General features: G+C 71.2%; 92 protein-coding genes and 3 pseudogenes (2 of these 95 cut by a window edge). 50 read left to right on the top strand and 45 right to left on the bottom strand.

Translation table 11 applies throughout. The annotated features are described in order from the left end of the window. The 7 genes from mmuM to AS594_RS08630 all read left to right on the top strand — a co-directional run. Window positions 1-18, top strand: the 3' portion of a protein-coding gene (gene mmuM, locus AS594_RS08660) for a homocysteine S-methyltransferase (protein ID WP_069926420.1). The gene continues 900 nt to the left of window position 1, outside the view; the window shows 18 of its 918 coding nt (coding positions 901-918); its start codon lies off the left edge, out of view; the stop codon is at window positions 16-18. A 42-nt stretch (window positions 19-60) separates the two neighbouring features. Further along, window positions 61-1,539 carry a 3' terminal RNA ribose 2'-O-methyltransferase Hen1 gene (locus tag AS594_RS08655; RefSeq protein WP_069933201.1) on the top strand — a complete coding sequence of 493 codons (1,479 nt, stop codon included), beginning with the start codon at window positions 61-63 and terminating at the stop codon, window positions 1,537-1,539. Next, window positions 1,536-4,070, top strand: a complete 2,535-nt coding sequence (locus AS594_RS08650; RefSeq protein ID WP_069926418.1) for a polynucleotide kinase-phosphatase — start codon at window positions 1,536-1,538, stop codon at window positions 4,068-4,070. Before AS594_RS08655 ends, AS594_RS08650 begins: the two co-directional genes overlap by 4 nt. Window positions 4,071-4,171: 101 nt before the next feature. After that, complete coding sequence (locus tag AS594_RS08645; protein WP_069926417.1) at window positions 4,172-5,404, top strand: arginine deiminase; 1,233 nt, start codon at window positions 4,172-4,174, stop codon at window positions 5,402-5,404. Window positions 5,405-5,482: 78 nt separating this feature from the next. Next, entirely contained in the window at window positions 5,483-6,493 is a 1,011-nt protein-coding gene (gene argF, locus AS594_RS08640) for an ornithine carbamoyltransferase (RefSeq protein ID WP_069933202.1), read from the top strand. A 125-nt stretch (window positions 6,494-6,618) separates the two neighbouring features. Continuing rightward, entirely contained in the window at window positions 6,619-7,446 is an 828-nt protein-coding gene (locus AS594_RS08635; RefSeq protein ID WP_069926415.1) for an enoyl-CoA hydratase family protein, read from the top strand. After that, on the top strand, window positions 7,431-9,782 hold the full coding sequence (locus tag AS594_RS08630; RefSeq protein ID WP_079148252.1) for a bifunctional salicylyl-CoA 5-hydroxylase/oxidoreductase: 2,352 nt from the start codon (window positions 7,431-7,433) through the stop codon (window positions 9,780-9,782). The genes AS594_RS08635 and AS594_RS08630 overlap by 16 nt, the downstream gene beginning before the upstream one ends. Before the next feature lie 136 nt (window positions 9,783-9,918). Here AS594_RS08630 and AS594_RS08625 read toward each other — a convergent pair whose 3' ends face one another. Genes AS594_RS08625 through AS594_RS08615 form a run of 3 tightly spaced genes read right to left on the bottom strand, consistent with a single transcriptional unit; the run spans window position 9,919 to window position 13,351 of the window. Continuing rightward, a complete protein-coding gene (locus tag AS594_RS08625; protein ID WP_069933203.1) occupies window positions 9,919-10,758 on the bottom strand; it encodes a GNAT family N-acetyltransferase in 840 nt (279 codons plus the stop codon). 31 nt (window positions 10,759-10,789) lie between these two features. After that, the gene (locus AS594_RS08620) at window positions 10,790-11,716 is read right to left on the bottom strand and encodes a PaaX family transcriptional regulator (protein WP_079144723.1); all 927 of its coding nucleotides are present in this window, start codon (window positions 11,714-11,716) and stop codon (window positions 10,790-10,792) included. A gap of 18 nt (window positions 11,717-11,734) precedes the next feature. Beyond that, window positions 11,735-13,351, bottom strand: a complete 1,617-nt coding sequence (locus AS594_RS08615) for an AMP-binding protein (RefSeq protein WP_069926414.1) — start codon at window positions 13,349-13,351, stop codon at window positions 11,735-11,737. Window positions 13,352-13,435: 84 nt separating this feature from the next. Here AS594_RS08615 and AS594_RS08610 point away from each other — a divergent pair, with 84 nt between their 5' ends. Then, entirely contained in the window at window positions 13,436-14,545 is a 1,110-nt protein-coding gene (locus tag AS594_RS08610) for an acyl-CoA dehydrogenase family protein (protein WP_069926413.1), read from the top strand. Further along, entirely contained in the window at window positions 14,542-14,985 is a 444-nt protein-coding gene (locus tag AS594_RS08605; RefSeq protein WP_069926412.1) for a RidA family protein, read from the top strand. The genes AS594_RS08610 and AS594_RS08605 overlap by 4 nt, the downstream gene beginning before the upstream one ends. A 40-nt stretch (window positions 14,986-15,025) precedes the next feature. Here the strand turns inward: AS594_RS08605 and AS594_RS08600 are convergent, their stop codons facing one another. Beyond that, the gene (locus AS594_RS08600; protein ID WP_069926411.1) at window positions 15,026-16,288 is read right to left on the bottom strand and encodes an LmeA family phospholipid-binding protein; all 1,263 of its coding nucleotides are present in this window, start codon (window positions 16,286-16,288) and stop codon (window positions 15,026-15,028) included. A 96-nt stretch (window positions 16,289-16,384) separates the two neighbouring features. Between AS594_RS08600 and AS594_RS08595 the strand changes: the two genes are divergently transcribed. The 3 genes from AS594_RS08595 to AS594_RS08585 all read left to right on the top strand — a co-directional run bounded on the left by AS594_RS08595 (window position 16,385) and on the right by AS594_RS08585 (window position 19,241). Then, on the top strand, window positions 16,385-16,984 hold the full coding sequence (locus AS594_RS08595) for a GNAT family N-acetyltransferase (protein ID WP_069926410.1): 600 nt from the start codon (window positions 16,385-16,387) through the stop codon (window positions 16,982-16,984). A gap of 120 nt (window positions 16,985-17,104) precedes the next feature. Beyond that, on the top strand, window positions 17,105-18,649 hold the full coding sequence (locus tag AS594_RS08590) for an MFS transporter (protein ID WP_079144724.1): 1,545 nt from the start codon (window positions 17,105-17,107) through the stop codon (window positions 18,647-18,649). A 136-nt stretch (window positions 18,650-18,785) separates the two neighbouring features. Then, window positions 18,786-19,241, top strand: coding sequence for a PRC-barrel domain-containing protein (locus AS594_RS08585; protein ID WP_069926409.1), 456 nt, complete (start codon window positions 18,786-18,788; stop codon window positions 19,239-19,241). 152 nt (window positions 19,242-19,393) lie between these two features. Here AS594_RS08585 and AS594_RS08580 read toward each other — a convergent pair whose 3' ends face one another. The 5 genes and pseudogenes from AS594_RS08580 to AS594_RS08560 form a co-directional block, all read right to left on the bottom strand. Beyond that, window positions 19,394-19,660, bottom strand: coding sequence for a DUF4235 domain-containing protein (locus AS594_RS08580; protein WP_069926408.1), 267 nt, complete (start codon window positions 19,658-19,660; stop codon window positions 19,394-19,396). Beyond that, window positions 19,660-20,097: a DUF3618 domain-containing protein gene (locus AS594_RS08575; RefSeq protein ID WP_069926407.1), complete on the bottom strand. Its 438-nt coding sequence runs from the start codon at window positions 20,095-20,097 to the stop codon at window positions 19,660-19,662. The genes AS594_RS08580 and AS594_RS08575 overlap by 1 nt, the downstream gene beginning before the upstream one ends. Continuing rightward, window positions 20,094-20,591 carry a phage holin family protein gene (locus tag AS594_RS08570; protein ID WP_079144725.1) on the bottom strand — a complete coding sequence of 166 codons (498 nt, stop codon included), beginning with the start codon at window positions 20,589-20,591 and terminating at the stop codon, window positions 20,094-20,096. Before AS594_RS08570 ends, AS594_RS08575 begins: the two co-directional genes overlap by 4 nt. A gap of 129 nt (window positions 20,592-20,720) precedes the next feature. After that, a pseudogene (locus tag AS594_RS08565) lies at window positions 20,721-21,799 on the bottom strand (YihY/virulence factor BrkB family protein). 154 nt (window positions 21,800-21,953) lie between these two features. Next, complete coding sequence (locus AS594_RS08560; protein WP_240508967.1) at window positions 21,954-23,123, bottom strand: amidase domain-containing protein; 1,170 nt, start codon at window positions 23,121-23,123, stop codon at window positions 21,954-21,956. Window positions 23,124-23,531: 408 nt separating this feature from the next. Between AS594_RS08560 and AS594_RS08555 the strand changes: the two genes are divergently transcribed. After that, a complete protein-coding gene (locus tag AS594_RS08555) occupies window positions 23,532-24,842 on the top strand; it encodes a polysaccharide deacetylase family protein (RefSeq protein WP_069926405.1) in 1,311 nt (436 codons plus the stop codon). Window positions 24,843-24,893: 51 nt separating this feature from the next. On the opposite strand, the gene AS594_RS08550 is transcribed toward AS594_RS08555, so the two are convergent. Beyond that, the gene (locus AS594_RS08550; protein WP_420877889.1) at window positions 24,894-26,744 is read right to left on the bottom strand and encodes a transglycosylase domain-containing protein; all 1,851 of its coding nucleotides are present in this window, start codon (window positions 26,742-26,744) and stop codon (window positions 24,894-24,896) included. 493 nt (window positions 26,745-27,237) lie between these two features. Further along, on the bottom strand, window positions 27,238-28,767 hold the full coding sequence (locus AS594_RS08545; RefSeq protein WP_069926404.1) for a helix-turn-helix domain-containing protein: 1,530 nt from the start codon (window positions 28,765-28,767) through the stop codon (window positions 27,238-27,240). 250 nt (window positions 28,768-29,017) lie between these two features. Between AS594_RS08545 and acnA the strand changes: the two genes are divergently transcribed. After that, window positions 29,018-31,744 carry an aconitate hydratase AcnA gene (acnA, locus tag AS594_RS08540; RefSeq protein ID WP_069933204.1) on the top strand — a complete coding sequence of 909 codons (2,727 nt, stop codon included), beginning with the start codon at window positions 29,018-29,020 and terminating at the stop codon, window positions 31,742-31,744. Between the two features lie 69 nt (window positions 31,745-31,813). On the opposite strand, the gene AS594_RS08535 is transcribed toward acnA, so the two are convergent. The 3 genes from AS594_RS08535 to AS594_RS08525 form a co-directional block, all read right to left on the bottom strand. Further along, window positions 31,814-32,026: a DUF397 domain-containing protein gene (locus tag AS594_RS08535; protein WP_069926402.1), complete on the bottom strand. Its 213-nt coding sequence runs from the start codon at window positions 32,024-32,026 to the stop codon at window positions 31,814-31,816. Beyond that, window positions 32,010-32,855 carry a helix-turn-helix domain-containing protein gene (locus AS594_RS08530; protein WP_069933205.1) on the bottom strand — a complete coding sequence of 282 codons (846 nt, stop codon included), beginning with the start codon at window positions 32,853-32,855 and terminating at the stop codon, window positions 32,010-32,012. Before AS594_RS08530 ends, AS594_RS08535 begins: the two co-directional genes overlap by 17 nt. Window positions 32,856-32,988: 133 nt before the next feature. Beyond that, the gene (locus AS594_RS08525) at window positions 32,989-36,849 is read right to left on the bottom strand and encodes a GH92 family glycosyl hydrolase (RefSeq protein ID WP_069935057.1); all 3,861 of its coding nucleotides are present in this window, start codon (window positions 36,847-36,849) and stop codon (window positions 32,989-32,991) included. Window positions 36,850-37,312: 463 nt separating this feature from the next. Between AS594_RS08525 and ngcE the strand changes: the two genes are divergently transcribed. From ngcE to AS594_RS08475, 10 genes are all read left to right on the top strand, one after another. Next, window positions 37,313-38,749: an N-acetylglucosamine/diacetylchitobiose ABC transporter substrate-binding protein gene (ngcE, locus tag AS594_RS08520; protein WP_069926399.1), complete on the top strand. Its 1,437-nt coding sequence runs from the start codon at window positions 37,313-37,315 to the stop codon at window positions 38,747-38,749. A gap of 52 nt (window positions 38,750-38,801) precedes the next feature. Next, window positions 38,802-39,839 carry a carbohydrate ABC transporter permease gene (locus tag AS594_RS08515; protein ID WP_079144726.1) on the top strand — a complete coding sequence of 346 codons (1,038 nt, stop codon included), beginning with the start codon at window positions 38,802-38,804 and terminating at the stop codon, window positions 39,837-39,839. Between the two features lie 22 nt (window positions 39,840-39,861). Further along, entirely contained in the window at window positions 39,862-40,785 is a 924-nt protein-coding gene (locus AS594_RS08510; RefSeq protein ID WP_069930363.1) for a carbohydrate ABC transporter permease, read from the top strand. Window positions 40,786-40,950: 165 nt separating this feature from the next. Then, complete coding sequence (locus AS594_RS08505; protein WP_069926398.1) at window positions 40,951-42,150, top strand: ROK family transcriptional regulator; 1,200 nt, start codon at window positions 40,951-40,953, stop codon at window positions 42,148-42,150. Between the two features lie 133 nt (window positions 42,151-42,283). Further along, entirely contained in the window at window positions 42,284-43,390 is a 1,107-nt protein-coding gene (locus AS594_RS08500; RefSeq protein WP_069926397.1) for a substrate-binding domain-containing protein, read from the top strand. A 191-nt stretch (window positions 43,391-43,581) separates the two neighbouring features. After that, window positions 43,582-44,370, top strand: coding sequence for an ATP-binding cassette domain-containing protein (locus AS594_RS08495; RefSeq protein ID WP_069930362.1), 789 nt, complete (start codon window positions 43,582-43,584; stop codon window positions 44,368-44,370). After that, window positions 44,367-45,683 carry a sugar ABC transporter permease gene (locus AS594_RS08490; RefSeq protein WP_079148253.1) on the top strand — a complete coding sequence of 439 codons (1,317 nt, stop codon included), beginning with the start codon at window positions 44,367-44,369 and terminating at the stop codon, window positions 45,681-45,683. The genes AS594_RS08495 and AS594_RS08490 overlap by 4 nt, the downstream gene beginning before the upstream one ends. 174 nt (window positions 45,684-45,857) lie before the next feature. Beyond that, a complete protein-coding gene (gene dxs, locus AS594_RS08485; protein WP_069926396.1) occupies window positions 45,858-47,774 on the top strand; it encodes a 1-deoxy-D-xylulose-5-phosphate synthase in 1,917 nt (638 codons plus the stop codon). A gap of 273 nt (window positions 47,775-48,047) precedes the next feature. Continuing rightward, window positions 48,048-49,526, top strand: coding sequence for an amino acid permease (locus tag AS594_RS08480; RefSeq protein WP_176733164.1), 1,479 nt, complete (start codon window positions 48,048-48,050; stop codon window positions 49,524-49,526). A gap of 102 nt (window positions 49,527-49,628) precedes the next feature. Next, window positions 49,629-51,221 carry an ArnT family glycosyltransferase gene (locus AS594_RS08475; RefSeq protein ID WP_069926394.1) on the top strand — a complete coding sequence of 531 codons (1,593 nt, stop codon included), beginning with the start codon at window positions 49,629-49,631 and terminating at the stop codon, window positions 51,219-51,221. Here the strand turns inward: AS594_RS08475 and AS594_RS40915 are convergent. Then, a pseudogene (locus AS594_RS40915) lies at window positions 51,221-51,592 on the bottom strand (NYN domain-containing protein); the annotation flags it as partial. The gene AS594_RS08475 and the pseudogene AS594_RS40915 overlap by 1 nt on opposite strands. A gap of 119 nt (window positions 51,593-51,711) precedes the next feature. On the opposite strand from AS594_RS40915, the gene AS594_RS08470 reads away from it, so the two are divergent. Next, entirely contained in the window at window positions 51,712-52,803 is a 1,092-nt protein-coding gene (locus tag AS594_RS08470; RefSeq protein ID WP_069926393.1) for a PLL family lectin, read from the top strand. Window positions 52,804-52,944: 141 nt separating this feature from the next. Here the strand turns inward: AS594_RS08470 and AS594_RS08465 are convergent, their stop codons facing one another. The 5 genes from AS594_RS08465 to AS594_RS08445 all read right to left on the bottom strand — a co-directional run bounded on the left by AS594_RS08465 (window position 52,945) and on the right by AS594_RS08445 (window position 59,574). Beyond that, complete coding sequence (locus AS594_RS08465; protein WP_069926392.1) at window positions 52,945-55,074, bottom strand: 3-hydroxyacyl-CoA dehydrogenase NAD-binding domain-containing protein; 2,130 nt, start codon at window positions 55,072-55,074, stop codon at window positions 52,945-52,947. Further along, a complete protein-coding gene (locus AS594_RS08460; RefSeq protein ID WP_069926391.1) occupies window positions 55,071-56,297 on the bottom strand; it encodes a thiolase family protein in 1,227 nt (408 codons plus the stop codon). Before AS594_RS08460 ends, AS594_RS08465 begins: the two co-directional genes overlap by 4 nt. A gap of 206 nt (window positions 56,298-56,503) precedes the next feature. Further along, window positions 56,504-57,787, bottom strand: coding sequence for a ribonuclease D (locus AS594_RS08455; RefSeq protein WP_069935056.1), 1,284 nt, complete (start codon window positions 57,785-57,787; stop codon window positions 56,504-56,506). A 201-nt stretch (window positions 57,788-57,988) separates the two neighbouring features. Then, window positions 57,989-58,651 (bottom strand): helix-turn-helix transcriptional regulator, encoded by a 663-nt coding sequence (locus tag AS594_RS08450; protein ID WP_028813689.1) that lies wholly within the window; start codon window positions 58,649-58,651, stop codon window positions 57,989-57,991. A gap of 245 nt (window positions 58,652-58,896) precedes the next feature. Then, on the bottom strand, window positions 58,897-59,574 hold the full coding sequence (locus tag AS594_RS08445) for a DUF3000 domain-containing protein (RefSeq protein WP_069926389.1): 678 nt from the start codon (window positions 59,572-59,574) through the stop codon (window positions 58,897-58,899). Window positions 59,575-59,664: 90 nt separating this feature from the next. On the opposite strand from AS594_RS08445, the gene hemE reads away from it, so the two are divergent. Continuing rightward, the gene (hemE, locus tag AS594_RS08440; protein ID WP_069926388.1) at window positions 59,665-60,735 is read left to right on the top strand and encodes a uroporphyrinogen decarboxylase; all 1,071 of its coding nucleotides are present in this window, start codon (window positions 59,665-59,667) and stop codon (window positions 60,733-60,735) included. Between the two features lie 61 nt (window positions 60,736-60,796). Here hemE and AS594_RS08435 read toward each other — a convergent pair whose 3' ends face one another. Both AS594_RS08435 and AS594_RS08430 read right to left on the bottom strand, forming a co-directional pair. Then, on the bottom strand, window positions 60,797-62,179 hold the full coding sequence (locus AS594_RS08435; protein ID WP_069926387.1) for an FAD-dependent oxidoreductase: 1,383 nt from the start codon (window positions 62,177-62,179) through the stop codon (window positions 60,797-60,799). 47 nt (window positions 62,180-62,226) lie between these two features. Further along, window positions 62,227-63,264 (bottom strand): DUF4349 domain-containing protein, encoded by a 1,038-nt coding sequence (locus AS594_RS08430; protein ID WP_069926386.1) that lies wholly within the window; start codon window positions 63,262-63,264, stop codon window positions 62,227-62,229. Between the two features lie 128 nt (window positions 63,265-63,392). Here AS594_RS08430 and hemG point away from each other — a divergent pair, with 128 nt between their 5' ends. Together hemG and hemQ are read left to right on the top strand one after the other, a co-directional pair. Next, window positions 63,393-64,820, top strand: coding sequence for a protoporphyrinogen oxidase (gene hemG / locus AS594_RS08425; protein ID WP_069926385.1), 1,428 nt, complete (start codon window positions 63,393-63,395; stop codon window positions 64,818-64,820). A gap of 4 nt (window positions 64,821-64,824) precedes the next feature. Further along, the gene (gene hemQ / locus AS594_RS08420) at window positions 64,825-65,556 is read left to right on the top strand and encodes a hydrogen peroxide-dependent heme synthase (protein ID WP_069926384.1); all 732 of its coding nucleotides are present in this window, start codon (window positions 64,825-64,827) and stop codon (window positions 65,554-65,556) included. Window positions 65,557-65,675: 119 nt separating this feature from the next. Here the strand turns inward: hemQ and AS594_RS08415 are convergent, their stop codons facing one another. From AS594_RS08415 to AS594_RS08395, 5 genes are all read right to left on the bottom strand, one after another. Further along, window positions 65,676-67,280 carry an alpha/beta hydrolase gene (locus AS594_RS08415; RefSeq protein ID WP_069926383.1) on the bottom strand — a complete coding sequence of 535 codons (1,605 nt, stop codon included), beginning with the start codon at window positions 67,278-67,280 and terminating at the stop codon, window positions 65,676-65,678. A 197-nt stretch (window positions 67,281-67,477) separates the two neighbouring features. Next, complete coding sequence (locus AS594_RS08410) at window positions 67,478-68,509, bottom strand: TIGR04222 domain-containing membrane protein (RefSeq protein ID WP_069930360.1); 1,032 nt, start codon at window positions 68,507-68,509, stop codon at window positions 67,478-67,480. A 13-nt stretch (window positions 68,510-68,522) separates the two neighbouring features. Then, window positions 68,523-69,854, bottom strand: coding sequence for an MbnB/TglH/ChrH family RiPP precursor modification enzyme (locus AS594_RS08405; protein ID WP_069933208.1), 1,332 nt, complete (start codon window positions 69,852-69,854; stop codon window positions 68,523-68,525). 90 nt (window positions 69,855-69,944) lie between these two features. Next, window positions 69,945-70,730, bottom strand: coding sequence for a DUF4142 domain-containing protein (locus AS594_RS08400; RefSeq protein ID WP_176733165.1), 786 nt, complete (start codon window positions 70,728-70,730; stop codon window positions 69,945-69,947). 135 nt (window positions 70,731-70,865) lie between these two features. Continuing rightward, window positions 70,866-71,609 (bottom strand): peptidyl-tRNA hydrolase, encoded by a 744-nt coding sequence (locus tag AS594_RS08395; protein WP_069926380.1) that lies wholly within the window; start codon window positions 71,607-71,609, stop codon window positions 70,866-70,868. Between the two features lie 87 nt (window positions 71,610-71,696). On the opposite strand from AS594_RS08395, the gene AS594_RS08390 reads away from it, so the two are divergent. The 3 genes from AS594_RS08390 to AS594_RS08385 all read left to right on the top strand — a co-directional run bounded on the left by AS594_RS08390 (window position 71,697) and on the right by AS594_RS08385 (window position 73,214). Beyond that, complete coding sequence (locus AS594_RS08390; RefSeq protein WP_069930359.1) at window positions 71,697-72,374, top strand: AIM24 family protein; 678 nt, start codon at window positions 71,697-71,699, stop codon at window positions 72,372-72,374. Window positions 72,375-72,489: 115 nt separating this feature from the next. Further along, window positions 72,490-72,642, top strand: coding sequence for a hypothetical protein (locus AS594_RS44570; RefSeq protein ID WP_167368004.1), 153 nt, complete (start codon window positions 72,490-72,492; stop codon window positions 72,640-72,642). Window positions 72,643-72,686: 44 nt separating this feature from the next. Then, the gene (locus AS594_RS08385) at window positions 72,687-73,214 is read left to right on the top strand and encodes a GNAT family N-acetyltransferase (protein ID WP_338120147.1); all 528 of its coding nucleotides are present in this window, start codon (window positions 72,687-72,689) and stop codon (window positions 73,212-73,214) included. Here AS594_RS08385 and AS594_RS08380 read toward each other — a convergent pair. From AS594_RS08380 to AS594_RS08355, 6 genes are read right to left on the bottom strand one after another with little or no spacing between them, the layout of a single operon-like run. After that, the gene (locus AS594_RS08380) at window positions 73,201-74,043 is read right to left on the bottom strand and encodes a polysaccharide deacetylase family protein (RefSeq protein WP_069926379.1); all 843 of its coding nucleotides are present in this window, start codon (window positions 74,041-74,043) and stop codon (window positions 73,201-73,203) included. The two genes, AS594_RS08385 and AS594_RS08380, sit on opposite strands and share 14 nt — an antisense overlap. A gap of 60 nt (window positions 74,044-74,103) precedes the next feature. Then, window positions 74,104-75,531: an MATE family efflux transporter gene (locus AS594_RS08375; protein ID WP_069933209.1), complete on the bottom strand. Its 1,428-nt coding sequence runs from the start codon at window positions 75,529-75,531 to the stop codon at window positions 74,104-74,106. Between the two features lie 5 nt (window positions 75,532-75,536). Continuing rightward, on the bottom strand, window positions 75,537-76,565 hold the full coding sequence (locus tag AS594_RS08370) for a cysteine synthase family protein (RefSeq protein WP_069935055.1): 1,029 nt from the start codon (window positions 76,563-76,565) through the stop codon (window positions 75,537-75,539). A 15-nt stretch (window positions 76,566-76,580) separates the two neighbouring features. Further along, window positions 76,581-77,996 (bottom strand): type III PLP-dependent enzyme domain-containing protein, encoded by a 1,416-nt coding sequence (locus AS594_RS08365; protein WP_069926376.1) that lies wholly within the window; start codon window positions 77,994-77,996, stop codon window positions 76,581-76,583. Then, complete coding sequence (locus AS594_RS08360) at window positions 77,987-78,991, bottom strand: ornithine cyclodeaminase family protein (RefSeq protein WP_069926375.1); 1,005 nt, start codon at window positions 78,989-78,991, stop codon at window positions 77,987-77,989. The genes AS594_RS08365 and AS594_RS08360 overlap by 10 nt, the downstream gene beginning before the upstream one ends. 29 nt (window positions 78,992-79,020) lie before the next feature. Continuing rightward, a complete protein-coding gene (locus tag AS594_RS08355; RefSeq protein WP_069926374.1) occupies window positions 79,021-80,016 on the bottom strand; it encodes a TauD/TfdA family dioxygenase in 996 nt (331 codons plus the stop codon). 226 nt (window positions 80,017-80,242) lie between these two features. On the opposite strand from AS594_RS08355, the gene AS594_RS08350 reads away from it, so the two are divergent. From AS594_RS08350 to AS594_RS47895, 4 genes are read left to right on the top strand one after another with little or no spacing between them, the layout of a single operon-like run. After that, window positions 80,243-81,787 (top strand): ABC transporter substrate-binding protein, encoded by a 1,545-nt coding sequence (locus tag AS594_RS08350; RefSeq protein ID WP_079148254.1) that lies wholly within the window; start codon window positions 80,243-80,245, stop codon window positions 81,785-81,787. Continuing rightward, on the top strand, window positions 81,772-82,800 hold the full coding sequence (locus tag AS594_RS08345) for an ABC transporter permease (RefSeq protein WP_069933212.1): 1,029 nt from the start codon (window positions 81,772-81,774) through the stop codon (window positions 82,798-82,800). Before AS594_RS08350 ends, AS594_RS08345 begins: the two co-directional genes overlap by 16 nt. Continuing rightward, on the top strand, window positions 82,797-83,756 hold the full coding sequence (locus AS594_RS08340; RefSeq protein WP_079144731.1) for an ABC transporter permease: 960 nt from the start codon (window positions 82,797-82,799) through the stop codon (window positions 83,754-83,756). The genes AS594_RS08345 and AS594_RS08340 overlap by 4 nt, the downstream gene beginning before the upstream one ends. Before the next feature lie 5 nt (window positions 83,757-83,761). Next, window positions 83,762-85,270 carry an ABC transporter ATP-binding protein gene (locus AS594_RS47895; RefSeq protein WP_107358123.1) on the top strand — a complete coding sequence of 503 codons (1,509 nt, stop codon included), beginning with the start codon at window positions 83,762-83,764 and terminating at the stop codon, window positions 85,268-85,270. Here the strand turns inward: AS594_RS47895 and AS594_RS08330 are convergent. The 4 genes from AS594_RS08330 to zapE all read right to left on the bottom strand — a co-directional run bounded on the left by AS594_RS08330 (window position 85,253) and on the right by zapE (window position 89,392). Beyond that, the gene (locus tag AS594_RS08330) at window positions 85,253-86,146 is read right to left on the bottom strand and encodes a polyphosphate kinase 2 family protein (protein WP_069926370.1); all 894 of its coding nucleotides are present in this window, start codon (window positions 86,144-86,146) and stop codon (window positions 85,253-85,255) included. The genes AS594_RS47895 and AS594_RS08330 overlap by 18 nt on opposite strands. A gap of 171 nt (window positions 86,147-86,317) precedes the next feature. Beyond that, the gene (locus AS594_RS08325; protein WP_069926369.1) at window positions 86,318-87,703 is read right to left on the bottom strand and encodes an alkaline phosphatase PhoX; all 1,386 of its coding nucleotides are present in this window, start codon (window positions 87,701-87,703) and stop codon (window positions 86,318-86,320) included. 126 nt (window positions 87,704-87,829) lie between these two features. Then, a complete protein-coding gene (locus tag AS594_RS08320) occupies window positions 87,830-88,255 on the bottom strand; it encodes an OsmC family protein (RefSeq protein WP_069926368.1) in 426 nt (141 codons plus the stop codon). Between the two features lie 39 nt (window positions 88,256-88,294). Continuing rightward, complete coding sequence (gene zapE, locus AS594_RS08315) at window positions 88,295-89,392, bottom strand: cell division protein ZapE (RefSeq protein WP_069933213.1); 1,098 nt, start codon at window positions 89,390-89,392, stop codon at window positions 88,295-88,297. A 37-nt stretch (window positions 89,393-89,429) separates the two neighbouring features. On the opposite strand from zapE, the gene AS594_RS08310 reads away from it, so the two are divergent. The 4 genes from AS594_RS08310 (at window position 89,430) to msrB (ending at window position 92,743) form a co-directional block, all read left to right on the top strand. Next, the gene (locus AS594_RS08310; RefSeq protein ID WP_069933214.1) at window positions 89,430-90,227 is read left to right on the top strand and encodes a pyrimidine reductase family protein; all 798 of its coding nucleotides are present in this window, start codon (window positions 89,430-89,432) and stop codon (window positions 90,225-90,227) included. 151 nt (window positions 90,228-90,378) lie between these two features. Next, complete coding sequence (locus tag AS594_RS08305; protein ID WP_079144732.1) at window positions 90,379-90,849, top strand: indole-3-glycerol phosphate synthase; 471 nt, start codon at window positions 90,379-90,381, stop codon at window positions 90,847-90,849. An 81-nt stretch (window positions 90,850-90,930) separates the two neighbouring features. After that, window positions 90,931-92,325: a UDP-N-acetylmuramate--L-alanine ligase gene (murC, locus tag AS594_RS08300; RefSeq protein ID WP_069926365.1), complete on the top strand. Its 1,395-nt coding sequence runs from the start codon at window positions 90,931-90,933 to the stop codon at window positions 92,323-92,325. Window positions 92,326-92,335: 10 nt separating this feature from the next. Next, window positions 92,336-92,743 carry a peptide-methionine (R)-S-oxide reductase MsrB gene (msrB, locus tag AS594_RS08295; RefSeq protein WP_069926364.1) on the top strand — a complete coding sequence of 136 codons (408 nt, stop codon included), beginning with the start codon at window positions 92,336-92,338 and terminating at the stop codon, window positions 92,741-92,743. Window positions 92,744-92,869: 126 nt separating this feature from the next. Here msrB and AS594_RS08290 read toward each other — a convergent pair whose 3' ends face one another. Then, window positions 92,870-93,280 (bottom strand): organic hydroperoxide resistance protein, encoded by a 411-nt coding sequence (locus AS594_RS08290; protein WP_069926363.1) that lies wholly within the window; start codon window positions 93,278-93,280, stop codon window positions 92,870-92,872. A gap of 90 nt (window positions 93,281-93,370) precedes the next feature. Here AS594_RS08290 and AS594_RS08285 point away from each other — a divergent pair, with 90 nt between their 5' ends. Both AS594_RS08285 and AS594_RS08280 read left to right on the top strand, forming a co-directional pair. Continuing rightward, entirely contained in the window at window positions 93,371-93,853 is a 483-nt protein-coding gene (locus AS594_RS08285) for a MarR family winged helix-turn-helix transcriptional regulator (RefSeq protein WP_069926362.1), read from the top strand. A gap of 131 nt (window positions 93,854-93,984) precedes the next feature. After that, window positions 93,985-94,275 (top strand): hypothetical protein, encoded by a 291-nt coding sequence (locus tag AS594_RS08280; protein WP_069926361.1) that lies wholly within the window; start codon window positions 93,985-93,987, stop codon window positions 94,273-94,275. Between the two features lie 71 nt (window positions 94,276-94,346). On the opposite strand, the gene AS594_RS08275 is transcribed toward AS594_RS08280, so the two are convergent. Both AS594_RS08275 and AS594_RS08270 read right to left on the bottom strand, forming a co-directional pair. After that, window positions 94,347-97,382, bottom strand: coding sequence for an alpha-mannosidase (locus tag AS594_RS08275; RefSeq protein ID WP_069933215.1), 3,036 nt, complete (start codon window positions 97,380-97,382; stop codon window positions 94,347-94,349). Window positions 97,383-97,427: 45 nt separating this feature from the next. Then, window positions 97,428-97,817 (bottom strand): VOC family protein, encoded by a 390-nt coding sequence (locus AS594_RS08270; RefSeq protein WP_069926359.1) that lies wholly within the window; start codon window positions 97,815-97,817, stop codon window positions 97,428-97,430. Window positions 97,818-97,955: 138 nt separating this feature from the next. On the opposite strand from AS594_RS08270, the gene AS594_RS08265 reads away from it, so the two are divergent. Together AS594_RS08265 and AS594_RS08260 are read left to right on the top strand one after the other, a co-directional pair. Beyond that, a complete protein-coding gene (locus AS594_RS08265) occupies window positions 97,956-98,633 on the top strand; it encodes a nucleoside/nucleotide kinase family protein (RefSeq protein WP_069933216.1) in 678 nt (225 codons plus the stop codon). 172 nt (window positions 98,634-98,805) lie between these two features. Then, window positions 98,806-99,882 (top strand): aminopeptidase P family protein, encoded by a 1,077-nt coding sequence (locus AS594_RS08260; RefSeq protein ID WP_069930355.1) that lies wholly within the window; start codon window positions 98,806-98,808, stop codon window positions 99,880-99,882. 97 nt (window positions 99,883-99,979) lie between these two features. Here the strand turns inward: AS594_RS08260 and treZ are convergent, their stop codons facing one another. Then, a complete protein-coding gene (treZ, locus tag AS594_RS08255) occupies window positions 99,980-101,737 on the bottom strand; it encodes a malto-oligosyltrehalose trehalohydrolase (RefSeq protein WP_069926357.1) in 1,758 nt (585 codons plus the stop codon). A 70-nt stretch (window positions 101,738-101,807) separates the two neighbouring features. Then, the gene (locus AS594_RS08250) at window positions 101,808-102,770 is read right to left on the bottom strand and encodes a GNAT family N-acetyltransferase (RefSeq protein WP_069926356.1); all 963 of its coding nucleotides are present in this window, start codon (window positions 102,768-102,770) and stop codon (window positions 101,808-101,810) included. A 144-nt stretch (window positions 102,771-102,914) separates the two neighbouring features. Here AS594_RS08250 and AS594_RS08245 point away from each other — a divergent pair, with 144 nt between their 5' ends. Beyond that, the gene (locus tag AS594_RS08245) at window positions 102,915-103,463 is read left to right on the top strand and encodes a DUF1707 and FHA domain-containing protein (RefSeq protein ID WP_069926355.1); all 549 of its coding nucleotides are present in this window, start codon (window positions 102,915-102,917) and stop codon (window positions 103,461-103,463) included. Between the two features lie 145 nt (window positions 103,464-103,608). Here the strand turns inward: AS594_RS08245 and treY are convergent, their stop codons facing one another. Together treY and glgX are read right to left on the bottom strand one after the other, a co-directional pair. Continuing rightward, window positions 103,609-105,975 carry a malto-oligosyltrehalose synthase gene (gene treY / locus AS594_RS08240; RefSeq protein ID WP_069926354.1) on the bottom strand — a complete coding sequence of 789 codons (2,367 nt, stop codon included), beginning with the start codon at window positions 105,973-105,975 and terminating at the stop codon, window positions 103,609-103,611. Between the two features lie 192 nt (window positions 105,976-106,167). Next, window positions 106,168-108,285, bottom strand: coding sequence for a glycogen debranching protein GlgX (gene glgX, locus AS594_RS08235; protein ID WP_069926353.1), 2,118 nt, complete (start codon window positions 108,283-108,285; stop codon window positions 106,168-106,170). Between the two features lie 187 nt (window positions 108,286-108,472). On the opposite strand from glgX, the gene AS594_RS08230 reads away from it, so the two are divergent. From AS594_RS08230 to AS594_RS08215, 4 genes are all read left to right on the top strand, one after another. Next, on the top strand, window positions 108,473-109,339 hold the full coding sequence (locus AS594_RS08230) for a Tat pathway signal sequence domain protein (protein WP_069926352.1): 867 nt from the start codon (window positions 108,473-108,475) through the stop codon (window positions 109,337-109,339). A gap of 73 nt (window positions 109,340-109,412) precedes the next feature. Continuing rightward, the gene (locus tag AS594_RS08225) at window positions 109,413-110,759 is read left to right on the top strand and encodes a copper amine oxidase (protein ID WP_069926351.1); all 1,347 of its coding nucleotides are present in this window, start codon (window positions 109,413-109,415) and stop codon (window positions 110,757-110,759) included. Window positions 110,760-110,868: 109 nt separating this feature from the next. Next, window positions 110,869-112,113, top strand: a complete 1,245-nt coding sequence (locus tag AS594_RS08220) for an SAV2148 family HEPN domain-containing protein (RefSeq protein WP_079148255.1) — start codon at window positions 110,869-110,871, stop codon at window positions 112,111-112,113. Between the two features lie 91 nt (window positions 112,114-112,204). After that, window positions 112,205-112,927, top strand: a complete 723-nt coding sequence (locus AS594_RS08215) for a 3'-5' exonuclease (RefSeq protein ID WP_069926349.1) — start codon at window positions 112,205-112,207, stop codon at window positions 112,925-112,927. Window positions 112,928-113,126: 199 nt separating this feature from the next. On the opposite strand, the pseudogene AS594_RS08210 reads toward AS594_RS08215, so the two are convergent. Beyond that, window positions 113,127-113,988: pseudogene (locus tag AS594_RS08210) on the bottom strand (phosphotransferase enzyme family protein). Window positions 113,989-114,081: 93 nt separating this feature from the next. Between AS594_RS08210 and AS594_RS08205 the strand changes: the two are divergent. Together AS594_RS08205 and AS594_RS08200 are read left to right on the top strand one after the other, a co-directional pair. Continuing rightward, a complete protein-coding gene (locus AS594_RS08205) occupies window positions 114,082-115,011 on the top strand; it encodes a carbohydrate ABC transporter permease (RefSeq protein ID WP_420877767.1) in 930 nt (309 codons plus the stop codon). Window positions 115,012-115,013: 2 nt separating this feature from the next. Further along, window positions 115,014-115,343, top strand: the 5' end (the start) of a protein-coding gene (locus tag AS594_RS08200) for a carbohydrate ABC transporter permease (RefSeq protein ID WP_069926347.1). 504 nt of this gene lie beyond the right edge of the window; the window shows 330 of its 834 coding nt (coding positions 1-330); its start codon is at window positions 115,014-115,016; its stop codon lies beyond the right edge, outside the window.

Genomic DNA, 115,343 nt, shown 5'->3' with positions numbered 1-115,343 from the left:
GCCGGACCGGCGGCTTAAACCCCTGGTCCGGGACGGGGCGGGGCGGCGATACTCGGACGCGTGTTCCTGACGATCAGTACTACCGGCAATCAGGAGCGTCCCGCGACCGACCTCGGCTTTCTGCTGCACAAGCACCCCGACAAGGCGCAGACGTTCTCCACTTCTCACGGCACGGCGCACGTCCTCTACCCCGAGGCGTCCGACGAGCGGTGCACGGCCGCGCTCCTGCTGGAGGTGGATCCGGTGGCGCTCGTGCGGCGCGGCAAGGGCAAGGGGCGCGGCGGTTCGCCCGACTCGGCGCTCGCGCAGTACGTCAACGACCGGCCGTACGCCGCTTCGTCGCTGCTGGCCGTCGCGCTGAGCACGGTGTTCAAGTCCGCCCTCCAGGGCGTGTGCAACGCCCGGCCCGAGCGCGCCGCGGCCCCGCTGCCGCTGCGCGTCGAGGTGCCCGCGCTGCCTGCCCGGGGCGGCGCCGAGCTGGTGACGAAGCTGTTCGCGCCGCTCGGCTGGACGACGGTGCGGGCGGAGCCGGTGCCGCTGGACGAGCAGTTCCCGCAGTGGGGCGACTCCCGGTACGTACAGCTGGTGCTGGAGGGGGAGCTGCGGCTCGCCGACGCGCTGCGCCAGTTGTACGTCCTGCTCCCGGTGCTGGACGACGCGAAGCACTACTGGGTCGCGCCGGACGAGGTGGACAAGCTGCTGCGGGCCGGTGAGGGCTGGCTGGCCGAGCACCCCGAGCACAAGCTCATCACCAGCCGCTACCTCTCGCGCCGCTGGAGCCTGACCCGGCAGGCCATGGAACGTCTCGAACTGGTGCGGCTCGCCGAGGCCGACGACCTGGAGGTCGAGGAGATCGACAACGCGGTCGACGAGACCACGGACACCGACGAGCGGCCCGTGCCGCTCGCCGTCCAGCGCCGCGGCGCCATACTCCACGCGCTCGGGGAGGCCGGGGCGAGCCGGGTGCTCGACCTCGGCTGCGGGCAGGGCCAGTTGGTACAGGCGCTGCTCAAGGACGTGAAGTTCACCGAGATCGTGGGCGTGGACGTGTCCGTGCGCGCGCTCACCGTCGCCTCGCGGCGGCTGAAGCTCGACCGGATGGGCGAGCGCCAGGCCGAGCGCGTGAAGCTGATCCAGGGCTCGCTCACGTACACCGACAAGCGGCTGACCGGGTACGACGCCGCCGTGCTCAGCGAGGTCATCGAGCACCTCGACCTGCCGCGGCTGCCCGCCCTGGAGTACGCCGTGTTCGGTTCCGCGCGGCCGCGCACCGTCCTCGTGACGACGCCGAACGTCGAGTACAACGTGCGCTGGGAGTCCCTGCCCGCCGGGCACGTGCGGCACGGCGACCACCGATTCGAGTGGACGCGCGCCGAGTTCCGGGAGTGGGCCGGGCGGGTGGCCGAACGGCACGGGTACGGAGTCGGGTTCGTGCCCGTCGGACCCGAGGACCCCGAGGTGGGTCCGCCCACGCAGATGGCCGTGTTCACCATGACCGCGCCGGAGACCAAGAACGACAAGGAGGCGAAGGCCGCATGAGCACCACCCCACGCACGCTCCCCGTCACCGACCTGTCCCTCGTGGTCCTGGTCGGCGCCACCGGATCCGGCAAGTCCACATTCGCCCGGCGGCACTTCAAGCCCACCGAGGTCATCTCCTCCGACTTCTGCCGGGGCCTGGTCGCCGACGACGAGAACGACCAGAGCGCGAGCCGCGACGCCTTCGACGTCCTGCACTACATCGCCGGCAAGCGCCTGGAGGCCGGGCGGCTCACCGTCGTCGACGCGACCAACGTGCAGCCGGAGAGCCGCAAGCAGCTCGTCCAGCTCGCCAGGAAGTACGACGTACTGCCCATCGCGATCGTCCTCGACCTGCCGGAAGAGGTGTGCGCGGATCGCAATGCCGTACGCCCCGACCGGGCCGGGATGCCCCGCCACGTCATCCAGCGGCACCGCCGCGAGCTGCGCCGTTCGCTGCGGAGCCTGGAGCGCGAGGGCTTCCGCAAGGTGCACATCCTGCGCAGCGTGGAAGAGGTGGACGCCGCCGAAGTCGTGCTGGAACGGCGCTACAACGACCTCACCCACCTCACCGGCCCCTTCGACATCATCGGCGACATCCACGGCTGCCGCTCCGAGCTGGAGACCCTGCTCGGCAAGCTCGGTTACGTCGACGGATCGCACCCCGAGGGCCGTACGGCCGTCTTCGTCGGCGACCTCGTCGACCGCGGCCCCGACAGCCCGGGTGTCCTGCGCCGGGTGATGGGCATGGTCGCCTCCGGCGACGCGCTGTGCGTACCGGGGAACCACGAGAACAAGCTCGGCCGTTACCTCAAGGGCAGGAACGTCCAGCACACGCACGGACTCGCGGAGACCGTCGAACAGCTGGAGAAGGAGGACGACACCTTCAAGGAGCAGGTGCGGGAGTTCATCGACGGCCTCGTCAGCCACTACGTCCTCGACGGCGGCAACCTCGTCGTGTGCCACGCCGGCCTGCCGGAGAAGTACCACGGCCGCACCTCCGGCCGCGTCCGCTCGCACGCGCTGTACGGCGACACGACCGGCGAGACCGACGAGTTCGGCCTGCCCGTGCGCTACCCGTGGGCCGAGGACTACCGGGGCCGCGCCGCCGTCGTCTACGGCCACACCCCCGTCCCCAACACCTCCTGGATCAACAACACCATCTGCCTGGACACCGGCGCGGTCTTCGGCGGGAAGATGACCGCGCTGCGCTGGCCGGAGCGCGAACTCGTCGACGTACCGGCCGAGAAGGTCTGGTACGAGCCGGCCAAGCCGCTCACCACGGAGGCGCCGGGCGGACACGACGGCCGTCCGCTGGACCTCGCCGACGTGCACGGCCGCCGGGTCGTCGAGACCCGGCACATGGGCCGCGTCGCGGTACGCGAGGAGAACGCGGCGGCGGCGCTCGAAGTCATGAGCCGCTTCGCGGTCGACCCGCGCCTGCTCGCCTACCTGCCGCCGACGATGTCCCCGACCGCCACCTCGCACGTCGAGGGTTACCTGGAGCACCCGGCCGAGGCGTTCGCCACGTACAGGGTCGACGGTGTCGGCAGAGTCGTGTGCGAGGAGAAGCACATGGGCTCGCGTGCGGTGGCGCTGGTCTGCCGCGACGCGGACGTGGCGCGCGAGCGGTTCGGCGTGGAGGGCCCCACCGGCGTCGTCCACACCCGCACCGGCCGCCCGTTCTTCGACGACGAGACGACCACCGAGCTGATCCTCGGCCGGCTGCGCACCGCCGTGACCGAGGCCGGTCTGTGGGACGAGCTCCAGACTGACTGGCTGCTGCTCGACGCGGAGCTGATGCCCTGGTCGCTCAAGGCGTCCGGGCTGCTGCGCCACCAGTACGCCGCCGTGGGCGCCGCCGCCCGTGCCGTGTTCCCCGGCGCTGTCGCGGCCCTCGAAGGTGCGGCTGCCCGCGGGGTCGACGTCAACGGGCTGCTGACGACGCAGCGCGAACGAGCCCGCGACGCGGACGCGTTCACGGACGCGTACCGGCGCTACTGCTGGCCGACCGAAGGGCTGGAGGGGGTGCGGCTGGCACCGTTCCAGCTGCTCGCGGTCCAGGGGCGCTCGCTCGCCGGCGTACCGCACGACGAGCAGCTCGCCTGGCTGGACCGGCTGGTCGAGCACGACCCGACCGCGCTCCTCCAGACCACGCGCAGGCTGATCGTCGACACCGGCGACCCGGCGTCCGTCCAGTCCGGCATCGACTGGTGGCTGGAGATGACCAGCCGGGGCGGCGAGGGCATGGTCGTCAAGCCGGTCGAGGCGCTGGCCCGGGACGGGAAGAACCGGCTCGTACAGCCGGGCATCAAGGTGCGCGGCCGCGAGTACCTGCGGATCATCTACGGTCCCGAGTACACGCGCCCGGAGCAGCTCGACAAGCTGCGCAACCGCTTCCTCGGCCACAAGCGCTCGCTCGCGCTGCGCGAGTACGCACTGGGACTGGAGGCGCTGGACCGGCTGGCCGAGGGGGAGCCGCTGTGGCGGATCCACGAAGCCGTGTTCGCCGTGCTGGCGCTGGAGTCGGAGCCGGTCGACCCCCGGCTGTGAGCCGCTCGCCGTCAGGCGCCCCCGGAACGAAATGGTGACCGCTTCGAACCGGGGGCGCCCATACGCACGCGCGTGCGGCCGCGCTCGGCCAGGATGGAGGCATGGGATTCCATGTCGATTCCGAGACCGGGCGGCTGCGCCGCGTCATTCTCCACCGACCGGACCTGGAGCTGAAGCGTCTCACGCCCGGCAACAAGGACGCGCTGCTCTTCGACGACGTGCTGTGGGTGCGCCGCGCGCGCCAGGAGCACGACGGATTCGCCGACGTCCTGCGTGACCGGGGCGTCGAGGTGCACCTCTTCGGTGATCTCCTGCGCGAGTCGCTGGAGATCCCGGAGGCCAGAAACCTCGTGCTGGACCGCGTCTTCGACGAGAAGGAGTACGGGCCGCTCGCCACCGGCCATCTGCGCCGGGCCTTCGACGACCTGCCGGTCGCCGGTCTGGTCGAGGCGCTCGTCGGGGGCATGACCAAGCGGGAGTTCCTGGAGGGCCACCCCGAGCCGACCTCCGTCCGCTTCCACGTCATGGACCTGGACGACTTCCTGATCCAGCCGCTGCCGAACCACCTGTTCACCCGGGACACCTCGGCCTGGATCTACGACGGCGTCTCCATCAACGCGATGCGCTGGCCGGCCCGGCAGCGCGAGACCGTCCACTTCGAGGCGATCTACAAGCACCACCCGCTGTTCAGGAGCCCGCAGGCCGGCGCGTTCCACCACTGGTCGGAGGGGCAGCCCGACTACCCCTCCACCATCGAGGGCGGCGACGTCCTGGTCATCGGGAACGGCGCGGTCCTGATCGGGATGAGCGAGCGCACCACCCCGCAGGCCGTGGAGATGCTGGCACGCGGGCTCTTCGAGGCCGGCTCGGCGACCACCATCGTCGCGCTGGACATGCCCAAGCGCCGGGCGTTCATGCACCTCGACACGGTGATGACCATGGTCGACGGCGACACCTTCACGCAGTACGCCGGGCTCGGCATGCTGCGTTCGTACACCATCGAACCGGGTGTGGGCGAGCGCGAGTTGAAGGTCACCGACCACCCGCCGGAGCACATGCACCGGGCCATCGCCGCCGCGCTGGGGCTGGACGGCATCCGGGTACTGACCGCCGTGCAGGACGTGCACGCGGCGCAGCGCGAGCAGTGGGACGACGGCTGCAACGTGCTGGCGGTCGAGCCGGGCGTGGTCGTCGCGTACGAACGCAACGTCACCACCAACACGCACCTGCGCAAGGAGGGCATCGAGGTCATCGAGATCAAGGGCAACGAGCTGGGCAGGGGGCGGGGAGGCCCCCGGTGCATGAGCTGCCCGGTCGAACGCGACGCTGTATAGTGATGCGCTCAAACGCATATACTTCCATCGAACGTTCACCTTCCGCCCGCATTCGCGCCCGACCCAGGAGCAGCCACCATGGCGACAGACCTCGCAGGCCGCCACCTCCTCAAGGAGCTGGACTTCACCGCCGAGGAGTTCCGCGCCCTGATCGACCTCGCCGCCGAGCTCAAGGCGGCCAAGAAGGCCGGCACCGAGGTGCAGCGGCTGCGCGGCAGGAACATCGCGCTGATCTTCGAGAAGACCTCCACCCGCACCCGCTGCTCGTTCGAGGTCGCCGCCGCCGACCAGGGTGCCTCGACGACGTACCTCGACCCGTCCGGCTCCCAGATGGGCCACAAGGAGTCGGTCAAGGACACGGCGCGCGTACTGGGCCGGATGTTCGACGGCATCGAGTACCGCGGTGACAGCCAGGCCGCCGTCGAGGAGCTGGCGGCGTACGCCGGCGTCCCGGTCTTCAACGGGCTCACCGACGACTGGCACCCCACGCAGATGCTCGCCGACGTGCTGACCATGACCGAGCACTGCGCCAAGCCGATCGAGCGCATCGCTTTCGCCTATCTGGGCGACGCCCGCTTCAACATGGGCAACTCCTACCTCGTCACGGGCGCCCTGCTCGGCATGGACGTGCGCATCGTCGCGCCCCGGGCGTACTGGCCGGCCGAGGAGGTCGTCGCGCAGGCCCGCAAGGCGGCGGAGCTGAGCGGCGCCCGGATCACGCTCACCGAGGACGTCGCCGAGGGTGTCCTGGGCGCCGACTTCGTCGCCACCGACGTCTGGGTGTCCATGGGGGAGCCCAAGGAGGTCTGGGCCGAGCGCATCACGGCTCTCGGCCCGTACGCCGTGACGATGGACGTACTGCGCGCCACCGGGAACCCCGACGTGAAGTTCCTGCACTGCCTGCCGGCCTTCCATGACCTCGGCACCAAGGTCGGCCGCGAGATCCATGAGCAGTACGGCCTCACCGAGCTGGAGGTCACCGACGAGGTCTTCGAATCGGCCCACTCGATCGTCTTCGACGAGGCCGAGAACCGCATGCACACGATCAAGGCCGTACTGGTCGCGACCATGGCGCGCGGGGCCGCCTAGCGGGGCGCGGGGTGCGGCCGCGCCGCCGTCCTCACCGGTATCGCGCTCTCGTGACGACAGTTACGCAGGAGTGATACCTTCGAGTGGCAGGCACCGGCCGCACGGCTGTAGGAGGCCCCGCCCCGATGAGCCCCTTTCCCAGCTCAGCACCGCGCACTCAGCACTGGCACCACCTGCGGCTGACCGTCGAGGACGGCGTCGCCACCGTCACCCTCGCCCGGCCGGAAAAACTCAACGCGCTCACCTTCGGCGCGTACGCCGATCTGCGCGACCTCCTCGCCGAACTGGCCCGGGAGCGCTCCGTGCGCGCCCTGGTCCTCGGCGGCGAGGGCCGCGGCTTCTGCTCGGGCGGCGACGTCGACGAGATCATCGGCGCCACGCTCGCCATGGACACCGCCCAGCTCCTCGACTTCAACCGGATGACCGGGCAGGTCGTCCGGGCGCTGCGCGAGTGCCCCTTCCCGGTGATCGCCGCCGTGCACGGTGTGGCCGCCGGCGCGGGGGCCGTCCTCGCCCTCGCCGCCGACTTCCGCATCGCCGACCCCTCCGCCCGCTTCGCCTTCCTCTTCACCAAGGTCGGCCTCTCGGGCGGTGACATGGGAGCGGCGTATCTGCTGCCACGGGTCGTCGGGCTCGGGCACGCGACCAGGCTGCTGATGCTCGGGGACCCCGTGCGCGCCCCCGAAGCCGAACGCATCGGCCTCATCAGCGAGATGACGGACGAGGGCCGGGCCGACGTCCGCGCCGCGGAACTGGCCCGCCGGCTCGCCGACGGTCCGGCGCTGGCGTACGCCCAGACGAAAGCGCTGCTCACCGCCGAACTCGACATGCCGCTCGCCGCCGCCGTCGAACTGGACGCCGCCACGCAGGCGCTGCTGATGAACGGCGACGACTACGCCGAGTTCCACGCGGCCTTCACCGAGAAGCGCCCCCCGAAATGGCGGGGGCGCTGACCGTGAGCCGCCCCGGTGACGGGCGTGATGCCACGGCTCCGTCCGGGCCGCGCCGCGGCCCCGGAGCGCTCCGCGTCGCGGTGATCGGCGGCGGGCCCGGAGGGCTCTACGCCGCCGCCCTCCTCAAACGCCTCGATCCCGCCCGGGACGTCACCGTCTGGGAGCGGGGCGCACCCGACGACACCTTCGGCTTCGGCGTCGTCCTCTCCGACGAGACCCTGGGCGGCATCCAGCATGCCGACCCCGTCGTGTACCGCGCGCTCCAGGACGAGTTCGTACGGTGGGACGACATCGACATCGTCCACCGCGGCCGCACCCTGACCTCCGGTGGCCACGGCTTCGCCGCCCTCGGCCGCCTCCGGCTCCTGGAGATCCTGCACGAGCGGTGCCGCTCGCTGGGCGTGCGGCTGCGGGTCCGCGAGGAGGCGCCGCCCGCCGCCGAACTCTCGGCCGCGTACGACCTGGTCGTCGCGGCGGACGGCGTGCACAGCCCGACCCGTCAGGCGCACGCCGATGTCTTCGGCCCGCGCCTCACCACCCACCGCTGCCGCTACATCTGGCTCGCCGCCGACTTCGCCTTCGACGCCTTCCGCTTCGAGATCGCGGAGACCGCACACGGCGTCATGCAGCTCCACGGCTACCCCTACGCCAAGAACGCGTCGACCGTCATCGTCGAAATGCGCGAGGAGGTCTGGCGCGCCGCAGGTCTCGACCGCTGCGACGAGGCGGCCTCCGCCGAACACTGCGCCAAGGTCTTCACCGAGGCGCTCGGCGACCGGCCCCTGCGCGGCAACAACTCCTCCTGGACCGCCTTCCGCACCGTCGTCAACGACCGGTGGAGCCACGGCCGTACGGTCCTGCTCGGTGACGCCGCCCACACCGCCCACTTCTCCATCGGCTCGGGCACCAAGCTCGCGGTCGAGGACGCCCTGGCACTGGCCGCGTGCGTCGAGGAGCAGCCCGACCTGCCGGCCGCCCTCGCCGCGTACGAGGCCGAGCGTCGCCCGGTCGTCGCTTCCACCCAGCGCGCCGCCGCCGCCAGCCTGCGCTGGTTCGAGGAGCTGAGCACGTATCTGGACCAGCCGCCACGGCAGTTCGCCTTCAACCTGCTCACGCGCAGCCGCCGCGTCACCCACGACAATCTGCGGCTGCGCGACCCCGGCTTCACGGGCGCCGTCGAGGAGGACTTCGGCTGCCCGCCCGGTACGCCGCCGATGTTCACGCCCCTCCGGCTGCGCGGTCTGACCCTGCGCAACCGGGTCGTCGTCTCGCCCATGGACATGTACTCGGCGGTCGACGGCGTACCCGGCGACTTCCACCTCGTGCACCTGGGCGCACGGGCCCTCGGGGGAGCGGGCCTGGTCATGACCGAGATGGTGTGCGTCAGCCCGGAGGGCCGCATCACGCCGGGCTGCGCCGGCCTCTACACCACCGAGCAGGCAACGGCATGGCGCCGGGTCACCGATTTCGTACACCGCGAGTCGCCCGGTACGGCGGTCGGCGTGCAGCTCGGCCACTCGGGTCGCAAGGGCTCGACGCGGCTGATGTGGGAGGGCATCGACCAGCCGCTGGACGACGGCAACTGGCCCGTCGCGGCCGCGTCCGCGCTGCCGTACCGGCCCGGAATCAACCAGGTCCCGCGCGAGCTGGACATGGACGGGCTCGCGCGCGTCCGTGAGGAGTTCACGTCGGCGGCGAGGCGGGCGGCCGAGTCCGGTTTCGACCTGCTCGAACTGCACTGCGCGCACGGCTACTTGCTGTCCGGCTTCCTCTCCCCACTCACCAACCGACGGACGGACGCGTACGGCGGTTCCCTCGCGGGGCGCCTGCGGTTCCCCCTGGAGGTCTTCGACGCGGTACGCGGTGTCTGGCCGCAGGACAGGCCGATGACCGTCCGGATCTCCGCCACCGACTGGGCGCGGGGCGGTACGACGGCACAGGACGCCGTCGAGATCGCGCGCGCGTTCGCCGCGCGCGGGGCGGACGCGATCGACGTGTCGACCGGGCAGGTCGTGCCGGACGAGTCGCCGGAGTACGGGCGCTCGTACCAGACGCCGTACGCGGACCGTATCCGCAACGCGCTGGGGCTGCCGGTGATCGCCGTCGGCGCGATCTCCTCCTGGGACGACGTGAACTCGCTCCTGCTGGCGGGGCGTGCGGACCTGTGCGCGCTCGCCCGGCCGCACCTGTACGACCCGCACTGGACGCTGCACGCGGCGGCCGAGCAGGGCTACTCGGGCCCCGGTGCGCCCTGGCCCCTCCCGTACCGCGCGGGCAGCCGTACGCCGCCGACGGGGCGGACGGACGCGCCGAAGCCGAGGCTGAGCCTGGGGTGAGGGCGCCGCGACGGGCGGCCCGGACGCGCCGCGCGGCGACCGTCCGCCGGGCGCGCCTGCCTGTCGCCGGGCGCGCCCGGCGACAGGCACCGACACGCAGGCGCGCCCAGCGACAGGCACGCCGCACCGCATCGCGCTACCGCACCGGCGCGATCTCCACCCGGTCCGCCACCGGGCGGTAGCCGATGCGCCGGTACACACCGTTGCTCGTCGGGTTCGCGAGGTCCGTGAAGAGCAGCACCTCACCCGCCCCCGCACTCCGCGCGTCCAGGCTCACCGCCGACGTGACCGCCGCCGCGTACCCGCGCCTCCGCCACCGCGGCGGCGTGTAGACCGGCGCCACCCGCACCGTCCCCGCCGCGGGCCGCGAGACGCCCGCCATGGACACCGGGACCCCGTCGTCCTCCCACAGAGTCAGGCCGCCGTAGGCGAGACGGTCGTCCACCGCCCGTCCGGCGCCGGGCCGGGGATGGCCGGCCTCCCGGCGGAAGCCGTCCACCCACTCCACCAGCAACTCACGGTCGGCCACGGCCGCCACCCGCGCGCGCCCCGGCGGTGCGGGGTCCGGCGGGGCCGGCTCCCCGAGCCGGTACAGGCGCTGCTCCAGCACGGTGGTGACCTCCGCGCCCGCACGCCGCCACCGCGCCGCCAGCGCCCGCGCGGTCCCCCGCTCCGCGCTGACCGCCGGGCCGCCCAGCCCCAGGCACGCCTCCGCCAGCGGCGCCACCGCCTCCGCGGGCACGGTCCCGACCAGCACCGCGTGCGGCGGTGTCCACAGCAGCGCGCCGTCCACGCGGCCGGACGCGCCGCGCCACCATCCGTACCGGGGGGTGCCTTCGCCGTACGCGTCGCTTCCACGCCGCCGCAGTGTTCCGGCGACGGTCAGCAGCAGCGTGTTATCCACGGGCCGCGCGGCGACGGCGGCGCCCGCCGCGGCCAGGTACGCGTCGAGGTCCTCAGTGAATGTCCAGGCCATGCCCCATGCTGTCCGGCGGCACCCGCGCCCGTCACCCGGTTTTCGGATCGCCGCGCCCGTCGTCTCCGCCGCGCCCGTGATCGCCACCGCGCCCCTGACCGCCGGTACGCCCCGAATCGCCGCCGCGCCCCTGGCCGCCGCCACGCACGAACTCCGCCCCCGCGTCCCGCAGCCGCGCGTGCAGCCCGGCGAACACCTTCGCCGAGCGCACCCCCGGCCAGTCCGCCGGCAGCAGCTCGGCCGGCAGGCCCGGGTCGGCGTACGGAAGGCGGCGCCAGGAATCCAGTGCCAGGAGGTAGTCCCGGTAGGCGTGTTCCGGCGCAGGGGCTTCGTCACCCCGCGCCACCCACCCGCGCAGCACCGGCTCGTGCAGGTCCAGGAACTGCTCGTGCTGCTTGGCGATCGCCGTCAGGTCCCACCAGCGCGCGACCGCCTCCTCCGTCGCCGCGAAGCCGAGGTGCTCCCCGCGGAACAGGTCGACGTACGGCGAGAGCTGGAGGCGCTCCATGGTGTGGCGCGTCTCCTCGTACAGCCGCGCGGGCGCGATCCACACCCCCGGCGCCGCCGACCCGAAGCCCAGGCGGGTGAGGCGGGAGCGCAGGACGTGCCGCTTGGCGCGCTCGCTCTCGGGGACCGAGAAGACGGCCAGCACCCAGCCCTCGGACAGCTCCGGCGCGGGATGCTCGTAGATCCGCCGGTCGCCGTCGTCGAGGAGCTGGTGGGCGTCGGCGGACAGGGCGTACCCGGCGGCGCCCTCCGGCGTACGGGCGGCGACGAGCAGGCCCCGCCGCTTCAGCCGGGAGACCGACGAGCGCACCGACGGCGCGTCGACTCCGACGGCGGCCAGCAGCCGGATGAGCTCGGCGACCGGCATGGGCTCCCCGCCTCCGCCGGGAGTGCGTCCGTACGCGCCGTAGAGGGAGACGATCAGGGAACGGGGGGTGTGCTGCTCGGCCACGTGATCACTCTACGGCTGTCACTCCGCGGCCGCCCGCAGCCGGAAGCGCTGGAGCTTGCCGGTCGGCGTACGGGGGAGGGCGTCCAGGAAGACGATCTCGCGCGGGCACTTGTACGGCGCCAGCTCCGCCTTGACGAAGTCGCGCAGCCGCGCCACGGTCGCGTCGCCCGCGGCCACCCCGTCGCCCAGGACGACGTACGCCACCACGACCTGACCGCGCCGCTCGTCGGTCCGCCCCACGACCGCCGCCTCCACCACGTCCGGATGGCGCAGCAGCGCGTCCTCGACCTCGGGGCCCGCGATGTTGTACCCGGCCGAAATGATCATGTCGTCCGCGCGGGCCACGTACCGGAAGTAGCCGTCCGGCTCGCGGACGTACGTGTCGCCGGTCAGGTTCCAGCCGCCCCGCGCGTACTCGGTCTGGCGGTCGTCGGCGAGGTAGCGGCAGCCGACGGGTCCGCGCACCGCCAGAAACCCCGGCTCGCCGTCGGGCACCGGAGCGCCCGACGCGTCCACCACCCGCGCCTCCCACCCGGGCACGGGCACGCCCGTCGTACCCGGCCGGGCCGCCTCGTCCGCCGCCGAGAGGAAGATGTGCAGCAGCTCGGTCGCGCCGATGCCGTTGATGATGCGCACGCCGGTGCGCTCGTGCCAGGCCCGCCAGGTCGCGGCGGGCAGGTTCTCGCCGGCCGACACACAGCGCCGCAGGGCGCTCAGGTCGTGCCCGTCGAGCCCCTCCAGCATCGCCCGGTACGCCGTCGGGGCCGTGAACAGCACCGACACCCGGTGCTCGGCCAGAGCGGGCAGCAACTGCTTCGGCCCCGCCTGTTCCAGCAGCAGCGCCGACGCGCCCGCCCGCATCGGGAAGATCACCAGACCGCCGAGCCCGAAGGTGAATCCGAGCGGCGGACTGCCCGCGAAGACGTCGTCGGCGCGGGGCCTGAGCACATGGCGCGAGAAGGTGTCGGCGACGGCCAGCACGTCCCGGTGGAAGTGCATGCAGCCCTTGGGCCGCCCCGTCGTCCCCGACGTGAAGGCGATCAGCGCGACGTCGTCGGCGGACGTCCGCACGGCGGTGTACCGCGACGGCTTGCCGGCCGCCGCGCGCAGCAGGTCGTCGGGCGCGTCGCCGCCGTACGCCGTGACGCGCAGCCCCGGCACCTCGGCCTTCACCAGGTCGTCGACCGCCCGTACATCGCACAGGGCGTGGCCGACCCGGGCGATCTCGCACATGGTCGCCAGCTCGGACGCCCGCTGCTGCGCCAGCACCGTCACCGCCACCGCGCCCGCCTTCATCACCGCGAGCCAGCAGGCCGCCAGCCACGGTGTGGTGGGGCCGCGCAGCAGGACGCGGTTGCCGGGCACGACGCCCAGGTCGGTGGTGAGGACGTGCGCGATCCGGTCGACGTGGCCGAGCAGTTCGCCGTACGTCCAGACCTCGCCGGCGGCGGTGCGGAAGACGGGCCGGTCCGGACCGAGGCGTTCGACCGTACGGTCCAGGAGCTCCACCCCGCAGTTGAGGCGGTCGGGATAGCGCAGCTCCGGACGGTCGAAGAGCAGCTGCGGCCACTGATGCGCGGGCGGAAGCTGGTCGCGGGGAAAGGTATCGATGTGCGCTGAGGTCTTCAGCTCCATGACGGGATCGCCCCCTTGTCGCCCCATGAGCGTATCGTTTGGGTGACGACAGTCAACGGTTCGCGATAAGAGTGAGGCGAGGACATGCCGCAGTTCGCACTGGAACCTCAGCAGCAGGAGTGGTGCGAGCGGCTTCGCACCCTGGCCGCGAACCATTTGCGCCCTCTCGCCGAGAAGGGGGAACCGGGACGGGTGAACCGCCCGTTGGTCGCCGCCCTCGGCGAACACGGCCTGCTGGCAAGGCTGTTCGACTCAGGGGCCCTCGACCTCTGCCTGATGCGGGAATCCCTCGCACGTGCCTGCACCGAGGCCGAGACCGCGCTCGCACTCCAGGGACTCGGGGCCAGTCCCGTGGCCAGGTGGGGCACGGACGGCCAGCGGGAGCGCTGGCTGCCCGAAGTGACCGCGGGGCGGGCGATCGCGGCGTTCGCCCTCAGTGAGCCGGGCGCGGGATCGGACGCCGCGGCGCTCTCGCTCTCGACCGTACCGGAGGGTGACGGATGGCGCCTGTCCGGTGAGAAGCTCTGGATCTCCAACGCGCCGGAGGCGGACTTCTACACCGTCTTCGCCCTGACCACCGAGGGCGCGGGGGCCCGCGGCGTGACCGCCTTCCTGGTCCCCGCCGGCCGCCCCGGCCTGACCGGCACGGCGCTCGACATGCTCTCGCCGCACGCCATCGGCGCCCTCGCCTTCGACGGCGTACCCGTCACCCGCGCGGATGTCATCGGGGAGGTGGACCGCGGCTTCCGCGTCGCCATGGACACCCTCAACCTCTTCCGCCCCAGCGTCGGCGCCTTCGCCGTCGGCATGGCGCAGGCCGCCCTCGACGCGGCCGTCGAGCACACCGCGAACCGCACCGCCTTCGGCGGGCTGCTCAAGGACCTCCAGGCGGTGGCCCACCAGGTCGCCGAGATGGCGACCCGCACCGAGGCCGCCCGGCTGCTCGTGTACGCCGCCGCCTCGGCCTACGACGCGGGCGCGCCCGGCGTCCCGAGGCGCGCCGCCATGGCCAAGCTCTTCGCCACCGAGACCGCCCAGTACGTCGTCGACGCCGCCGTCCAGTTGCACGGGGCCCGCGCCCTCCAGCGCGGCCACCTGCTCGAACACCTCTACCGGGAAGTGCGGGCGCCGCGTATCTACGAGGGTGCGACCGAGGTCCAGCGCACGATCATCGCGAAGGAGCTGTACCGATGACCACGCACCACCCCGAGCACCCGTCACACCCGCCCCGGCCGCACCGCGTCGACCGGCTCAACCCGGCGGAACTCTCGCCTCCCTCCGGCTTCTCGCACGCGGTCACCGCCACCGGTTCCCAGCTGGTCTTCCTGGCGGGCCAGACCGCGCTCGACACGGACGGCAAGGTGGTCGGGGACACGCTGCCCGCCCAGTTCGAAAAGGCGCTCGGCAACCTGCTCACGGCGCTGCACGCCGCCGGGGGCGCCCCCGCCGACCTTGCCCGCGTCACCGTCTACGCCACCGATGTCGCCGACTACCGCGCCCACGCCCCGGAACTGGGCCGCGTCTGGAGCCGGCTGGCGGGCCGCGACTACCCCGCCATGGCGGTCATCGGCGTGGTGCGCCTGTGGGACGAGCAGGCCCTGGTCGAGCTGGACGGTGTGGCCGTACTGCCCTGACCGGGGCCCGCGACAGGCCCCTCGCTCCCTGAGGACCTGATCAGGAGGACCCGAGAGTCAGCCCCGTACCCGACAGGTCGGCCCTGATTCCCTCGCGTTCCACGCTGATGGCGCGCAGCCGGAGCCCGCCCGGCGTACTCGGCAGCCGGAAGTTCAGCGAGAGCCGGTCGGACAGCTCCGGCGGCCGCAGGGCGAGCAGCGCGCCGACCAGCCCGGGGTCGATGCCGGCCTTCTCCAGCAGCCAGGGGTGGTCCATCACCACGTCGACGAGGTTGAGCTTCATCAGGCTCTGTACGAAGCGTGGGGAGCCGGTGAGTTCGTGCAGCGCCCTCTCGCTGCGCAGCGCCCGCTCGACCCACGCGTCCCGTACACCCAGCCGCTCCGCGACCGCCGGAACCGCCAGCAGCGCCTTGATGTGTGCCGCCTCGCGGCTGATCCGGGCGGCGGCCTCGGGGTGCAGCGTCAGGCCGGAGCGCGCGCGGTCCTTGCCCGGCCGGTAGGTGACGAGGCCGGGGATGTCGAGCCGCATGCGGTCGACGGTGGTCGAGACCGCCCGGTCGCCGTCGCGGCGTACGTGCGCCTCGGCCCGTACGCGCACTTCCCGGCCCGCGACGGGCAGGGAGCCCGTCACCCGCACCCGGCCGGCGCCGTCCTTGGTGAACTTCGCCTGCGAGGCGCCCAGTTCGCGGCTCAGGTCGTCGAAGGACAGCAGTACGTCGCCGTCCACCTTGCCGACGACGGCGCCCCGGACCGACGCCGGGAGATCGCCGACGACGCGGATGTCCTTGGCGGTCGCCCGCACCTGGGCGAGGGAGACCCGGTCGGCGGCCACGTCCGGAACGGTGACGTCGACCTCGTCGAGCCGCCGGCTCATGACCTGGGTGAGGAAGGGGAAGCCGTGGATCTCGACCTCGGGCGCGGCGGCGAGCCCGAGGGACTGCTGGAGTTTCTCCTCGGCCTTGTCCTGCGCGTACAGCACGGCCAAGCGGTCGCTGGTCAGCAGGAGGCAGGCGCAGACGAGGCCGGTGACGGCCAGTTTCAGTACGACGGGGACAGCCGCGAGCCGGCTTTTGCCCCGGTGGTTGGGCGGCTTCCACTCGTCTTCGTCGTCATCGGCCCGGCCTTCGTCGTCCGGTGCGGGACCGGGACCCGAGCTGATGCCGATACCGGGTCCGAGACCGAGCGGGTCGTCCTTGCCGACGTCGTCGGGGAGGTGCTCGTAGTCCGGCTCCGGCGGTGCGAGCAGGGCCAGTTCGTCGTAGGGATTGGGGGAATGTGAGGCTATGCGTGTGGGGGGTCGCATCGGCTCATCCCACCATGTGCACCACCCTCGAACGCAAGCGCGATGGGCGCTACCTATGGATTTGGCCGTGTATATGGCCGGGAATGAGGATCCCCGATGAGCAGTGCCTGGTACGAACGCCCCACGCTCACCGGCCGTTTCGTACGTCTGGAACCGTTGAGCGCCGATCACGCCGAGGGCCTCTTCGAAGCGCTGAAGGACCCCTCCGTGTGGACCTGGCTGTCCCATGAGCAGCCGGCCGACGCCGCCGGGATGCGCGGGATCGTCGAGGAGCTGCTGGCGAAGCAGGAGGGTGGGGACAGTGTCGCGTTCGCGCAGATCGACGTCGCCACCGGAGAGGTCGCCGGTTCCACTTCGTACTACGAGATAGAGCCCGCCCACCGGGGCATCGCCATCGGCTCGACCTGGCTCGGCAGCCGCTTCCACCGCACCGGCATCAACACCGAGGCCAAGCTGCTGCTCCTCGGCCGGGCCTTCGACGCCCTCGGCGCGCGGCGCGTCACCTGGCACACCGACCACCTCAACGAGCGCTCGCAGCGCGCCATCGAACGGCTCGGCGCGCGGCACGAAGGTGTACTGCGCAGCCATCGCACCAGGCCGGACGGAACCGTGCGCGACACCGTGGTCTACTCGATGCTCGCCGATGAATGGCCGGCGGCCCGCGAGGCGCTGACCGCCCGCCTCCTGCGCCCCTGACCACCCGCCTGCCGCGCCCCCGAGGGGCGCGGCTGATCGACTGGTGACCCTCAGGGGCCGGGCTTACGGTCGAGTGGTGGGCAAAACCGCCCACTGCCCCTGCCGTGAGGGCCAGGTGCCATGACGACCTCACAACCGACGCCAGCGCAAGCGGGAGCCGCTTCCGGCCAGGGTGGCAAGAACGGCCTGGCGCTGCTGGTCATCGCCTCGTGCCAGCTGATGGTGGTGCTCGACATCACCATCGTGAACATCGCGCTGCCGCAGATCCAGAGCGATCTCGAATTCTCCACGACGAGCCTCTCGTGGGTGGTCAACGCCTACACACTCACATTCGGCGGTCTGCTGCTCCTCGGCGGCCGCGCCGGTGACATCCTCGGACGCCGAAGGGTCTTCATCTTCGGCGTCCTTCTCTTCGTCCTGGCCTCACTGCTCGGCGGCCTGGCGCAGAACTCCGGCCAGCTCCTCGCCGCGCGTGCCCTCCAGGGTGTCGGCGGAGCCATCGCCTCGCCGACCTCCCTCGCGCTGATCACCACCACCTTCACCGAAGGCCCGGCCCGCAACCGGGCCTTCGGCGTCTTCGCCGCGGTCTCGGCGGGCGGTGGCGCGATCGGCCTGCTGGCCGGCGGCATGCTCGTCGAATGGCTCGACTGGCGCTGGGTGCTCTTCGTCAATGTGCCGATCGGGCTGCTCATCGCCGTCGCCACCCCCCGGGTCATCAAGGAGTCCGAGCGCCATCCCGGCCGCTTCGACTTCACCGGCGCTCTGACCTCCACCCTCGGCATGGTGTGTCTGGTCTACGGCTTCATCCGCGCGGCGCAGGACGGCTGGACCGACGGTCTGACGCTGGCGTCGTTCGGCGCGGCGGTCGTGCTGCTCGCGACGTTCTTCCTGGTGGAGCGGCGCTCGAAGCAGCCCATCACACCGTTGCACATGTTCGCCGACCGCAACCGGGCGGGCACGTACGGCATCATGCTCAGCCTCGCGGCCGCGATGTTCGGCATGTTCTTCTTCCTCACCCTGTTCGTCCAGAACGTCCTGGACTTCAGCCCGCTGCGGGCCGGTCTCGCCTTCCTGCCGGTCAGCGCGGTGATCGCGGTGGGCGCCGCCATGGCCTCGCAGCTCCTTCCCAGGTACGGTCCGAAACCGTTCATGGTGACGGGCTCGGTCCTGGCGGCGGCCGGGCTGTCGTGGCTGACCCTGACGGACATCGACTCGACGTACCTGGGCAGCATCCTGGGGCCCATGCTGGTCTTCAGCCTCGGCATGGGCATGAACTTCGTCGCGCTGACGCTGATGGCGGTCTCGGGCGTACCGCCGCACGAGTCGGGCGCGGCTTCGGGCCTCCTCAACGTCACCCAGCAGGTGGGCGGCTCGCTGGGGTTGTCCATCCTGGTGACGGTGTTCGGTACGGCCAGCCGTCACGAGTCCGAGGACCAGATCGCGGGCTTCATGGCACGGGCCACCCCCAGGGAGCGGCTGACCTTCGAACGCACCGGACAGCTGCCGCCCCCGTGGAGCGACGAGATCCTCACCGCCGGAGTCTCGGCAGCGTTCATCGTCGCCGCGGTGTTCGCCGTGGTGGCCGCCATCGTGGCGCTGTTCGCCATCCAGGTCCGCCCGTCCGACCTCGAACGCCTCCAGGGCGGGGGCCTTCCCGGTCCCTGACCGGCGGCCGGGCCGGCCGCCGGCGCGGGCGGGCGGGCGAAGCAAGCCGGCCGGCGAAGAGCGGCCTCCGGTTTGCCGGGTGAGGGACAGGCAAGACGAGGAGGGACAGGCCGCGGCAGGACATTGAGGAGCAGCAGTGATCACCCAGGAGCAGCTCGGTACGATGACCGGCCGTCCGGTCCACGACGCCGAAGGGCTCGACATCGGCCATGTGGAGCGCCTCCTGCTCGACGACACCACCGGCCGGCCCGAGTGGGCCCGGGTCCGCAGCGGACCGTCCGGTCCCGGTGACGTCTTCGTACCGCTGCGGGAAGCGGTGCTGTCCGGCGACCACGTGGAACTCGCGGTCACGGCGGCCGCGATCGAGACGGCCCCGGCGGCAGGAGCCGGCGGCGGCGACGTGCTCTCCGTGGCCGACGAGCAGACGCTGTTCGCGCACTACGGCATCCGGGACGCCGGGGAGCAGGTGAACGCCGACTCAGGCACGGGCTGGTCCGCCATGGACCGGGCCCAGCACATCCGCGACGGCGCGGACAGCACGGGCGGCCGCGAGGGCGCTCGTACCCGTCTGCGGGTCTACGACGCCACCTGATACGCACGCCGGTACGCCAGTGGGCACGCCGGTACGCCAGTGGGGCCGCCGGGACCCGGATGCGGGTCCCGGCGGCCCCACTGACGCGTGGGTGCCGCCGGCGGGCCTCGTCCGGCAGCGGCCCCCACGGCCCCCGCCGCCCCGGAGACCGGTCAGCCGGGCCAGGTGCCGGTCAGACGGTGCACGGCGGTGGCGCCGCCGCGGTCGACCGCCGCCTTCACGGCGGCGAAGATCGCGCCCTGGAGGGTGGCGGCCAGCAGGATCTCCCGCCAGCCGCGGTCCGCGTCGGTGGCGTCCGGGGCGTCCTCGTCGTGACCGACGACCTTCCACACCTGTTTGAAGACACCACCGGCCACGGCGCCGCTGACCGCGCCGAGCGCCAGGCCCACAGGCTTGTAGACGATCTTGGAGGCTTTCATCAACGCCTCCTGCCCCGCCGTACGAGGAGGAGCACGGCGAAGGACGCCGCCACCCCGGCGATGACCAGGCCGCGATTGCCACGCGCCTTCTCCGCCACCTCGTACGCCTTCTCGGACACCTGGGGCGGCGCCTTCTCCTGGAACTTGTCGGCCACCGCGGCCGCGGTCTGCACGATCTGCTCCTTGGTCTGCGCGGCCTTCTCCCGTACCGGCTCGGGCGTCTTCTCCTGCGCCAGGTGCAGCACCTCGGCGGCCTTGTCCTGCACCTGACTCCTCACCTGCGCCGCTTTCTCCTGCACCTGGGCCTTCACATCGGCCTTCGCCGCCAGCGCCTCGACCGTCCGGCCGAGCTCCTCACGAGTGCCCTCCACCTGCTCGCGCAGTTCTTCCGGGCCGGGCGTGGGCGTGGAGCCGTTGTCCTGCGGGTTGATGCTCATCGGTGTGCCCTCTCCTTGATTTCTGCCACATCGGCCCTGACGCTCTCGATGGCCTGTTCGGGGGCCGGCGGAGTGGCCCGGCCGATCTGCTTCTTGCCACCGGCGGCGAGCCCGGCGGCCACTGCCCCCAGCACGACCGTGACGGCCAGAGCCGCGGCCCACAGGGGCCAGAGCAGGTCCAGGGCCACGATCGCGGTGGCGGCGAGTGCTTGCAGGGCGAGGAAGCCGACCACGCCGGCTCCGCCGAACAGGCCGCCGCCCAGCCCGAACCGCTTGCCCTTCTCCTGCATCTCGGCCCGCGCCAGGCGAAGTTCCTGCCGCATCAGCTGCGAGACCTGCTCCGACGCCTGCTTGACCAGCTCCCCGACCGGCTCCTTGGACTCGGGGCCGTGGCCCGGCGGGGAAGTGGTGGATGTACTCGTCGTCGTACCTGCCCTTGGCTGCTCCGCCGTGCGGGGAGAAGAGGGGATGTGCCCGGGCTGTTGACCCGCCATGACAGCTCACTCTCCGTTCGTATCGCGGTACGGGGGATTCCCGCCGCGTACCCGGGCGTTGCCGGGCCATGCTGCGCCGCGGCGACCGGAGGTGCGCGGTGCCCGCCCCGCGCCACCGGCCACCGGCGGCTACGGGGTGCCGCCCATCTCCCTGCGGTCCTCATCGGTCCACGTCCGGGTGTCACGCGGCTGCACGTACGGCTCCTCGTCCGCGGGGTGGCCGCCGATGATGGCGCGCTCCCTGGCCATTTCCGCGTCGAACTCCAGGCCGAGCAGGATCGCCAGGTTGGTGAGCCACAGCCAGACGAGGAAGACGATCACGCCGGCGAGGGTGCCGTACGTCTTGTTGTACGAACCGAAGTTCCGTAGAGCGCGAAGCCGCCCGAGGCGATCATCCAGATGACCAGCGCGAGGAAACTGCCGGGCGTGACCCATTTGAAGCCGCGTCCCTTGGCGTTGGGCGAGGCCCAGTACAGGATCGCGACCATGACGGTGACGAGGAGGACCAGGACGGGCCACTTGGCGATGGACCACACCGTCAGGGCGGAGCTCCCGATTCCGAGCGCCGCGCCCAGTTGCCGCGCGAGGCCCCCGGTGAACACCACGATGAGCGCGCTGACGCAGGCCATGACCATCAGCACCAGCGTGACGCCCACCCGTACCGGCAGCACCTTCCACACCGGCCGTCCCTCCGGCATGTCGTACACGGCGTTGGAGGCGCGGATGAACGCGGCCACATAGCCGGACGCCGACCACAGCGCGCCCAGCAGACCGGCGATCGCCAGCACCGAGCCGGTGCCGCCGTTGCCCTGCAACTGCTCCACCGCACCGGAGATGACGTCCCGGGCCGAACCCGGGGTCATCCGCCTGAGGTTGTCCAGGATGCTCTTGGTGGCCGATTCACCGGCGATGCCCAGCAGGGAGACGAGCACCAGCAGGGCGGGGAAGAGGGACAGTACGCCGTAGTACGTCAGGCCGGCCGCGCGGTCGGACAGTTCGTCGTCCTTGAACTCCGCCACCGTGCGCCTGAGCACCGCCCACCACGACTTCTTGCGCATGTCGGTGGGCTGGTCCGGTGCGTCCCGCTCCACTCGCGGATCCGGCCCCGCTCCGTCGCCGGGCTCGGCACCGCCCCCCTCGCGGGAGTGGGCGTGCCGGTCGTGCTCGTGTCGCGTACTGCCGTGATGTCGCTGCCAGATCGGTGCCATGGCGTACGGGTAACCGCAATTCCGCGCCGGACACCGGGCGGCACCGGCAGGTTGGAGCCCGCACCACCGGGTCCGTCGAGCGCCCGCGGACGCTCGACGGACCCGGGTGCCCGCCCCCCGGCCTGCCGGCCGCGGGCGCGGGACGCACGATCGGTCAGGTGCGGTAGGCGTAGTAGTTCGCGTTCGGGTACGACGCGACGATGCTCGCCACCGACTTCCGGTACGTGTTGTTGGAGTGGTACGTCAGGTACGGCGTGCCCCAACGGTCCCGGTAGGAGACCATCATGGTGTGGTCCTTCGACCCGTCCCGGTTGAAGTCCACCTGGAGAACGTCACCGACGCCCATCTCCCAGACATTGGAGAGATTGGTCGTCCGCCGGTTGGACAGGGAGAACCAGGACCACTCGTTCACGCCCACCCAGGAGAGGGTGTTGCCGAGCTTCGGGTCGCTCCACCACTTGCGGTAGTCGTCCCACGAGCCGGGGGCGTGCTTCCAGCCGCCCGCCTTCAGCGCCTGGCTGACGAAGTTGGTGCAGTCGCCACCGGCGCCGGCCCCGTCGAACGACGGATAGGCGGTGTTGTACCTGCTCCAGTGCTTCTCGGTGTACGCCGCCATGGCCGCGTAGTCGTAGCCGTTGGCGTTGGTGGTCGGCTTGGCCGCCGGCTGGCGCCAGGGCCGCTTGGTGGAGGCGGTGGTGGCGACCGGCAGCCCCTCGTCGGCGGTCGTCCGGACCATCGGCGTCTTCAGCGGTGCGTTGACCGCCCCCAGGCCGGTGTCCGTGGAGCGTATGCCGGTCAGCGCCCACTTGCCGTCCGCCGCCTGGGCGAAGGTGAGTTCGTGGTGCGCCTGGAAGCCGGTGGTGCGCGGCTCGTTGCCACGTATTTTCTTGTACGTGAGCGTGGTGGTCTCGGTCACCCGGACCGCGGCCTTGCCGTCACGCACCTTGGTGCTGTTCACCGTGACATCGGTGTCGGCGGCGGTGTACGCCTCGCCCAGGTCGCGGAGCCGCTTCTTCCGGTCGCGCAGCGAGGACCAGGCGCCGCCCTCCGACCGGAACAGGCCGGAGGACAGGTGGGCCTTGCGCTCGGCGGGCGGTGCAGACCGCCGGGTCTGCCGGCTGTCCAGCAGGGCCGCCGTACGCTCCGTCAGCACGGCATCGGCGAGCCGCCCGAAGGATTCGGTGGTGGCGCGGTCGACCTCGCCCGAAGCGGCCGGAGCGGCCGGTTCGTACCACGAGGCGCCTGCGGTGGCGGGCAGTACGACGGCGGCGGCGGCGACCGCCAGCACGGCGCCGACCGTAGCCCTGAACGTCGATTTCTTCACGAAGACTTTCCCCTTGTCACCCCGGTCAACGCATGGATCGGGGGACGGAATCTTCGCATGAACCACAGGGGTGTGAAGAGACTGTGTGTGTTGCAGAATCGCCACAAGATGCGCCGGTCGGCAACCGAGGCTACTTGTGAGTACGTCCCCCGCGCGCTCACCGGCGCAGGAACCTCCGCGCGGGGGCTGGGCCCGGAGCCGGGCGGCTCGGCCCGCGCCCCGTCTGCGGCCTTCTCGAATCCATGATCAAACAAGGGGTGCGGGCGGAGGGCGGCGGCGGGCCCGCGCGCGGGTCTTCACAACTCGGAATCCGGACGGGCGCGAAGAGGGACGATCGCGCGTTCTATATTCATATCGTCATGCTGGATGAAAGCATGTCTTTCCCTCGCGCCGAGAGAAGCCACACCAATGACCCGAAGTACCCGCGGCCGCCGACGAGCCCGCAGCCACAAGCGCAACCGTACTGCGCTGATGTCCGTGTCCGCGTTGGTGGTCGTGTCGGTCCTGTTCTTCCTCGGAAGGATGCTGACCGGCGGTTCGGACAGCCCGGCCGTGGCGAAGGGCAACACCGACGACGGCTCGGTGGCCGGGTCGAAGGGCGACGGGCCGGGCGCCGGGCCCAACCGCCGCAAGGACGAGAAGCCGTGGGACGGCAAGGTCGAGGTGCTGGGCGACGGCTCGACGTCGTACACCGGTCCGCAGCCGGGCCAGCTGAAACCGAAGAAGCTCAAACCGGGTCAAAAGCCTCCGCAGTTCGTGGTGTTCTCCTGGGACGGCGCGCTGGAGGGCGACGATCACCTCTTCTCCCACTTCCGTCAGGTGGCGAAGGAGAGCGATGCCCACATGACGTTCTTCCTCACGGGCATCTATCTGCTACCCAAGACGAAGAGTGAGCTGTACGACCCGCCGCAGCACAACCGGGGCGCCGCCGCCATCTCGTACCCCACCGACGAGCACATCAGGACCACGCTGACGCAGCTGGGCGGTGCCTGGAAGGACGGCCACGAGATCGGCTCGCACTTCAACGGTCATTTCTGCGGCGCAGGCGGCGGTGACGACTGGAGCGTCAAGGAGTGGAAGAGCGAAATCCGGCAGACGTACGACTTCGTCAAGAAGTGGAAGAGCAACACCGCCTTCACCGACATGCCGCCGCTGCCCTTCGACCCCGACCGGGAATTCGTCGGCGGCCGTGCCCCCTGCCTGGAAGGCCAGAAGACGCTCATACCGGCGAGCAAGGAATTCGACTGGCGCTATGACGCCAGTTCGCCGGGCGGATTCCAGGTCTGGCCGAGCAAGAAGGACGGCATCTGGGATTTCCCGCTCCAGCTGCTGCCGTACCCGGGCAAGGACATCCAGGTGCTGTCCATGGACTTCAACTTCCTCTACAACCAGTCCGAGGGGAAGACGGACGGCGACCCCGCCCAGTACCCCACCTGGAAGCAGACGACCAAGGACGCCTACAGCAACGGGTTCAACCGCGTCTACAACGGCAGCCGGGCGCCGCTGTTCATCGGCAACCACTTCGAGCAGTGGAACGGCGGCATCTACATGGAGGCCGTCGAGGAGCTGATGCGGGACGTGTGCCCGCGCAAGGACGTCGAGTGCGTGTCCTTCAAGGAGCTGACCGACTGGATGGACGTCCAGGACCCGCGGGTGCTGGAGCAGCTGCGCTCGCTGGACCCGGGGCAGGCACCGTCCTGGAAGACGCTGGTGAAGTAACGGCCGGCCGGGCCCGCGGCCCGCGGGCGGCGGCAGGGGCCGCCGCCGCCCTCACGGGCGCGCCGCCACCGCCGTCATGTAGTCCCGCCAGATGTCGACCGGAAGGGGACTGCCGGGCTCCGTGTCGGAGCCGGCAACGCCGTCCAGCGGCAGCAGGTCCAGCTTGCGCAGGTCCATCCGGTACAGCACGACGGCCGTGGCCTCGCGCTCGGTGTACCCGACGAACCAGGCGGCTTTGTTGTCCTCCGTCGTCCCGGTCTTGCCCGCCGGCCGCAGGCCCGGCACCTGTGCCTTCACGCCCGTGCCCCTCTCCACGACGCCCTTCAGGGCTTCGGTCACCTGCCGCGACACCTCGGCGGTGAAGGCGCGCCGCGGGCGGACGGCCGGCAGCGGGATGCCGTTGCCGTTACGCGTCACCCGGACCACCGAGTACGGCTCCGTACGCATGCCCCCCGCGGCGAAGGTGCCGTACGCCGTGGCCATCCGGATGGCGCTGGGCGTCGAGTTGCCGAGCGAGAAGGCGGGCACCTGCCGGCCGAGGCTGGAGGGCAGCAGACCGGCGTTCTGGGCGTGGTGGCGCACCCGGTCCAGGCCGACGTCCATGCCGAGCTGGAGGAACGGCGAGTTGACGGAGTTCACCATCGCCGTGTCCAGGCTGATGCTGCTGCCCCACGACTTGCCGCCGTCGTTCTTGCCCTTCACGATCTTGCCGTTGCGGTCCCAGTAGGGGCCCTCGGGAGTCATCACGGAGGCGTTGTGCTGGCCGTTGTACAGGCTGGCGGGTGTGACGGGCAGGCGCGGCCCGTCACGGTCGCGCAGGACACCGTCGGTGAGCGCCGCCGCGTAGACGAAGGGGGCGAAGGCGGAGCCGGCCGGGACCGTCACGGCGTTGGACTCGTTGAACCCCTGCTTGAGGAATCCCGGACCGCCGTACAGGGCCAGGATCTTCCCGTCGGTACCGATGGTCGTCGCGCCCGTCCTGACGTAGGTGTCGGCCTTGCGCTCCTTCGGGTCCAGTTTGGCGCGGGCCGCGCGCACCGACTTGTCCAGGGCCTCGGTCTTCTTCTTGTCGAAGGTGGTGTAGATCTGGAGGCCGCCGAGGTCGAATTCGGCGTCCGACAGCTTTCCGTTGCGGGTGACGTACGACTTGGCCACTTCGACGAGGTAGCCCTGCTGGCCGCTCAGGTCGGTACGTCCGCCGGTCACCTGGGTGGGTTCGGGGAACTCGGTGAATTCGGCCCGCTCCGCCGGTGAGAGCCGGCCGATCTCGACCATCCGGTCCAGGGTCCACTTCCAGCGTTCCTCGGCCCTCGCGCGGTTCCCGCCGCCGAGCTCCGGGTCGTACAGTCCGGCGCCCTTCAGCAGGGACGCCAGGAACGCGCCCTCGCTGGCGTTCAGCTGGGACGCTTCCTTGCCGTAGTAGGCCTGGGAGGCGCGCTGGATGCCGTAGGTGCCGCGGCCGAACCAGCTGGTGTTGAGATATCCCTCAAGGATCTCGTCCTTGCTGAATTTGTTGTCCACCTTGAGCGCGAGCATCATTTCGGTGAACTTGCGGGAGAATGTCTGGTCCTGGCTCAGGTAGGCGTTCTTCACGTACTGCTGGGTGATGGTGGAGCCGCCCTGCGTCTCGCCGCCTCCGGCCATGCGGGTGACCGCGCGCATGATGCCGGAGGGGGAGATGCCGGGGTCCTCGTAGAAACTCGCGTTCTCCGCGGCCAGGACCGCCCAGCGGACGTCCTCGGGTACCTTGTCGAGCGGCATCTCCTGGCGGCTCACCCAGCCGGTCCGTGCCATTTTCGAACCGTCGGCCCAGTAGTAGATATTGTCCTGCTGGGTGGCGAAGGAGTTCAGGTCCGCGGGTATGTCCGTACGCCAGTAGGCCACCGCCAAACCGGTCGTCATGAGTCCGGTACTCACCAGCACGGCGCCCAGCACCTGCCGCCAGGACGGTATCCAGCGGTGGTAGCCCGTCCGGCCCGGACGCGGGTAGTGCGGCCGTACGCGCCGCAGGAACGCCTGCACCCGGTCGGCCGGCACCCAGGACGGCAGCGTCCGGGACGTGACCCACCCGGTCACCAGCGCCCAGGCCGCAACCAGGGCGCGGTGCGGGCCGCGCCCGGCCCGCACCGCCCCCCGTGATCCGCCGGACGCCCCCGCCTGCCGCGCTCGGCCGGCTTGCCCCGCTTACCCATACGAGATCACCGCAGCCCTATACACGACGACACACCCAACCGCCGTAGCCGACATCGTTCCCCCCCAAGAAGTTCACATTGTCGGCTCGCTGTCCCCACAGCCTCCCGACGGAATCAGCTTACGGAAGGGTGAAAGGCGGATCTTCGCCCACCCCGCCGTGACAGAGTGGACAGACGCGGGGGCGGCGCGGCAGGTTCCCTGTTCAGATGTCGCGGAAGATCTCGATCTGCGCGCCCACCGAGTTGAGGCGCTCCGCCAGGTCCTCGTAGCCCCGGTTGATGACATAGACGTTGCGCAGTACGGACGTGCCCTCGGCCGCCATCATCGCCAGCAGGACGACCACGGCGGGCCGCAGCGCCGGCGGGCACATCATCTCGGCCGCGCGCCACCGGGTCGGGCCCTCCACCAGCACGCGATGGGGGTCCAGCAGTTGCAGGCGGCCGCCGAGGCGGTTGAGGTCCGTCAGGTAGATCGCGCGGTTGTCGTAGACCCAGTCGTGGATCAGGGTCTGGCCCTGGGCGACGGCCGCGATCGCCGCGAAGAAGGGCACGTTGTCGATGTTCAGCCCGGGGAACGGCATCGGGTGGATCTTGTCGATCGGCGCTTCCAGCTTGGAGGGCCGTACGGTCAGGTCCACCAGCCGGGTGCGCCCGTTGTCCGCCTCGTACTCGCCGCTGCGGTCGTGGTCGAGGCCCATCTCCTCCAGTACGGCGAGCTCGATCTCCAGGAACTCGATCGGGACCCGGCGGATCGTCAGCTCGGAGCCCGTCACGACGGCCGCCGCGAGCAGGCTCATCGCCTCGACCGGGTCCTCGGACGGCGAGTAGTCGACGTCCACGTCGATGTTCGGTACGCCGTGCACGGTCAGCGTGGTCGTGCCGACGCCGTCGACCCGTACGCCGAGGGCCTCCAGGAAGAAGCACAGGTCCTGGACCATGTAGTTGGACGAGGCGTTGCGGATGACGCTCACGCCGTCGTGGCGAGCGGCCGCGAGCAGCGCGTTCTCGGTCACCGTGTCGCCGCGCTCGGTCAGCACGATCGGACGGTCCGGCCCCGCCGACGGCTCCACCACCGCGTGGTAGATGCCCTCGGTCGCGGTGATGTCCAGACCGAAGCGCCGGAGCGCGATCATGTGCGGCTCGATGGTGCGCGTGCCGAGGTCGCAGCCGCCCGCGTACGGCAGTTTGAAGTGGTCCATGCGGTGGAGCAGGGGGCCGAGGAACATGATGATGCTGCGGGTGCGGCGCGCCGCCTCCGCGTCCATGGAGTCCATGTCGAGCCGCGCGGGCGGGACGATCTCCAGGTCCTTGCCGTCGTTGATCCAACGGGTGCGTACGCCGATGGAGTTGAGCACCTCCAGCAGGCGGTAGACCTCCTCGATGCGCGCGACGCGCCTCAGTACGGTGCGGCCCTTGTTGAGCAGCGAGGCGCAAAGCAGCGCCACGCACGCGTTCTTGCTCGTCTTCACGTCGATCGAGCCGGAAAGCCGCCGTCCGCCCACCACACGCAGATGCATCGGTCCCGCGTACCCCAACGAGACGATTTCACTGTCCAGAGCCTCGCCGATGCGGGCGATCATCTCAAGGCTGATGTTCTGGTTGCCGCGTTCGATGCGGTTCACGGCACTCTGGCTGGTGCCCAGCGCCTCGGCGAGTTGAGTCTGTGTCCAGCCCCGGTGCTGACGGGCGTCACGGATGAGCTTGCCGATGCGTACGAGGTAGTCGTCTGCCATAGCGGCAGGTTATCTCAGATATGAGATGCCGCATTCCGGGGGGAGTCCATGGCGCGGCGCGGCGGCGGTCCGGGCATGACCGAATCGCGGTCATGTACTAGAGTTATCTCGACATCGAGATATCTGCCGAAGGCGTACCGGAGCCGCCGACCGGTAAGGGTGACCTAACTAAGTCTTACCTTAGCGGATGGCCAGGGGGTCGTGGCGGCAGGATGCGGTAGAAACGCGCACATTGAAGAAGGAGACTGTCGTGTCGGCGAACAGCTTCGACGCCCGCAGCACGCTGCGCGTGGGCGACGAGTCGTACGAGATCTTCAAGCTGGACAAGGTCGAGGGCTCCGCTCGCCTCCCTTACAGCCTGAAGGTGCTGCTGGAGAACCTGCTCCGCACCGAGGACGGCGCGAACATCACCGCCGACCACATCCGGGCGATCGGCGGCTGGGACTCCCAGGCGCAGCCCAGCCAGGAGATCCAGTTCACGCCCGCCCGCGTGATCATGCAGGACTTCACCGGCGTGCCCTGTGTCGTCGACCTCGCCACCATGCGCGAGGCCGTCAAGGAGCTCGGCGGCGACCCGGCGAAGATCAACCCGCTGGCCCCGGCCGAGCTGGTCATCGACCACTCCGTCATCGCCGACAAGTTCGGCACCGCCGGCGCCTTCCAGCAGAACGTCGAGCTGGAGTACGGCCGCAACAAGGAGCGCTACCAGTTCCTGCGCTGGGGCCAGACCGCCTTCGACGAGTTCAAGGTCGTCCCCCCGGGCACCGGCATCGTCCACCAGGTCAACATCGAGCACCTGGCCCGCACCGTCATGGTCCGTAACGGCCAGGCGTACCCCGACACCCTCGTCGGCACCGACTCGCACACCACGATGGTCAACGGCCTCGGCGTGCTGGGCTGGGGCGTCGGCGGCATCGAGGCCGAGGCCGCGATGCTCGGCCAGCCGGTCTCCATGCTCATCCCGCGCGTCGTCGGCTTCAAGCTGACCGGCGAGCTGCCGGCCGGCACCACCGCCACCGACCTGGTCCTCACGATCACCGAGATGCTGCGCAAGCACGGCGTCGTCGGCAAGTTCGTCGAGTTCTACGGTGAGGGCGTCGCCGCCACCTCGCTCGCGAACCGCGCCACCATCGGCAACATGTCGCCGGAGTTCGGCTCCACCGCCGCGATCTTCCCGATCGACGACGAGACGCTGAAGTACCTGCGCCTGACCGGCCGCGACGCGCAGCAGGTCGCGCTCGTCGAGGCGTACGCCAAGGAGCAGGGCCTCTGGCTCGACCCGGCCGCCGAGCCCGACTTCTCCGAGAAGCTGGAGCTCGACCTGTCGACGGTCGTCCCGTCGATCGCCGGCCCGAAGCGTCCGCAGGACCGTATCGTCCTCGCCAACGCCGCCCAGCAGTTCGCCCTGGACGTCCGCAACTACGTCTCGGACGACGAGGAGGCGGGCAAGGAGTCCTTCCCGGCCTCCGACTCCCCGGCCGAGCACAACGGCGTACCGACCCGGCCGACCCTGGTCACGGCCGCCGACGGTTCGACGTACGAGATCGACCACGGCGCCGTCACCGTCGCCGCGATCACCTCCTGCACCAACACCTCGAACCCGTACGTCATGGTCGCCGCGGCGCTCGTGGCCAAGAAGGCGGTCGAGAAGGGCCTGACCCGCAAGCCGTGGGTCAAGACCACCCTCGCCCCGGGCTCGAAGGTCGTCACCGACTACTTCGACAAGGCGGGCCTGACCCCGTACCTCGACAAGGTCGGCTTCAACCTCGTCGGCTACGGCTGCACCACCTGCATCGGCAACTCGGGCCCGCTGCCCGAAGAGGTCTCGAAGGCGGTCAACGACAACGACCTCGCGGTCACGTCCGTCCTCTCGGGCAACCGCAACTTCGAGGGCCGCATCAACCCCGACGTGAAGATGAACTACCTGGCCTCCCCGCCGCTGGTCGTCGCGTACGCCATCGCGGGCTCCATGAAGGTGGACATCACCAAGGACGCCCTGGGCATCGACCAGGACGGCAAGCCGGTCTACCTCGCGGACATCTGGCCCACCGAGGCCGAGGTCAACGACGTCGTCGCCAACTCCATCGGCGAGGATATGTTCAACAAGTCCTACTCCGACGTCTTCGCGGGCGACGCCCAGTGGCAGGCGCTGGAGATCCCCACCGGCAACACCTTCGAGTGGGACAACGAGTCGACGTACGTCAGGAAGCCCCCGTACTTCGAGGGCATGACGATGGAGACGACCCCGGTCGCCGACATCTCCGGCGCCCGCGTCCTCGCCAAGCTGGGGGACTCGGTCACCACCGACCACATCTCCCCGGCCGGCGCCATCAAGGCCGACACCCCGGCCGGCCAGTACCTCACGGAGCACGGCGTCGAGCGCCGTGACTTCAACTCCTACGGCTCGCGCCGTGGCAACCACGAGGTCATGATCCGCGGCACGTTCGCCAACATCCGCCTGCGCAACCAGATCGCGCCGCGTACGGAAGGCGGCTTCACCCGCGACTTCACCCAGCCCGACGCCCCGGTGTCGTACATCTACGACGCCTCGCAGAACTACCAGGCCGCCGGCGTCCCGCTGGTCATCCTGGCGGGCAAGGAGTACGGCTCGGGCTCGTCCCGCGACTGGGCGGCCAAGGGCACCGCGCTGCTCGGCGTCAAGGCCGTCATCGCCGAGTCGTACGAGCGCATCCACCGCTCGAACCTCATCGGCATGGGCGTCCTTCCGCTCCAGTACCCGGTGGGCGCCTCGGCGGCCGCGCTGGGTCTGACCGGCGAGGAGACCTTCGAGATCACCGGCGTCACCGGTCTGAATGACGGCGGCATCCCGGACACGCTGAAGGTCAAGGCCGTCAGCCCGGCCGGCGAGACGGTCGAGTTCGACGCGAAGCTGCGCATCGACACGCCCGGCGAGGCGGACTACTACCGCAACGGCGGCATCCTCCAGTACGTGCTGCGGTCGCTGATCCGCAACTAGTCCTCACCGCAGGACGCCGAAGGGCCGCACCCCGCCGGGGTGCGGCCCTTCACGCGTCTCACCGCTTGGTCAAAGCGCGCCGTTCCTGACGGCGGTGACGAAGGGCGCCCAGCCCGCGGCCCGGAAGACGAGCGCGGGCCCCCCGGGCGCGGTCTTGCTGTCGCGGACGGGTATGACGCCGCCGGGGCAGTCGTCGGCGACCTCGACGCAGTCGCCCCCGTCGCCGTTGCTGTACGAGGACTTGCGCCACGTGGCTGTGCTCAGGTCATGTGTGGTGATCATGTGTCGTGTAGTCCTTCGCCGCCGACTCGATCAGGGCCAGGGACGCCTCCGGCGACAGCGCGGCGGCCCTGGCCAGATCGTAGGCCGATCGGAACTGGGCGACCAGGGCAGGTTCTTCGACGAGCTGGCCGGTATAGGAGCCTTCGGTGTAGACGACGGGCGGCTCGTCGGTGAAGTCCATCAGGGACACGTTGGTGTTGAGGAAGGGATGCGGTCCGGCACTGAACGGCATGACCTGGAGCACGACATGGGGCCGTGCGTGCGCCGCCTTGAGGAGATGCGTGAGCTGGCCGTGCATGACGGCGCGACCGCCGACCGGCACGCGGAGCATGGCCTCGTGGACGATCACCCAGAACACCGGCGCCGTGGGTGAGTCGAGCAGCTCCGCCCGTTCCATTCTGGTGCTGACGTGCCCCTCGATCACCGACTGCGCGGCGAACGGGTGGGCGCCACAGGTCAGCGCCCGCGCGTAGCCCTCCGTCTGCAACAGCCCCGGAACCAGCATCGACCCGAACTGGCTGATCGCCGTCGCCCGCTGCTGCAAGTCCGCCGCGTCGGCGAAGTACTCGGCGACCTTCGACTTGCGTGCGAGGCGGCACAGGCGCTGGAGGTGCTCACCACTTCCCAGCACGCCGTCGAGCATCTTTGACAGGTCGAGTTGAGGCCGCCGCGTCGCGCCCTCCAACTGGCCGATGTACGCGCCGGAGCAGAAGACCCGCTCCCCGAGCTGCTCCTGCGAGTGCCCGCCGGCTTCGCGCAGGCGGCGCAGTTCCGAGCCGTAGAACGACCTCGGGTCGGTGTACGGATCGAGGTCGTTGGGCTGAGGCATGGGCAACACTCCTTCCGCGCACACCGAGCGTAGCCGCCCGCAGTGACACTGCGCACACGAATGATTACAACACTGTGGCGGACGCGGGGACGGGGAGGACCGGCCGCCGGGCCGGTCCTCCCCATGCCCGGGGTCACCTCAGGAGTTCCACCTCGGCGAGAGTCGCCGGTCCGTCCGCCACCAGCCGGTACTTCTCGTACCGGTGCGGGCCGGCGACGCTGAAGACGCGGGTCTGGTGGTCCCAGGCGAAGGACTCTCCCGTACGCCTGTCGAGGTCACTCCACGTCTCACCGTCCTGCGAGCCCTGGAGCACCCAGCCTCCAGGGGCCTTGGCGCGCTCCGAGGAGGTGAGGGTGTACTGGAGGGCGCGGGTGTCCGGCTTCACCGGCAGGTCGAGGCTCTCGAACTGCGCGTTCGTGGCCGACGAGTTGTCGAACAGCGGACCGGAGCCCGTGATCGCGTCCCCGCGCGGCGACGGCACCTTGTCGTCCTCGGTGATGGAGACGGGCGCGGCCTTCCTGCCCGTGCCCCACGACGACGGTTCGGGGCCCATGTCGAACTCCAGCGTTCCGCCGCGCGCGAGCACGCTGTGCGGGAGCGCGGTGGACTTCCACGGCTTGCCGTTGACCTTCAGGCCCTGGACGTAGATGTTCTTCGCGCTGTTCTTCGGGGCCCTGACCACCAGGTCGCGGCCGTTCTCCAAGTGGACGGTGGTCTTGGTGAAGAGGGGCGAGCCGATCGCGTACTCGCCGCTGCCCATCACCAGCGGATAGAACCCGAGCGCGGAGAAGAGGTACCAGGCGGACTGCTCGCCGTTGTCCTCGTCGCCGTGGTAGCCCTGGCCGATCTCGCTGCCGGTGTAGAGGCGGGAGAGGACCTCGCGGACCTTCTCCTGGGTCTTCCAGGGCTGCGAGGCGGCGTTGTACATGTACGTCGCGTGGTGGGCCACCTGGTTGCTGTGCCCGTACATGCCCATCCGTACGTCGCGCGCCTCCGTCATCTCGTGGATGACCCCGCCGTACGAGCCGGCGAACTCGGGGGACGCCGTCTCCGGGGTGGAGAAGTAGCGGTCGAGCTTGTCGCCGAGACCGGCGCGGCCGCCGTAGAGATTGGCCAGGCCGCGCGAGTCCTGGGGCGCGGTGAAGGCGTAGCCCCAGCCGTTGGTCTCGGTGTAGTCGTAACCCCAGACGCGGGGGTCGAACTTCTCCGACGGCACGCGCCAGTCGCCCTTGAGGTCGCGGCCCTGGAAGAAGCCGGCTCTGTCGTCGAAGAGCTTGACGTAGTTGCGGGCGCGGTTGAGGAAGTACGCGGACTCCTCCTTGTAGCGCGCCTTCTTCGTCTTCTCGTGGAGCGCCTCGCCCATCTTCGCGAGGCCGTAGTCGTTGAGGTACCCCTCCAGGGACCAGGAGAGGCCCTCGTGCGTCTCGGTGGAGGCGTACCCGAGGAACGGGGACGTCTTCATGCCCTTGCGGCCCACACCGGAGGAGGGCGGCACGACGGTGGCGTTCTTGAGCGCCGCCTCGTACGCCGCCTCCGCGTCGAAGTCCACGCCCTTGACGTACGCGTCGGCGAACGCCACGTCGGAGCTGGTGCCGGTCATCAGGTCGGCGTAACCGGGCGAGGACCAGCGGGAGATCCATCCGCCGTCCTTGTACTGCTGGACGAAGCCGTCGACGAGCCGGCCCGCCTTCTTCGGGGTGAGGAAGGAGTACGCCGGCCACGTCGTCCGGTAGGTGTCCCAGAAACCGTTGTTGACGTACACCTCACCGTCGACGATCTTCGCGCCGGTGTGGGTGGGCGTGTCGGGGCCGGTCTGCTTGGAGAAGGGGCTCGCGTACTGCTGCTTGGGGCGGGCCTTGGTGCCGGTGTTCTCGAAGCCCGAGTTCGGATACAGGTACAGCCGGTAGAGGCTGGAGTAGAGCGTCGTGAGCTGGTCGCGGCTCGCGCCCTCGACCTCGACGCGGCCGAGGAGGGCGTCCCAGGCGTCCTGCGCGCGGTCCTTGATCCGTTCGAAGGATGTGCCCGCCGGGATCTCGTCGGCGAGGTTCTTCTTCGCCTGGTCCACACTGATGAGTGAAGTCGCCAGCCGCAGGGTCACCTGACGGTCGGCGCCCGGCGCGAAGCGCAGGTAGCCGGTCACGTCGTTGCCCCCGCCGCCGCTGAGCTTGCCGCTCCCGGTGACCGGCGCGTCGAAGACGCCGTACACGAAGAGCCTGGTGGCGCCGGTGGACAGGCCGCTCTTGACGTCCGAGAAGCCGGTGAAGGAGCGGGTGGCCGGGTCGAGGGTGAGCCCGCCGTCGTTCGACACGTTGTCGAATATGACGCTCGCGTCCTTGCCCGGATAGGTGAACCGCATCATCGCCGCGTGGTCGGTCGGGGTCACCTCGGCCTTCAGGCCGTTCTCGAAGGTGACGCCGTACTCGTGCGCCTTCGCGGTCTCCTTCTCGTGCCGGAAGGGCAGGGCCCGCGCTTTGCGGCCGGCGTCCGGGGTGCCCGCCACGGCGGACGGCATCAGCTGGAACGTCTGCCGGTCACCCATCCAGGGGCTCGGCTCGTGGCTCGCGCTGAACGCCTGGATGGTGGGGAGGTTGTCGCTGTTGTTGGCGCGGGCATAGTCGTAGAGCCAGCTCGTGGAGGCGGCGTTGGTCACCGGCGTCCAGAAGTTGAACCCGTGCGGGACGGCGGTGGCGGGGATGTTGTTGCCGCGGGAGTAGGCGCCGCTGGAGTGGGTGCCTCGGGTGGTCGACACGTAGTCGGACAGGTGCGCCAGGCGCTTCTCGGGGGCCTTGGGGCGGATGACGATGTCGTCGACCCAGCCGCTGAACTTCGCGGGCCCCTTAGGCGAGTCGTACGCCACCAGCACCCGGTCGACGGTCCTGCCGGCCGCGACCGCGCCGATCCGCGACGCCTTGTGGTTCCACTGGTTCACGTACAGCGTCTTGGACGCGCCCTGGCCCTGCGGGGACAGGACCGCACCGTGCTGGTCGACGGCGCGCAGCTCACTCAGATAGGTGCCGTCCGTGAAGGCCAGGTCGACCGACACGTTGGTGGCGGGGTAATCGAGGTCGGTCTCGGGGAGGGACGGGAAGACCCGGTACGACAGCTCGGTGTCCCGCGTGACGCGCGTGTCGACGTCGAAGACCTTGTTGTACGAGTACGCCCGGCCCTCCGGCTTGTGCGTGCCGGCGTACCGCAGCGCGCGCTTTCCCGTGAAGCCCGCGCCCGCCTTGGCGGCGGGGGAGCCCGAAGGGCCCCGGTCGACCTGGCTGCGCATGTCGGCCGGGGCGGGCGGGGAGGTGTCACCGTTCGAGAACTGAACGTCCGCCAGTTGGGTGATGCCCGACGCGCCGTTGTTGCGGGTGATGTCGAGCCGGTAGTGCGCGTACGCCGTCGTGTTCGTGAAACTGAAGCTCTTTGTCTCGAACCGCTTCGCGAAGGTCTGCCCCTCGCGGGAGTCGAGGACCTTCCACTCCTTGCCGTCGGCCGACCCCTTCAGGGTCCAGTCCCTCGGATCGCGCTCGGCGTGGTCGTTGGCCGAAGTGAGGGCGTACGTCACCACCTGGGCCGGTTCGTCCAGATCGAACTCGATCCAGCCCGACGGCTCGAAGGCCAGCCACTTGGTGGCCGGCTGGACATCGACGAGGTTCTCCTTCACCTCGCCGCCGCCGGTGTTCTCGCCGCCGGCCCGCAGCTCGACGACCCGGTCGGTCACATTGCCCGGGATTCCGGAGCTGTACCCGCCGTCGACCCCTGACGCACGCTGCGTGCCGTCCGGTGCCACTTCCACCGTATTGCGCCAGTCCGGCTGGGATTCGTCCGCCTCGAAGGACGTACTGAAGGAGGAGCTGAAGGAAGGCGGAGCGGCCGGCTCCGGCGTCGCCGGCCGGTGGGGCTGGGCAACGGCCGCCGAAGGCGCCGTGACCACGAGCAGGAGGGCGGTCGCCGCGACGGCGACCGCGGTGGGGCCGTGCGCGTACCGAGGTCTGTACTGCATCCCGGGCTTTTCCTCCCCTTGGACAACGTTGTCATGAGCGGTGCAACGGGGTCCAGTAGGGAGCCAAGTCGCCGATGGTGTCAAGGGTGTTGTACGGGACCGGGGAGGCGAAGGGGGCGCGCCGCGTTTGCGCAGCCACTCGGGCGACTACGTGCGCGTTCCAGATATCCGCGAGGTCTCAACTCGGGAAAGCTTGCCGTCCAACCTTGCTTTCGATCTTGCTCAGTTGACCGGAAGTGGACTATACCTGTCGGCGTCCGCAACGCAGCTTTGCGGAAGCGGACCAGGGGGACCGGGAGCAGTGGGGGAAGCCGTGCGACGGTTGCCGAACGCTGTGTCCGTACTTTCTGCAACTCAGCACGACCCAGCGTCATTTGACTGCGGTGGCGGGGCCCTTCGCCTAGGCGATAAGTACGGGCGACCGGTACACCGCCTGAGTCCTGGAGAAGGCGAGGACTTGAGCATGGGATCCACCTCCGCCCACAACAATGAGGGCCTTGGCCGTCGCGATCTGATCAAGCGGTCGGCCGCACTCGGCCTGATCGCTGTTCCGACGATGAGCTTCCTGTCGGCCTGCGCGAGCGGCGACAGCGGCGGCGACGAGAAGGTCGACAAGGGCAAGAAGACCGAGAAGAACCCGCTGGGTGTCAACGAGAAGGCGGGCATGGAAGCCGTCATCTTCGACGGCGGTTTCGGCACCAAGTACGTCGAGGACGCCGTCAAGGACTACGAGGCCAGCTACGGCAAGGTCAAGTTCAAGGCGACCCAGGACATCCAGCCGCTGCTCCAGCCCCGCATGGTCGGCGGCAACCCGCCGGACCTGGTCGACAACTCCGGCGCCAAGCAGATGGACGCCGCGACGCTCATCGCCAAGGACCAGCTCGCCGAGCTCACCCCGCTGCTCGACGCCGCGTCCTTCGACGACCCGTCCAAGAAGGTCCGGGACATCCTCGTCCCCGGCACCATCGAGATGGGCCAGTACGGCGACGAGAAGGTCTGGCGCCTCAACTACGCCTTCACCACGTTCGGTGTCTGGTACTCCAAGAAGCTGCTCGCCGACAACGAGTGGGAGTACCCGAAGACCTGGGACGAGATGCTCGCCCTGTGCAAGAAGGCCAAGGCCAAGGGCATCGCCGGCTGGACCTACGCGGGCAAGCACCCGTACTACATCCCCTTCACGCTCTACCCCTTCATCGCCAAGATCGGCGGCTGGGACGTGATGAAGGCGATCGACAACCTCGAACCGAACGCGTGGAAGCACGACGCGGTCAAGAAGGCGTTCGAGGCGTACTACGAGCTGGCCGCCAAGGGCTACATCCTCAAGGGCACGCCGGGTCTGGACCACATCCAGTCGCAGACCCAGTGGACCAAGGGCAAGGCGCTGTTCATCCCCAACGGCTCCTGGGTGGAGAACGAGGCCGCGCCGACCACGCCCAAGGACTTCGGGATGACGATGGCCCCGCCGTCCAGTCTCGACAGCTCCGACAAGATGCCGTTCGAGACCATCTGGGCGCAGGCCGGTGAGCCGTTCATCGTCCCGAAGCAGGGCAAGAACACCGAGGGCGGCATGGAGCTGCTCCGGATCATGCTCAGCAAGAAGCACGCGCAGAACTTCGCCACCCTGGTGAAGTCCCTCACCTGTGTCGCGGGCGCCACCGAGGGCATGGACCTCCCGCCGGGCCTCGCCTCCTCCAGCGACGCGCTCGACGCGGCCGGCGAGAACGTCGTCAACCCGCGTCTGCCCGACTGGTACCAGACGCTGCACAAGGAGAGCGTCGGCGGCGCCCTCGCCGAACTGATGGCCGGCCGCATGAAGCCGGACGAGGCCATCAAGAAGATCCAGGACGCGGCCGACAAAACGGCCAAGGACGACGCGGTCAAGAAGTACAAGCACGCCTAGTGTTCACGTCTGCGACTGATCAGTAGGGGAACGAACATGGAGCGGGGCGAGCATGGCCAGTGACAGCCGCGCGGTGACCGACGACGTCCGGAAGGACGCCGGGGGCACGGCGGGAACACCACCGGGAAGGCCAGGAGGCGGGGGGTTCAAGTCCTCTCCCCGCTACCGGACTTTCGTCAAGTACCGGTTCATCTCGGGGTTCCTGGTGGTGCCCCTGGTGCTGTACGCGATTCTGGTCATCTCGCCCTTCCTCCAGACCTTCTATTACTCCCTGACGGACTGGACCGGCTACAGCAGCGACTTCTCGGTCATCGGTTTCGACAACTTCAGCAAACTGTTCGAGGACGACCTTTTCTGGAAGTCGCTTCAGCACAACATCGTGCTGCTGATCGGGATGCCGCTCCTCGCACTCGGCCTCGGGCTCTTCTTCGCCTTCATGCTCAATGTCGGCGGACGGCACAAGCGCGGTGAAGCGGCCTCCGGAGTGCGGGGCTCCAAGCTCTACAAGATCCTTTACTTCTTCCCGCAGGTGCTGTCGATCGCGATCGTCGCCGTGCTGTGGCAGAACATCTACAACCCGCAGGGCGGTCTGCTCAACGGCGTGCTGGCCGGCGTCGGGCTGGGTTCCTGGGAGCAGGACTGGCTCGGCGACCCGGGTATCGCGCTGGCGTGCGTCCTGGTCGTGATGGTGTGGGCGAACGTCGGCTTCTACGTCGTACTGTTCTCCGCCGCCATGGGATCGATCCCCAAGGAGATCTACGAGGCGGCGCTGCTGGACGGCGCCAACCGGGTCACCACGTTCTTCCGCGTCACGCTGCCGCTGATCAGGGACAACATCCAGACGTCCTACGTGTACGCGGGCATCATGGCGCTGGAGACCTCGTTCGCGTACGTCATGATCATGACCGTCAACCAGGGCGGTCCCGACCACTCGACGCTCGTCCTCCCGGTGCACATGTACAACAAGGCGTTCCGGGACGGCCAGGCCGGCTACGCGACCGCCGTCGGTGTCTCGATGCTCGTCGTCACCATGATCTTCGCGGTGCTGGCCCTCAGCATCGGCCGCCGCCGCGACCGGCTCGAGTTCTGAAATGAGCGGGGAGAACACAACGATGACCACCGCAGAGCCCACTGGTCTCGCGACTCCGGCCAAGACCGGCCCCGCCTCGCCGGCGACCGCCGCCAAGAAGCCCGCGGACAGCGGCGGCGAGGGCAGGACCCTCAACGTCTTCTCGCACGCCTTCCTCGTCCTGTGGGCGGTGCTGGCGGCGGGCCCGCTCATCTGGGCCTTCCTGAGCGCTTTCAAGAGCTCCGGCCAGATCCTGGAGAGCCCCTGGTCACTGCCGGACACCTTCACCCTCGACGCGTTCGTCCGCGCGTGGACCAAGGCGAACATCGGCCGGTTCACCATGAACTCGCTGATCGTGGTCGTTCCGTCGGTCCTGGGCACCATGCTGTTCGGCTCGATGGCCGCCTACGTACTCGCCCGTTTCGAGTTCCCGGGCAACCGCTTCATCTACTACCTGTTCGTCGGCGGCATGACGTTCCCGGTGATCATGGCGATCGTCCCGCTGTTCTTCGTACTGAAGAACCTCTCGCTGCTGAACACGCCCCAGGGTCTGATCCTGGTCTACATCGCCTACTCGCTGCCGTTCACGACCTTCTTCATGACCGCCTTCTTCCGGACCCTCCCGGGGTCCATCGCGGAGGCGGCCATGATCGACGGGGCCTCGCACTCCCGGGTCTTCTTCCAGGTGATGGTCCCGATGGCCAAGCCGGGTCTGATCAGCATCGGCATCTTCAACTTTCTGGGGCAGTGGAACCAGTTCATCCTGCCGCTGTCGCTGAACACGGAGGACCCCGACAGCTACCTGCTCACCCAGGGCCTGGCGACCCTCGCCGTGAGCCAGGGATACAAGGGGGACTGGTCCGGACTCTTCGCCGGTCTGACCATCGCGACCCTGCCCGTCCTGGTCGTCTACACGGTCTTCCAGCGGCAGGTGCAGGCCGGCCTGACAGCGGGCGCGCTCAAGTAATCCGGACATGAACGAATAATTTTCACTGAAACGAACCGCCCGCCGGCGCCTTGCCGACGGGCGGTTCGGCGTGTCGCCGGCCCTGCCGCCACGCTCAAGGTCTTGACGGGGAGCAACCCGAAAGGCTCATCTTAGAGTTCACATGTTGGAGAAAGAGGAGAGTCAATGGAGACTCCGGGGTCGCAGACGTCACTGCACCGGGCCAATCTTGAGCGAGTCGTACGAGCCGTGCGGATGGCGGGCTCGCTCACCCAGGCAGAGATCGCCAGGGCCACAGGGCTCTCGGCAGCCACGGTCTCCAATATCGTGCGCGAGCTGAAGGACGGCGGCACCGTCGAGGTCACCCCGACCTCCGCGGGCGGGCGGCGGGCGCGCAGCGTCGCGCTCAGCGGCGACGCCGGCATCGTCATCGGCGTCGACTTCGGCCATACGCACCTGCGTGTCGCCGTCGGCAACCTGGCCCATCAGGTGCTCGCCGAAGAGGCCGAGCCACTGGATGTGGACGGCTCCGCCGCAGAGGGCTTCGACCGGGCGGAACAGCTGGTCAAACGCCTGATCGCGGCGAGCGGCATCAGCCAGGACAAGGTGATCGGCGTCGGCCTGGGCGTACCCGGACCGATCGACGTGGAGTCCGGCACGCTCGGCTCGACGTCGATCCTGCCGGGCTGGAAGGGCATCAACCCGAGCGAGGAGCTGTCGGGGCGCCTCGGCGTGCCGGTGTACGTCGACAACGACGCCAACCTGGGCGCGCTCGGCGAGCTGGTCTGGGGCAGCGGGCGCGGGGTCAAGGACCTGGCGTACATCAAGGTCGCCAGCGGTGTCGGCGCCGGCCTGGTGATCAGCGGCCAGATCTACCGCGGCCCGGGCGGTACGGCGGGCGAGATCGGGCACATCACGCTCGACGAGTCCGGCCCGGTCTGCCGCTGCGGCAACCGCGGCTGCCTGGAGACCTTCACCGCCGCCCGGTACGTCCTGCCGCTGCTCCAGTCCAGCCACGGGGCCGATCTGACCATGGAGCGCGTGGTGCAGCTGGCCCGCGAGGGCGACCCCGGCTGCCGCCGTGTGGTGGCCGACGTGGGCCGCCACATCGGCAGCGGCGTCGCCAACCTGTGCAACCTGCTCAACCCCAGCCGGGTGGTGCTGGGCGGAGACCTGGCCGAAGCCGGTGAGCTGGTGCTCGGGCCCATCCGCGACTCGGTCTCCCGGTACGCGATCCCCAGTGCGGCCAGGCAGCTCTCCGTGCTGCCCGGAGCGCTCGGCGGACGGTCCGAAGTCCTGGGCGCGCTGGCCCTCGTACTGAACGAAATGGGCGATTCGAGTCTTCTGGACAGTGCTCTGCCCGCCGGGGCTCCTGCCTTCACTTAGATAACGAATGGCACCGTTGTCATCTCGTTAAGGATTTACTCCTTGACGCTGCCATCGGGGCGGAGTTGACTTCCAGCCACCTCGGCCGCAACGTCGCGGCCTCGTCAGGGAGGTTTCTGAAGTGAACACGCGTATGCGTCGTGCCGCCGTGGCCGTGGCCGCAACAGCGATGGCCATATCCCTCGCCGCCTGTGGTAGCGCCAAGGAGTCCGGGAACGCCTCCGGAGCCAAGGAGTCGGAGGGCAAGAAGACCGACGCCCTCAAGATAGGCCTGCTGCTCCCGGAGAATCAGACCGCTCGTTACGAGAAGTTCGACAAGCCGCTGATCGAGAAGAAGATCAGCGAACTGACCGGTGGCAAGGGCGAGGTCGTCTACGCCAACGCCAAGCAGGACGCCACCGTCCAGACGCAGCAGATCGACACCATGATCACCAACAAGGTCGACGCGCTGATCGTGGACGCGGTCGACTCCAAGGCGATCGCCGGCGGCGTGAAGAAGGCCAAGGACCAGGGCATCCCGGTCGTCGCCTTCGACCGCCTCGCCGAGGGCCCGATCGACGCGTACACCTCCTTCGACAACGAAGAGGTCGGCCACGTCCAGGGCAAGGCCCTGCTCGAGGCGCTGGGCGACAAGGCCGACGGCGGCCAGATCGTCATGATGAACGGCGCCATCACCGACCCGAACGCCGCGCTCTTCAAGAAGGGTGCGCTGGCCGAGCTCGAGGGCAAGGTCAAGATCGGCAAGTCGTACGACACCAAGGAGTGGAAGCCGGAGAACGCCAACCAGAACATGGAAGGCGCGCTGTCCGCTCTCGGCAAGGACAAGATCGACGGCGTCTACTCCGCCAACGACGGCATGGCGGGCGGCATCATCACCGCCCTCAAGGGCGCCGGCCTCTCCAAGCTCCCGCCGGTCACCGGCCAGGACGCCGAACTCGCCGGTGTGCAGCGCATCGTTTCCGGTGAGCAGTTCATGAGCGTCTACAAGCCGTACGCCCCCGAGGCGGCCGCCGCCGCCGAGATGGCGGTCGCGCTGGCCAAGGGCGAGAAGCTCGACTCCATCGCCAAGGACACCGTCGACAGCCCCACCACCAAGGGCGTCCCGAGCGTGCTGGTTCCGGTCGTCTCGCTGACCAAGGACAACATCAAGGACACCGTCCTCAAGGACGGCGTCTACACGGTCGCCGAGATCTGCACCCCGAAGTACAAGGCCGCCTGCGACAAGCTCGGGCTGAAGTAACCACCCCGCCGAGTCCACTGCCCCCGCAGGGACTTCACCGCGGCTGAAGCCTGTCCGGTGCCCCGCCCTCCACAGCCCCGCAGCTCGGGCGGGGCGCCGGACAGAAACACTCCCGCACCTCCACTTTCTTGCTCGACCTCCGCGCCGCCTTCCCCCGGCGCGGCATCCCCGCCGGTCAGGCGGCGAAGGAGATGGTTCACGTGTCCGCTACGCCCGTGCTGGCGTTGCGAGGGGTCTCCAAGCGGTTCGGTGCCGTCCAGGCGCTCACCGACGTAGAGCTTGAGGTCCACGCCGGTGAAGTGGTCGCCCTGGTGGGCGACAACGGTGCCGGAAAGTCCACGCTGGTCAAGACGATCGCCGGCGTGCACCCCATCGATGACGGTGTCATCGAGTGGGAAGGCGGCGCCGTACAGATCAACAAGCCCCACGACGCCCAGAACCTCGGCATCGCGACCGTCTACCAGGACCTCGCGCTGTGCGACAACATCGACGTCGTCGGCAACCTCTACCTCGGCCGGGAGATCCGCAAGCGCGGCATCCTCGACGAGGTCGAGATGGAGCGCCGCGCCCGCGAGCTGCTCACCACGCTGTCCATCCGCATCCCGAGCGTGCGCATCCCGATCGCCTCGCTCTCCGGCGGCCAGCGCCAGACCGTGGCCATCGCCCGCTCGATGCTGGGCGAGCCCAGGCTCGTCATCCTCGACGAGCCGACAGCGGCCCTCGGTGTCGAGCAGACCGCACAGGTGCTCGACCTCGTCGAGCGGCTGCGTGACCGCGGCCACGCGGTCATCCTCATCAGCCACAACATGGCGGACGTCAAGGCCGTCGCGGACAAGGTGGCGGTCCTCCGGCTGGGCCGCAACAACGGCGTCTTCGACGTCAAGACCACCTCGCAGGAAGAGATCATTTCCGCCATCACCGGTGCCACGGACAACGCCGTGACCCGTCGTGCGGCGCGCAACGTGGAGGTCCAGAAGTGAGTACCGACAAGACCTCCCCGGCGGTCGGCGAGGCCCCCGCGGCGCCTGCCGACGCGGCCGCCGTGGACGCGCCGGCGCCGGCCCCCGCCGCCGTCACCGCCGTCGACCCGCGCCTGCTCGTCCGTGAGCAGGGCTTCGCCGGCTACCTCGGCGAGTTCAAGCGCAAGTTGCGCGCCGGCGACCTGGGGTCCATCCCCGTCGTCATCGGCCTGCTCGTCATCTGCGTGATCTTCCAGGGCCTGAACGAGAACTTCCTGTCGGCCGGCAACCTCAGCAACATCGCCGTCTCCATGGTCGCGACCGGCATGATGGCCGTCGGCATCATCTTCGTGCTGCTGCTCGGCGAGATCGACCTGTCGGTCGGCTCGGTCAGCGGTGTCTCGGGCGCCATCGTCGCCGTACTCAGCGTCACCAACGGCATCAACGAATGGCTCGCGATCATCGCCGCGGTCACCGGCGGCGCCCTCATCGGCGCGATCCACGGCTTCTTCTTCGCCCGGATAGGCGCCCCCGCCTTCGCCGTCACGCTGTCCGGCCTGCTGTTCTGGCAGGGCTTCATGCTCCAGCTGCTCGGCAGCAACGGCACGATCAACCTGGACTCCGACGGCCTGGTCGGCCAGCTCACGACGTACTACTTCTCGGACGTCGCCGCCGCCTACGGCCTCGCCCTCGTCGCCGTCGTCGCCTTCTTCCTCTCCTCCTTCACGGACAGCCGCCGCCGCGAGGCCGCGGGCGTCCCGTCCCGGCCGCTCAGCGAGATCGCCCTGCGCACGGGGCTGCTCGCCGTCATCGCGTTCGCCGCCGCGGCCACGTTCAACCAGTACAAGGGCCTGCCGCTCGCGGTGCTGCTCTTCCTGGTGGTCCTGGTCGCGTCCGACTTCGTCCTGCGCCGCACCGCGTACGGCCGCAAGATCTTCGCGCTCGGCGGCAGCGTGGAGGCGTCCCGGCGCGCCGGTATCAACGTCACGGCGGTGCGGATCTCGGTCTTCGCCATCGCCGGTACGTTCGCGGCCGTCGGCGGCCTGTTCTGGGCCTCCAAGATCGCCGCGGCCAACCAGAGCGCCGGCGCCGGCGACCTGCTGATGAACGTCATCGCGGCGGCCGTCATCGGCGGCACCAGCCTCTTCGGCGGGCGCGGCCGCACCTGGAACGCGCTCCTCGGCGTCATGGTGATCACCTCGATCCAGTACGGCCTGGCCCTCGAGGGCATCGCCACGCCGATCCAGTACATGATCACCGGCGGTGTCCTCCTGGCGACCGTCGTGATCGACTCCGTCACCCGGAAGACCCAGAAGACCGCGGGTCGCGCCTGACCACGTGTCCCCAGCCGTGCCCGGCACCGGATTCCGGTGCCGGGCACGGCTGTGCGTGCGCCCGGCTGTGACCGACGCGTGACGCGGAAAGCACCGCCCGATGACCAACGTCGGTGGCGGAACATTAGACTCGACAGACCGGCAAGCAGACAGTTCAACTGCAAGGAGGCACGGGTGGCGCTGCTGACCCGCATTACGGGACCGCGCGATCTGGACGGGCTCACCCCGGAGCAGCTGGACCGGCTGGCCGCCGAGATCCGGACATTTCTCGTGGACGAGGTCTCCAAGACCGGCGGACACCTGGGGCCCAACCTCGGTGTGGTCGAACTGACGATCGCTCTGCACCGTGTCTTCGAGTCGCCGAAGGACAAGGTCCTCTTCGACACCGGACACCAGAGTTACGTGCACAAGCTGCTCACGGGCCGGCAGGACTTCACGAAGCTGAAGATGAAGGGCGGCCTGTCCGGCTACCCCTCGCGCGCCGAGTCCGAGCACGACGTCATCGAGAACTCGCACGCCTCGACCGTCCTCGGCTGGGCCGACGGACTGGCCAAGGCAAACGAGGTCCTCAAGAAGGAGGACCACCACGTCGTCGCCGTCATCGGTGACGGCGCGCTCACGGGCGGTATGGCCTGGGAGGCGCTGAACAACATCGCCGTCGCCAAGGACCGCCCGCTCGTCATCGTCGTCAACGACAACGAGCGTTCGTACGCGCCCACCATCGGCGGCCTCGCGAACCACCTGGCCACGCTCCGCACCACCGACGGTTACGAGCGTTTCCTCGCCCGCGGCAAGGACCTCCTGGAGCGCACGCCCGTCGTCGGCAAGCCTCTCTACGGGACCCTCCACGGAGCGAAGAAGGGCCTCAAGGACTTCATCGCGCCGCAGGGCATGTTCGAGGACCTGGGTCTGAAGTACGTCGGCCCGATCGACGGCCACGACATCGAGGCCCTGGAGTCCGCGCTCCAGCGCGCCAAGCGCTTCGGCGGCCCCGTCATCGTGCACTGCCTCACCGAGAAGGGCCGGGGCTACCAGCCGGCCCTCGCCGACGAGGCGGACCGCTTCCACGCCGTCGGCAAGATCCACCCCGACACCGGTCTGCCGATCGCGTCCTCGGGCGTCGACTGGACCTCGGTGTTCGGCGAGGAGATGGTCAAGCTCGGCAAGGAGCGCGAGGACATCGTCGCGATCACCGCCGCGATGCTCCAGCCGGTCGGCCTCGACCGGTTCGCGAAGGCGTTCCCGGACCGGGTGTACGACGTCGGAATCGCCGAGCAGCACGGCGCGGTCTCCGCGGCGGGCCTGGCCACCGGCGGCCTGCACCCCGTCTTCGCCGTGTACGCGACGTTCCTCAACCGGGCCTTCGACCAGGTCCTGATGGACGTGGCGCTGCACAAGTGCGGCGTGACGTTCGTACTGGACCGCGCGGGCGTCACCGGCACCGACGGCGCCTCGCACAACGGCATGTGGGACATGTCGATCCTCCAGTGCGTCCCGACCCTTCGCATCGCCGCCCCGCGCGACGCCGACCAGGTCCGCGCACAGCTGCGCGAGGCCGTCGAGGTCGACGACGCGCCCACCGTCGTCCGCTTCTCCAAGGGCGCGGTCGGCCCGGCGGTCAAGGCCGTGGGCAAGGTCGGCGGCATGGACGTCCTGCGCAGGCCGGACGAGGGCACCGCGGACGTCCTGCTGGTCTCCGTCGGCGCCCTCGCACCGATGTGCCTGGAGATCGCCGACCTCCTCGACAAGCAGGGCATCACCACGACCGTCGTCGACCCGCGCTGGGTCAAGCCGGTCGACGAGGCGCTCCCGCCGCTCGCCGAGCAGCACCGCGTCGTCGTCACCGTCGAGGACAACAGCCGCGCCGGCGGCGTCGGCTCCGCGGTCGCCCAGGCGCTGCGGGACGAGGGCGTCGACGTACCGCTGCGCGACTTCGGCATCCCGCCGAGGTTCCTCGACCACGCCTCCCGCAAGGAGGTCATGGCCGAGATCGGGCTGACCGCGCCGGACATCGCCCGTCAGGTGACGGGTCTGGTGGCCAAGCTGGACGGCCGTCTGGAGGACGCGCCGGCCGAGGCTGCCCGCGACTGACGCCCCGCCAGTACGGCGGAACAGGCCCGCCCGGAGCACACGCTCCGGGCGGGCCTTCTTCTTTCGCTACTCCGAAAGGGTCAACTCGCAGGGGCGGTACGCATACCGGTCTGTGCCTCTCATCGGGTGAAACCGGGCGGCGGTCCTCGTGGGAACTGACCGGTTCACTCACGATCATGACTGAAACTCGCTCACTTCAAGGTTGGGCGACAGCCGACAGTCGGAGGTACGCCGGTGAGTACGCAGCACGACCCAGGGCCAGCCAAAGAGGGCATGTTCCGGACCAAGACGGTCGAACAGTCGATCCGCGACACGGAGGAGCCGGAGCACGAGCTCAAGAAATCCCTCTCCGCGCTGGACCTGACGGTCTTCGGCGTCGGTGTCATCATCGGCACCGGCATCTTCGTCCTCACGGGCAAGGTGGCCAAGGAGACGGCAGGCCCCGCGACCGCCCTGGCCTTCGTCGCCGCCGGCGTCGTCTGCGCCCTGGCCGCGCTCTGTTACGCCGAGTTCGCCTCCACCGTCCCTGTGGCCGGTTCCGCGTACACCTTCTCGTACGCCTCCCTCGGCGAGCTGGTCGCCTGGACCATCGGCTGGGACCTGGTCCTCGAATTCGCGCTGGGCACGGCGGTGGTGGCGGTCGGCTGGTCGGGCTACGTCCGCTCGCTGATGGACAACGTCGGGTGGGGAATGCCCGAAGCGCTGTCCGGGCCCGAAGCGGCGGACGGGTTCGGCTTCGACCTGCTCGCGTTCGTCCTGGTCCTGCTGCTCACGGCCATCCTCGTGGCCGGCGTGAAGCTGTCCGCACGGGTCACCGCGATCGTGGTCGCCATCAAGGTGACCGTGGTCCTGATCGTGATCATCGCCGGCTCGTTCTTCATCAAGGCCGACAACTACTCGCCCTTCATCCCCGACGCCGTGACCCCGCCCGCCGGATCGGGCTGGGACGCGCCCCTGGTTCAGCTGATGTTCGGTTACGAGCCCACCAACTTCGGCGTCATGGGCATCTTCACCGCCGCGTCCGTCGTCTTCTTCGCCTTCATCGGCTTCGACGTCGTGGCCACCGCCGCCGAGGAGACCAAGGTCCCGCAGCGGGACATGCCGCGCGGCATCCTCGGCTCGCTCCTCATCTGCACCGTGCTGTACGTCGCCGTGTCCCTCGTGGTCACCGGCATGCAGCACTACAGCGAGCTCTCGGTGAGCGCCCCGCTCGCCGACGCCTTCAAGGCCACCGGGCACCCCTTCTACGCCGGCACGATCAGCTTCGGGGCCGCCGTCGGCCTCACCACGGTGTGCATGATCCTGCTGCTCGGGCAGACCCGGGTGTTCTTCGCGATGAGCCGGGACGGGCTGCTCCCGCGCTTCTTCTCCGTCACCCACCCGAAGTTCCGCACCCCGTACCGCCCGACCATCCTGCTCGGCGTGCTGATCGCGATCATCGCCGGCTTCACCAGCCTCGAAGAGCTCGCGACGCTGGTGAACATCGGCACGCTCTTCGCGTTCATCGTCGTCGCCCTCGGCGTCATCGTCCTGCGCCGGACCCGTCCCGACCTGCACCGGGCCTTCCGCACCCCGCTGGTGCCCCTGGTCCCGATCCTGTCGGTGGCCGCCTCGCTGTGGCTGATGCTCAATCTGCCGGCCGAGACCTGGCTGCGGTTCGGCATCTGGATGGCGGTGGGCTACGTGCTGTACTTCGCGTACGGCCGCAGCCACAGCCGACTCGGGCGCGAGGGTCCCGGCGCCAAGTACTAGCCGATATCCGGCCACTTCCGGCCGGCCCTGACGCTCAGGTACAGCCCCGGCTCCGTATGTCCCGGTTCGGCACGGACTGCGGAGCCGGATAGCTTGGCTCGCATGCTCACGCGGCCGCCGATCCCGTCACCGTCCGTGTCCGCGCCGGTCCTGCCCCGGCAGCGGCCGGCCGGCGGCGCCCGGCCTGCACCGCGCCCCTACTGGCGGCACCTGCTGCCCGCCCTGGCGCTGCTGGCCCTGCTCACCCGCCTGCCCTCCTTCCGGCACGCCCTGTGGAACCCGGACGAGGGCTATCTCGCCGTACAGGCAAGGATGCTGGCCGACGGCGGGGTGCTCTACGACACGGTCGTGGACCGCAAACCGCCCCTGCTGCCCTGGCTCTACGAAGCGGCCTTCGCGCTCTTCGGCGACGAATCGCTGCTGCCCCTGCACCTGTGCGCGGTCGCCGCCCAGCTGCTCACCGCCGCCCTGCTCGCCTCCGTGGCCCGCCGCCGCTGGGGCGACACGGCCGGACGCACGGCAGGCGCGCTGTACCTGCTCGTCTCCATCGGGCTGAACCCCGAGGACGCGCAGGCGGCGACGTTCGAGGTGTTCATACTGCCGTTCACGGCGGCGGCGGTCTGGTGCGCGGACCGGGGCCGGTGGTGCGGCGCGGGCGTGGCGGTCGCCGCCGCGTTCCTCACCAAGCAGACCGGTGGAGCCGTCCTCGCCCCGGTGCTGTGGCTGCTGTGGCAGAACGCCCCGGCCCGAAGCGCCCTGTTCCGTACGGCCTTCGGTTTCTGCCTGCCCGTCCTGTACGCCGCGCTGCTCACCGGTCCGCACCGCTTCCTGTTCTGGACGGTCACCGGTTCGGGGACGTACGCGTCCTTCACCGGCTCGGAACTGCACGTCCTCTTCCGGGGCCTGGTGAACACCCTCATCTTCGCGTTCGCCTGCGCCGGCCTCGTCCCACCCGTCCTGCGCGCCCCGCGCGTCGCCAGGACGGGGGCGGCGGACCTGTGGGTGTGGCTCCTGGCCGCCGCGGGCGCGGTGGTCCTCGGCTTCCACTTCTTCGGCCACTACTACCTCCAGCTCATGCCGCCGATCGCCCTGCTGGCCACGGGCGCCCTCCACGTCCTGCCGGCCCGGCACCGGACCAGGGCGCTCCTCACCTCGGCGGGCACGTGCGCGGTGTTCCTGGCCTGGGGCCTGCTGGCACCCCGGCCGGAACTCGCGCACGTACGGAAGGTCGCGGAGGCGGTGAAGGTACGGACGGGGCCTCAGGACCGCGTCCTCATCTGGGGGATACACCCCGAGGCGTACTGGCTCGCCGACCGCGCCCCCGCCACCCGCTACCTCACGGCGGGCCTGCTCACCAACTACAGCGGCGGCCGCGACGGTCCGCAGGTCGGCGAGAAGTACGCGATGGCGGGCGCCTGGCCCGTCTTCCGCGGCGAGATGGCGGCGCGGCCGCCGGTCCTCATCGTCGACGACTCACGCGGGAAGCCCTTCGCGCCGGAGCGCGTGCCGACGCTGCGCAGGCTGCTGGCGGGGGAGTACGAGCACCTGACGACGGTCGACGGAGCGGTGCTCTACGTCCGTTCACCGGCGGCCGGGCCCCCCTCGCCCCCGTCGTCCGCGCCCTCCACACCCTCCGCGTCCTCCACGCCCTGCACGGCGGCCGCGTCCTGTGCGTCCTCCGCGTCGCCCCGCTGAGGCCGCACCGTGCGCGGCCCCACGCACCGGGCGCCGTACGCCTCCACCCGCCGCCTCAGCTCCCGGTCGGCGGTGGCGACGAGGACGTCCGCGCCCCTGCCGGTCTCCTCCGCGACCACCTCCACGATGCGGTCGTCGCCGCTGCCGGGCGCGGACTCGACCCGTACGCCCGGCACGGAGGCGACGCGGCGGGCCGCGCCCTCGACGACGAGGACGACGGTGAGCGGGCCGGGGTGGCCGGGGAGGCCGTTCCCGGCATGGGCCCGGAGGCTGTCGCGCAGGCGTTCGGCGGCGCCGTGACGGTCGCGCCACCAGCCGTCCGGCACCGATCCGACCACGTTGGCGGCGTCCACGACGAGCAGAGTTCTCATACCATCCTCATAGCACGGGCGTGACGCGTGAGGCAGTCGCGACCAGGCAAAACGCTATGCTTGTTCGATACCCCCCCCGAGATCCGAAAAGCCGATGTACAGAAGGTTGGCCTGACGCCATGAGGCCGCGGAGCGCGCGTAAGACCGAGCGAATTTCCCCGTCCCCGTCGGGCCCCCCGCCCGCGACCGGCCCCCGGACCAGCGGCTGGCTGCTGCGCGGCAAGGACGAGCGGCTCACCGCCTACGCCCCTGCCGAGGGCGGGCTGCTGCGCTGGACGGAGACCGCCCCCGGCGGCCCCGGCTGGACGGGCCCCCAGTTCTTCCCGGCCCCCGGCATCGAGCACCTCACCCTCGCCCAGGGGCCCGACGGTTACGTCCATTTCATCGGCCGGCGCCAGAACGGCGACGCCGTGGACATCGTGCACGCGATCCAGTATCAGACCGGCCGCCCGCTGACCGCCTGGCACTCCCTCGGGAACCCGTACAAGACGGTCGAGCGCGGTCTCAAGGTCGGCGTCCCGGCCGCCACCGTCAACACGGCGGGCGCGGTGCACGTCTTCGTACGCAACGCGGGGCGCGGCATGCAGATGCGCCGTCAGGCCGCCAACGGCAAGTGGGAGGGCTGGAAGGACCTGCGCGGCAGCAAGGCCCACGACGGTCCGGCCGCGGTCGCCACGTCGTCAGGCACGGTGGAGCTGGTGGTCCCCGCGGAGGGCCGGATGCTGCGCTGGACGCAGGAGAAGCCCGGCGGCGACCTGACGCAGACCGAGGACCTTCCCTTCACGCCCGCCCTGCGCACGGTCACCGGCCTGGAGACCGCCGAGGACCGTGTCACGTACTACTGGAACGACTCCGACACCAAGGGCATCACCGCCCACCGCCCCGGCGCCGACACCGTCCCGCTGTCCGGCACGCCGGCGGACAGCCCCGTCGCCGCCCTGCGCACACCGATAGGCGGCCACGACTGCACGGTCCTGGCCCACCGCGGCAGCGACGGCCGGCCCGTGCTGGCGGCCTGCGTGACGCAGGCCGAGAGCGACGGCGTGTGGTGGACCGCGACGGGTGAGGAATGCGTGGGCGCACCGGCGCTCGCGGTCGACGCGAGGGGCCGCGTGGTCCTCGCGGTCGTCGGCCGCGACGGCGCGCTGTACGTGGCACGCCAGAGGCCGGAGGAGGAGGGCCTGGCCCTGGCGGCCTGGGCCCGCTTCTGAACGGCCGTACCCGACCCGCGACTCCTGACCCGCCCCGTCCGAGCCGCGACTTCCGCCCCACCGCTTCCGCACCGCTCGCGACCAACGGACTGAGCCCGGCGCACCTTTCGGCGCACCGGGCTCAGTCGCGTACGGGAGCGGTTACGCGGGGACGCTCGCCACGCCCTGCGGCAGGAACTTCTTGCCGTTCACGCGCTCCGAGTAGCCCTCGCGGTCCAGGTACGGCGTGATGCCGCCCAGGTGGAAGGGCCAGCCGGCGCCCGTGATCAGGCAGAGGTCGATGTCCTGCGCCTCGGCGACGACACCCTCCTGGAGCATGAGGCCGATCTCCTGCGTCACGGCCTCCATGACGCGGGTACGGACCTGCTCCTCCGTCAGGACGTTGTCGCCCTGCTTGAGGAGAGCCGCGACCTCGGGGTCCAGCTCGGGCTTGCCCGAGTCGTAGACGTAGAAGCCGCGCTTGCCGGCCTTGACCACGGCGGCCAGGTTCGGCGACACCGTGAAGCGCTCCGGGAAGGAGCGGTTCAGGGTCTCCGAGACGTGCAGACCGATGGCCGGGCCGACCAGCTCCAGCAGCACCAGCGGGGACATCGGCAGACCGAGCGGCTCGACAGCCTTCTCGGCGACCTCGACCGGGGTGCCCTCGTCGATGGTGTTCTGGATCTCGCCCATGAAGCGGGTGAGGATGCGGTTCACCACGAACGCCGGGGCGTCCTTGCAGAGCACGGCGGTCTTCTTGAGCTTGCGCGCGACACCGAAGGCCGTGGCCAGCGAGGCGTCGTCGGTCTGCTCGCCGCGCACGATCTCCAGGAGCGGGAGGATCGCGACCGGGTTGAAGAAGTGGAAGCCGACGACCCGCTCGGGGTGCTTCAGCTTCGACGCCATCTCGGAGACCGACAGCGACGAGGTGTTGGTGGCGAGGATCGCGTGCGCCGGGGCGACCGCCTCGACCTCCGCGAACACCTGCTGCTTGACGCCCATTTCCTCGAAGACAGCCTCGATGATGAAGTCGGCGTCGGAGAAGCCCTCGGCCTTGTCCAGCACACCGGAGACCAGGCCCTTGAGACGGTTGGCCTTGTCCTGGTTGATGCGGCGCTTGCCGAGCAGCTTGTCGATCTCGGCGTGGACGTAGCCCACGCCCTTGTCGACGCGCGCCTGGTCGATGTCGGTCAGGACGACCGGCACCTCCAGGCGGCGCAGGAACAGCAGCGCGAGCTGCGAGGCCATCAGGCCGGCGCCGACGACGCCCACCTTGGTGACCGGACGCGCCAGCGACTTGTCCGGCGCACCGGCCGGACGCTTCGCGCGCTTCTGGACCAGGTTGAAGGCGTAGATGCCGCTGCGCAGCTCGCCGCCCATGATCAGGTCGGCCAGCGCGGTGTCCTCGGCGTCGAAGCCGGCGCCCAGGTCGCCGTCCTTCGCCGCCGCGATGATCTCCAGCGCGCGGTACGCCGCCGGGGCCGCGCCGTGCACCTTGGAGTCCGCGATCGCCTTGCCGCGCGCGACGGCCTGGTCCCAGGCCGCACCGCGGTCGATCTCCGGCCGTACGACCTGGAGTTCGCCGCGCAGCACGGAAGCTGTCCAGATCAGCGACTGCTCCAGGAAGTCCGCGCCCTCGAAGATCGCGTCGGCGATCCCGAGCTCGTAGACCTGCTTGCCCTTGAGCTGCTTGTTCTGGTTGAGCGAGTTCTCGATGATGACCGAAACCGCGCGGTCGGCGCCGATCAGGTTCGGCAGCAGCGCGCAGCCGCCCCAGCCCGGAACCAGGCCGAGGAAGACCTCGGGCAGCGAGAACGCGGGGAGCGCGGCCGAGACCGTGCGGTAGGTGCAGTGCAGGCCGACCTCGACGCCGCCGCCCATCGCCGCGCCGTTGTAGTACGCGAAGGTGGGGACCGCGAGGCCCGACAGGCGGCGGAAGACGTCGTGGCCGCCCTTGCCGATCGCCAGCGCGTCCTCGTGGCGCTTCAGCAGCTCGACGCCCTTGAGGTCGGCGCCGACCGCGAAGATGAACGGCTTGCCGGTGAGGCCGACACCGACGATGGAGCCCTCGGCGGCCTCCTTCTCGACCTGGTCGATCGCCGTGTTCAGGTTGGCGAGCGACTGCGGGCCGAAGGTGGTCGGCTTGGTGTGGTCGAAGCCGTTGTCCAGCGTGATCAGCGCGAACCGGCCCGCGCCCGACGGCAGCTCGAAGTGCCGTACGTGGGCGCTGGTGACGACCTCGTCGGGGAACAGCTCGGCCGCCCCCTTCAAAAGCTCAACGGTGGTGGTCACTTGCTGCCTCCGGCGTCCTTGTGGTTCGGGTTCTCCCAGATCACGGTGGCGCCCATGCCGAAGCCGACGCACATCGTGGTGAGGCCGTAGCGGACCTCCGGCTGCTCCTCGAACTGGCGGGCCAGCTGAGTCATCAGACGCACGCCGGAGGAGGCCAGCGGGTGGCCGTAGGCGATCGCGCCGCCGTACTGGTTGACGCGGGCGTCGTCGTCGGCGATGCCGTAGTGCTCCAGGAACGCGAGGACCTGGACCGCGAACGCCTCGTTGATCTCGAAGAGGTTGATGTCCTCGATCGACAGACCGGCCTTGGCCAGCGCCTTCTCGGTCGCCGGGATCGGGCCGTAGCCCATGACCTCGGGCTCCACGCCGGCGAAGGCGTAGGAGACGAGGCGCATCTTCACCGGGAGGTCGTTCTCGCGGGCGAATTCCTCGGAGGCGAGGATCGAGGCGGTGGCGCCGTCGTTGAGACCGGCCGCGTTGCCGGCGGTGACGTTGCCGTGGACGCGGAACGGCGTCTTCAGGTTCGCCAGCGACTCCAGCGTGGTGCCCGGGCGCATCGGCTCGTCGGCCGTGACCAGGCCCCAGCCCGTCTCGCCGACGTCCGCGTTGGTGCGGCGCACCGAGACCGGCACGAGGTCCTTCTGGATCTTGCCGTCGGCGTACGCCTTGGCGGCCTTCTCCTGCGAGCGCACGGCGTACTCGTCGGCGCGGCGCTTGGTGATGCTCGGGTAGCGGTCGTGCAGGTTCTCGGCGGTCATGCCCATGAACAGGGCGGACTCGTCGACGAGCTTCTCCGACACGAAGCGCGGGTTCGGGTCGACGCCCTCACCCATGGGGTGGCGGCCCATGTGCTCGACACCACCGGCGATGACGGCGTCGTACGCGCCGAAGGCGATCGAACCGGCCAGCGCGGTCACGGACGTCAGGGCGCCGGCGCACATGCGGTCGATGGAGTAGCCGGGGACGGACTGCGGCAGACCGGCGAGGATGCCGGCCGTACGGCCGAGGGTCAGGCCCTGGTCACCGATCTGCGTGGTCGCGGCGATGGCGACCTCGTCGATCTTCGCGGGGTCGAGGCCGGGGTTGCGGCGCAGCAGCTCCCGGATGGCCTTCACGACGAGATCGTCGGCGCGGGTCTCGTGGTAGATGCCCTTCGGGCCCGCCTTGCCGAACGGGGTGCGGACGCCGTCGACGAAGACGACATCCCTGACGGTACGAGGCACGATTGGCTCTCCTCCAGGTGCGGGGTGGCACTGCTGCACTTCGGGGTGTCCGTGGCACGCCGCGTGGGCGTGCTGCGTACCGCCATGCTACTTGCGGGTAACCAAGCTGCCCACCCCCCACGGCGGGAGCGGCGAACGTCACACGAAGAAGCCCCCGGCCGAGGACGGCCGGGGGCTCGCGTTCGCGGGGGGCGCGGCGGCCCCGGTCAGGTCGCGGCGGTGACCGCCAGCGCCTTGGTCAGCAGCGGCGAAACCTGCTCCACCTGCCACTGGCGTGCGCCGTACGACGCCAGCGAAGCCGCCACCGCCTCGCGCGTCGCGTCCTTCGGCGGCTCCCAGCAGACCCGGCGCACCGTGTCCGGCGTGATCAGGTTCTCCTGGGGCATGTTCAGCTCCTCCGCGAGGGCGGAGACCGCCGCGCGGGCGGCCGACAGGCGGGCCGCCGCGGCCGGGTCCTTGTCCGCCCAGGAACGCGGCGGGGGAGGACCGGTCACGGCCGCTCCGGGCTGCGGAAGCTCCGAGTCCGGCAGCGCCTTGGCCCGGTCGATCGTCTGCTGCCACTGCTCCAGCTGCCGGCGCCCCATGCGGTGGCCGAACCCGGGCAGTACGGACAGCGCCTGTACGTTCAGCGGCACGGCCAGCGCCGCCTCGACGATCGCCGTGTCGCTCAGTACCTTGCCGGGCGACACGTCACGGCGCTGGGCGATGCGGTCCCGCGCGTTCCACAGCTCCCGCACGATGGCCATCTGCCGGCGGCGGCGCACCTTGTGCATGCCCGACGTACGGCGCCACGGGTCCTTGCGCGGCGGCGCGGGCGGGGCCGACGCGATGGCGTCGAACTCCTGGCGGGCCCACTCCAGCTTCCCCTGCCGGTCGAGCTCCTTCTCCAGCGCGTCCCGCAGGTCGACGAGCAGCTCCACGTCGAGTGCGGCATAGCGCAGCCAGGGCTCGGGCAGCGGGCGGGTGGACCAGTCGACCGCGGAGTGGCCCTTCTCCAGGGCGTATCCGAGTACGGACTCGACCATCGCGCCCAGGCCGACGCGCGGGAAGCCCGCGAGGCGGCCCGCCAGCTCGGTGTCGAAGAGCCGCGTGGGCACCATGCCTATTTCGCGCAGGCACGGGAGATCCTGGGTGGCGGCGTGCAGGATCCACTCGCTGCCGGCGAGGGCTTCGCCCAGGCCGGACAGGTCGGGACAGCCGACCGGATCGACGAGCGCGCTGCCGGCGCCTTCGCGGCGCAGCTGCACGAGATAGGCCCGCTGTCCGTACCGGTATCCGGACGCCCGCTCGGCGTCGACGGCCACCGGGCCGGTGCCACGGGCGAAGGCTGCGATGACCTCGTCGAGGGCTTCCCGGGTCGCGACCACCGGCGGAATGCCCTCACGAGGCTCCAGCAAGGGAATCGGCGCCGTCTCGACGTCATCGTCCAGGGGGGCGCCCCCGGGGTTTCGCAGGTCTGGCTCTGCTGCGGTCTCTTGGGCGTCGGTCACGTGTAAAGGGTATCTGCACGAGCGAACGCCTGACCTGCACTCGGCCTCGAAGGTGCGGGTGACCTGCGAAAACCAGTCGCGGCGCGATGCCGCCCGAATATGCCCTTTCCGGGCGCCGTGACGGCCCGCGACAGCCCCGTACATGGATGGCGCCCGCCGACGGAACGTTCCGTCGGCGGGCGCACGAGGGTTGCGGACCGGTCAGTGGATGATTCCGGTCCGCAGTGCGACCGCCACCATTCCGGCACGGTCACCCGTGCCGAGCTTGCGCGCGATGCGCGCGAGGTGGCTCTTGACCGTCAGGGCGGAGAGGCCCATCGAGACGCCGATCGCCTTGTTCGACTGGCCTTCCGCGACCAGTCTGAGCACCTCGACCTCGCGGCCGGAGAGCTCTCGGTAACCGCCCGGGTGGCTCGGAGCGCCCGGGGGGCGGCGGTGCATTCGTGCGGCCGCGGCGCCGATGGGGGCGGCGCCGGGGCGGGTGGGGTGCCCGATGTTGTTGCGCGTACCGGTGACGACGTAGCCCTTGACGCCGCCCGCGAGGGCGTTGCGTACGGCGCCGATGTCGTCGGCGGCGGAGAGAGCGAGCCCGTTGGGCCAGCCCGCGGCGCGGGTTTCGGACAGCAGGGTCAGCCCGGAACCGTCGGGCAGGTGGACGTCGGCAACGCAGATGTCGCGCGGACTGCCGACGCGGGGGCGTGCCTCCGCGATGGACGACGCCTCGATGACGTCACGTACTCCAAGGGCCCACAGGTGGCGGGTAACGGTGGAGCGGACGCGTGGGTCGGCCACGACGACCATGGCCGTCGGCTTGTTAGGGCGGTAGGCGACCAGGCTTGCGGGCTGCTCGAGGAGAACGGACACCAGGCCTCCTGGGGGAGTGGCGGGACTCGCCGGCTCGGGGTGAAGCCGGGGGGAACCGTGCTGAAGGGTCATCAACCTCTTCGGCAGCAGTGGCGCTCGCCTTTAGGGAAAGATCACGATTTGGTGAGTAACAATTCGGGCAATTCGGACGCGTGATCGATCATGTGAAGAAATTCGCGGCAGCCGGAGGGGCCGGGGACACGAAAGGGGGCGCGCCACACGGGCGCGCCCCCCCGAGCCGTCAGTTACGGCGCCTGCGGTCCCCGCCGCTGCGGCAGCGACACCACACCGGCGCCCGCGCCCGTGTCCGCGCAGCCCGGCCCGTGCCCGGAGACCGGCGGCAGCCCGGCGACCTGCGCCAGCAGATCGCACCAGGCCGCCAGGTGCGACGCCGTGTCCGGCACCCCGCCGTGCCCCTCGCGGGGCGTCCAGGACGCCCTGATCTCGATCTGGGTGGCGGGCCTGCGCTCGGCCAGCCCGCCGAAGTAGTACGAGCCGGCCCGCGTCACGGTGCCGCTCGCCTCCGCGTACGACAGCCCGCGCGCCTCCAGCGCTCCGGTCAGCCAGGACCAGCTCACCTCGGGAAGGAGCGGATCGGCCGCCATCTCCGGCTCCAGTTCCGCCCGTACGAGCGTCACCAGCCGGAACGTTCCGTGCCAGGCCTCGTGCCCGGCGGGGTCGTGCAGCAGCACCAGCCGGCCGTCCGCCAGGTCCTCGTCCCCGTGCACGACCGCCGCCTCCAGCGCGTACGCGTACGGAGCCAGTCTCTGCGGCGGGCGGGTCGGGTCCACCTCCACCTCGGGGCGCAGGCGCGCCGAGCACAGGGCTTCGACCGCCTGACGGAACGCGGGCGGGGCGGAGTTGTCCTCCGCTCCGCTCCTGTCGTCAGCATCATCCGAAAGTCGTCCCTGCGCCGGAGCCATGCGGGGAAGCGTAGGCGGAACGTGCGCCTCGCGCAGGGAAGGACACCCGCCCCGCGACAACCGCTTCGGCCCGCGTGCGAAGATTTGGGCGTGAGTGCCAATGACCGCCGCCCCGTGGGCAGCCCGCAGAGCCAGACGTACGATTCGGCCTTCCTCAAGGCGTGCAGGCGCGAGCCGGTGCCGCACACGCCGGTCTGGTTCATGCGGCAGGCGGGGCGCTCGCTGCCGGAGTACCTGAAGGTGCGCGAGGGCATCCCGATGCTCGACTCCTGCATGCGGCCCGAGCTGGTCACCGAGATCACGCTCCAGCCCGTACGACGTCACGGCGTCGACGCGGCGATCTTCTTCAGCGACATCGTGGTGCCGCTGAAGGCGATCGGCATCGACCTCGACATCAAGCCCGGCGTCGGTCCGGTGATCGCCGAGCCGATCCGCACCCGCGCCGATCTCGCGCGCCTGCGCGACCTCACGCCGGAGGACGTCACCTACGTCACCGAGGCGATCGGGATGCTCACGCGTGAGCTCGGGTCCACTCCGCTCATCGGATTCGCGGGCGCGCCTTTCACTCTCGCGAGTTACCTCGTGGAGGGCGGCCCCTCGCGCAACCACGAGCACACCAAGGCCCTGATGTACGGCGACCCGCGGCTGTGGGCCGATCTGCTGGACCGGCTCGCGGAGATCACCGGGGCGTTTCTGAAGGTCCAGATCGAGGCCGGCGCGTCCGCCGTGCAGCTCTTCGACTCCTGGGTCGGCGCGATCGCCCCCGCCGACTACACGCGCTCGGTGATGCCCGCCTCCGCGAAGGTCTTCGACGCGGTGGCGTCGTACGGCGTACCGCGCATCCACTTCGGTGTCGGCACGGGCGAGCTGCTCGGGCTGATGGGCGAGGCCGGCGCCGACGTCGTCGGCGTGGACTGGCGGGTGCCGATGGACGAGGCGGCGCGGCGCGTCGGCCCCGGCAAGGCGCTCCAGGGCAACCTCGACCCCGCCGTGCTCTTCTCGACGCCGGACGCGGTCATGGCGAAGACCGACGAGGTGCTGGACGCGGCGGCGGGCCTGGAGGGGCACATCTTCAACCTGGGCCACGGTGTCCTGCCGACGACCGACCCCGACGCGCTGACCCGCCTCACGGAGTACGTGCACACCCGCACGGCACGCTAGCCGCTGGCGCCGCGGCGGGCCGCAAAAGCCCGCCGCGGGCGACCGCCCCCTACGCGCCCCCCTACGCGCCCCCCTTCCGTACCGCCGTCACCGCCTTGCGGGCCGCGACCAGGACGGGGTCCCACACCGGGGAGAACGGCGGGGCGTACCCGAGATCCAGCGCCGTCATCTGCTCCACCGTCATACGGGCGGTGAGCGCGACCGCCGCGATGTCGACCCGCTTCCCCGCCCCCTCGCGCCCGACGATCTGCACGCCGAGCAGCCGCCCCGTCCGCCGCTCGGCCGTCATCTTCACGGTCATCGGCGACGCCCCGGGGTAGTACCCCGCGCGGCTGGTCGACTCGATCGTCGCCGTCACGAACCGCAGGCCCTCCGCCCGCGCGTCCTTCTCCCTCAGACCCGTGCGCGCGATCTCCAGATCGCACACCTTGCTGACCGCCGTACCGACGACACCGGGGAACGTCGCGTAACCGCCGCCCACGTTCGACCCGATCACCTGGCCGTGCTTGTTCGCGTGCGTGCCGAGCGCGATGTGGCGGCGGCGGCCCGAGACGAGGTCGAGCACCTCCACACAGTCGCCCCCCGCCCAGATGTTCTCGTGGCCGGCCACGCGCATCGACAGGTCCGTGACCAGTCCCCCGGACGACCCGACCGGCAGCCCCGCCTCCCGCGCGAGTGCCGTCTCCGGCTCGACGCCGATGCCCAGCACGACCACGTCCGCCGGATACGTCTCCCCGTCCGTGGCGACCGCCCGGACGCGGCCGTCGTCACCGGTGAGGATCTTGGTGACCTCGGCGCCGGAGACGGTGGTGATGCCCATGCCGTTCATCGCGTCGTGGACGAGCCGCCCCATGTCGGGGTCCAGCGTGGACATCGGCTGCTCGCCCCGGTTCAGCACGGTCACCTCGTAGCCGCGGCCGACCAGCGCCTCCGCCATCTCCACACCGATGTAGCCCGCCCCGACGACGACTGCGTGCCGCCCCTTCGTCCGCTCCAGCGTGTCGATCAGGGCCTGGCCGTCGTCCAGGGTCTGCACGCCGTGCACGCCCGGCGCGTCGATGCCGGGCAGCGCCGGTCGCACGGGACGTGCGCCGGTCGCCACGACCAGCTTGTCGAAGCCGGTCCACGACTCGGCGCCCGATTCCAGGTCCCGGGACCGGACCCGGCCGCCCGCCACGTCGATCGCGGTCACCTCGGTGCGGACGCGCAGGCTGATGTTGCGTGCGCGGTGCTCCTCGGGCGTACGCGCGATCAGGTCGTCCCGGTCCTGAACCGCTCCGCCGACCCAGTACGGGATGCCGCAGGCCGAGTACGACGTGAAGTGGCCGCGCTCGAAGGCGACGATCTCCAGCTCGTCCGGCCCCTTGAGCCTGCGGGCCTGCGACGCGGCGGACATGCCCGCCGCGTCGCCGCCGATGACCACCAGTCGTTCCGCCGCTGCCATGCGAGTCCCCTCGGTAGATCCGTACTCCCGCAGGGACACGCTAAGGGCTACTCCCGCGGACGAGGCTTCTCCGCGGGCTCCCCGGCCCCGGTCGCCGGCCCGGCCGACGGGAACGGGGCGGCCATGGCGCCCATGCCGGTAGCGGGCGCGGGTGCGGGCGCGGCCGTACGCCGCTGCGGCAGGCGGCCGCGCAGCAGCCGCCACAGGACGTACAGCAGGGCCAGCGCGGCGGCGAACGGGGCCACCGCGCCGAGCACCATCGCCACCCACTTCAGCGTCGTGACGAACGCGTCCCAGCCGCCCGCGAGCGCGTCCAGGAAGCCGGGGTCCTCGTCCTCGGCCCGCTGCGCCGCCTCGGGCTCGGAGAGTTCGAGGGTGATGGTCGCCAGGCTCGTACGGTCCTTCAGCGACGCCTGCTGGGCGAGCAGCGCCTCCAGCTCCGTCTGACGCGTGTTCAGCTCGCCCTCCAGCATGACCACATCGCTGATCTTCGTGGCCCGGTCCATCATGTCCCGCACCCGCGCGACACTGGTGCGCTGCGACTTGACGCGGCTCTCGACGTCCACGACCTGCTCGGTGACGTCCTTGGCGTTCGCCTTGCGGCTGAGCAGCTTCCCGGTGCCGGAGAGTTCCTTCAGTACGCCGTCGTACTCCTCCTGCGGGACGCGCAGCACGATGCGGGCGTAGACGTGGCTGTCGTCGATCCGCTCGGTGGTCTCGTTGCCGACGATGCCGCCGGCGTTCTCGGCCGCCGTATGGGCCGTGGCGAGCGCCTTCGTCGCGCTCTCGACCTCGACGGAGAGCGTCGCGGTACGGATGACGTGGCTCTTGGCGAGCGGCGGCTTCTTCGCCCCGGCCGGACCGGCCGGCCGCTGCGCCCCGGCCCCGGAAGCGGTGTCCGAACCGGTGCCCGGCGCCCGCTGTTCCTGGCCGCCGCCCTTGGAATCGGCCGCGACCCCCTTGTGGCTGTCACCGGCCCCGCTGTCGTCACCGGCCCCGCAGCCGCCGACCGCGAGTGAGGCGGTGAGCAGAGCGGCCGCCAGGACCTTGGTGGACCGGTGCCCTGACGTACGTGATGCACGCATGTCGGTTCCCCCCGAACGTCGTGGTGAGTGTTGCCGGTTCGACGTACGAGGCGGGGGAGGGGGTTGCCGGATTCCGGTCCCGAAGCGGTCACGGTCAGGACTCGATCAGGGTTTGAGAGAGTGGACCCATGAACGTGGAATCTCGTACGGGCCGTGTCGTCGTCATCGGCGGCGGCATCTCCGGTCTCGCCGCCGCCCACCGGCTGGTCGGCGCCGGTGCGCTCGTCACGCTGCTGGAGGCGACGGACCAGCTCGGCGGCAAGCTCCTCGCCGGCGAGATCGCGGGCGTGCCCGTCGACCTGGGCGCCGAGTCGATGCTGGCCCGGCGGCCCGAGGCGGTCGCCCTGGCGCGCGCGGTGGGGCTCGGGGACCGCCTCCAGCCGCCCGCCACCGCCACCGCCTCGCTGTGGAACCGGGGCGCGCTGACCCCGATGCCCAAGGGGCACGTGATGGGCGTGCCCGGCGACCCGGAGGTGCTCGGCGGCATCCTCTCCGCCGAGGGCCTCGCACGGATGCGGCGCGAGCGCGAACTCCCGCGCACCGAGGTGGGCGACGACGTCGCGCTCGGCGAGTACGTCGCGGCCCGCCTCGGCCGGGAGGTCGTCGACCGGCTGGTGGAACCGCTGCTCGGCGGTGTGTACGCCGGTGATGTGTACCGGACGTCCATGCGCGCCGCCGTACCGCAGCTCTTCGAGGCGGCACGTACGCACGACTCGCTCCTCGACGGTGTGCGGGAGATCCAGCGCGGGGCCGCCGCGAAGCAGCCGGCCGGGCCCGTCTTCATGGGCATCGAGGGCGGCATCGGCACGCTCCCCGACGCCGTCGCGGACGCTGTGCGCGCCGGGGGCGGCGAGGTCCTGCTCCGCACCCCGGTGATCGGGCTGACGCGCGGCGCGGCAGGCTGGCAGGTGCGTACCGACGAGCGGGTGATCGAGGCGGACTCCGTCGTCCTCGCGGCCCCCGCCTGGGCGGCCTCCGCGCTCCTGTCCGCCGAGTCACCGGCCGCGGCCGCCGAGCTGTCCGCCGTCGAGTACGCGTCGATGGCGCTGGTGACCATGGCGTTCCGCCGCCGGGACGTGGCGGCGCTGCCGGAGGGATCGGGGTTCCTGGTGCCGCCGGTGGACGGGCGCACGATCAAGGCGTCGACGTTCTCCACCCGTAAATGGGGATGGGTGGACGCCGCCGCCCCCGACCTGTTCCTCCTGCGCACCTCCATCGGGCGCTACGGCGAGGAGGACCACCTGCACCGCGAGGACGACGAGCTGGTCGAGGTGTCCCTGCGGGACCTGGGCGCGGCCACCGGCCTCGCCGCCCGCCCCGTCGCCACCGAGGTCACCCGCTGGATCGGCGGCCTGCCGCAGTACCCCGTCGGCCACCCCGCCCGGGTCGCGCGGGTCCGTGACGAGGTCGCCAAGCTGCCCGGCCTGCGGGTCTGCGGAGCGGCGTACGACGGTGTCGGCATCCCCGCCTGCGTCGCGAGCGGACAGCGCGCCGCCGACGAGATCATGCTCACCCCGGACCCGGCGCGAGGCACGGATCACGAGGCGGGAGAATAGGGACATGACTGATGCTCCGGAGACTGTGACATCCCCCCGAGGCCCCAACGCCGGCAAGAAGGCGAAGGACCTCAACGACGTCATCCGCTACACCCTGTGGTCCGTCTTCAAGCTGCGGGACGTGCTGCCGGAGGACCGCGCCGGGTACGCCGACGAGGTCCAGGAGCTGTTCGACCAGCTCGCCGCCAAGGACGTCACCGTGCGCGGCACCTACGACGTGTCGGGGCTGCGCGCCGACGCGGACGTCATGATCTGGTGGCACGCAGAGACCGCGGACCAGCTCCAGGAGGCGTACAACCTCTTCCGCCGCACCAAGCTGGGCCGCGCGCTGGAGCCGGTCTGGTCGAACATGGCGCTGCACCGTCCCGCCGAGTTCAACAAGTCGCACATCCCGGCCTTCCTGGCCGACGAGACGCCGCGCAACTACGTCTCCGTCTACCCCTTCGTGCGCTCGTACGACTGGTACCTGCTGCCCGACGAGGACCGTCGCCGCATGCTCGCCGACCACGGCAAGATGGCGCGCGGCTACCCGGACGTGCGCGCCAACACGGTCGCCTCGTTCTCGCTCGGCGACTACGAGTGGCTGCTCGCGTTCGAGGCCGACGAGCTCTACCGCATCGTCGACCTCATGCGTCACCTGCGCGCCTCCGAGGCCCGCATGCACGTGCGTGAAGAGGTGCCGTTCTACACCGGCCGCCGCAAGTCGGTCGCGGACCTGGTCGCCGGCCTGGCCTGACGCCTTCGGCCGGTGCCCCGGGGGTTGTCCCCGGACAGGCACCGGCCGTCCGCAGGGCCGTTCACAGACCTGGTGGCGGGCTCGCCCGAGCGGCGGCCCCCCACCCCCTACCCGGAAGATCAGACAGTGGGCGCCGGCTCCTTGGCCACGGCCCGCTTGTCCAGCGACACCGGGTTCGGCTCCCGGTGCGGCGCGCAGTCCGCGCGCCGCACCGGTGTCCGACCGGTCAGGAGATACGTCTCCAGATGGCCGTTGACGCACTTGTTCGCCCCGCCGCCGATCCCGTGCGTGCCGGCGTCCCGCTCGGTGACCAGCACGGAACCGGCCAGCCGCCGCTGAAGTTCCAGCGCCCCCGGGTACGGCGTCGCCGCGTCCCGCTCGGCGGCCAGGATCAGCGTCGGGGGCAGCTCACCCGGCCGCGTACCGACGTCCAGAGGCTCCTGGCGCGGAACGCTCCAGTACGCGCACGGCAGGTTCATCCACGCGTTGTCCCACGTCTCGAAGGGCGCGCGCGCCGCGAGCAGGCTGTTGTCCCGGTCCCACACCCACCACTCGGTCGGCCACGGCGCGTCGTTGCACTCGACAGCGGTGTAGACGGCCTTGCTGTTCTCGTCGTCGCGCGCCGACTCGGCCCTCGGCGACGCCTGCTCGATCAGGGGCTTCGGGTTGCCCTTCAGGTACTCCGACAGCGCCGTGGCGCGCATCGCCCAGTAGTCGTCGTAGTAACCGGCGCTCAGCAGCGCCGACTGGAGCTGGGCGGTGCCCACCCTGCCGCCCGCCGGCTTGCGCGAGAGCCCGGCGCGCACCTTCTCGTACGCGGCGAGGACCGCTTCGGGCGTGGTGCCCAGGTGGTACGTCCTGTCGTGCTTGGCGACCCAGGTACGGAAGTCCAGCCAGCGCCTCTCGAAGGCGAGCGACTGGTCGAGGTTGTTGCGGTACCAGATCTGCCCCGGGGCGGGATTGACCGCCGAGTCGAAGACCATGCGGCGCACGTGGGACGGGAAGAGCGTCGCGTACAGCGCGCCGAAGTAGGTGCCGTACGACGCGCCCATGAAGGTCAGCTTCTTCTCGCCGAGCGCCGCGCGCAGCACGTCGAGGTCACGGGCGTTGTTGAGCGAGGTGTAGTGGCGCAGCGCGTCGCCCGCCGTGCGGGCACAGCCGTCGGCGTACGCCCTGGCCCGCGCCTTGCGTTCCTTCTTGTACGCGTGGGAGGGGTACGTCGGGGCCTCGCTGGGCGCCTGGGCGAGCTCCGAGGGCTTCTGGCAGGACAGCGGGGCCGAGCGGCCGACGCCGCGCGGGGCGTAGCCGACGAGGTCGTACGCCGCTGCCAGCCGTTTCCACTCGGGCAGCACGCCCGCCATCGGGAAGAACATGCTGGAGGCGCCGGGGCCGCCCGGGTTGTAGACGAGCGCGCCCTGGCGGGCCGCCGGCTTCCCGGTCGCCCGGGCGCGGCTGACGGTCAGTGAGATCTGACGGCCGCCGGGTTCGGCGTAGTCGAGGGGGACCTTGACGCTGCCGCACCTGACGTGTCCGGGCAGCCCCTCGGACTTGGGGCAGGCGCCGAACGTGATACCGGCGGCGGCCGCGCGGTGGGCGGCCGCCGCCGTGCCGCGGATCTCCGGGGAGGCGGTGGATTCGGCGCTGCCGGCGGGGGCGGCGACGAGGGCGGTCAGGACCAGGGAGCCGACGGACGCCAGGGTCCCGTACATCGCCAGTGCTCTCATCGCGTTCCCTTCGTACAGGTTCAGGACAAAGGGGATACTTGGCTGGGCAGTTGGCGATGTAAAGCACCGGTGGGCGGTGTCGGTGTCTATGACCCCGACGAGTCGCGCGGGCGGCACGCGGGTACGGACCTTCGACCGTGCGTACGCCGCGAGCCGGGCCCCCGCCGGCGGACCGGCCGGTGGGGGCGCGGGGTCGGTCAGGAGCTGCTGCCGCAGCTGGAGCCCGAGCTGGAGCTGGAGCCCGAGCTGCAACTGGAGCTGGAGCCCGAGCTGCAACTGGAACCGGAGCTCGACCCGCAGCCGGACCCGCCGCTGCCGCAGCCCGACCCGCCGCCGGAACAGCCGGAGCCGCCCGATCCGGAGCCCGAGTCGCTGCCGCAGCCCGAATGGCCGGGGGCCGATCCGGCGCACCAGACCATGGCGGCGGCCGCGTACGAGCCGGTGCTGTCCGGCGCGGGGACACGGGTTGCGGTCCGGGAGACGCGGGGTGTCAGCCGCGCCGCCGTGCGCAACTGGTCCTGGAGCACGGGGTCGGGCAGCGCCCGCAGCCCGTGCACCGCCACGAGACGGCCGGGGCGGCCGTCGTCGGGGTGCGCGAGGGCGAACCTCCCGGCCGCCGCCCGGCCTGCCGGGGTGACCCGGGCACCGGCCCGGCCCGCGTTGACGGAGCCGCAGATGATTCCGGCGATCAGGGCGGGCAGCACCAGGACGGGGAACAGGACGGTGAAGTGGCCGGTGGCGGCCGACACGACCGACGCCACGAGGGTGGCGGGCAGCCCGGCGAAGCAGGCCACCAGCAAGGCGATGCTGCCGTTGCGCCGGCCGCGCCCGGCTCCCGGCGGGACCATGAGGCCGCGGAACGCCAGGCCGTCACCGATCTCCTGCACCGGGGCGCTGAGCATCACGGCGTGCCGCAGGGTGTGCAGTGCGCCGTTGGGCGCGGCGGCGAGTTCGGCGAGCACGGCCCGCTCCACCGGGTCGTGTGCGACGGTGCTCCGCGCCGAGACGATGCCGGGGCCGCCGATCGCGAGGCGGCCGTCGGCGTACATCGTGGTGAGGGCGGTGTCCACGACGCGGGCGGGGCCGCCGTTGAGGAACGCGACCTCCATGAGGTCGTGGGCCGGGGCGGGGCCGCCGCCCCGGCCGTCGTGGAGCGCGGAGACGCTTCGGGTCAGTACGACGCAGGCCGCGACCACGGCGGACACGATCAGCAGGGTGAGGACGGTCATGATCACGGGCGCGTCACTTCCGGACGAGTGCGGCGCGCGCCGCACGGACGAATCGGGTCGTACGGCGGGGCGGGTGCGGTGCCACCCGGTCCTGCCACCAGTGGGTCAGCCGCCTGCGGGCGGCCTCGTCCCCGGGCCTGCCGTCGGCCAGCAGGTGCTCGGCGAAGTCGAGCGCGTCGCGCCGGTAACCCGCAGACATGGGGCGGGACCTGGCGTACGTGAGGAAGGCGGCCCGGTAGCCGGAACCGAGGATCTCCGGGAGCTCGGGCGCGATCTTCGACACGACATCGGCCCGCTTCCCGGCGAGCGCCCGGCTCTGGACGCCCAGGCGCGCGGAGTCGAAGCCCGCGGGCGCGGGCGTCCCGGCGACGAGCGCGGAGAGCAGCGCCGTCTGCGCGACCGCGACCCGGGTGCGCGCGCTGTTCCCCTCCCCGGCCCCTGCCGCGGGCCGCGGGCCGGGTGCCGGCCGCCGGGCGGGGCGAGCCGCCGCCGTCCGCGGCGGGGCGGCGGTGGCAGGAGGTGCGAGGGCCGTGCGGATCTCGGCCAGCTCGCGGGCCAGCTCCTGCGCCGGCGGGAAGTTGTCGTCGCGCTCCAGGAGGACACCCGGGGGGTCCGTGCGGGAGCGGAGGTCCGCCAGGATGTCGAGGACCGGCCGGGTCACCGGGTGGGCGTGCGTGTCGTGCCACACCCCGTCCTTCTCGATCCCGCCCGCCACATGGACGTACGCGATCGCCTCCACCGGCAGCTCGTCGAGCGCGGCCGACGGGTCCTCGCCCCGGTTCACGTGGTTGGTGTGCAGGTTGGCCACGTCGATCAGGAGGCGTACGCCGGTACGGTCCACCAGCTCCGCCAGGAACTGGCCCTCCGTCATGTCCTCGCCGGGCCAGTTGATCAGCGCCGCGATGTTCTCCAGCGCCAGCGGCACCGGCAGCGCGTCCTGCGCGATGCGCACGTTCTCGCACAGCACGTCCAGCGCGTCCCAGGTGCGCGGCACCGGCAGCAGATGACCGGCCTCCAGACGCGGGCTCGCCGTGAGGGGGCCGCCCGCCCGTACGAACGCGATGTGCTCCGTGACCAGGGGCGCGTCCAGGGCTTCCACCCGCGCCGCCAGGTCCGCCAGCCGGTCCGCGTCCGGGCGGTCCGCGCCGCCCAGCCCCAGGGAGACGCCGTGCGGGATCACCTTCGTACCGCGGGCGCGCAGCCTCAGGAGGGAGTCGGGGAGGTGGCCGGGGCAGAGGTTCTCCGCCACCGCCTCCACCCAGTCGACATCCGGCAACCGCTCCACCGCGTCCGCTGTCTCCGGCCGCCAGCCGATACCCGTACCCAGACGCCCAAGACGCTCCATGGGTCCCCCTCCTCCGCTTCGTGCAGGGGTAATGGCCCCGGCGTGGCGCGCCGAACCCGGAGGAGGGGACCTTCAGAGGTTGATTTGAGGTTACGGCGCCGGTTCCGGGCGGTTCGTGTTCACCGCGGGGCTGCCGATCTCGCCCTCCGGCTGCGCGGAAGGCCGTGAGGTGACGGGCGGGTTGCCGGTCGGTACGGCGGCCGGCGGTGAGGGGACCGTGATCGAGTTGTCGGGCGCCGGCGGACCCGAGGGGCTCGCCGTCGCGTTGCCCGCCGCCTCGTTCGCCAGGGCGTCGAAGTCGACGAGGCCCGTGGCCTCCAGCATGGTGATGTGGTCGAGGACGGTCTGGTTCGCGTCGCTGGCGAGCTGACGTATCAGCGCGTTGCGGGTCGTGTGCCGCACCTGGGCCACGAGGGCGAAGACCTTGCCGTGCGCGTTGCGCAGCAGGTTGGCGAACTTGCGCTCGTACTCCGGACCGCTCGCCGCCGACAGCTCCCTGAGCCAGCCCTGCTGCTGCTCGTTGGGCTGGTTCGGGAGCGGCACGTTGAGCTGGGCGGCCACCTTGCGGGCCCGCTTGTCGAGATCGGCGTGGCCGACGATCAGGTGGTCGCCGGCCTCCTTGATCGCCTCACTGGGCGCGCGTTCGATCGCCTGCTGTCCGGCGGGCAGCTCCCACAGGCCCGCCAGCCGCACCTTCACCAGGAAATCCCGGTCGGTGGCGGACAACGGGCCCCACTGCGTGGCGACCGTGGACGCGTTGAGGTTGGCCTGGCCGGTGCCCGACCGGTCCGCGTAGGACCACACGGGGAAGGCGAGCGCGCCGATGGTGGCGACAAGTGCCGCGATGATGAGTGCTGTTCCGTTGATGCGTCGCAACAAAGTGTCTCCTGAGCCGATGCGGTACACCGTCGAACCAACCGCCTGCCGGGCGGCCGGACAACCTACTTGTAAAGTATTCGTAGGTACGTACGGCACGGGCGGCGCGTTCAACGGCGTACGGCGGGAAAGGGTTTAGGCGCGGGGCGCCCGGCGCAGTGCCGGGTGGTCGGCGACCACCGTGCAGGAGCCGGGCGCGATCTCCGTGAAGCCCGCGTCCCGCACTATCGGCAGCCCGCCCGCGGTGAGTTCGCGCCACCGGCCCGCCTCGGGCGTACGGACGGCGAGCGGGAAGCCGGCGGCCCTCCACGCCTCGCGCTCCGCCTCCGGCAGGTCCCACCACGCCAGTTGGGCCCCGTGACCGGCCTGCGCCATCGCCTTGCCCGCCGACATGTCGAGGTCCGGGCTGAGCCACAGCACCGCGCCGTCGGGGGCGGCCGGGGGCGGCGGCAGCGGATCGTCCAGGTCCGTGCCCGATACCTGGAGCTTCGCCAGCTCCTTGGGCCAGCCGTCCAGCGGTACGGGCGGGAAGACACGCACCTCAGCCGCCTTCCCCGTGACCGTGATGCCCGGCAGCGCGGACGCCTTGCGCCACTCCGCGCCGCGCGCCCGCCGCACCACCTTGCGGATCCGGGCGTCCTGCCAGAGCCGCATCACCCCGGCCCACTCGCCCTCGCCCAGCGACCGCTCGTCGGACAGCATCACCAGCACCGCGCGGGCCGCGGTCTCCAGGGCGTCCGTACGGGCCGGCGGGTCGTCCTTCTCGATGTGGACGACCAGGGGAAGCACGAACTGCGGGGCCTCGTCGCGTGCCGTCGGCTCGTGCCGGAAGGGGCTGTCCGGGACGTCCGGGGTGCCGGGAATGCTGTCGCTGCTCACCGGGCCCAGTCTGCCAGCCGGGGTCACGCGCCCTCTCATCCCCCGGCATCTTGGCGGAGCGTATGCCTCCGGGTAAGGATGATCCGCATGAAGAGTGATCTTTTTGCCACAGAGAACATGGCGCAGCAGGCCACTGCCCCGGGAATGACCCTCCAGAACGCCAAGTCGGTGAAGTACGCCGTCAATGGCGAGATGCACGCGCGGCAGGGCTCGATGATCGCCTTCCGCGGCAACCTCCAGTTCGAACGCAAGGGCCAGGGCATCGGCGGCATGCTCAAGCGCGCCGTCACCGGCGAGGGGCTGGCGCTGATGGCCGTGCGCGGCCAGGGTGAGGCGTGGTTCGCGCACGAGGCGCAGAACTGCTTCATCGTCGACATAGACCAGGGCGACGCGCTCACCGTGAACGGCCGCAACGTGCTGTGTTTCGACGCGACCCTCTCGTACGAGATCAAGACGGTGAAGGGCGCCGGTATGACCGGCGGCGGCCTCTTCAACAGCGTCTTCTCGGGTTACGGCAAGCTCGCCGTGATCTGCGAGGGCAACCCGATCGTGATCCCCGTGTCGCAGCAGCAGCCCGTGTACGTCGACACCGACGCGGTGGTGGGCTGGAGCGCCCAGCTCAACACGTCGCTGCACCGCTCGCAGTCGGTCGGCTCGATGATCCGCGGCGGCTCGGGCGAGGCGGTCCAGCTGATGCTCCAGGGCGACGGCTTCGTCATCGTCCGGCCGAGCGAGCTGAAGCCCGAGAAGGCGGCGTCCAGCTGACGCTCGCGGGGGCGGGCCGCCGGTACGGCGTCGGCGGCCCCCCGGATTCCGCGCGGCGGGGGCCCGGCGGTCGGTGCGCCCGGTCCGCGGCGCGCGGCTGAGTAGGCTCGTAGGTATGGACGAGAAGGAAGTCGACGAGAAGGACACGGCGTACGCCGAGTGCGTGCTGTGCCGCGAGCCCACCGAATACCCGGAGTCGGTCAAGGGCGTCGTGTACTGCCCGGTCTGCGCATGGCAGGAGGCGCAGCGCACGGCCTGCTCCGGCTGAAATCCGGTGGACAGCCGGACGGACGGCGGACGATCATCCGCAGCGTGAAAGAGCCGAGTTTCGTGGAGCTGGACGGGGCGGTCATGACGGCCCTGCTGGACCGTGACCTGGCCGGTGCGAGCGCCGTGGCCGGGGTCGCCCTGACCGACTTCTTCCTGACCGACGGCGCGCTGTGGCTGTGGCGCTACCGCCTCGGGCAGATCGCCGGCGACCCGGCACGGGCGCGCTGGTGCGGGCGGCTCGCGGTGTGCGGGGAGGGCGGTGCGGTGGTCGGGCACGGCGGTTTCCACGGGCCGCCCGACGACGCGGGCATGGTCGAGCTGGGGTACGCCGTCGACCCCGCCTTCCGCCGCCGCGGGTACGCCAGGGCCACCCTCACCGAGCTGCTGCGCCGCGCCGCCGCCGAGCCGGGGGTGACCACGGTCCGGGCGTCGGTCCGGCCCGACAACGTGGCGTCCCTGGCCACCCTTGCCGGCTTCGGGTTCACCGCGACAGGCGAACTGTGGGACGAGGAGGACGGCATGGAGACCCTGTACGAGGTGCCGGCCTCCCGCTTCCTCAGCGCTTCATGAGGTCGGAGACCTTCACGAAGCGGTAGCCGCGCTCGCGCAGCTCCGGCACGATCCGCGCGATCGCCTGCGCGGTCACCGGGGCCGCGCTGCGCGTGCAGTGCATGACGACCAGCGAGCCCGGCCGCACGCCCGCCAGGACCTGCTCGGCCACCGCGTCCCCGTCGCGGGCGAAGGCGTCGCCGCTCACCACGTCCCACTGGACCGCCGTCACCTTCGCCGGGGCGATGGCGCGCAGGGCCTCGTCGTCGTAACAGCCGCCCGGGAAACGGAAGTACGGGACGACGTTCCGCGCCCCGGCCTTGCGGAACGCGGCGAAGGCACGCTCCACGTCGGCGCGCATCCGCTGCCCGGAGACCGTCGGCAGGCCGTAGCAGGGGGTCGCGAAGGCGTGGTGGCTGTACGAGTGGTTCGCGATCTCGAAGAGCGGGTCCCGCCCGATGGACCGGGCCTGGTCCGGGTACTCCTCGGCCCAGCGGCCCGTCATGAAGACCGTCGCCGGGACCCTCAGCCTGCGCAGGGAGGCGATCAGGGCCGGGTTGTCGAAGTGCTCACCCCGCGCGGCCCGGGGGCCCTGGTCGGCCGTCATGTCGGCGTCGAAGGTCAGCGCGACGGTTTTGGTACGGGTGTCCGGGGCGCGTTCGAAGACCGGGGTGAGACCGCCCGGGCCCGCCGCGAGGGTCGGCGGAGCTGCCCGCCCGGAAGGGGCGACGGAAGCGGAACCGGAAGCGGAAGCCGAGGTCGGCGGCGGGGCGGCGAGCGACCCCTGTGGATCGCCGCCGCCGCTGCCGCATCCCGCGAGGGCCGCACCGAGGACCGCCACCGTCGCCATTCTTCGTACAAAAGTGGTCACCGACGGAAGCTATATGATTATGCGTCAATCTTCCGTCCGCTACGCGGGCGCTACTGCCGAATGGGTGCCCGAGCGGGCGGCGAGCGAGCTGGAGTAACGGCGAAGCAGCAGCACGGCTGTGGTGGCCAGGCCGGTGAGCAGCCCGAGCCAGATGCCGAGCGTGTCGAGACCCAGAGGGCGGGCGAGGAGCCAGGCCGCCGGGAGCCCGACCGCCCAGTAACCGATCAGGGTGATGCGGAAGCCGCTCTTGGTGTCGTCGAGGCCGCGCAGCAGCCCGACCCCGATGTTCTGCGCGCAGTCGAAGAACTGGAGGAAGGCCGTGACGACGAGCAGCTGCGTGGCGATCGTCAGGGCCTGCTCGGACCCGGAACCGGAATCCAGGAAGGGGCGCAGGACCAGCCGGGGGACGGTGAGGTACACGACGCCGACGACCGCCATGACGGCCCCCGCGCAGGCGAGCGCGGTGTTCTTGATGCGGCGTGCGTCGTCGGTGCGGCCGAGGGCCAGCTCGCGGCTGACGTGGATGGACGCGGCGTGCGACAGGCCCACGGCGACCTGGAAGACGATGTAGACGAGCTGGTTGACGGCCGTGTGCGCGGCGAGCGCGGCGGGTCCGAAAGCCCCGGCCATCAGCGCGGTGACGGAGAAGAAGCCCGCTTCCGAGCCGTACGTCGCCGCGATCGGCACGCCGAGCCCGATGAGGCGCTTCACGGTGGCCGGATCGGCCTTGGCCGCGTTCAGCGTGAGCAGGGGCGCCAGCTCGCTGTCCCGCTTCGCCGACGCGTAAAGGGCGACGAAGGACAGCAGGTACACGGTGGACGTCGCGACGCCGATGCCGGTGAGACCCAGCTTCGGCAGCCCCCAGGTGCCGTGGATCAGCACCCAGTTCAGCCCCGCGTTGACGGCGATGGACGCGATGGTGATCCGGAGCAGCGCCTGCGGCCGGCGCATGCCGACCGTGAACTGCCGGACGGCCTGGAACCACAGGCACGGCAGCAGGCCCGGCGCCAGGGCGAGCAGCATGGTCCGCGTCAGCTCGACGACGGCGGCGTCCTGGCCGAGCCGTACGAGAACCTGGCCGATCAGCAGCATGATCACGGCGCCGGCGACGCCCGCCAGCGTCGCCACGGCCAGGCTCGCGCGCACGATGGCGCGCACTTCCTCGCGCCGCTCCTCCACCCGGCCGTCGGGCGCACCCTCGCGGCCCGCGTCGGCGGCGGCCCGCTCGGCGCGGGCAGCCGCCGCGGCGACCTGGTTGCCGACGGAGGTCACGAGGCCGACACCCATGGTGCGCACCTGGTTGAAGATGACGATGGCGAGGCCGCCCGCCGCCAGTTCCCGCGTACCGAGCAGGCCCATCATCACCGTGTCGGTGGTGGTGAGCGCGACCTGGGCGAGCTGCGTGAGGACGAGCGGGACGGCGAGAGCGGCGAGTGCGCGGCTGTCGCGCAGGAGCGTGGTCAGCATCAGGGTTATCGGTTCCCGCGGAGTTTGGTCAGGAGTTCTTCGATCTCCCGCTCGGCCGCGGGGTCGAGCAGGTCCCGCTCCCGCATCCAGTCGTCGTTGAAGACGCTGTCCATGTACTTCTCCCCGCCGTCGTTGACCAGCGCGACCATAGTCGTGCCGGGCGGCAGGCCGGGCAGCCGGGTCAGGGCTTCGTGCACGACGCCTCCCGCCGAGCCGCCGATCAGCAGGCCCGTACGGGCGACGGCGCGGCAGGTCGCGAACGCCTCCACGTCTCCGACCTTCACGCCCTCGTCGATCAGGGAGAAGTCGACCAGGGCGCCTATCTCGGCTCCTTCGGGGGTTCCGGTGCCCGACTGGTAGTAGTCGTGGGCGGGCCCGCCGAACGCGATCGACCCCTTCGGCTCGACACCGATGGTGGTGAAGCCGGGTATGAGACCGCGCAGTTCGCGGGCGGTGCCGCACAGGGCTCCGCCGGTGCCGACCGCGCCGACGAGGATGTCGAGCCGGCCGTTGAGCGCCTCGTGGAGTTCGTGGGCCACGGGGAAGTAACCGACGCCGTTGCTCGGGTTGTTGTGCTGTTCGGTGAAGATGGTGTTGTCCTGGCCGCGCGCCATCTCTTTGGCGAGTTCCTCGCGGGCGGCGGTGGCGAGTTCCTCGGTGCCCTCGTCGGCGACGTACACGAGCTCCGTGCCCAGTGCCTTCATGCCGCGCAGCTTGTCGGGGGACGCGTGGTGGTCGACGACGGCGGTGAAGGTGTAGCCGCGCTCGGCGGCGACGACGGCGAGGCCGAGGCCGGTGTTGCCCGAGGTGGACTCGATGATCCGGCCGCCGGGGCGCAGTTCCCCGCGTTCCTCGGCGTCGATGACCATCTGGCGCGCCATGCGGATCTTCGCCGTGCCGGTGGGATTGAACATCTCCAGTTTCAGCAGCAGGCGGCTGCCGGTCTCGGTGGTGGCCAGTTCCAGCAGCGGGGTGCAGCCGATGAGGTCGGACACGCGGGAGACCACGGCGGGGCGCTGAAGTGCTCCGGGCATATTCGCATGCTCCTGTCAGGTGAAGTGACGGTCCAGGCGCCAGCGCGGGCGCGGGCGTTCGGTGTGGTCGACGACGACCTTCGGCGGGATGGCCAGATCGTGGAAGGGCGACTCGTTGGAGTCCATCTGGTAGCCGGCGGTGTTGGGGTAGACCAGCAGGTCACCGACGCCGGGCGGACGGCGGAAGGGGATTTTCCGCCAGCTGACCATGTCCGACTCCAGGCAGGTCGCGGCTCCCACGCAGGCGGGCCACGTACCGGCGGGAGGCGTTTCGGCGGCAGGAGTGTCGGAAGACGGTGTCTCCGAGGGTGCGCCCGTGCTGCCCGGGACCAGGTACGGGTCGGGCAGGTACTCGCTGTTGAACCACTGCTCCGACAGGCTCAGGCTGCTCCCGTCGACGGTCAGTATCCGGTAGCCGTCCCGCTCCTTGACGCCCTGCACCCGGAACACGGTCGCGCCCGCGCGGTCCAGCAGCGCGCGCCCCGGCTCCATGAGCAGCTCGACCCCCGCCTCCTTCAGCAGCCCGGCGAGGCTTCCGCCGTGCCCCTCGGGGCGGGCGGCCAGCAGTGCGCGCAGCGCGTCGGCCCCGGAGGCCGGGGCGTAGTACGGGTAGAAGTCACCCGTACTGAAGGACTTGCCCGCGTGGTAGTGCCCGCTGTTCTGCTCGCTGAGGAAGGTGTGCCAGCTGTCCGCGTCGGTGTAGCTCATGGGCAGCCCGCCGCCGATGCTGATGCGTCCCGCCTCCAGGCCCTGCACGCGGGCTTTGAGGCACAGGCCGACGAGGTGCGCCGCGAGGTCGGCGCGCGGCTGGATCGCGTACCCGGACAGGTGGAAGCTGAAGCCCTCCATGCGTACGGCGTCACCCGCCCGCAGGCACCGGTCGGTCGCCGCGGACAGCTCGGCCTCGTTCATGCCGAAGCGGCTGTGCGGCTGGTCCGGCGGCAGGCAGCGCAGCAGCAGCCTGGCCGGGCGGCGGGCGCCGCTCAGCACGGTCGTGATGAGGTCGTCGAGTTCGCCGAGCGAGTCGACGGCGATCAGGGCGCCGTGCTGGACGGCCGGCCGCAGCAGGTCGCGGCCCTTGGCCGGACCGGTGACGACGAGGTCCTCGCCGCGTACGCCGTGGCCGAGCGCCTCGCGCAGCTCTCCCAGCGAGGCGACGTCGACGCCCGCGCCGTTCAGCGAGCAGCGCTCGACCCACAGCGCGGCCTTGTTCGCCTTCTTCGCGTAGTAGACGCTGCCGTCCACACCCGCCTCGTCCAGGGCCGCTCGCAGGTCCCGCAGGTTGGCGTCGAAAGCCTCGGGCAGCAGGAAGTGGAACGGTCCCGAGAAGGCGTACGAAAGTTCCTGGAGCAGCCCGCTGCCGAGCACCGCCGCTGTGGCGGAGTCGGGCAGGGCGGGCAGCGTGGGCCAGCCGGTGGTGCTCACTGCCACAGCGGCACCTCGGTACCCAGGCCCTGGGCGACGGCGAGCTGCGCGAAGCGGTGGCCGAGGGCGATGTCGGTGACGACGAGACCGCTGTTGTACGCGAAGATCCGCTCGCCGGGAGAGCGGCGGCCGACCGCCGCTCCCGCGATCACGGGCGGGAACTCGGCGTCGACGGACGGGAGTTTGCCGTCGGCGTCGGCCATGTCCGTACCGGTGACGTTCATCTGCGCCTCGCTCGTCGCGATGACCCGGTCGGCCTCGTGCAGGGTCGAGGGCGCGAGGCCGTGGCCGACGAGCACGGACAGCGCGCCGGGCCGCAGCCAGTCGGCCTCGACGGCTGCGGGCGTGTGCGGCCCGGCGGTGGCGACGACGACGTCGGCTTCACCGGCGGCGGACCGCAGGTCGGTGACGATTTCCACGTCACGGTCCGGGAAGTGGACCCGCAACTGCTCGCGTACGGCGGCGATGCCGTCGGGGTGGGTGCCGGACAGCATCAGACGGTCCAGCTCCGGCAGTGTGGTGAGCAGGAACGGCAGCGCGAGGCGGCCCTGCGTTCCCGTACCGATGACGAGCGCGCTGCGGGCGCCGGGCGCGGCGAGTTCGCGTGCCAGCAGGGCGGAGACGGCCGGGGTGCGCAGCGATCCGATGCGGGAGCAGTCCATCATCGCCAGCGGGAGACCGGTGACGTCGTCGTACAGGGTGAGCGCCGTGTAGTAGTGCTGCGCGTCGCGGTCCTTGTCCAGGCCGTGCTTGTACGAGGTCTTGATCGCGACGACGTCGCGGGAGCCGTCCCGGCCGAGCATGGCGTACGACACCGAGTGGCCGTCGCGTGGTTTGACGCTCAGCTTGCGCGGGTTGTCGGACTCGCCGGCGTGCAGGGTGCGGTAGGCGCCCTCCACCGTGTCGACGACGTCGGCCAGGGATATGTCGATCCCGGCCAGGTCGGTGGTGGACAGGATCCGCAGGTGCTTGTCGTCGGGTGCTTTCGATATACCGGTCATGGTGGTCCCTCCGGGCCGTGGGCGGGTGTTCAGGCGGCGCGCGCTTCGAGGGCGGCCTGTCCGTATCCGTGTTCGCGGGCTTCCGCCGGGGGGCGGGTGAGCCGCCCGGGGATGCGGACGGAGGCGCGCTTGAGCCATCGGTCGGTGCCGTCGTACCGGGGCGCGAACGGCACCCGGCCGTGCACGACCAGGTCGTTGTCGACGACCAGCACCTCGCCGGGCGAGAGGCTGACCGCGACGGACACGCGGGACAGTTCGGCCTCCAGCCGTCCGTACGCGGCCCGGTACTCCTCGTCGGCGCCCTCCAGCGGCGTGTACGCCGGGTCGAAGCGCAGCGTCATGCCCTCGTCGCTCGCGTACAGGGCCGGTACGGGCGGGGGCGCTTCGGCGGCGTAACCCTGGGCGTCGGCGTAGGCGTCGTCGGGCAGGATCGGCACGGCCGGGCGTGTCAGGAGGTCGATGTCCTCGTCGCTCAGGCGGACCCGGCGGATGCTCGCGGCGGTGGTCGCGATGCTGTCGTGGTTGCGCATGCAGCCGAGCATCAGAAGGTGTGCGCGGCCGGGGTGGAAGGCGTCCTCGGTGTGCGGGCTGAGGAGCACGGTGCTGCTGGCGCCGGTCTGTTCGGTCTCGTGCCCGGGAGACGGCACGATGTTGTGGACGAAGCGGCCGTCCTGCTGGCCCTCCCAGGCGAGCGGAGTGCCCATCGCGGTGGCGAGCAGCAGCAGTTCGATGTCGTGCAGGGCGCCGCTCCCGCCCGCGCTCGCCCAGTCGGCGGGCGTCGGGCCCACGGCCTCGTCGTCGATTTCCAGCCCCCGCAGGACGAACAGGCCGTCGGCGGTGTCGACGGGGCGGCAGTGGTGGCGCAGCGTCTGGCTGAACTCGCCGGCCTGCTGGGCGACGCGCTCCAGCAGCGGGCGGGACGTGGCGGAGGTCCCGAACTCGGTCAGGATTTTCTCCGCGGCCCGGCGGAGTTCGCCCACCGTGTGGGCATCGAGCTGGCGGACAGGTGCGGCTGCCGTGCTCATGGCGAAGTCGTCCGTTTCCGTGGGTGGCAGGGATGGCTCGAACGTAGCAGCTAACTTAGGTTAGGCAAACCTTACTTTTGAGTCATGGCCATATTTGTTCGATCCATCAACTTCCACGACGCAAAAGATAGTTGAAAGCGAGGGTGAGGTTGCGGCGACCTGCACTATTAGGGTAGGCAACCCTAAGCATCAGTTGTGCCGAAGCGGATCGAGGACGTACGTGGAAATGAACAGGCGCCAAGTGCTGTGGGCCGGCGGAGCGACAGTCACGACGGCACTCCTCGCCGCCTGCTCGGGGAACGGCGGTACGTCGGCCGAACCCGCCGGCGCGGACGCCAAGCCCAGAAAGGGCGGAACGCTCAGGATCGGCGCCCTCGGCCGGGCCGGCGCCATCACCCGCGATCCGCACGGAACCCAGGCCAACGAGAGCGACTACCTCATCATCTCGCTCGTCCACGACACGCTCACCGCGCCCGGCGCCAAGACCAACACGGCTCCCCGCCTCGCGACGGCCTGGAAGGCGTCGGACGACCTGAAGACCTGGCGCTTCACGCTCGCCGAGGGCGCCACGTTCCACGACGGCACTCCGGTCACCGCCGACGACGTGGTCTGGTCCCTGCGCCGGCTGCGCGGCACCCCGTCCGGTGCCTCCCGGCTGCCGGGCATCAAGGCCGCGAACATCAAGGCCGAGGGCGCCCGTACCGTCGTACTGGTCTCCGACCACCCCAACGCCGAACTGCCCCTGCTCACCCGCCTGACCACCTTCGTCCTCAAGAAGGGCACGAAGGACAAGGAGATCGGGAAGGCCCCGGGCACCGGCCCGTTCAAGCTGGACTGGTTCCGCTCCGGCAACGCCCGGCTCGTACGCAACGAAGACTGGCACGGCGGCGAAGTCCTGCTCGACGCCGTCGAGGTCAAGATCTTCGAGTCCCCGCAGGCCATGTCCAACGCCCTGCTCGCCGGACAGATCGACGTCGCCTCCAACGTCGGCGCGGTGGCCGCCCGTACGGCCGAGAAGCGCGAGGACATCCGGATCGTCCGCCGCCCCGACGACATGGCGATGCCCATCGTCATGCGTACGTCGTCCGGCCCCTTCGCCGACCCCAAGGTGCGCGAGGCGCTGAAGCTGGCCGTCGACCGCGAAGCCATGGTCAAGCAGGTCCTGTCCGGATACGGCAAGGTCGGCAACGACATCCTCGGCACCGGCGACCCCGCCTACGCCAAAGACATTCCGCAGCGCGCCCGAGACCTGGCGAAGGCCAAGTCGCTGCTGCAGGAAGCCGGTTTCGACACCTCCAAGACGTACAAGCTGCACACCACCGAGGACATCTCCGGGCTCGCCGAGTCCGCGACGCTGTTCGCGACGCAGGTCCGCGAGGCCGGTGTGCGCATCGAGGTGGTCAAGCAGGAGTCCGCCACCTTCTGGGAGAAGACCTGGCTCAAGGGCGACCTGTACACCACGTACTGGGGCACGAACGACTCCGTCGTGTTCCTCGCCAGCAAGACGATGGTCTCCGACTCGGGGCAGAACGAAGCCGCCTGGGACAGCGCCGAGTTCGACGCGGCGTACCGGAGGGTCACCGGTACGAAGGACCCCGCCGCGCGCGCCAAGGTGCTGCGCGACCTCCAGCGGATCGAGCACGACGAGTCCGGCTACCTGCTGTGGGGCGTCGCCGACGGCATCGACCTCGCCGCGGCCCCCGTGCGCGGCCTGCCGACCCTGCCCGGCTACGGACGCGTACAGCTCGAGCGGGCATGGCTGGCGCGCTGAGCGGTACGGCGCGGCGGCCCGCGGCCGGGCCGGACGTCGGACAACCCCGGCCGGCCGGGACCATGCTGGCTAGGGCGAGGCGGGTGGGCCGCCTCTTCGCGCTGCTCGCCCGCCGGGCGCTGCTGCTCGCCGTACTGCTCGCCACCGTGTTCGCCGCCGTCGAACTGCTCCCCGGCGACGCCGCCAACGCGACGTCGGAGCGCGGCGAGAGCGCGGCCGATCTGGAGCAGCGGCGCGCACTCCTCGGACTCGACCGGCCGGTCCTCAGCCGCTTCACCGACTGGATGACCGGCCTGCCCTCCGGTGACCTCGGCACGTCCGCGCGCGGCGAGTCCGTCGCCGACCTGCTGTCCCGCCCGTTCCCCAACACCCTGCTGCTCGGCGGTCTCGCCCTCCTCGTCACCCTGGCCGTGTCGCTCGGCCTCGGCTGCTGGGCCGCGCTCAAGCCCGGCGGCGGCGCGGACCGGGCGGTCTCGGCGACGGCCACCGGCATCCTCGCGCTGCCCGAATTCGTGGTCGCCGTGGCCCTGGTGCTGGTCTTCGCGCTGTGGACCGGCTGGCTGCCCGCCGTCACCCTCACCGACTCCGACGGGTCACCCGCGTCCTGGCAGATGCTCGTTCTGCCCGTACTGGCCCTGGCGGTCCCGCAGATCGGATGGAACACGCGCATCGTGCGTGCCGCCCTGGCCGACGAGGCCAAGGCACCGCACGTGGAGAGCGCCGTGATCGACGGGCTGCCGCGGCACCGGGTGTTCACCCACCACTTGCTGCCGGGAGCCATGCCCACCATCGCGGCGGGCATCGCCACCTCGACCGGCATGCTGCTGGGCGGCGCCGTCGTGGTGGAGACCATCTTCAACTACCCCGGCATCGGGTCGGTGCTGGCGGGTGCCGTAGCCGACCGCGACAGTCCGGTCATCGCCGGGGTCGTCGCCGTCACCGGCGCCGTCATCACCGGCGTACTGCTGCTCGCCGATCTCGTACGCGCCTGGGCTTCCGGAGGCCGCACATGACCCCCGCCCGCAAACCACCGCCGGCTTCCGGCCCCGCCGAGGCGGCGCCGACCGAGGCGGCGGCTGAGTGCGGCCCCGCCGGCGCGGCTGCCACCACCCCGTCCGCTCCCGGCCCGTCCCGGCCCGCGCGGGGCGTGCCGCGCCACCGGACCCGCAAGGGCCTCGTCCTACGCGTCCTGCCCGCACTGCTGCTCGTCGCCCTCGCCGCCGTAGGACCGTGGCTCGCCCCGCACGCCATCGACACCCCGGTGACGGCCCCGTACGCCGAACCGGGCGCCGGCGCGCCGCTCGGCGGTGACCAGCTCGGGCGCGACGTACTCACCCGCCTGCTCGCCGGCGGGCGCGAACTCATCGCGACCTCCCTCCTCGTAGCCGTCCTCGTCACCGCCGCGGCCGCGCTGCTCGGCGCGGTCGGCGCCCTGCGCCCGGCCGTCGGGCGGGTCGTCGAACGCGCCGCGGACGTGCTCATGCTGCTCCCCGCCGTACTCGGCATCCTGCTCATCGCCCTGTCCTGGCCCGGCGGCGGCCGGTACGCCGTGATCGCCGCCGCCGTCGTGATGGGCGTGCCCTACGCCGTGCGTCTCGTGTCCGGCGCGGCGGCGCCGGTCGCGGCCTCCGGCTACATCGAGGCCGCCGCCGTCGGCGGCGAACGGCTGTGGCATCTGGTCGTACGCGAAGTCCTGCCCAATCTGCGCGCCACCCTGCTCGCACTCTTCGGACTGCGCTTCGTCGCCGCCGTCTACATCGTCGCCACCGCGGGCTTCCTCCAGGTCGGCCCGCAGCCGCCCGCCGCCGACTGGGCGCTGATGATCCGTGAGAACTCGGGCGGCATCGTCCTCAACCCCTGGGCGGTCCTGGCCCCCAGCATCGCCATCGGCCTCCTCGCCATGAGCGTCAATCTCGCGGCCTCGGCGCTCGTTCCGCAGCCCGGCAGGAAGACGGTGACCGCACTGTGAACCACATGCCCCAGTGGTACCCCGAGGGCCAGGTTCCCGGCTCCGGGACAGCGGTGAAGGTGACCGGCCTGACCGTCGCGGCGCCGGACGGCCGCCTGCTCCTGGACGGCGGCGGCCTGGAGATACGCCCCGGCCGCGTCACCGCGCTCACCGGCCCGTCCGGCTGCGGCAAGACCACGCTGCTGCGGGCCGTGACCGGCGTACTGCCGCCCGGAGCCCGGTGCACCGGCGGCCGGGTGGAAGCGCTCGGGCACGACGTGCTGTCCCTCGGCCCGGCCGCGCTGCGCGCCCTGCGCCGCCGCCGCGTCGCCTACCTCGGCCAGGACCCCGGCTCCGGACTCAACCCGCGGATGAAGGTGCGGCGGCTGCTCGCCGAAGTCGCCGTCGACCGGCACCCCGACGCCGTACGCGCGCTGCTCGCCGAGGTGCAACTGCCCACCGACAACGGGTTCATGGCGCGTCGCCCCGGCGAGCTGTCCGGCGGCCAGCAGCGCCGGGTCGCCCTGGCCAGGGCGCTGGCCAGGCGCCCCGCCGTACTGCTCCTCGACGAGCCGACCGCCGGTCTCGACCCGGACCTGAGGGACGAGATCGCCGAGCTGCTGCGGCACCTGGCGGTCCATCACCGCCTGGCCGTCGCCCTGTCCTGCCACGACGCGGACCTGGTCGCCCGGCTGGCGGACGACGTCACGGACCTCTCGCCCGACACCCTCGGGCCGCCGGCCGCCCCGCGGCCCGCGGCCCGCGCCCGCCCGCTCCCCGAAGGTGAAGGCGGGGGCGAGGGCGAGGGCGAACCGAGGCTCTCCGTCTCCGGCCTCCGCGCGGCGTTCGTACAGGGCGGCCGGGGGGTTCCCGTCCTCTACGACGTCGGCCTCACCGTCGCCGCCGGAGCCAGTACGGGCATCGTCGGCCCCTCGGGGTCGGGGAAGACCACCCTCGTGCGCGCCGTCGTCGGCCTCCACCGCCCGACCGCCGGCACCGTGACCCTCGACGGAGTACGTCTCGCCCCGGCCGCCCAGGGCCGTACGCGCGAACAGCGCCGGCGTCTCCAGCTCGTACCGCAGGACCCGCTGGGCACCCTCAACCCCAGCCGTACCGTCGGCGAGACGCTCGGACGGCCGCTGCGCCTGCACCGGCGCGCCGGCCGCCGCGAGGCCCCCGCCCGCGTCCTGGAGCTGCTGGAGCAGGTCGGTCTGCCCGCGAACTTCGCGGACCGCTACCCGCACGAGCTCTCCGGAGGCCAGCGCCAGCGCGCGTCCATAGCGCGTGCGCTGGCGGCGGACCCCGACGTACTGGTCTGCGACGAAGTGACCTCGGCGCTCGACGACAGGACCGCGGGTTCGGTCATGGACCTGCTCGAAGACCTGCGGGAGCGCCGCGGCCTCGCCCTGGTCCTCATCAGCCACGACCTGCGCATGGTCGCGAGCCGCACCGAGTCCCTGCTCGTACTGTCCGCGGGCCGGGTCGCCGAGTCGGGCGCCACCCGTCAGATCCTGGGCTCAGGGGTCGCCCAGTAGCCGCCGGCGGCACTCCTCCACATCGAAATCCCCCCGCGGGTAGCGCGGATCCAGCGCTTCCAGGTGGTCGAGCAGCAGCCTGCTGACCGCCCAGTTGCGGTACCACTTGCGGTCGGCCGGGACCACGAACCACGGGGCGGCCCCGGTCGAGCAGCGCTCCAGGGTCAGCTCGTACGCCTCCTGGTAGGCGGGCCACAGCGCGCGCTCCTCGATGTCGTCCGGGCTGAACTTCCAGTGCTTGTCCGGATCGTCGAGCCGTTTGAGGAGCCGGCGGCGCTGCTCCTCGTAGCCGATGTGCAGGAAGACCTTGACGACGGTGACGCCTTCGTCGGCGAGGTTCTGCTCGAAGCGGTTGATCTGCCCGTAGCGGCGGCCGATCTCCTCGCGCGGCGCCAGCTCGCGCACGCGGGCGATCAGCACGTCCTCGTAGTGCGAACGGTCGAAGATGCCGATCTCGCCCGGACGCGGCAGCTCCTTGGTGATCCGCCAGAGGAAGGGGTGGCTCCGCTCTTCCGCCGTCGGCGCCTTGAACGCCTTGACCCGGCAGCCCGAGGGATTGAAGTGACCGATGACGTGCTTGACGGTGCCGCCCTTGCCGCTCGTGTCCATGCCCTGGAGCACGAGCAGCAGGCGCCGCCGGTCGCCCGCCGTGCTCGCCGCGTACAGACGCTCCTGGAGCCCGGCGAGACGTTCACCCAGCTGGGCGGTGGCGGCCAGCCCGGCCGCCTTCAGCGGCGGCGGGCCGGCGGGAAACCCCGGCGTTCCCCCGGTGTCGTACGAGGAGAGGCTGACGCGCTCACCCTCCGGCACGCGCAGCAGCACACGCAGCGGGCTCCCCGGCCTCGGCTGCTCCCTCGCGGGCTTCCTCCTGGCCACCGCACACTCCTCGCCGGTCCCGTCGGTTCCCTCGATCCTGCGACGGCCCGGCGAAATCCGCGACCGGTACGGGACGCCACCGGGGGGTGGCCGTACGGGACGGGCACCGGGGGCCGGTATTCACCCGGGGGAGTGGGGGCGGGCCGGCGCGACCCGCCCCCTGCGCCCAACTCAGCCGTGGAACGGCCCCCTCACGGCGAAGGTCGTGCCCGGCGTATAGCAGTTCACGTACATCGTCGCGCAGTCCGGCGAGAAGGTGACGCCCGCGAACTCGCCCCACTCCGGCTCCTCCGGTGTGCCGATGTTCTGCCGGCCGCGTGCCATCGCGTACACGTCGCCGCGCTTGGTCAGCCCGTAGACGTGCTGCGCGCCGTTGCCGTCCTCGCACACCATCAGGCCGCCGCGCGGGGCCAGACAGATGTTGTCGGGGGACTCGCCGGGCAGCTGGATGTCCGTGCTCGGGCCGAAGACCACGACCAGCGTCAGCCGCCGCTTCCCCGGCTCGTACTTCCACACCTGGCCGAAGTGGTCGGCCGCGGAGCCCTCCGCGCTGCGCGCGAAGCTGGAGACGAAGTACACCGCCTTGTCGCCCCAGTAGCAGCCCTCCAGCTTCTGCGCGTGCGTGATGCCCTTCGGGCCGAAGTCCTGGAGCCGGATTGGCGTCTCCTTCGCCAGCGGGTCCGGCACGGGCACCCACTCGACGCCGCCGAAGCTCGCGCCCGTCTCCTGGACCGCCGACAGGTCGGGTACGCCCGGAACGCGCATCGCCTCCAGCGCGCCGCCCGCGCGCAGCGAGCCGGTGCCGCCGAGCGGCGCCTCGGGGAGGAAGCGGTAGAAGAGGCCGAATGGCTTCTGGAACGCGTCCTCGGTCTCGTACACGATGCCGGTCCTCGGGTCCACGGCGATCGCCTCGTGCTGGAAGCGGCCCATCGCGGTGAGCGGGACGGCGCCGGTGCGGCGCGGGTCGACCGGGTCGACCTCGAAGATGAAGCCGTGGTCCTTGGTGTAGCCGTTGGTGCCGGCCTTGTCCTCGTTCTCCTCGCAGGTGAGCCAGGTGTTCCAAGGGGTGGGCCCGCCCGCGCAGTTGACGGCCGTGCCGGCGATGGCGACGCGCTCGCCGAGGACGTTGTCGCGGCCGTCGAGCGCGAGGGCTGTACAGCCGCCCTTGGCCGCCGGGTCGTAGGTGAGGCCCTTGACCGTCGGGACGCCGATCTTGGCGTTGTGGCGGTTCTCGTGGTTACGGACGAGATGGACGCGGCCGTGGTGGCCTCTGAAGGCAGCCATGCCGTCGTGGTTGGAAGGAACCTTTCCCTCGCCCGAGCGCAGCGCGGCGCCCTCGCGGGAGAGGACCTTGTAGTGGAAACCCTCGGGCAGATCGAGGAGCCCGTCCGGGTCCGGGACGAGCGGCCCGTACCCGCCGCGGCCCAGTCCCTGGGCGGCGGCCGTGCCGGCGAAGATCTCCGACACCGACCCGGCGAACGCGATACCGACGCCCAGGGCGCCCGCGCGGGCGAGGACCTGACGGCGTGACGCGGACGTGGGGGCTGTTTCAGACATGAGGTAACTCCCTGCTGGCGGACAGGAACGTGACCCGCACGTGTGTACCACGCAAGTGATCTCGCGTGAACCATGCGGGCCACACCGCCTCAGTGGGCGCGTCTGCCCGACGCGTCCCGCCCCAGGTCAGACGAGCGACGCGCTCAGCGTGATCGTCGTACCCGCCAGCGCGTTGCTGACCGGGCAGTTGGCCTTGCCCTCCTCGGCCGCCTTGACGAAGTCCGCCTCGTCCATGCCCGGCACCTCGCCCTGCACGGTGAGGTGCACGCGGGTGATGCCCTCGCCCGGCACGAAGGTGACCTCGGCCTTGGTGTTGAGACGGGTCGGCGGGGTGCCGGCCTTGGCGAGCACGTTGGAGAACGCCATGTTGTAGCAGCTGGACTGGGCGGCGGCGATCAGCTCCTCGGGGCTGGTCATGCCGTTCGGCTCCTCGGTGCGGGCCGGCCAGGAGACGGGGTGCTCGCCGATGCCGGACGAGTCGAGGGTGACGGTGCCCTTGCCCTTGAAGAGGTCGCCTTCCCAGACGCTGTGTGCCTGACGCGTTGCAGCCATATCGAAAGCCCTTCTCGCGGATGGTGATCCAGGGCCAACTTACTGGGCGATCAAGCCCTTCGCGTCGCGCGCCAGCGCCGTCAGCCGGGAGATCGCCCGGAAGTACTTCTTCCGGTAGCCGCCGTTCAGCATTTCTTCACTGAACAGCTTGTCGAACGGCATCCCGGAGGCCAGTACCGGCACCTCCCGGTCGTACAGCCGGTCGGCGAGTACGACGAGCCGCAGCGCCGTCGACTGGTCCGGCACCGGACGCACATCGGTCAGGCAGACGGCGCGCACGTCGTCCGTGAGCGCCCCGTACCGGCTCGGGTGCACCTTGGCGAGGTGGTCGAGCAGGCGGGGGAAGTCGTCGAGGCTGGCACCCTCGGTGGCGTACGCCGCCCCGGTGACCTGCTCGTCGGAGTACGGGGGAGGGGCCTCGGGCAGGCCGCGGTGGCGGTAGTCCTCGCCGTCGATGCGCAGCGGCCGGAAGTGGGCCGACAGGCCCTGGATCTCACGGAGGAAGTCGACGGCGGCGAAGCGGCCCTCGCCGAGCTTGCCGGGCAGCGTGTTCGAGGTGGCGGCGAGCGCGACGCCCGCTTCGACGAGCCTGCGCAGCAGCGACGAGACCAGCACCGTGTCGCCCGGGTCGTCGAGTTCGAACTCGTCGATGCACAGCAGGCGGTGCCCGCTCAACGTCTGCACGGTCTGCTGGAAACCGAGCGCGCCGACCAGGTTGGTCAGCTCCACGAAGGTGCCGAACGCCTTGAGCTCGGGGGCGGCCGGGGTGGCGTGCCAGAGCGACGCGAGGAGGTGCGTCTTGCCGACGCCGTACCCGCCGTCGAGGTAGACGCCGCGCGGCGCGGTGGGCGCGGCCGGCTTCTTGCCGAACTCGAACCAGCGCCGCTTGCCGCCGCCGATCGCCGAGGCCCCGCCGAGTCCGGCCGCGAAGGTGCTGAGGACCCGGACCGCCTCGCTCTGGCTCGGCTGGCCGGGGTCCGGTACGTACGTATCGAAGCGCACCGAGTCGAAGCGCGGCGGCGGCACCATCTCCGCGACCAGGCGGTCGGCGGGGACGTGCGGCTCGCGTGCGCACAGGGACAGGGGGGCCGCTTCGGCTATGGGAACGGGCCCATGAGCGGCGGTGGAGGACGACACGGGGCTCAAGTCTAGGCGCCGTGCCACACTGCTCGGCATGCGACGCCTGTTCCCTGTGACCGACGAAACAGTCCCCGCCGCCCCGGCCGCCTCCGCCGGTGCCGCCGACGGGGAGTGGAGCCTCGACGAGCTGGCCGACGCCTACGCATACCCGAAGGAGCGCGGAGCGTCCGGAGCCTGGCTGCGGGCCAACATGGTCTCCTCGCTCGACGGTGCCGCCCAGCACGAGGGCCGCTCGCAGCCGATCTCCTCCGACACCGACATGCGGATCTTCGGCACGCTGCGGGCGCTGGCCGACGTGGTGGTCGTCGGCGCGGAGACGGTCCGCCTGGAGGGGTACCGTCCGGCCCCCGCGCGCGAGGCGTTCGCGGCGCGCAGAGCGGCGGCGGGCCAGGGCCCCGCGCCCGCCATCGCGGTGGTCAGCGCGAGCCTGAACCTGGACTTCTCCCTTCCGCTGTTCACCTCCCCGCTGGTCCCGACCCTCGTCCTGACCGGTGCCACGGCCCCTGTGGACCGCGTCCGCGCGGCCCGGGAGGCCGGGGCCGAGGTCCTGGTCGTCGGGGACGGCGCGGCGGTGGAGCCGCCGCGCATGGTGGAGGCGCTGGCCGCGCGCGGGCTCACCCGGTTGCTGACCGAGGGCGGGCCGAGGCTCCTGGCGCAGTTCATCGCGGCCGGGGTACTGGACGAGCTGTGCCTGACGGTCTCGCCCGTGCTCACGGCCGGCCGCGCCCAGCGGATCGCCGACGGGCCCGGCGTGTCGGTCCCCGAGCGATTCGCACTGGCGTCCGTCCTGGAGGAGGCCGGGTTCCTTTTCACCCAGTACCGTCGGATCTGACCGGCCGCGGAATTGACCGTTCCGCTTAGCTTTCGCTGGGCACACTTATCTCACGCAGACCCCGTGCGGGCACGGGGAAGGATGGTTTCCGCAGGGGGCCGGCGGCGCCACTCAGAAGCGCCGGCCCAAGGAGAAGAGAAGGGCGCCCGCCGTGTTCACGAGCGTATTGATGATCGAGAAGCCCCTGTCGTCCGTCGACGTGGACTTCGTCAGCACCCTCCACGGTGACGAGGGCGTCTCCTTCGTCGTCCTGATGCAGCCCCGCGGCGACCAGGCGGACGTCCTCCTGCGCGCCATCGACGACGTGGCGCTCGGCCAGGTCGACGAAGCCGTCCGCGAGCCCGAGGAGCCCCGCGGCGAGGAGGCGAAGCCGCTGGCGCAGCGCGGCCTGGAGGTGACCCTGGAGGCCCTGCGGGCGCGCGGCAACGACGCCGTCGGCCAGGTCGTCGAGGATCACCCGCTGGACCTGCTCAAGTCGGTGGTGGCCGAGACGGGCGCCGACGAAGTGATCGTCCTGACCGCTCCGCACTACGTCGAGGAGTTCTTCCACCGGGACTGGGCGTCGCGCGCCCGTCACAAGGTCGGCGTACCGGTGCTCAAGCTCTTCGCCCACAACGAATAGGCTGGGGCACCGCTCGCACGGGGGCACCGCGCCCGCACCGGCGGGCCGCCGTTCACTCGTCACACCTTGGGAGACATACGTATGGCACCCGGCCTTCCCACCGCCATGGACCGACCGCACTTCATCGGCATCGGCGGCGCCGGAATGTCGGGGATCGCGAAGATCCTCGCCCAGCGCGGCGCACGGGTCGCGGGCAGCGACTCGCGGGAGTCCGCGACCGCCGAGTCCCTGCGCGCGCTGGGCGCCACGGTCCACATCGGCCACGCCGCCGGGCACCTGGCGGACGACTCCACCTGCGTCGTCGTCTCCAGTGCCATCCGCGCCGACAACCCGGAGCTGGTCCGCGCCGCCGAGCTCGGCATCCCCGTCGTGCACCGCTCCGACGCGCTGGCCTCGCTGATGGAGGGCCTGCGGGCCATCGCCGTCGCGGGCACGCACGGCAAGACGACCACGACCTCGATGCTGGCCGTGGCCCTGACCGAGCTCGGCCTCGACCCGTCGTACGCCATCGGCGGCGACCTCGAAGGCCCCGGCACGAACGCCCGCCACGGCGCCGGCGACATCTTCGTCGCCGAGGCGGACGAGAGTGACCGCAGCTTCCACAAGTACGACCCCGAGGTCGCGATCGTCCTCAACGTCGAGCTGGACCACCACGCCAATTACGCCTCGATGGACGAGATCTACGACTCCTTCGAGACCTTCGCGGGCAAGATCGTCCCCGGCGGAACGCTGGTCATCACGGCGGACCAGCCGGGCGCCGTGGAACTGACGTCCCGCCTCCGTGACCTCTCCACCCTGAAGATCGTCACGTACGGGGACTCCCCGTCGGCCGACGTACGCGTTCACAAGGTCACCCCGCGCGGCCTGACCAGCGAGGTCACGGTCGTCCTCGACGGCCGCTACCTCACCTTCACGGTCTCCGTGCCCGGCCGCCACTACGCGCACAACGCGGTCGCCGCCCTGGCGGCGGGCGTGGCCCTGGGCATCCCGGCGCACAACCTGGCGTCCGCCCTCGGCAAGTACACCGGCGTGAAGCGCCGCCTCCAGCTCAAGGGCGAGGTGAACGGCGTGCAGGTCATCGACTCGTACGCCCACCACCCGACCGAGATGACCGCCGACCTGGAAGCCATGCGCGGCGCGGCGTCCGACGCGCGCCTGCTCGTGGTCTTCCAGCCCCACCTCTTCTCCCGCACCCAGGAGCTGGGCACCGAGATGGGCCAGGCCCTGGCCCTCGCGGACGCGTCGGTGGTCCTCGACATCTACCCGGCCCGCGAGGACCCGATCCCCGGCATCACCAGCGCCCTGATCATCGACGCGGCCCGCGCGGCGGGAGCCGACGTGACGGCGGTGGCCGACAAGGCGACGGTGCCGGACGTGATCGCGGGAATGGCGAAGCAGGGCGATCTCGTTCTCACGATGGGCGCGGGAGACGTGACGGACCTCGGCCCGCAGATCCTCGCCCGCCTGTCGAACTGAGGGAGCCCCCATGCCGTACGACGTCGACAAGCCCGACGAGCAGTGGCGCGCGGAACTGACGCCCGCCGAGTACGCCGTCCTGCGTCAGGCCGGCACGGAGCCGGCCTTCGTCGGTGAGTACACGGACACGAAGACGACGGGTGTCTACTCCTGCCGCGCGTGCGGGGCGGAACTCTTCCGCTCGGACACCAAGTTCGAGTCGCACTGCGGCTGGCCGTCGTTCTACGACCCGAAGGACACGGACGCGGTCGAACTGATCGCCGACACCTCCCACGGCATGACGCGCACGGAGGTCCGCTGCGCGAGGTGCGGCTCACACCTGGGCCACGTCTTCGAGGGCGAGGGCTACCCCACGCCCACGGACCAGCGCTACTGCATCAACTCCATCTCGCTGCGGCTCACCCCCGACGAGGTCTGACGGCCGCGGCAGGAGCCGCCCGAGCCGACACACCGACGCGCCCCGCACCCCGGATCCGATCCGGTGGTACGGGGCGCGTCGGTGTGAACGGGCGGGCCGGTCCGGCACCGCCGCGCGTGACCGGACCTACTCGATGACGAGCTCGACCTCGATGTTGCCGCTGGTGGCCTTCGAGTACGGGCAGTAGGCGTGGGTCGCCTCGACGAGCTGCCGGCCCGTCTCGCCCGCCAGGGCGTCCGGGAGCTCCACGCGCATGACGACCGCGAGCCCGAAGCCCGTGTCGTCCTTGCCGATGGACACCTCGGCGGTCACCGAGACGTCCTTGGTGTCGACCTTCATCTGGCGCGCCACCTGACCCATCGCGCTGGCGAAGCAGGCGGCGTACCCGGCGGCGAAGAGCTGCTCCGGGTTGGTGCCCTGACCGTTGCCGCCGAGAGCCGGGGGCATCGCGAGGGCGAGGTCGATCTGGCCGTCGGAGCTGACGGTGCGGCCCTCGCGGCCGTTGGCGGTGGCGACAGCGGTGTACAGCGCGTTCATGGGGTGTCCTCGTTTCGTCGGGAGGTCAAAATAGTTGCACACGATTCAGTTGTGCACAACTAAATCGGCCGGGGAGGTTACTCTGGACCCATGACGCCACCGCCGACCACCGACCCGACGCTGCCCGCCGTGTCCGACGCGGAGCTGCTCCGCCTCGATCACCAGGTCTGCTTCTCGCTGCACGCGGCCTCGCGCGCCTTCGGCGGCGTCTACCGCGACGCGCTCAGGGATCTCGGCCTCACCTACCCCCAGTACCTGGCCATGCTGGTGCTGTGGGAGCACGGCCCGCAGCCCGTCAAGGCGATCGGCGAGCAATTGCGCCTCGACTCCGGCACGCTCTCCCCGCTGCTCAAGCGACTGGAGGCCGCCGGCCTGGTGCGGCGCGAGCGCAGCGCCGAGGACGAGCGCTCGGTGACCGTCCGGCTGACGGAAGCGGGCGAGGAGATGCGTGAGCGGGCGCTGCCCGTGCCGCGCAGGATCCTCGCGGCGACGGGCCTGTCCGTCGAGGAGGTCCTCGGCCTGCAAGGGCTGCTGGCACGCCTGACCGGCGCCCTCGACGAGGCTCAGGGTTAGGTCCGGGCTGTGTTCACCACTGCCGCCGACGACGCGTGCTCGCGCCGCGCCCGCTGTGCCGCGGCTCCCGGACGCCCCGGCGTCCCCGCCCCCCGGCGCTTCGGCGCTCCGTGCGGGACGGATGGACCGTGATGTCCGAGAACCGGACCGTGGCCCTGTGGCTGCGTGCGGCCGTGGCCGCCGCCCTGTACGTCATGGCCGCCTTCATGCTGAGCCTGAGCCTTTCGGCGATGGGCAGGGAAGTGAACCCGACGACCGACCGGGACTTCGTGGCCGGCGCGAACCTCTGCCTCGCCCTGTCCACCGTCTTCCTCGCCGCCACGGCCGTGGTGGCACGCAGATGGAAGGCGGCATGGGCCCTGTGGCTGCCGCACCTCGTCGCCACGGCGCTCGTCTGGACGCAGGTGCCCTCCCTGTTCTGAGCCGTCGGGCGCGCGGAACAGGCTCAGGACGTCGTCACGGGGGTCCGGCCCGTGACCCGAGCCGCACCGCCTCAGTCACCCCGCCCCAGACGCAGCGTCAGGATCTGGAACGGCCGGAGTGTCACCCTCAAGGCGCCCTCCGGTGTGGGTTCGTACGCCGGCGAGTCCGCCAGGGGGCGTTCCAGCAGATCCGTCGCCGTCGCCGAGACGAGCGGGAAGCCCGCCGCGAGAGTCGCCGACGCGCGACCGCCGGACGCCTCGTACAGTCGCACGATCACATCGCCGTTGCGGTCCTCGGCCAGCTTCACCGCCTCGACGACCACCCGGTCGTCGTCGGAGGTGAGCAGCGGCCGGACGGGGGCGCCGGAACCGGTGACCGTACGCTCCGGAAGGTTGATCCAGTGCCCCTCGCGCACCGCGTCGACGACCGTCGCGCCGGGCGCCAGCGCGAAACGCAGCCGGTGGGTGCCCTGGTCGGTGGCCGGGTCCGGGTAGCGCGGGGCGCGCAGGAGGGAGAGGCGGACGGTCGTGGTCTGGCCGCCGTCGGCCCGTACCGTACGGGTCACGTCATGGCCGTACGTCGAGTCGTTGACGATCGCCGCGCCCCACCCCGGCTCCTCCACCTGGATCCAGCGGTGCGCGCAGATCTCGAACTTGGCCGCCTCCCACGAGGTGTTGGTGTGCGTGGCACGGAAGACATGCCCGAACTGCGTCTCGGCGGCCGACCGGTCCGCCTTCACGTCCAGCGGGAAGGCCGCCTTCAGCAGCTTCTCCGTCTCGTGCCAGTCCACCTCCGTCTCGATGTCGAGCACCTTCGCGCCCGAGCGGAGCGTGAGGCGCTGTACGGCGGTCGAGTCGCCGAAGGAGCGCGTGACCGTCACCACCGCACGGTCGTCCGACGACTCGGTGAGGGTGACGCCGTCCGCGTCCACCAGGTCCGTCACGTTGTGGCGGTAGAACTCGTCGATGTCCCACGCGTCCCACATGTTCGGGAAATCCGGGTGGATCTGGAGCAGATTGGCCGCACCGCCCGGCGCCACCGCCTCCCGCCGCGCCCCCACGTCGTACACCGAGACCACCAGGCCGCGTGAATCGATCATGACGCGCAGGAGGCCGTTGGAGAGTTCGTGGCCGCCGGACGCGTGGCGCACCGCCGTGACCGGGTCCGGCGTACGGGACGGAGCGACCACCGCCGCGCCGCCCGCCGGGACCGAACGACGGCTGTGCGGAGCCGCGTTGAACGTCACCTGCGCCGTTCCCCCGCCCGCCAGCGCCGCCTGCGCGCCCGCCGTGATCGCCTCCAGTTCCGCCCGCACCCGCGCGTACGTCCCGCGCGCCTCCCGGTGCACCCACGCGATCGACGAGCCCGGCAGGATGTCGTGGAACTGGTGCAGCAGGACCGTCTTCCAGATCCGCTCCAGGTCCTCGTACGGATACGAGTACCCGGCCACCCGCACCGCCGCCGTCGCCGACCACAGCTCCGCCTCGCGCAGCAGCGACTCGCTGCGGCGGTTGCCCTGCTTGGTCTTCGCCTGCGAGGTGTACGTACCGCGGTGCAGCTCCAGGTACAGCTCGCCCGCCCACACCGGAGCGTCCGGATACTCCGCCTCCGCCTTCGCGAAGAAGGCGGACGGCTTCTCCACCGCGATTCTCGGGGACCCCTCCAGGTCCCGCAGCCGCTCCGCCCGCGCCAGCATCTCGCGCGTGGGCCCGCCACCGCCGTCGCCCCACCCGAAGGGCACGAGCGAGCGCGAGGCCCGGCCCTTCTCGCGGTAGTTGCGGGCCGCGTGTGCCATCTGCGCACCGCCGAGGTCCGAGTTGTACGTATCGACCGGCGGGAAGTGCGTGAAGACGCGCGTGCCGTCGATGCCCTCCCACCAGAAGGTGTGGTGCGGGAACGCGTTGGACCGGTTCCAGGAGATCTTCTGGGTCAGGAACCACTTCGAGCCCGACAGCTTGACGAGCTGGGGCAGGGCCGCCGTGTAACCGAAGGAGTCCGGCAGCCAGACCTCGTTCGTCTCGACGCCGAACTCGTCCAGGAAGAACTTCTTCCCGTACAGGAACTGACGGGCCATCGCCTCCCCGCCCACCATGTTGGTGTCCGACTCCACCCACATGCCGCCGACCGGCACGAACTGCCCGCTCGCGATCTTCTCCCGAACGCGCGCGAAGACCTCCGGCCGGTGCTCCTTGATCCAGGCGAGCTGCTGCGCCTGCGACATCGCGAACACGAAGTCCGGGCGGGTGTCCATCAGGGCCACCACGTTGGAGCAGGTACGGGCGACCTTGCGCACCGTCTCGCGCAACGGCCACAGCCACGCCGAGTCGATGTGCGCGTGCCCGACGGCGCTGACGCGGTGCGCGGACGCGTTCGCGGGGGAGGCGAGGACTGCGGTCAGCTCCGCGCGGGCGCGGGCCGCCGTACCGGGAATGTCGGCCAGGTCGACGGCGTCCAGCGCGCGTTCGACCGCGCGCAGGACCTCCCAGCGCCGCGCGTCGCTCTCCGCCAGCTCCGGCATCAGCGAACCCAGCACCTCCAGGTCCTGGACCAGCTCCCACACCTCGGTCTCGAAGACCACCAGGTCCGCCCGCCCGACGCGGTACAGCGGGTCGGCCGACGCCGTCAGCCTGTCCCCCTCGTACGTCGGTGTCTGCCCGGCCAGCACCGGGTTGGACGCGGCCTCGACGTACAGCAGCACCTCTTCGCCGCCCTCGGCCGGGCCGGCGATCCGCACCCAGTCGTTCAAGGGATGGAGGCCCTTCACGGCCCGGCCGTCGGGCCGGTACACCAGGCCCTCGCACTGGAAGCCCGGCATCCGCCGGTCGAAGCCGAGGTCGACGACGGCCTCGACGGTACGCCCGCGCCACTCGTCCGGCACCCGGCCCGTGAGCCTGAACCAGGTGGTGCCCCACGCCGGGCCCCACGCCTGCCCCGCCCCCGACGGCTCGTACCCGGCGGACAGGCCCTCGGCGACCGGGACCGGCTCACCCAGGGCCTCCCACTTCCCGACGGTCAGGGGCAGCGAACGGGAGCGGACGGCGGGCGCGACGCGCTCCGTGAGGACGCGGCGCAGGCGGTGCTCCACGATGCTTCGGTCGTCATGCATGCGGTGACTCCGGTGGTGGATGCGGCCGGGGCCGGCGGGAGGGCTTCACGCGGGCTGGAGAAGGTCCCAGCGGTTGCCGTACAGGTCCTCGAAGACGACGACCGAACCGTACGGTTCATGGCGCGGCTCCTCCAGGAAGCGCACGCCCGCCGCCGTCATCCGGGCGTGGTCACGCGCGAAGTCCTCGGTGTGCAGGAAGAAACCGACCCGCCCGCCCGTCTGCCCGCCCACCCGCGCGAGCTGGGCGTCGTCCTTCGCGCGGGCCAGCAGCAGCCCCGTGCCGGCGGCGGAACCGGGCGGGCGGACGACGACCCAGCGGGAGCCGTCGCCCCGGTCGGTGTCCTCGGCCAGTTCGAAGCCCAGGGGACCGGTGTAGAAGGCGATGGCGTCGTCGTAGTCGCGGACGACGAGCGTGACGAGGGCGATGTGCGGCATGGGGTTCGTCCTTCCCCACTCCACCCCGTTCCCAACCGCGCCGCCGGCCCCGGACCCGGCACCCGGAACGCGCCCGCGCCCGCGTGGGCCGGGGCCGGGGGTTGCGCCCGGCCGGGCCCGCGCCGCCACAATGCCCGCATGGAACCGCACCGCCTCGCCGACCGCGCCCGCCGCCTCGTCGTCCCCGGCCGCCGCCGCATCCTCGGCATCGCCGGACCGCCCGGGGCGGGCAAGTCCACCCTCGCCGCGTACCTCGTCGACCGGCTGGGCCCGCTCGCCGTACTCGTCCCCATGGACGGCTTCCACCTCGCCGGAGCGGAGCTGGAGCGCCTCGGGCGTACGGACAGAAAGGGCGCCCCGGACACCTTCGACGCCGCCGGATACGCCGCGCTGCTCGCCCGGCTGCGCACCCCCGAGACCCCGGACACCGTCGTCTACGCGCCCGCCTTCGACCGGTCGGCCGAGGAACCGGTCGCCGGCAGCATCGCCGTGCCGGGTCCGTGCGACGTGCCGCTCGTCGTCACCGAGGGGAACTACCTGCTGCACGACGACGGCCCCTGGGCCCGGGTACGCGACCTCCTCGACGAGGTGTGGTTCCTGGAGCTCGACCAGGAGGAGCGGGTACGCCGCCTCGTCGACCGGCACGAACGCTTCGGCAAGCCCCGGGAAGCCGCCGAACGCTTCGTCCACGCGTCGGACGAGGCCAACGCGCGCCTGGTCGCCGCCGGCCGGGACCGCGCCGACCTCGTCGTCACCCTCGGCCCCGGCACCGCCCGGTCGACGGCTGGCGAGGACACCGGGCGCCGGGCAGGATGAGGCCATGTCCTCCGCGCCCCGGCCCACCGCGCCCCCCGCCTCCGCCCCGGCATCCGGAGCCCCCACCTCCGCGAGCGCGGCGGCCGCGCCCGGCGGCCCCGCGTCCGCACCCGTGTCCGCCGCCGCCGGGCCCGCTCCCGCGCCCTTCACCGCCGAGCTCTACCGCGCCCGGATGGCCCGCGCCGCCGAGGCGGCCGCCGACGCCGGCCTCGACGGCGTCCTCGTCGCCCCCGGACCCGACCTGGTCCACCTCACCGGCTACCGCCCCACCGCCGACACCGAACGGCTGACGCTGCTCGTACTGTCCGTGGAACAGGAACCGGTGCTCGTCGTGCCGACCCTGGAGGCACCGGACGCGCGCCAGGCGCCCGGAGCGGCCGTACTCACCCTGCGCGACTGGACGGACGGCAAGGACCCGTACGCCGTCGCCGCGCCGCTCCTCGACGTCACCGGCCGCTTCGCGGTCAGCGACAACACCTGGGCGATGCATCTGCTGGGGCTCCAGCAGGCCCTGCCCAGTACCTCGTACGTGTCACTGACGGCGGCCCTGCCCATGCTGCGGGCCGTCAAGGACGCCGCCGAGCTGGCCCGCCTGGAGGCCGCGGGCGCGGCCGCGGACGCGACGTACGAGGAAATCCTCAGAGTGCGCTTCTCCGGGCGGCGCGAATCGGAGGTGGCGGCGGAACTCGCCCACCTGCTGACGCAGTTCGGGCACGAGCAGGTCGACTTCACCGTCGTCGGCAGTGGCCCGAACGGCGCCGACCCGCACCACGAGGCGGGCGAGCGGGTCATCGAGGAGGGCGACATGGTGGTGCTCGACTTCGGCGGCCTCAAGCACGGCTACAGCTCCGACACCTCCCGCACCGTCCACGTCGGCGCCCCGACTGCCGAGGAGCAGCGCGTCCATGACGTCGTACGGGAGGCGCAGCAGGCGGCGTTCGAGGCGGTGCGGCCCGGGGTCGCCTGCCAGCAGGTCGACCGGGTGGCGCGCGCGGTGATCACCGAGGCCGGGTACGGAGAGCGGTTCATCCACCGCACCGGACACGGCATCGGAGTGATCACGCACGAACCGCCGTACATGGTCGAGGGCGAGCGCCGTCCGCTCGTGCCCGGCATGTGCTTCTCCATCGAGCCCGGTATCTACCTCCCGGGGCGCTTCGGAGTACGCATCGAGGACATCGTGACCGTCACGGAGGACGGTGGGCGGCGCCTCAACACGACGGCCCGCGAGCTGGCCGTCGTCGGCTGACACCGTCCACCGGCCCACGGACCGGCCGGCGGCAGCGGGCCTCCCGCTCACGGGGCACCCCCGGTCACGGGCACCCCCGGTCGCGGGGCACCCCCAGTCAGCCGCTTGCGGGGCCCAGTACGACGCAGGACTCCGGCGGCAGGCGCAGCAGCCCGTCGGAGCCCGGTGCGTCGACCGGCTCCCAGGCCGCCAGCACGCGGCTGAGGCCGTTGCGGCCGAGGCCGATCAGGGCGGGCTCCCGCGACAGGTTCACCGCGACGCGGATGTCACCCCGCCGGTACGCCAGCCAGCGCGCGTCCTCGTCGTACGCGACCTTGACCGCCGCCAGGTCCGGGTCGGCGAGGTCGGGCCGCTCGCGGCGCAGTGCGATCAGCGCGCGGTACCAGGCCAGCACGCGCGCGTGCGGCTCGTTCTCCTGCTCGCTCCAGTCCAGGCAGGAGCGTTCCCGGGTACGCGGGTCCTGCGGGTCCGGGATGTCCTCCGCCGCCCACCCGTGCGCGGCGAACTCCCGCCGCCTGCCCTCCCGTACGGCCTGCGCCAGCTCCGGATCGGTGTGGTCGGTGAAGAACTGCCACGGCGTGCGGGCCGCCCACTCCTCACCCATGAAGAGCATCGGAACGTACGGGCCGGTGAGGACCAGCGTGGCGGCGCAGGCGAGCAGGCCGGGGGAGAGGGTGGCGGAAAGCCGGTCCCCGATGGCCCTGTTGCCGACCTGGTCGTGCGTCTGGGCGTAACCGAGGAAGCGGTGCGCGGCGGTCTTCGTGCGGTCCACGGCACGGCCGTGAACGCGTCCCCGGAACGACGAGTACGTGCCGTCGTGAAAGAACACCTGCGTGAGCGTCTTGGCGAGCGCACTGAGCGGCGCACGGGCGAAGTCGGCGTAGTAGCCCTGCGATTCGCCGGTGAGAGCGGTGTGCAGGGCATGGTGGAAGTCGTCGTTCCACTGCGCGTGCAGACCGAGCCCCCAGGTCTCGCGCGGGGCGGTCGTGCGCGGGTCCCCCTGGTCGGACTCGGCGATCAGGAACAGCGGCCTGCCCGTGTCGGCGGAGAGGGTGTCCACGGCCGTGGACAGCTCCTCCAGGAAGGTCAGCGCGCGGGTGTCGGCGAGGGCGTGCACCGCGTCGAGCCGCAGACCGTCGACACGGTACTCGCGCAGCCAGGCGAGAGCGCTGCCGATCAGGTACGCGCGTACCTCGTCGGACCCGGGGGCGTCGAGGTTGACGGCCGAACCCCACGGGGTGTGGTGCGTGTCGGTGAAGTACGGGCCGAACATGGGCAGGTAGTTGCCGGAGGGGCCCAGGTGGTTGTGCACGACGTCGAGTACGACGCCGAGCCCGAGGCCGTGCGCCGTGTCGACGAAACGCTTGAACCCTTCCGGGCCGCCGTACGGTTCGTGCACGGCCCACAGCGACACGCCCTCGTAGCCCCATCCGTGCGTTCCCGGGAACGGGCAGACGGGCATCACCTCCACATGGGTGACGCCCAGCTCCGCCAGATGGCCGAGGCGGGCGGCGGCGGCGTCGAAGGTGCCCTCGGGGGTGTACGTACCGATGTGCAGCTCGTAGAGGACCGCGTCCGCCAGCGGCCTGCCGCCGGACCAGGCGGTCCGCCACACGTGGTTGTTGTGGTCTACTACGGCGCTCAGGCCGTCCGGACCGTCCGGCTGGCGGCGCGAGCGCGGGTCGGGCAGCACGGGTCCGCCGTCCAGGGAGAACCCGTAACGCGTGCCCTCGCCCGCGTCGGCGTCGGCCGCCCACCACCCCTCACGCTCCGGATCGCGCTCCATGGCGTACGTCCCGCCCGCCAGCCGGAGCTCGGCGTGCTCGGCCTTCGGTGCCCACACCTCGAACCGCACTGGCGGCCCCTCTCGTCGACGATGCCGCCACCCATGGTGCGTCAGACGGGCATGATCCGCCGGTAATTCGTCAGCTCCACGTCATATTGACCGAGCGCTCGAAATTGACGTAACCGGCGCGTTCGAACGCCTTGGCCATCGGTACGTTGCCGAGGTCCGTCGCCGCGCGGATGCGGGGCACGTCCCGGGCGGCGAGGACGCGCGTGCCCTCGGCGAGGATGTCGTCGATGTAGCCGTGGCCGCGGTGGGCCGGCACGACACCGATGTACGCGATGATGTGGTGGTAGTTGTTGCGCGCCGGGAGGACGAAGCCCACCGGACCGCCGCCGTCCGGGAGTTCGGCGATCCTCCACCACTCGCGCGGCGACGTGAGGGCCGCGAACTCCTCCTCGAACTGGAACTCGGCGGCCTCGCGCGGGCTGAGCCCCGACGCCAGGTCGGCGCGGCTGTGCGCGTCGAGCGTGCCCTCCAGGACCAGCGTCATCAGCGCGAGCAGCTCCTCCTGGTCGTCCGCGCCGCGGAACGTCAGGCGGCCGGTGGGCTCGGGCAGCGGGGTGCCGGGGCGCCATTCGAGACGCAGGCGTTCCACGAGCAGCCGCGCGCCGGTCCTCTCCAGGACCCGCATCCGCGCCTCGACCACATCGCGGGCCGCCGCGTCGTCACGCCAGTGCGCCGGTATGAAACGGCCGTACTCGGGACGCGGCGCACCGGCTGGGAGCACGGCGGCCGACGCAGTCTCCAGGAGGTGCAGACCGATCTCGCCGCGCTCGGGTTCCGCCAGCGTGTCGTCCAGGTCGAAGAAGTCCAGCGCGCACGGCGGTTCGCCGGCCCTCGGGGTCCACCAGGAGAGGCGGCCCAGCAGCCGCTCCCCGCGCAGCGCCACCCACATCCATTCCGGGCGGCGGCGGCCGGTGGCCACGTCGTCCTCGAGTTCGTGGTCGAGCACGTACGCGAGCCGGCAGAAGAGGCCGAGCTCCTCCGGTCCCGCGAGCGGTCGTACGGTCAGTTCCTGGTCGTGCGGTACCGAGGTCAAGCCGTCCCCCTGGGGTGTCTGAGTACGCAGACCGTAACAAGATCATCCGAGGTCGGTCACGGAATTCCGTCTGTGCAGGTCAGGTCGGGCGGAATGCCCTGTTCTTCTGGACACCCGTGCGGGGTCGGCCCGACAATCGGGTCTGTGACGTCGTCCTTCGAGTTCCACACGTATCCCCCTCGGCTCTCCGACGCCGAGCGCGACCGTGTGCTCGGGGTGCTCAGGGAGGGCGCGGCGCAGGGGAAGCTCTCGCACGACACGTTCATGCGCCGGATGGAACTGGCCCTGGTCGCCCGCCGGTCCGACGAACTGGCCGTGCTCACTTCGGACCTGGAGCCCGAGAGCCGCTGGGCGCGGGGGGTGTTCGGCGTGGTGGAGCGCGCCTCGGCGTTCACGGTGCGGCTGCGCAGGGCCTGGCAGTCGGAGCGGCTGCCGAAGCTGCTGTTCCCGGAGCCGGGTCCGTACCCGCTGAGGATCGGACGCGATCCCGCGAACGGTCTGCGGCTCAGCCACGAGACGGTCTCGCGCGTGCACGCGGAACTGTCCGTACAGGGCGGCGGGTGGATCCTGCGCGACCTCGGCTCGACCAACGGGACGTCCGTCAACGGACGGCGGGTCACCGGAGCGGTGCTCGTGCGCGACGGGGACCAGGTGAGCTTCGGGCGGATGACCTTCCGGCTCTCCGCGCGCTGAACCGCCCGCTCTGCCACAGCTGCCCCGCGAAGCGGGCGTGGGGCTGACCGCGGGAAGGCCCGGCGGCCGGCCCCAACCCACCAGCGCACGCGGGACCGGCCCGGCACGGGGCGGGTCCCGCGTGGCGCCCGGGTCCGGCGCGGCCCTACGGTGTCTCCTCCCGCTCACGGGTGAGCAGTGACACGGGGCGTTCCGTGAAGAGGTCGGCCGTGCGCACCGATCCCGTGAACGAGCGGCCCGGGGCCAGGGCGTCCGTCCACCTGCCCTCCGGCAGCTCCAGCGCCGTGTCGCGCCAGCCGCCCGCCTCCGCCAGGCGCAGCGACAGCCGCGTGACGGCCGTGACGGCCTCCCCGGAGCGGCAGAACGCCACGCAGTGGTCCGCGGCCGGCCCCACGGCCGTGAGAGGCGTGTACGTCCCCGACTCGCCGAAGACCTCCGCCCGCGCCCGCCGCAGGCCCAGCGCCGCCACGGTGACGGCGTACTTCTCCGCGGAGAGGCCGTCGTCACCCGGCGCCGGCGGCGTGAAGTCGACCGGGCGCCGGTTGTCCGGGTCCACCAGCGCCCGGAACTCCCGCTCCGTGCCCTGGTAGAGGTCCGGCACCCCCGGCATCGTCAGGTGCAGCAGCGCCGCCCCGAGCACATTGGCCCGTACGTACGGAGCCAGATCCCGCGCGAACTTCGCCACCGTCTCGAACGGCGGGCCCGCGGGACCCGCCGCGACGAAGTCGGCCACCGACCGCTCGTACACCTCGTCCTGTTCGGTCCAGCTGGTGTGCAGACCGGCCTCGCGCACCGACTTCAGCAGCGCAGCCGTCAGCCGCTCCGCGTCGGGCTCCCCGAAGCCGAGGGCCGTCTGCCATGCCGTCCACGCGAGGTGTGCGTCGGGGCCGGGAACGGAGGCCAGCCCCGCGAGCAGCCCGGCCCACCGCCCGGGGCACTCGGACAGCACCGCGATCCGCGCGCGCACGTCCGCGCTGCGCTTCGTGTCGTGCGTGGACAGCACGGTGCCGGTGGCCGGCCAGTCGCGCGCCAGCCGGGTGCAGAACGCGTGGAAGTCCGCCGGGCTCACCCCGGGCTCCCCGGGGTCACCGCCCACCTCGTTCGCCGAGATCAGCGGCGTGTACCGGTAGAAGGCGGTGTCCTCCACCGACTTGGCCCGCAGCGCCGACGCCGTCTGGGCGAACCGCGCGCAGAACGCCGCCCGGTCCGGCCCCGCGCCCAGCTTCCCCAGCGCCAGATCACGCACCAGATCGACGACCGCCGCTTCCTCGCGCACCGCGAACGCCGCTTTCACCTGCCGCGCCGCCTCCAGCGGAACGGCCGCATCGGCGCTCTCGGGACAGGGCCCGCCGGCCGTCACGTACGGCCGGTACACGGGAACGCGCACGAGCAGTTCCCGTACGGCTGTCAGCAGCGCCCAGGGAGCGTGGTCGCGCAGGGCGGGATCGGACGCGCAGATCCGTTCGGCCGTACGGACGAGGTAGCGGGTCTCCGCGGCCAGCTCATGCGTGAGCACCTTGTACGCCGATCGTCGTACTGTCGCTTCCCAGTAGCCGCCGCGATCCCCGGCGGGGCCCGCGAAATCGCGGTAGTGAGCGGTCAGCTCCCCGGCGCCGGAGGGATCGGTGAACAGCCCGTCGATCCGGTACAGCGCGTCGTATCCCGTCGTTCCCGCGACCGGCCATTCGGCGGGCAGCCGTTCGCCGCCGGTCAGGATCTTCTCCACGACCGTCCAGCGGCCCTCGACGGCCTCACCGAGGCGCCGCAGATACGTCTGCGGATCGGCCAGCCCGTCCGGATGGTCGACGCGCAGCCCCTCCACCACCCCGTCCCGTACGAGCTCCAGGATCTTCGCGTGCGAGGCGGCGAAGACCTCAGGGTCCTCCACCCGGACGCCGATCAGCTCCGAGATGGTGAAGAAGCGGCGGTAGTTCAGCTCGGTCCGTGCCAGCCGCCACCAGGTGAGCCGGTACCACTGGGCGTCCAGCAGCTCGGGCATCGGCAGCCCGGCCGTTCCCTCGCGCAGCGGAAACGTGTGGTCGTAGTAGCGCAGGGTCTCGCCGTCGACCGTCAGGTCCTCCAGCTCTTCACCGATCCGGTGCGCCAGCACGGGCAGCAGGACCTTCCCGTCGCCGCCCTCCCAGTCGATGTCGAACCACCCGGCGTACGGCGAACCGGGCCCCTCTCTGAGCACCTCCCACAGCGGCCGGTTCAGGTTCTCGGGAGTAGGCACGGCCATGTGGTTCGGGACGATGTCCAGGATCAGGCCGAGGCCGTGCGCGCGGGCCGTACGGGACAGCGCGCGCAGTCCCTCCTCGCCGCCGAGTTCGGCCCGCACGCGCGCGTGGTCGACGACGTCGTATCCGTGCTGGGAGCCCGGAACGGCTTCGAGCACGGGTGACAGATGCAGATGCGAGACCCCGAGAGCGGCCAGATGGGGCACCGCCTCCTCGGCGGCCGAGAAGGGGAAGTCGGATCGGAGTTGCAGACGATAGGTGGCGGTGGGCGTCATGCGAACATACGTACCCGCATTGGGACCTTCTGTGTCATCGGCCCATGCGTACGTGTGATGACCCGGTAATACGTTCACCCGATGCCCGGCAGCGACAGCGCGCCGTCGTGCCGGCCGTGTCCCCCGTGGAGGCGGCGGCCACGCTCTGCGCCGTACCGGCGTGGACCGCCCGCCCCGCTCCCACACCCGCCTCTAGGCCGGCCGTTGCAACACCACCAGACTGCGCCCGATCAGCAGGATCTGCTCGCCCGCGCCCAGCTTGGGACCGCTCCCCGGCGGCACCCCCTCGGGACGCGCTGTGTCGACCACGACCTGCCACTGCTTCCCGTGGTTCACCGGAACGGTGAAATCGAGATCCGTCGCGCTCGCGTTGAACATGAGCAGGAAGGAGTCGTCCGAGATCCGCTCGCCGCGCGGCCCCGGCTCCGAGATGGCGTGACCGTTGAGGAAGACCGTCAGCGCCTTCGCGTGCGCCGCCTGCCAGTCCCGCTGCGCCATCTCCTTGCCGTCCGGGGTGAACCACGCGATGTCCGACAGGTCGTCGTGCGTGCCCTCCACCGGACGCCCGTGGAAGAACCGCCTGCGCCGGAAGACCGGATGGTCCCGCCGCAGCCACACCATCGCCCGGGTGAAGGCGTGGAGTGAGCCCTCCTCGTCGTCCTTGTCGGGCCAGTGGACCCACGACAGCTCGTTGTCCTGGCAGTAGGCGTTGTTGTTGCCGCCCTGCGTCCGGGCGAACTCGTCCCCGTGCGACAGCATCGGCACGCCCTGCGACAGCATTAGCGTCGCGATGAAGTTGCGCATCTGGCGGGCGCGCAGCTCCAGGATGGCGGGATCGTCCGTGTCACCTTCCGCCCCGCAGTTCCAGGACCGGTTGTGGCTCTCGCCGTCCCGGTTGCCCTCGCCGTTGGCCTCGTTGTGCTTGTCGTTGTACGAGACCAGGTCGGCCAGGGTGAATCCGTCGTGGCAGGTGGTGAAGTTGATGGACGCGAGCGGCCTGCGCCCGTCGTCCTGGTAGAGGTCGGACGACCCGGTCAGCCGCCCGGCGAACTCCGCGATCGTCCGGGGCTCGCCCCGCCACAGGTCCCGGACGGTGTCCCGGTACTTGCCGTTCCACTCGGTCCACAGCGGCGGGAAGTTCCCCACCTGGTAGCCGCCCTCGCCCACGTCCCACGGCTCCGCGATCAGCTTCACCTGGCTCACCACCGGGTCCTGCTGCACCAGGTCGAAGAAGGACGACAGCCGGTCCACCTCGTGGAACTGCCTCGCCAGCGTCGCCGCCAGATCGAAGCGGAAGCCGTCGACGTGCATCTCGGTCACCCAGTACCGCAGCGAGTCCATGATCAGCTGGAGGACGTGCGGCGACCGCATGAGCAGGGAGTTCCCGGTGCCCGTGGTGTCCATGTAGTAGCGGGGATCGTCGGCGAGACGATAGTACGAGGCGTTGTCCAGGCCCCGGAAGGAGAGCGTGGGACCCAGGTGGTTGCCCTCCGCCGTGTGGTTGTAGACGACGTCGAGGATGACCTCGATGCCCGCCCGGTGCAGCGCCCGTACGGCCGACTTGAACTCCAGGACCTGCTGGCCCCGGTCGCCCCAGGAGGCGTAGGCGTTGTGCGGGGCGAAGAAACCGATGGTGTTGTAGCCCCAGTAGTTGCTCAGCTTCGCGTCGGCCAGCCGGTGGTCGTTGACGAACTGGTGCACCGGCATCAACTCGAGAGCCGTCACCCCCAGTTCCGTCAGGTGCGAGATGATCGCCGGATGCGCGAGCGCCGCGTACGTCCCCCGGAGCTCGTCGGGGAGGTCAGGGTGCATCATCGTGAGGCCCTTCACATGGGCCTCATAGAGGATCGTGCGGTGGTAGTCGGTGCGCGGAGGGCGGTCGTCACCCCAGTCGAAGTACGGGTTCACCACCACCGACGCCATCGTGTGCGGCGCCGAGTCCAGGTCGTTGCGGGAGTCCGGCTTCCCGAAGTGGTAGCCGTACACCGCCTCGCCCCAGTCGATCTTGCCGCTGATGGCCCGCGCGTAGGGGTCGAGCAGCAGCTTCGCGGAGTTGCACCGCTTGCCCTCCTGCGGGGCGTACGGGCCGTGGACCCGGTAGCCGTAGCGCTGACCCGGCATGATGCCGGGCAGGAAGGCATGACGTACGAACGCGTCGGACTCGCGCAGTTCCACCGCCGTCTCCGAACCGTCGTCGTGCAACAGGCACAACTCGATGCGGTCGGCGGCCTCCGAATAGACAGCGAAATTGGTTCCGGCGCCGTCGTACGTGGCGCCGAGTGGGTAAGCCTCTCCCGGCCAGACCTGCATGCGATCGACTCTTCCACTTCTGATCCGGGTGCTGCGGGGCACTTCGCACAGATCTTCCCCGAAAGTGGGGCAACCTCCTAGGACTTCGGACCGTCCTACCGGGTGACCACGCATACCCGGTATGCCAGTTGCTGTCGCGTGTGACGCGCGGAGCGGCGGGGGGCGCCCGGGAGACTAGGGGGGCACAGTGCACAGGACAGTGCGCCGGCATCTGGGGAAGGTGCTGGCGGGGGCCGCGATAGCGGTGACCGGGACGGCGGTGATGATCGGGGTGACACTGCCGGGTCCGGCGGGCGCCGCCGACGACACGCGCGGCGGGCGCACCGGGTCCGCGACCGCCGCCGGTTCCACGGGGGGCGAGCAGAGCGCGCAGGGGGACCGGGCCGCCGAGGACGGCGGGAGCGCGCAGGCAGGGCAGGCGCCGGAGCCGGGCGTCGTCGAGGCCGCCCCGGCCGAAGGGGAGCAGGGCACTGGCCGGGACCCGCTGACCGACGCCGAGCTGGAGCGGGTGGAGAAGCTCGCGCTGACGCCGTCGCAGTTCGCGGGCGGCAGGGACGTCGAGGGCGACCGGGGACCGCAGCACCTCGCCACGAACCTGAGCGAGATTCAGCCGTCCGAGGTCGACGACGCCGCGCCGCCGCGCCGCGCGGACATCTCGTACTACGACTACAAGCGCGACGCCCTGGTGACGAAGACCGTCAACCTCGCCACCGGAAAGGTGGAGCGGACCGGCGTGCTCAAGGGCGTACAGCCCTCGCCGACCCGCGCGGAGAACCGTGAGGCCACGGAGCTGATCCTGGCGAGCCCGCACGGGAAGGGCCTGAAGGAGGACTACCAGGACGCCATGGGCAAGCCGCTGACCTCGGTGGACCAGCTGTGGGTGAACGGTGGCATCTACCGGGCGGACCGGGAGGAGAACGTGCCGGCGGCGCTCGCGAAGTGCGGCGAGCACCGCTGCGTCCGCGTCACGTCCAAGGTCGTGAACGGGCCGTGGATCGACACCCGCGACCTCGTCGTCGACCTGAGTGCGAGGACGGTCGGCCGTATCGGCTGACCCTCTCGGCGCGCTCGCCCGGCTCATCCGTCCCAGTCCCTTCCCGCACTTCCGTACGAGGGAGTTCATCCTCATGCACGTCAACAGAGCTTCTGGTGCCCGCAAGCGGGCCGCCGCAACCCTCGCGGCCGCCGCCCTGCTGGGCAGCCTCGCCGCCGCGGGCGGCTCCGCGGCCTCCGCGGCGCCCAAGGCGGCACCCGAGAGCGCACCCAAGAACGCGCCGAAGGCCGCCCCCGCGGCCCCGGCGCCCGCCCCGGCCGATTGCAGCGCGGCGTACCGCATCGAGCAGAAGCTCGACGGCGGCACCACCTGGCGCATGTGCTGGAACTACGACAGCGACGCCGGACTGATCCTGGAAAAGGTGTCGTACCAGCCCAAGGGCGAACCCAAACCGATCCGCGTCCTGACGAGCGGCAAGCTCGCCCAGGTGCACGTGCCCTACGACAACGGCAAGGAGGAGTACGACGACCTCACGAGCTACGGCTTCGGTACGGGCCTCCAGGACCTGAAGCCGGCCGAGTGCCCGGGCGGCACGATCCGGACGGTCCGGGTCCCCGACCTGGGCAACGTCAAGGGCATCTGCACGACCACGCGTGCGCGCGGGCACGCGTACCGCCTCGCCAGTGACGAGGGCACCAAGGTCTGGCAGGCCCAGGGCAAGGACCTGCTCGTCTACACCGTCAACAAGGTGTCCTGGTACGAGTACATCACCGAGTGGCGCTTCTCCTCCGACGGCACCGTCTCCGCCAACGTCGGAGCCACCGGCAGCCTCGCGCCGGACGACTACGACGCCACCGACGGGCGGGGCTGGCCGATCGGCAAGGGCGCGCGCGACTACGCCACCAGCCACAGCCACAACGTTTTCTGGCGGCTGAATTTCGGCATCGACGGCAGCTCCAAGAACCGCATCGAACAGTACGACTCCAAGGTCACCCCGCCGCGCGGCAACGGGAAGCCGACCACCAAGACCACCCGTACCCCCATATCCAAGGAGCTCGCGGGCGACGCCAAGAGCATGCGGTGGTGGCGGGTCGTCAGCTCGACCGGCAAGAACAAGGACGGGCACGCGCGCTCGTACGAGATCGTGCCGGGCAGCTCCAACAAGCACCCGGGGCGCAGCTTCACGAAGCACGACGTGTACTTCACGAACTACCGCAAGTGTGAGCAGTTCGCCAGCAATAACATCCGCGACTGCGGGAGCGCGAACGCGCCGAACAGCGTGGACAAGTGGGTGAACGGTGAAGCCCTCAAGAACCCCATCGCGTGGGTCAACATCGGTTTCCACCACATCGCGCGGGACGAGGACCAGCAGCCCATGCCGGTCCACTGGCAGGGTTTCCAGCTCGCCCCCAGGGACGTAACCGCTATGAATCCGCTCACTCCGGCCGATCTCGCAGGACAGAACGGGCATTACGAATAAGGGACTTGGGAAAAGAGCCTGCGCATCCGGCTGCACCGCCTCCCGCTCCCGGAGTACCCTTCCTTGATCGTTGGAGACGGGGCTTCCAGGAGCTGAAGGCGGTGCGTGGGTGAGCTCGGGAGGGCTGGAACTGCCCCCCGGTGACGCAGGTCACGAGGGGGGTTCCGCAGGCGTCCCGCCCGGAGCGGTGTCGGTCGCTCGCCCGATGGAGATCGGGGCGGAACTGGACTGGGGCGCGGACGCCTGGAGCGAGGTGCGTACGCGCGCCCAGCGGGCCGGCCGGGCCTACATCTGGCTGAACCTCGTGGAGCAGCGGCTGCGTGCCGTCGTCGCCGCCGTTCTCCGGCCCATCTACGAGCCGGTGCACGGCGAGGACGACTGGGTGGTCGCGGCAGCGGGGCCGGCCGGTCAGGAGTGGGTGCAGCGCGCCGTCGCGGTGCGCGAGGTCTCGCGCCGGAAGGGGTACCTGCTCGACCCCGCCGACGACAACGTCATCAGCTTCCTCACGCTGCCCCAGCTCCGCGAGCTGATGGTGCAGCACTGGCCGTGCTTCGAGCCGTATTTCGACGACCGGCGCGATGTCGAACTGGCCCTGGACGAGCTGGAAGTCACCCGTAACGTCGTCTCGCGCAACCGGGCGCTGTCCGAGGCCGTGCTGGCGCAGGCGGAACGGGCGTCCGCGCGGCTCCTGGAGATCCTGGGCAGCGGGGCCGGTGTGCAGTCCGCCGGCCGGCTCAAGGTGGACGCCGTCGAGGAACTGGTGGGGGACAGGTACGCCGATGTGGTCAGCGTCCACTCGGACCGGGTCCGTCTCCAGCGCCAGCTTCCCGCCGAGGACCTTTTCGGCGGGGCGCGGCGGCTCGACGCGATCGGCATAGGGCTGAACCTCCTCGTCCAGAACTTCTCCGGCCGGCGGCTGGTGCGGCTGGCCGAGTCGGGGTGCCGCATACGCCTTCTCTTCCTCAATCCGGCGAGCAGCGCGGTCCGGCGACGGGAACGCGAACTGGGCTTGGCAAAGGGTGAGTTGAGCCGGTCGGTGGAGATGAACATCCTCCACATGCGGCGGGTGCGCTCGAAGCTCCGCGACCCGGGGGCGTTCGAGATCCAGGTCTTCGACGAGACGCCGCGCTTCACGGCGTATCTGGTGGACGGGGACGGCTCGGACGGGCTCGCCGTCGTGCAGACGTATCTGCGCAAGGCGCGCGGCATGGAGGCGCCGGTGCTGGTGCTGCGGGGTGGCGGGCGCGGCGTGGTCAGGCACGGACATGACGGTCAAGATGCCGAAGGCGGTCTTTTCGACACATACCGGGAGGAATTCGAAGCCGTGTGGGTGGACTCCCGACCGGTGTCCTGAGGGCGTTGTCAGTGGTGCGTGCGAGGGTGGTTTTCCACCGGGGATCTTCCGGGGGGAGCAGCACGGGGAGCATCACGAAGGAGGTCCCACGATGGGATGGCACGGGGAACCGCTGGTCGGATTCGACCTGGAGACGACCGGCACGGAGCCGCTGGAGTCCCGGATCGTCACGGCCTCGATCGTCGGAGTGCGGAACGGCGAGGTGTCACGCCAGCGCGACTGGCTGGCCGACCCCGGCATCCGCATCCCGGCGCAGGCGTCGGCGATCCACGGGATCAGCAGCGAGCGGGCCGGGGCGGAGGGCAGGCCCGCCCATGAGGTGGCCGACCAGATCGCGGAGACGCTGACCGGGTACTGGGCGCAGGGCGTGCCGGTCGTCGCCTACAACGCGGCCTTCGATCTGACGCTGCTCGCGGCGGAGTTGCGCAGGTACGGGCTGCCGTCGCTGAGCGAGCGGCGCGGTGGCGCCGGCCTCGGCCCCGTCATCGACCCGTACACGATCGACCGAGCCGTCGACCGCTACCGCAAGGGCAAGCGGACGCTGGAAGCGGTCTGCGTCGAGTACGGCGTGGTCCTCGACGGTGCCCACGAAGCCTCGGCCGACGCTCTCGCGGCGGTCAGGGTCGCCCTCGCGATAGCCGAGCGCCACCCGTCGGTCGCCGCGCTGGACCCTGCCGAGCTGCACGAGCGGCAGATCCGGTGGTACGCCGACTGGGCTGCGAACTTCCAGGAGTTCCTCCGCAAGAAGGGGACAGCGGACGCGGTCATCGATCCCCGGTGGCCCTTGCGCGAACTGACGCCTGCCGTGCTCTGAACACAGCGCCGAACCGGCCCCGCGCGAAACCGGCCGCCCCGAGCGAGACCGGCCCCCCCCGCGAAACCGGCCCCGAGCGGAACCAGTCCTGCCGCACCCGGCGCCACCCGAGCGCCTCGGCCACTCGCGCCCCGCGCCAGGCGGCCGCCGCTCCTCGCCCTGTGCCCGCACCCTGCGCCTCGCCCCGCGTCCTCGCGCGTCAGAACGGGTACCAGCGCACCGCCGTGTCCCCGTCGCGCAGGGACGCCACTCGCCTGCGGAACTCGGCGAGCGCCGCCGGGCTGGACGGGGCGTGCTGCGCCACCCAGGCACAGCTCGCCGTCTCGCGGGCGCCGCGCAGCACCGCGCAGCCGGCCCATTCGCGTACGTCCCAGCCGTACGCCGAAGTGAACGCGTCGTACGCCTCCGGCGCCAGGCCGTACCGGTCGCGCGAGAGGGCCATGACCACCAGGTCGTGCTCGCGGAAGTCGGCGGCGAAGGTCTCCAGGTCGACCAGTACGGGGCCTTCGGGGCCGACATGGACGTTGCGGGGGAGCGCGTCGCCGTGGATCGGGCCCTGCGGCAGGTGCGGGGTGAGTGCGGCCGACGCCGCCGTGAAGCCGTCGCGCCGCGCGCGCAGGTACGCCGCGTCGGCGGGGTCGATCGCGTCCCCGGCGAGCCGCAGCCACCGCTCGACGCCGCCGAGCAGTTCGCGCCGGGGAGCGGGAAGGGGGAGCGGGGAGTGCGTGGACGAGGCGCAGCAGCTCCGCCAGGTCGCCGGGGCCGGCGGGGCGTACGGACTCGGGCAGCCGGTGCCACAGCGTCACCGGATGACCGTCCACCAGGCGGGGCTTCGGCTCGGCGGCCCGTACGGCCGGGACGCCCGCAGAGGCGAGCCAGGCGGCCACGGCCAGTTCGCGCTCCGCACGGGCCACCAGCTCCGGGTCCCGGCGCCCGACCTTGACGGCCAGGGCGCCGGTCGCGAAGACCGCGTTCTCGCCCAGCGCCAGCAGCTTCGCACCGGTGGTGGAGGCGGGGAGCCCGGCGACGGCCAGGACCTCGCGTGCCCTTGTCTCGTCCATGAGCACAGATTCTCGCATCACCGCAGGTGGGGTTGACGAACCGACGACCCGTCAGCACGATGACGAGGGCCGCCGGGACGGCCAGACCCCTACATGCCGCCCGAAGGAGTCGAATCCGTGACATTACAGACCGCGAAATCGCGGTCCGGAACGAAGTCCGGCGGTGGAGCCTGGTTCCTGGTGCTGCCCGCGCTGATCCCGATCCTGATCCTCAGTGTCGGCCCGCTGCTCTACGGCACAGCTCTCGCCTTCACCGACTCGCAGTCGGGCCGCACCACACCCACCCAGTGGATCGGCCTGCTGAACTTCCAGGACCTGCTGCGCGACACGCTGTTCTGGGACTCGTTCCGGATCGGCCTGCTGTGGGCGGTGGGGGTGACCGTTCCGCAGTTCTTGCTGGCGCTCGGTCTCGCCCTCCTGCTCAACCAGAACCTCCGCTTCCGCTGGCTGGCGAGGGCACTCGCGATCATCCCCTGGGCGATGCCCGAAGTGGTCGTCGGCATCATGTGGCGCCTCGTCTACAACCCCGACGCCGGAATCCTGAACGAGACCGTCCGCGACTTCGGTCTCGGTGACGGGCGCGACTGGCTGACGGGCCTGGCCACCGCCCTCCCCGCCGTCATACTCGTCGGCATATGGGCGGGCATGCCGCAGACCACGGTCGCCCTGCTCGCCGGCCTCCAGAACACCCCGCACGAGCTGCACGAAGCCGCTGCCCTCGACGGCGCTGGCGCCTGGCGCCGGTTCCGTACCGTCACCTGGCCCGCGATCAAACCCGTCGCCCTGGCCATCACGGCGCTCAACTTCATCTGGAATTTCAATTCCTTCGCGCTGGTGTACGTCCTGACCAACGGCGGACCCGGCGGCCGCACCCGCCTCCCCATGCTCTTCGCCTACGAACAAGCCTTTCGTTACGGCCAGTTCGGTTACGCCGCGGCCATGGGCTGCGTCATGGTCGCCGTGATCTCCGTGATGCTCGCCTGCTACCTCGTGGGCCGCCTGAAGGGAGGCGACGACCAGTGACGATGCGCACCCGCAGGTCCACGCGCGCCGGCCAGTACCTCGCGCTCGTCTGTTACCTCGTCTTTCTCGCCTTCCCCTTCCTCTGGCTGGTCTCGACGGCCTTCAAGCCGCCGCGTGAACTCGGCTCCCTGCACCCCACATGGATCCCGCGGGACCCGACGCTCGGCAATTTCCGCCAGGCTTTCGACGAACAGCCCCTGCTGGAAGCGGCGCTCAACAGCCTGCTCGCCGCTCTTTCGGCTGCCCTGATCGCGGTGGTCATCGCGACGCCGATGGCCTACGTCATGGCCCGCCACCGCACCAAGCTCTCCGCGGCCGCCACCGGATGGGTG

This window comes from Streptomyces agglomeratus (genome assembly GCF_001746415.1).
Lineage (GTDB): Bacteria > Actinomycetota > Actinomycetes > Streptomycetales > Streptomycetaceae > Streptomyces > Streptomyces agglomeratus.
The sequence above is the reverse complement of the archived record's forward strand: the minus strand, read 5'-3'. Positions and strand labels throughout refer to the sequence as shown.

Bases quoted from the DNA above. Each gene is read 5' to 3' on its own strand.
- murC (WP_069926365.1), top strand. From the start codon at position 90,931: ATGGCACCCGGCCTTCCCACCGCCATGGACCGACCGCACTTCATCGGC.
- AS594_RS08530 (WP_069933205.1), bottom strand. From the start codon at position 32,855: ATGCCTCAGCCCAACGACCTCGATCCGTACACCGACCCGAGGTCGTTC.
- AS594_RS08555 (WP_069926405.1), top strand. From the start codon at position 23,532: ATGACCCGAAGTACCCGCGGCCGCCGACGAGCCCGCAGCCACAAGCGC.
- AS594_RS44570 (WP_167368004.1), top strand. From the start codon at position 72,490: ATGGACGAGAAGGAAGTCGACGAGAAGGACACGGCGTACGCCGAGTGC.
- AS594_RS08260 (WP_069930355.1), top strand. From the start codon at position 98,806: ATGGCCCGCGCCGCCGAGGCGGCCGCCGACGCCGGCCTCGACGGCGTC.
- glgX (WP_069926353.1), bottom strand. From the start codon at position 108,285: ATGCAGGTCTGGCCGGGAGAGGCTTACCCACTCGGCGCCACGTACGAC.
- AS594_RS08225 (WP_069926351.1), top strand. From the start codon at position 109,413: ATGCACGTCAACAGAGCTTCTGGTGCCCGCAAGCGGGCCGCCGCAACC.
- AS594_RS08340 (WP_079144731.1), top strand. From the start codon at position 82,797: ATGACCCCCGCCCGCAAACCACCGCCGGCTTCCGGCCCCGCCGAGGCG.
- AS594_RS08310 (WP_069933214.1), top strand. From the start codon at position 89,430: ATGCGACGCCTGTTCCCTGTGACCGACGAAACAGTCCCCGCCGCCCCG.
- argF (WP_069933202.1), top strand. From the start codon at position 5,483: ATGGCGACAGACCTCGCAGGCCGCCACCTCCTCAAGGAGCTGGACTTC.
- AS594_RS08635 (WP_069926415.1), top strand. From the start codon at position 6,619: ATGAGCCCCTTTCCCAGCTCAGCACCGCGCACTCAGCACTGGCACCAC.
- AS594_RS08360 (WP_069926375.1), bottom strand. From the start codon at position 78,991: ATGACCGGTATATCGAAAGCACCCGACGACAAGCACCTGCGGATCCTG.
- AS594_RS08590 (WP_079144724.1), top strand. From the start codon at position 17,105: ATGACGACCTCACAACCGACGCCAGCGCAAGCGGGAGCCGCTTCCGGC.
- AS594_RS08435 (WP_069926387.1), bottom strand. From the start codon at position 62,179: ATGGCAGCGGCGGAACGACTGGTGGTCATCGGCGGCGACGCGGCGGGC.
- AS594_RS08575 (WP_069926407.1), bottom strand. From the start codon at position 20,097: ATGAGCATCAACCCGCAGGACAACGGCTCCACGCCCACGCCCGGCCCG.
- AS594_RS08415 (WP_069926383.1), bottom strand. From the start codon at position 67,280: ATGAGAGCACTGGCGATGTACGGGACCCTGGCGTCCGTCGGCTCCCTG.
- AS594_RS08390 (WP_069930359.1), top strand. From the start codon at position 71,697: ATGAAGAGTGATCTTTTTGCCACAGAGAACATGGCGCAGCAGGCCACT.
- AS594_RS08470 (WP_069926393.1), top strand. From the start codon at position 51,712: ATGAGGCCGCGGAGCGCGCGTAAGACCGAGCGAATTTCCCCGTCCCCG.
- AS594_RS08600 (WP_069926411.1), bottom strand. From the start codon at position 16,288: ATGCGACCCCCCACACGCATAGCCTCACATTCCCCCAATCCCTACGAC.
- AS594_RS08515 (WP_079144726.1), top strand. From the start codon at position 38,802: ATGGCCAGTGACAGCCGCGCGGTGACCGACGACGTCCGGAAGGACGCC.
- AS594_RS08405 (WP_069933208.1), bottom strand. From the start codon at position 69,854: ATGGAGCGTCTTGGGCGTCTGGGTACGGGTATCGGCTGGCGGCCGGAG.
- AS594_RS08480 (WP_176733164.1), top strand. From the start codon at position 48,048: ATGTTCCGGACCAAGACGGTCGAACAGTCGATCCGCGACACGGAGGAG.
- AS594_RS08345 (WP_069933212.1), top strand. From the start codon at position 81,772: ATGGCTGGCGCGCTGAGCGGTACGGCGCGGCGGCCCGCGGCCGGGCCG.
- AS594_RS08550 (WP_420877889.1), bottom strand. From the start codon at position 26,744: ATGACGACCGGTTTGGCGGTGGCCTACTGGCGTACGGACATACCCGCG.
- AS594_RS08535 (WP_069926402.1), bottom strand. From the start codon at position 32,026: ATGATCACCACACATGACCTGAGCACAGCCACGTGGCGCAAGTCCTCG.
- msrB (WP_069926364.1), top strand. From the start codon at position 92,336: ATGCCGTACGACGTCGACAAGCCCGACGAGCAGTGGCGCGCGGAACTG.
- AS594_RS08270 (WP_069926359.1), bottom strand. From the start codon at position 97,817: ATGCCGCACATCGCCCTCGTCACGCTCGTCGTCCGCGACTACGACGAC.
- AS594_RS08320 (WP_069926368.1), bottom strand. From the start codon at position 88,255: ATGGCTGCAACGCGTCAGGCACACAGCGTCTGGGAAGGCGACCTCTTC.
- AS594_RS08500 (WP_069926397.1), top strand. From the start codon at position 42,284: ATGCGTCGTGCCGCCGTGGCCGTGGCCGCAACAGCGATGGCCATATCC.
- AS594_RS08650 (WP_069926418.1), top strand. From the start codon at position 1,536: ATGAGCACCACCCCACGCACGCTCCCCGTCACCGACCTGTCCCTCGTG.
- AS594_RS08545 (WP_069926404.1), bottom strand. From the start codon at position 28,767: ATGGCAGACGACTACCTCGTACGCATCGGCAAGCTCATCCGTGACGCC.
- AS594_RS08645 (WP_069926417.1), top strand. From the start codon at position 4,172: ATGGGATTCCATGTCGATTCCGAGACCGGGCGGCTGCGCCGCGTCATT.
- treY (WP_069926354.1), bottom strand. From the start codon at position 105,975: ATGACGCCCACCGCCACCTATCGTCTGCAACTCCGATCCGACTTCCCC.
- AS594_RS08380 (WP_069926379.1), bottom strand. From the start codon at position 74,043: ATGGCGACGGTGGCGGTCCTCGGTGCGGCCCTCGCGGGATGCGGCAGC.
- AS594_RS08630 (WP_079148252.1), top strand. From the start codon at position 7,431: ATGGCGGGGGCGCTGACCGTGAGCCGCCCCGGTGACGGGCGTGATGCC.
- AS594_RS08615 (WP_069926414.1), bottom strand. From the start codon at position 13,351: ATGGAGCTGAAGACCTCAGCGCACATCGATACCTTTCCCCGCGACCAG.
- AS594_RS08505 (WP_069926398.1), top strand. From the start codon at position 40,951: ATGGAGACTCCGGGGTCGCAGACGTCACTGCACCGGGCCAATCTTGAG.
- AS594_RS08350 (WP_079148254.1), top strand. From the start codon at position 80,243: ATGAACAGGCGCCAAGTGCTGTGGGCCGGCGGAGCGACAGTCACGACG.
- AS594_RS08510 (WP_069930363.1), top strand. From the start codon at position 39,862: ATGACCACCGCAGAGCCCACTGGTCTCGCGACTCCGGCCAAGACCGGC.
- AS594_RS08410 (WP_069930360.1), bottom strand. From the start codon at position 68,509: ATGACCGTCCTCACCCTGCTGATCGTGTCCGCCGTGGTCGCGGCCTGC.
- AS594_RS08325 (WP_069926369.1), bottom strand. From the start codon at position 87,703: ATGTCTGAAACAGCCCCCACGTCCGCGTCACGCCGTCAGGTCCTCGCC.
- AS594_RS08495 (WP_069930362.1), top strand. From the start codon at position 43,582: ATGGTTCACGTGTCCGCTACGCCCGTGCTGGCGTTGCGAGGGGTCTCC.
- AS594_RS08445 (WP_069926389.1), bottom strand. From the start codon at position 59,574: ATGGCTCCGGCGCAGGGACGACTTTCGGATGATGCTGACGACAGGAGC.
- AS594_RS08355 (WP_069926374.1), bottom strand. From the start codon at position 80,016: ATGAGCACGGCAGCCGCACCTGTCCGCCAGCTCGATGCCCACACGGTG.
- hemQ (WP_069926384.1), top strand. From the start codon at position 64,825: ATGACTGATGCTCCGGAGACTGTGACATCCCCCCGAGGCCCCAACGCC.
- AS594_RS08430 (WP_069926386.1), bottom strand. From the start codon at position 63,264: ATGCGTGCATCACGTACGTCAGGGCACCGGTCCACCAAGGTCCTGGCG.
- AS594_RS08265 (WP_069933216.1), top strand. From the start codon at position 97,956: ATGGAACCGCACCGCCTCGCCGACCGCGCCCGCCGCCTCGTCGTCCCC.
- AS594_RS08595 (WP_069926410.1), top strand. From the start codon at position 16,385: ATGAGCAGTGCCTGGTACGAACGCCCCACGCTCACCGGCCGTTTCGTA.
- AS594_RS08625 (WP_069933203.1), bottom strand. From the start codon at position 10,758: ATGGCCTGGACATTCACTGAGGACCTCGACGCGTACCTGGCCGCGGCG.
- hemG (WP_069926385.1), top strand. From the start codon at position 63,393: ATGAACGTGGAATCTCGTACGGGCCGTGTCGTCGTCATCGGCGGCGGC.
- AS594_RS08580 (WP_069926408.1), bottom strand. From the start codon at position 19,660: ATGAAAGCCTCCAAGATCGTCTACAAGCCTGTGGGCCTGGCGCTCGGC.
- AS594_RS08280 (WP_069926361.1), top strand. From the start codon at position 93,985: ATGTCCGAGAACCGGACCGTGGCCCTGTGGCTGCGTGCGGCCGTGGCC.
- AS594_RS08475 (WP_069926394.1), top strand. From the start codon at position 49,629: ATGCTCACGCGGCCGCCGATCCCGTCACCGTCCGTGTCCGCGCCGGTC.
- AS594_RS08525 (WP_069935057.1), bottom strand. From the start codon at position 36,849: ATGCAGTACAGACCTCGGTACGCGCACGGCCCCACCGCGGTCGCCGTC.
- AS594_RS08375 (WP_069933209.1), bottom strand. From the start codon at position 75,531: ATGCTGACCACGCTCCTGCGCGACAGCCGCGCACTCGCCGCTCTCGCC.
- AS594_RS08285 (WP_069926362.1), top strand. From the start codon at position 93,371: ATGACGCCACCGCCGACCACCGACCCGACGCTGCCCGCCGTGTCCGAC.
- AS594_RS08605 (WP_069926412.1), top strand. From the start codon at position 14,542: ATGACCACGCACCACCCCGAGCACCCGTCACACCCGCCCCGGCCGCAC.
- AS594_RS08290 (WP_069926363.1), bottom strand. From the start codon at position 93,280: ATGAACGCGCTGTACACCGCTGTCGCCACCGCCAACGGCCGCGAGGGC.
- AS594_RS08215 (WP_069926349.1), top strand. From the start codon at position 112,205: ATGGGATGGCACGGGGAACCGCTGGTCGGATTCGACCTGGAGACGACC.
- AS594_RS47895 (WP_107358123.1), top strand. From the start codon at position 83,762: ATGCCCCAGTGGTACCCCGAGGGCCAGGTTCCCGGCTCCGGGACAGCG.
- AS594_RS08570 (WP_079144725.1), bottom strand. From the start codon at position 20,591: ATGGCGGGTCAACAGCCCGGGCACATCCCCTCTTCTCCCCGCACGGCG.
- AS594_RS08610 (WP_069926413.1), top strand. From the start codon at position 13,436: ATGCCGCAGTTCGCACTGGAACCTCAGCAGCAGGAGTGGTGCGAGCGG.
- ngcE (WP_069926399.1), top strand. From the start codon at position 37,313: ATGGGATCCACCTCCGCCCACAACAATGAGGGCCTTGGCCGTCGCGAT.
- AS594_RS08370 (WP_069935055.1), bottom strand. From the start codon at position 76,565: ATGCCCGGAGCACTTCAGCGCCCCGCCGTGGTCTCCCGCGTGTCCGAC.
- AS594_RS08205 (WP_420877767.1), top strand. From the start codon at position 114,082: ATGCCGCCCGAAGGAGTCGAATCCGTGACATTACAGACCGCGAAATCG.
- AS594_RS08275 (WP_069933215.1), bottom strand. From the start codon at position 97,382: ATGCATGACGACCGAAGCATCGTGGAGCACCGCCTGCGCCGCGTCCTC.